This window comes from Rhodococcus wratislaviensis, from assembly GCF_900455735.1.
GTDB lineage: Bacteria > Actinomycetota > Actinomycetes > Mycobacteriales > Mycobacteriaceae > Rhodococcus_F > Rhodococcus_F wratislaviensis.
Genome location: NZ_UAUI01000003.1, coordinates 1 through 113460, shown reverse-complemented (window position 1 = coordinate 113460; position 113460 = coordinate 1). Strand labels below are relative to the sequence as shown.

The following is a 113460-nucleotide window of genomic DNA, read 5'->3' as shown; positions in this document are numbered from 1 at the left end:
CTACGAGCGCGCCAAGGGCACCCTCGCCGAGGAACCGTTCGGCACCGAACGGGACGTGCACGCCGTCGGCTACGAGTTCATGGCCCATTCGCTGCGCGCCCGGATGGCGCCGCCCGAGCCGCCGACCGTCCGCCTCGGCGGCCCCGACTGCGAACGGCCCTACGACATCGCGCTTCTCAACGTGTCGGCGATGAGCTTCGGCTCGCTCTCCGCCAACGCCATCGAAGCCCTCAACGCCGGGGCCGCACGCGGCGGGTTCGCCCACGACACCGGCGAAGGCGCGATCAGCCCGTACCACCGCAAACACGGCGGCGACCTGATCTGGGAGATCGCGTCCGGCTACTTCGGCTGCCGGACGGACGACGGCCACTTCGACCCCGGCAAGTTCGCCGAACACGCGGCCTCAGACCAGGTGAAGGCCATCTCGATCAAGCTGTCGCAGGGCGCGAAACCCGGGCTCGGCGGTGTGCTGCCCGGAGCGAAGGTGTCACGGGAGATCGCCGAGACCCGCGGCGTGCCGGCCGGACAGACGGTGATCTCCCCGCCCTCGCACACCGCGTTCTCCACCCCGAACGAGCTGATCGACTTCATCGTCACCCTGCGAAAGCTCTCCGGCGGCAAACCCGTCGGGTTCAAATTGTGCGTCGGATCGCGCACCGAGTTCCTCGGCATCTGCAAGGCGATGCTCGAACGCGACGTCACCCCGGACTTCGTCATCGTCGACGGCTCCGAGGGCGGAACCGGGGCCGGTCCAGTGGAATTCGAGGACAACATGGGCATGCCCCTGACCGAGGGGCTGATGCTCGTGCACAACGCGCTCACCGGCGCCGGACTGCGGAACCGCATCAAGATCGGCGCGTCCGGGAAGGTCGCCAGCGCATCCGACATCGTCAAACGGATCATCCAGGGCGCCGACTTCACACTGGCCGCCCGCGCGATGATGTTCGCCGTCGGGTGCATCCAGGCGCAGATGTGCCACACCAACCGCTGCCCCGTCGGGGTGACGACGCAGGACCCGGCGCGAACCCGCGCACTCGACGTCCCCGACAAGGCGGCCAGGGTGTTCCGGTTCCAGAAGTCGACGGTGGCCGGCGCCCAGCAGATGGTGGCATCGATGGGTCTCGACAGCTTCGACCAACTGACACCGGCGATGCTCAACCGGCGGATCGACGGCGTCACCACCCGCACCTATGCGGAACTGTACGAGTGGCTGATGCCCGGTGAACTGCTCGAGGATCCGCCCTCGGATTGGCTCACCGACTGGATCGACGCCGATTCGTCTCGCTTCTGACGTCGTTTTTTCGTCGAACCGAACGTCGGCACAATAGGGTGACGGGGGCCACAAAAGATGTGGCAACTGTCGACGGCGTCACCCCTGGCACACAATGACGACGGGGGCGCTGGGAAGGAGTTCGCGATGGCCCTGAGAGCCGCCCCCGAATCCGAGATCGAGTACCTGAAAACGGATCCGGACCTGCCAGCGGTCGGCGTCGTGGACCGCACCCCCATCTCACCGGCGGCGCGGATCACGTTCGCCGTCCTCGGCCTTCTCGGCGGCATCGCCTGGGTGATGATCGCGTTCGTCCGCGGCGAGAACATCAACGCCGTCTGGTTCGTGGTGGCCGCCGTCTGCACGTACCTCATCGCCTACCGCTTCTACGCGCGGCTGATCGAGCGCAAACTCGTCCAACCCCGTGACGACCGGGCCACCCCCGCCGAGATCCTGGAGAACGGCAAGGACTACATGCCGACGGACCGGCGGGTGCTGTTCGGGCACCACTTCGCCGCCATCGCCGGCGCAGGCCCCCTCGTCGGCCCCGTCCTCGCCGCGCAGATGGGCTACCTGCCCGGCACGCTGTGGATCATCATCGGCGTCGTCTTCGCCGGAGCCGTCCAGGACTTCCTCGTCCTGTGGATCTCGACGAAACGCCGCGGACGCAGCCTCGGTCAGATGGCCCGCGACGAACTCGGCGTCGTCGGCGGTGTCGCCGCCATGATCGGCGTCTTCGTCATCATGATCATCCTCATCGCGGTGCTCGCCCTCGTCGTCGTCAACGCGCTCGCGGAAAGCCCGTGGGGTGTGTTCTCCATCGCCATGACCATCCCGATCGCCCTGTTCATGGGCGTCTACCTGCGGTACCTGCGCCCGGGCAAGGTCGCGGAGGTGTCGCTGATCGGCGTCGTGCTGCTGCTCCTGGCCATCGTGTCGGGCGGCTGGGTGGCCGACACCGGATGGGGCGCCGACTGGTTCACGCTCTCCAAGGTGACCATCGCCTGGCTGATGATCGCCTACGGTTTCGCCGCATCCGTACTGCCCGTGTGGCTGCTGCTGGCCCCGCGCGACTACCTGTCGACGTTCATGAAGATCGGCACGATCCTCCTGCTCGCCATCGGCATCCTGGTCGCACGACCCACCATTCAGATGCCGGACGTCACCACCTTCGCGATCCAGGGCAACGGTCCCGCCTTCGCCGGATCGCTGTTCCCGTTCCTGTTCATCACCATCGCGTGCGGCGCGCTGTCCGGCTTCCACGCCCTGATCGCGTCCGGCACCACCCCCAAACTGCTGGAGAAGGAGAAGCAGACCCGCCTGATCGGCTACGGGGGCATGCTCACCGAGTCGTTCGTCGCGATCATGGCGCTCGTCACCGCGTGCATCATCGACCAGCACCTGTACTTCGCGCTCAACGCGCCGGCCACCCTCACCGGTGGGACCCCCGAGACGGCCGCCGCGTATGTGAACAGCCTCGGACTGTCCAGCCCGAACATCACCGCGGACACCCTCTCGCAGGCTGCGGCGGGCGTGGACGAGGAGTCCATCATCTCGCGCACCGGCGGTGCGCCGACGCTCGCGTTCGGCATGTCGCAAGTGCTCAGCCAGTTCCTCGGCGGCGCCGCCCTCAAAGCGTTCTGGTATCACTTCGCGATCATGTTCGAGGCGCTGTTCATCCTCACCACCGTCGACGCCGGTACCCGTGTCGCCCGGTTCATGCTGTCCGACTCGCTCGGCAACTTCGGCGGACCCGCCCGCAAATTCAAGGATCCGTCGTGGCGGGTCGGAGCCTGGGTGTGCTCGCTGGCCGTCGTCGGCCTGTGGGGCGCCATCCTCCTGATGGGCGTCACCGACCCGCTCGGCGGAATCAACACCCTCTTCCCGCTCTTCGGCATCGCGAACCAGTTGCTCGCCGCAATCGCCCTCACCGTGGTGCTCGCCGTCGTCATGAAGAAGGGCCTCTTCAAGTGGGCATGGATTCCCGGCGTCCCACTCGTCTGGGATCTCATCGTGACCATGACCGCGTCCTGGCAGAAGATCTTCTCCGGCAACACCTCCGTCGGCTATTGGTCCCAGCACGCCGCGTTCAAGGAAGCGAAGGAAGCCGGCAAGACCAGTTTCGGTTCGGCCAAGACCCCGGAGGCCATCGACGCCGTCATCCGCAACACGTTCATCCAGGGCACCCTGTCCATCGTGTTCGCCGGACTCGTCCTCGTCGTCGTGGTGGCCGGCGCGCTCGTCTGCATCAAGGCGTTCCGGGCCGGCGGACTGCCGACCACCGAAGCGCCCGAGGAACCGTCGAAGATCTTCGCCCCGGCCGGATTCGTCCCCACCGCCGCCGAGAAGGCACTCGAAAAGGAATGGAACGAACTGATCGCTTCGGGCGCCGTGCGCGCGCCCGGTGCCGCACACACCCATACGGACAGGGCACATCACCATGATGAATAGGGTCGTGGGGGCCGTCCGGACCGCCTGGTGGTGGACCGGGTCGCTGATGGGCGACCACGACTACAGCAGATACGTCGAACACCTTCGCCGGAACCATCCGGACGCCGAGGTGCCGACCGAGCGCGAGTACTGGAAGGCGCGCTACGCGGACGCCGACACGAACCCGGGTGCCCGCTGCTGCTGACCTCACCGACCCGTCCCGGCGTCCCCCAGTACTGTCAGTACTGATCGGCTGAGCAGACACGGTGAGGGAGGACCATCTGTGACGGAGAAGGAAGCCCCGGCGCCGTCCGGGAGCACAGTCACGAAACCGGACCGCGGGCATCTCATCGGGGTGGGTGCGATGTGGGTGGCCAAATGGTCGCTGGTCCTCGTGGCCATCTCGCTGGGTGCCTTGTTGTTCGGGTGGATCATCGAAAAGCTGTGGGTGATCGTCCTCCCCGTGCTCCTGGCCGTCGTGGTGTGCACGGTGCTGTGGCCGCCGACGCGGGCGATGACGAGGCGGCGCATCCCACCGGCGGCGGCCGCCGCGACGTCCCTCGTCGTGTTCATCGCCGTCGTGGCCGGAATCATCGCGGGCATCGTGCCGTCCGTCGTGAGCCAGGCCCCCGAGCTGGCCAACAAGGCCACCCAGGGCATCAACCAGGTGCAGGACTGGTTGAAGGGTCCGCCGATCAACCTGCAGGACGATCAGATCGACCAGGGCATCCACACCATCATCGTGAAGGTCCAGGAGAGTGGAACGGTCATCGCATCCGGTGTGTTCACCGGGGTCAGCACCGCCAGCTCCCTGCTGATCACGCTCGGCCTCGTGCTGGTGCTGTCGTTCTTCTTCATCAAGGACGGTCCGCGGTTCATCCCGTGGCTGCACTCCGTCAGCGGCGGCCGCGCCGGCCGTCACCTCGAAGTGGTGCTGGGACGCATGTGGGACACGCTCGGCGGGTTCATCAGGACGCAGGCACTGGTCAGCCTCATCGACGCCGTCTTCATCGGCGCCGGACTGCTGATTCTCGGTGTGCCTCTGGCACCGGTCCTCGCGATCCTGACGTTCATCGGTGGCTTCATCCCGATCGTCGGTGCGTTCGTCGCCGGCGCTCTCGCTGTGCTCGTCGCGTTGGTGGCCAACGGTCTCACCACCGCGGTGATCGTGCTGATCATCATCCTCGTGGTGCAGCAGATCGAGGGCAACGTGCTCCAGCCCGTTCTCCAGAGCAAGAGCATGAAACTGCACGCCGTCGTGGTTCTGCTGGCCGTCACCGCCGGTGGCTCCGTGTTCGGGATCGTCGGCGCCTTCCTCGCGGTGCCCGCCGCCGCCGTCGCCGCCGTGGTGGTGCGCTACATCGGTGAGCAGATCGACGAGCACAGCGCCGAAAGCAACATCGCCGACGCCGTCGCCGCGAACGAAGACCTCGACGACGCCGAACGGGAGGGCGTCACCGTCGATCAGGCCGCCGTCGCACCCAAGGCGGACTGAGCGGCGGTCAGCCGGCGACGACCTCCACGGTGGAGCCGGTGCGTCCGCGAATCACGTGCAGCCGGCTCGGGATTCGCTGACGCATCTCGTCGACGTGACTGACGATCCCGACCACCCGGCCGCCGTCACGAAGCTCGTCGAGCACACCCATCACCGAGTCGAGGGTGTCCGCGTCGAGGGTGCCGAATCCCTCGTCGATGAACATCGTGTCGAGGACGACGCCTCCCGACTCCGCCGCAACCACGTCGGCGAGACCGAGCGCCAGCGACAGCGACGCCAGGAACGACTCACCGCCGGACAGGGTCTTGGCCGAACGCACCACCCCGGTGTAGTCGTCGCGGATGTCCAGCCCCAGACCACCGCGGCGGCCCCGCGGACCGGCCTCGTCGCTGTGGACGAACTCGTAACGTCCCGCCGACATCCGGCCGAGCCGCGCGGATGCCGAGACCGCCACCTCTTCCAGCCGGGCCGCCAGCACATACGACCGCAGCGACATCTTCCTGGCGTTCTGGCCACGGCCCGCGATCACCTCGGCGAGCGCCGCCAGCTCCTCGTGCGCGGCCTGCATCGGCGCAATCGCCTCGGCGGCCTTGTCGAGCTGACCGACGAACCGTTCCAAATCGAGCAGGCGGCGCTCCGCGTCGGATGCGGCCGCGACGGCGACGTTCACCACCTCCGCGGCCACGTCGTGCGCGTGCTGGACGGACGCCAATTCCACGGGCTCCGCCTCGGCGACGGCAACGACCTCGGGGTCGTCGAGCACGCTGCGCGCCCCGACCTCGGCGTCCCGCGCCGCGGCGAGGACGGCCTCGATCTCACCCTGGCGGGCGGCCGTCCGGACCGCGGTCACGGCGTCGGCAGTGCCGTCGAATCCGGCGTCCCCGGCGAGTGTTTCGGCCTTGGCCACGAGTTCACGGGCCACCGACTCGGCTGCGGCACCGGCGTCCCGCGCGTCGAGCAGCTCGGATGCGGATTCGGAAAGGGCGTCTAGTCGCGCGCGACGAGCCTCCACGCTCGGGTCGTCGCCTGCGGCCTCGCTCACCCGGGCCCGGATCTCCCCGAGCTGCGTCGTACTCGCCGCAATCCTCTCGGCGACGGTGGCGGCGTCGACGCCCACGTCCCGCAACCGTTCCTGCAGGTGAGCCTCGCGGTCCCGCAGTTCGGTGAGTGTTGCGGACCGGCGCTCGACCTCACCGCCCAGCGCGGTCGCCTCCCCGACCGCCGTCTCCGCGGCGGTGAGGGCCTGCGCGAGTTCGTCCGCGTCACCGTCGCCGCCGCGCTGGACGAGCACGTCTATCGCGCGCTCCACCGCGCCCAGCTTCTCGGTCGCGGTCGTCAGCGCTGCCGCGGCCTTCTGCTCCGCGTCGAGGGCCTTGTCCTCGTCGGCTTTCGTGACCGACAGCTCGGACGGTTCGGCGGGCTGCGGGTGCTCGGGTGAACCACACACCTGGCACGGGACACCGTCCTCGAGCGTGCCCGCCAGTTCGGCGGCCATGCCCGCGATCCGGCGTTGCAGCAGGTCGAGCCAGTGCTCCCGCGCGTCCTGATGCTTTCGCCGGGCATCGAGCACGCCGCGGTCGAGTCGATCCCGTTCGGTGCGGCGGGTGCGGAGATCCGCCGCCGCCGAGGCAGCGTCGGCTGCCCGGTCCCGGGCATCGACGAGGGCGGGCAGTGCGGCGCGGGCCTTGTGCGCCGAGTCGAGGGCATTCTCCGCTTCCCGCAGAGCGAGAGGCAATTGTTCCCGCTCCCGGGACAGAGCGTCACCCGCCTCGGCGAGTTCGACCTGCCGGGCGCGCAGCCGCTCCACTTCGACGGCGAGCCGGTCGGCGGCGACGGATTCGGTGAGTGCCCCGTCGAGGCGCACGATCTCGTCACGCCAGGCACGGATACTCGACCGGATGTGGTCCCGTTCGTCAGCGGTCGGAGGCCAGGTCAACTCCGCCACGAGATCGGCGCCGCCCACCGTCGAACGCAGACCGCCCGTGATCGCCTCGACGTTCCGCGCGGCGGCCGCGGCCTTGGCGCGGGCGGCGTCGGCGTCGCGCGCCACGGTCGCGACCGGTTCGGCCCGGCGCGCATCCGCCAGTTCGGCGGCGAGGACCGCCCGCTGCTCGGCACCCGCGGCGTGGGCGTCGAGTTCCGTCTCGGCTCGTTGCCGGCGGGTCTGCAGTTCGAGGACGCGGCGCGCCTCCGTGAGCGCGTCACGAGCCACCTTCGCCTGACTCTTGGCTTTCTGCAGGTCGTCGGCGGCCAGGTCGCGGGTTTCGCGCGCCTCGTCCTCGAGCTTGTGGGCCCAGGTCACCGGATCGGCGTCGGCGCCGCCTTCGATGCCCGCAGCCGTCGCGACCCTCGCCAGCAGAACGTCGATGGCCCGTTGATGCTCGTCCAGGTCATGGGCGCTGGCGCGCCTGCGGTCGAGGAACCACTCCTCCACCGTCCCGAATCGGGTGGTGTCGAACAGCCTCTCCAAGAGCTGACCGCGTTCCTCGGTGTCGGCGCGCAGAAACTTCGCGAACTCGCCCTGCGGCAGCAGGACCACCTGAAAGAACTGGTCGGCGCTCATGCCCATCAGCCGCCCGACCTCGTCGGCGATGTCGGGGATCCGTGACAGGTTTTCGCCGCGGCCGTCCAGCCAGGTCAGTGTGGCCTTCGCGTTCTCCTTGATGGTGCCCGACCCACGGCGCTTGGGGCGCTCGAACTCCGGGCTGCGGACGAGTCGCAGATGCCGGCCCGCGATCGTCGCCTCGAGCGTCACCGTCGGAACCGAACCGGCGGGCGCGTGGTCGGACAGGAGGCGTTTGCCGTCCTTCCGCGCCCCGGGCACCGTGCCGTACAGCGCAAACGCCACCGCGTCGAGGACCGTCGTCTTACCGGCTCCGGTGTGACCGTGCAGCAGAAAGAGCCCGTCCGCGCCGAGCCGATCGAAGTCGACTTCCACCGATCCTGCGAACGGCCCGAAGGCTTCGACCTCGAGTCGATGCAGCCTCATGCCGTCTGTTCCAGCGCGACGACCTCGGCGGTGTCCTCGCCGGCCCGGTCGGCGAAGCCGAGTGCAGCTTCCACCAGCCGGATCTCGCCGGTCGACGGTTCGCTGCGCACGTCGGTGATGAAGCTGCGCGTGATCTGCAGATCGCTGCGACCGTGCACCTTGTCGCGGTAGCGCAGATCGTCGCTGCCGTCGGGGCGTTGCCACTCGAGGTGAACGGCGAACGGGAATCGCGTCTGAAGTGAGCGCATGGCGTCGACCGGACGTTCCGTGTCGGTGAGCACCGCCGACACGTAGCAGTCCTCGGCGTCGCGGAAACTGTCGTCCTCGAGCAACTCCTGCACCGTCCCCGTCAGTTGCCGGAGACCGCGGACCACCGGTAAGTCGACCCGGTCGACGGCACGCAGTCCGTCGGCGTCGAGATCCACCAGGTAGACCGCCTTGCTGTGGGTGCGCTCACCGAACGAGTACGGCAGCGGCGAGCCCGAGTACCGGATGTTCTCGGCGAGAGTCTGCGGCGAGTGGAGGTGGCCGAGCGCGACGTAGTCGACCCCGCCGAACGCCGAGGCCGACACCGTCTCGACGCCACCGACGGAGATGGATCTCTCCGACCCGGTCGCCTCGGCGCCCACGACGAACGCGTGGGCCAGCACAACGGACCTGGTGCGCGGACCGGTGTCGTTCCGCGCGTCGAGGTCGGTGCGGACACGGTCCATCGCTGCGTCGAGGATCTCGGCGTGCGACCGAGCGGTCGGTACGTCCAGTTGCGCACGGGTGATCTCGGGCTCGAGATAGGGGATGCCGTAGAACGCGACGGGACCGTGCTCGTCCTCGAGCACGACAGGCGAGCCGATCCCGGCGACCGTCGTCATGAGGTGCAGCCCGCCGGCACGGGAGAACGCGGCACCCGCCCCGAGCCGCGCGGCGGAGTCGTGGTTGCCGGACGTGGCGACGATGACCGCGCCTGCGTTCCGGATGGCTTCGAATCCGCGGTTGCACACGGTGACGGCGTCCGCGCTGGGGATCGACCGGTCGTAGACGTCTCCGGGAACGACGACGACGTCCACGCCGTGATCGGCGACGAGGGCGGCGATCGCCTCGAGCACATCGGCCTGGTCGGTGAGCAGGTCCACCCCGTGGAACGTGCGTCCGATGTGCCAGTCAGAAGTGTGCAGGATCCTCATGTCCCGAGACCGTAGAGCACCGTGCCGACAACCTCGAACACCTCGGCCGCGTGGCGTCCGAGCGATTCGACGTGTCGCTGGGGCGGTGCCCCACATGTCGCTGGGGCGGTGCCCCACATGTTCGCTGGGGCGGTGCCCCACATGTCGGTGGGTCGGTGCACCATGAGCCACATGAATGCACTCGCTGCACTCGGAATGCTTCTGGCGCTGGCCGCGGGCACCGCCCTCGGGTGGCTGCTGCACGCGGCGCGGAGTGGCGATCGGGCGGCGCGAGCGGAGGCACAGCTCGCCGCGCTGCGCGAGAACGAGGCCCTGCTGCGGCAGTCGCTCGGCGCGGTCAGCGAGGATTCCGCGCGCCGCCACTCGGGTGCGATCGGCGAGCAGATCTCGCGACTTGTCGGACCGCTACACGAGGCCGTGGGCGCCCTGGCGGATCAGGTGGACCACGTCGAACGCAACCGGGTTCACGCATACGCCGGGCTCAGTGAGCAGGTCGAGGGCATGCACCGCACGTCACAGATGCTGTCCACGCAGACGAACAGGCTCGTCACGGCGCTGCGGGCGCCGCAGATCCGGGGCCGGTGGGGCGAAATCCAGCTCGAGCGGGTGGTCGAACTGGCCGGGATGGTCCGGCACTGCGACTTCGACACCCAGGTGTCGAAGGAGGGTGTCCGTCCGGATCTGCTCGTGTACCTCGCGGGCGGCAAGCAGATCGTGGTCGACGCCAAGGTCCCGTTCGCGGCGTACCTGGACGCCGCGCAGACCGAAGATCCGGCGGCCCGCGAACAGTACCTCTCCCGGCACGCCCGGCAGCTGCGCACGCACGTCGACCAGTTGGCCGACAAGACGTACTGGGAGTCGTTCGACCCGACGCCGGAGTTCGTGGTGCTGTTCGTGCCCGGTGATCCGTTCCTGGACGCGGCGCTGACCGCCGACTCCGGACTGCTCGAGCACGCGTTCTCGCGGAACGTGATCCTCGCCACCCCCACCACCCTCATCGCGTTGCTGCGGACCATCGCGCACACCTGGCGTCAGGAGGCGCTGTCTCAGGACGCCGCGAAGATCCACCAGCTCGGCCGGGAGCTGTATTCGCGGCTCGGCACGGTCGGCGCGCACCTCGACCGGCTCGGCTCACAACTCGGCAAGGCGGTCGACTCGTTCAATCTCACCGTCGCGTCGATGGAGTCCCGGGTCACAGTCACCGCCCGCAAGCTTCACGACCTCGACGTGTTCGACGGCGACGTCACCGAGGTCAGCGCCGTCGATTCGTGGCCGCGACGCACAAATCTCGAGGATCTCTCAGGCTCTACCGGTCACGCCAACGAGGCTAGTTAACAAGTTGCCGCTACTGTCGTTGTGTGTCTGCAACCCAACGTGCTCGCTCTGGGGTGCCGCTCGACAGGCGGTCGATTGTCCCTACGGTCCCCGGTCTCCCCTGGTGGGGTGTCATTCTCCTGGCCGTCGGAGTCACCTTTGTCGGATTCGCTGTCGATGCGGCTCGTGGCACCGAACTCACGGCTGCGTTCTCCACGTTCTATTTCCTCGGCTGTGTCCTCGCAGTGGCCGCTGCCGGCAATCGGGCGCTGTTCACCGCGATCGTCCAGCCACCGCTGATCCTGTTCGTCGCGGTGCCGCTCGGACAGAGCCTGATCGCGGAGGAGAACAGCACCGCACTGAAAGACCTGGCGATCAACGTCGCGTATCCGCTGGTCAACCGATTTCCGGTGATGCTCGCCGCCACCGTGGTGACCCTGCTGATCGGCGGACTCCGCCTCTTCCTGCTGCAGCAACGCAAGACCGGTCCCGCCCGCACGTCCGAGCGCCGACGCGCGCAGCGGACGCCACGCGCCGCCCGCCCTCGGCGCGCAGCCGAGGGGTCGGAGGAGACTCCACCGCCGCGTCGGGCGCGTGAGAAGGACAGTGCACGGGCGCGTGACAGGGACGCTGCACGGGATCACCCTCGCTCGGTGCGTCGGGCTGCCACCCCACCGCCGCGCCGCTCGTCCTCGTCGGGCGGACGCACCACGCCCCCACCACCGATGGTCGACCGGGCGGCGCAGGCACCCCGCTCGGCACCTCCACGCACCACTCAGGCGCCGCGTTCGGTCCCCCCGCGGACGACGCCGCGACCCCGGCCCAACCCCGACGTGCCTGCCCACCCCATTCCGCAGGTGCGCTACCGCGACCGGTACGAGCCGCCGTTCGAGACGGAGCAGCCCCGCTAGAGCAGGGTCAGCGCCGGTAGCGGTCCGATCAGTGCCGCGCGGCGCGAAGCTCGCGCGGCAGTGCGAAGACCAGCGTCTCGTTGGCCGTGGTGACCGGCTGGACGTCGTGGAATCCGTGCTCGTCGAGCAGATCGATCACACCGCGCACCAAAATCTCCGGCACCGACGCTCCGGAGGTGATCCCGACCGTCCGGACCCCGTCGAGCCAGGCCGGATCGACTTCGCGTGCGTAATCGACCAGGTACGACGCCTTCGCGCCCGCATTCAGTGCGACCTCGACGAGTCGAACGGAGTTCGAGGAATTGCGGGATCCGACGACGATGACGAGGTCGCATTCGGGCGCCATCGCCTTGACCGCGACCTGACGGTTCTGGGTGGCGTAGCAGATGTCGTCGCTCGGCGGGTCCTGCAGATTCGGGAAACGCTCCCGCAGCCGGGCGACCGTCTGCATCGTCTCGTCGACGCTCAACGTGGTCTGCGACAACCAGATGACCTTCGATTCGTCGCGGACCGTCACGGCGTCGACGGAGTCGGGTCCGTCGACCAGCTGCACGTGATCGGGCGCCTCGCCGGCTGTGCCCTCCACTTCCTCGTGGCCCTCGTGGCCGATCAGGAGGATGTCGAAGTCGTCGCGGGCGAAGCGCTTGGCTTCCTGGTGGACCTTCGTGACCAGCGGGCACGTGGCGTCGATGGTGCGCAGGTTGCGCGCCGCGGCCGATTCGTGGACCGCGGGAGACACGCCGTGGGCGGAGAACACCAGCAGCGCACCCTCCGGAACCTCGTCGGTCTCGTCGACGAAGACGACACCCTGATCGGTGAGCGTCTCGACGACGTGCCGGTTGTGGACGATCTCCTTGCGCACGTAGATCGGGGCGCCGTGCTTCTCGAGCGCCTTCTCCACCGTCTCGACGGCGCGGTCCACGCCGGCGCAGTAGCCGCGGGGCTCCGCGAGCAGTACGCGCTTCTCGCCGTCGGCGCGCGACGCTCCCGAATCTGCAGAACGTGTGATACCCACATTGAGTGGAACAGCCGAAGACATGGTTCCAGACTACGGGTCACCCCGGACGGACGACACTTTCGCGGGGCCTCGGCCGGGTAGTGTGCGCATCGTCGCACCGAAGTCGTCGACGCTGTGGGCACGTCGGCTACCCAAACATGCCGTTGTCAGGCAGGCTGTGGGAATGATTCGTCCCCCGTTCGTGGCGCGTGTCGCCGCTGGAATCGCCGTGACGGCCGTCGAAGAGGCCAGGAGACTGCCGACCACCGCGGCGACCCTGCCCATGACCGCGGTCAGTCAGGTACTGCAGACCACGATGCGTGTTCAGCAGTCCATGACGGCGCTGGCCATCAAGGGCGACCAGGCTTTCGCACTGATCCACTGGACCCACGACGACGAGCAGCCGGCCTGGGCCGTCTTCGACGAGGACACCGACCCGGCGCCCGGCGCCGACGGCGCGACCGACGAGCGGCCCGCCGGACCGGGCCGGTTCGCCCTGTACTCGCTGAGTCCGCAGGACGAGAGCGCTCCCGAGAAGGTCTCGACTCCGAAGGCTGCTCCCGTGGCCGCAACCAACGGCGCCGCCCCCGCGAAGCCCGCGGGCAAGAAGGCCGCGACCTCCGCGCCGACGGTTGCCGAACCCGAGATCGCCGTCGTGCTCGACTACGGCACGCTGACGCTCGCCCAGCTGCGGGCGCGCCTGCGCAGCCTGTCCGTCGAGGACCTCACGACGCTGCTGGACTACGAGAACGCGACCCTGGCACGCGCGCCGTTCCAGACCATGCTGACCAACCGCATCACCTCCGCCAAGGCCAAGTGACCTCCGCACAGCCCCGCGCAGCCAGTACCGGACCCAGCACCGCCGAGCAGCCCTGGCCGGTCCGCACCGTGTCGGCCAAGGTCGCACAGTGGATCGACCGGCTCGGGAGTGTCTGGGTCGAGGGACAGATCACCCAGATCAACGCGCGTCCGGGAACCCGGACCGCGTTTCTGGTGCTGCGGGATCCGTCCGTCGACATGTCGTTGTCGGTGACCTGCTCCCCGCAGCTGCTGCAGAACTCCCCCGTCCCGCTCACCGAGGGCAGCCGGGTGGTGATGTTCGGCAAGTTGTCGTTCTACACCGGACGAGGTTCGGTCTCGCTGCGCGTGACGGAGATCCGCGCGATCGGGATCGGTGAACTCCTCGCCCGGATCGAGCGGTTGCGCGCGCTGCTGGCCGCGGAGGGCTTGTTCGACCCCCGGCTGAAGCGTCCGCTGCCGTTCCTGCCCGGCACCATCGGCCTGATCACCGGCCGCGCCAGCGCCGCCGAGCACGACGTCCTCAGCGTGGCGCAGCGCCGCTGGCCCGCCGTGCGCTTCGAGGTGCGCAACACCCCGGTGCAGGGCGCGACCGCCGTTCCGCAGATCCTCGACGCGTTGAAGGAACTGGACGCCGACCCGCACGTCGACGTGATCATCCTCGCGCGCGGCGGCGGCAGTGTGGAGGATCTGCTGCCGTTCTCCGACGAGACGCTGTGCCGCGCGATCGTCGCCTGCCGAACTCCGGTGGTCAGCGCCATCGGCCACGAACCGGACAGTCCGCTCAGCGATCACGTCGCCGACCTGCGCGCCGCGACACCGACGGACGCCGCCAAGCGGGTCGTACCGGATGCCGTCGCCGAGCAGGCACTCGTCGGCGAACTGCGGTCGCGGAGCGCCGCTGCGCTGCGCAACTGGGTGCAGCGCGAGTCGCACCTGATCTCCCAGCTGCGGAGCCGGCCGGTGCTCGCCGACCCACTGCGCGCACTCGACCACCGGTCGGACGAGGTCGAGCGACTGCGGGAGGCCGGGCGACGCGACGTCAGCCGGGCGATCGCCGCGGAGAGCACCACGATCGAGCACCTGCGTGCACGGCTGACGACCCTCGGGCCGGCCGCGACCCTCGCCCGCGGCTACTCCGTGGTTCAGCGGATCGTGTCCGACGGCGATCCCGAGGTACTGCGTTCGGTCGACGACGCCCCACCGGGAACCCAGATTCGCGTTCGAGTCGCCGACGGCGCAATCCGTGCCGCGGTGATGGGAAAGGACAAGTAGGACATGAGCAATCCCACCGGAAACGACACCGACATCGCCGAGCTCGGCTACGAGGCGGCGCGCGACGAACTCGTCGACGTGGTCAAGGTGCTCGAACAGGGCGGCCTCGACCTCGACGCGTCACTCGCACTGTGGGAGCGGGGCGAAGCCCTGGCCAAACGCTGCGAGGAGCACCTCGCCGGGGCGCGCAAGCGCGTCGAGACGGCGCTCGCCCACGCCGAGGACGAGGGCTGACACTCCCCCGGTCGTCAGGCGGCGAGGATCGGGGCGTCGGCCGCGGCGGTGGTGAGCTGCTCGAAGGCCTCGGGTGACGCGCTGCCCGTCACGAGGAGCCGGACGTCGCCGAAGTCGGAGACCCAGATCGGCTCGACACCCTCCCCGCCGTACACGATCCAGCTGTGACCTGCGACGTCCTCGGTTCCCGTCGCGGTACGCGGACCACCCGCGACGAACGGCACCAGCACCGTCTCGGCGGCATTGCTCTGCGTCAGCTGGATGTAGCGGCCGGCTTCGGTGATGAATCCGACGGTGCTCGAATCGCCGCCGCCGTCGCCGCTGACGATGCTGCGGCTGCCCGAGTTGGGCGTCCAGCCCTCCGGCGTCTCCGGTTTGCGTACCGGGAACGGAAGGTCCTGCGCGTCGTACTTCAGCGCCGCGTCGACGTCGAAGCTGGGGATCGGGCCACTGGTGGGCCCGCCCGGGCTGAACGTGCACTGGCTGGCGATACCCGCGATCAGTACGCAGAACAGGACAAGGGGTACGAGCGACCACACCATGTCGCGGTTGTTGTGCAGGATGCGGGGTTTATCAGATGCCACGCCCACCAGTATCCAGGGTCGGTCCCGGAACAACGATTCTCGGTCCCGTGATTCGCGCCCCAGCAGCGCACGTCACACTTCTTTCTGGGAGAATCAGCAGCGAGATCCACCCGACACTCGGCGGCCGACGGCCACCGACACAGCGTCGACGTACAACGTCGACCGTGACTGCACCAGGAGGCACTGCCCATGACGGCTAGCACCACTTCGAGTCGCCGCGAGGCCCCGGACCGAAATCTTGCTCTGGAATTGGTCCGAGTCACCGAGGCTGGTGCGATGGCTGCCGGTCGCTGGGTCGGCCGCGGCGACAAGGAGGGTGGCGACGGCGCCGCCGTCGACGCCATGCGCCAGCTCGTGAGCTCGGTCTCGATGCGCGGCGTCGTGGTCATCGGCGAGGGCGAGAAGGACGAAGCCCCGATGCTGTTCAACGGCGAAGAGGTCGGCAACGGCGACGGACCCGACTGCGACTTCGCCGTCGATCCGGTCGACGGCACCACTCTGATGTCCAAGGGCATGCCGAACGCCATCTCCGTCCTCGCGGTCGCCGAGCGCGGCGCAATGTTCGACCCGTCCGCCGTGTTCTACATGGAGAAGATCGCCGTCGGCCCCGACGCCGCCGATGTCATCGACATCACAGCGCCCGTCGCCGAGAACATCAAGCGCGTCGCGAAGGTCCGCAAGGCGTCCCCCTCCGACGTGACGGTCTGCATCCTCGACCGTCCCCGGCACGCCCGGCTGATCGAAGAGGTCCGGGACACCGGCGCCCGGATCCGTCTCATCTCCGACGGCGACGTCGCGGGTGCGATCGCCGCCGCGCGTCCGGAGTCGGGCACCGACATCCTGCTCGGCACCGGTGGCACGCCCGAGGGCATCATCGCCGCCGCGGCCATGCGCTGTATGGGTGGATCGTTGCAGGGCCGGCTGGCCCCGACCGACGACGCCGAGCGCCAGAAGGCCATCGACGCAGGCCACGACCTGGACCGCGTGCTCACCACCGAAGATCTCGTGTCCGGTGAGAACGTCTTCTTCTGCGCCACCGGTGTCACGGACGGCGACCTGCTCCGCGGTGTCCGCTACTACGGTGGCGGCGCCTCGACCCAGTCGATCGTGATGCGGTCGAAGTCGGGCACCGTCCGCATGATCGACGCGTACCACCGTCTCGAGAAGCTGCGCGAGTACTCGTCCGTGGACTTCACGGGCGAGGACGGCGCCGTGCCGCCGACGTTCTAGGCAGCTCCGCTGCCCGTGCGCCTTTCCGGTAGCTCCGGCTACCGGAAAGGCGTACGGGGAGCGCCCCCACGACGCGCTCAGAAGTGGCATGTTTGACGCATGACCGAGAGCAACGAGCAGCAGTACCGGATCGAACACGACACCATGGGCGAGGTGCGGGTGCCCGTGGATGCCCTGTGGCGCGCGCAAACTCAGCGCGCCGTCGAGAACTTCCCGATCAGCGGTCGAGGTCTCGAGCGCACCCAGATACGCGCAATGGGTCTATTGAAGGCGGCCTGTGCGCAGGTCAACAAGGACCTCGGCCTCCTCGACGCCGAGAAGGCGGACGCCATCATCGCCGCGGCGGGCGAGATCGCCGAGGGCAAGCACGACGATCAGTTCCCCATCGACGTCTTCCAGACGGGCTCGGGCACCAGTTCCAACATGAACGCCAACGAGGTGATCGCATCGATCGCCGCGGCGAACGGTGTGGTCGTCCATCCCAATGACGACGTCAACATGTCGCAGTCGTCCAACGACACCTTTCCCACCGCGACGCACGTCGCGGCGACCGAGTCCGCGGTGAAAGACCTCCTCCCCGCCCTCGACCATCTGCGCCTGGCGCTGCTCGACAAGTCCACCGAGTGGAAGCACGTCGTGAAGTCGGGCCGCACCCACCTCATGGACGCCGTCCCGGTGACCCTCGGCCAGGAGTTCGGCGGTTACGCCCGCCAGATGGAGGCGGGGATGGAGCGGGTCGTCGCCTGCCTGCCCCGGCTCGGTGAGCTGCCCATCGGCGGCACCGCGGTCGGAACGGGACTCAACGCCCCCGACGGATTCGGCCCGAAGGTCGTCGCCGAACTGGTCAAGGCGACGGGCGTCGACGCCCTCACACCGGCGAAGAACAGTTTCGAGGCGCAGGCGGCGCGGGACGGCCTGGTGGAGGCGTCCGGTGCGCTGCGCACGATCGCGGTGTCCCTGACCAAGATCGCCAACGACATCCGCTGGATGGGGTCGGGGCCGCTCACCGGTCTCGGCGAGATCCGCCTCCCCGACCTGCAGCCCGGCAGTTCGATCATGCCCGGCAAGGTCAATCCGGTGTTGCCGGAGGCCGCCACCCAGGTCGCCGCTCAGGTGGTCGGTAACGATGCCGCGGTCGCCTGGGGCGGTGCCGCGGGCGCATTCGAGCTCAACGTCTACATCCCGATGATGGCGCGGAACCTGCTCGAATCGTTGACGTTGCTGGCCAACGTCTCGCGGTTGTTCGCCGACCGGTGCGTCGTGGGGCTCGTCGCGAACACCGAGCACCTCAAGACCCTCGCGGAGTCGTCGCCGTCCATCGTGACGCCGCTGAACTCCGCGATCGGATACGAGGAGGCCGCGGCCGTCGCCAAGCAGGCGCTGAAGGAGAAGAAGACCATCCGCGAGACCGTCGTCGACCGTGGTCTGATCGGCGACAAGCTGAGCGAGGAAGAACTCGACAAGCGTCTCGACGTGCTGGCGATGGCGAAGGTGAAGGACTGACCCTGCCGACGGAGAGGGCCCGCACTCGCCGGAGTGCGGGCCCTCTCGCGCAGAAGTCCTACAGCAGCGCGGACAGCTCGTCGCGGGCCTTCTCGCCCTCCGGGCCGAGATCGGCGCGCCCGGCGATGTTCCACGAGCGGAGCAGCGGGGCGAAGACCTTCTCCCCCTGCTGGGCGGGGTCGTAGATGCCGGCCTCGGCGAGCACCGCGGTGCTGTCGGTTCCGCCGGGCAGTGCCACGCTCGGCACGTCGAACGCGGCGATCCGCGACGCGATGGCCCGCATCGTCTGATCGGGTACCAACTCGAACGCGGCCTCGACGATGTTCCGGTAGAACAACGACTGCAGTTCGTCGTCCGTGGCCAGCCGCTCGGCGATCACGGCCACCAGCGCGTCCTCGCCGAGCGCTGCCGTGTTGTGATGACGCACTGCCGCGGCCTTTTCCTCGAACGCGGAGTTCGCGAGCATCTCGAGCAGGTGCATCGGCGGCATCGCGTACCCGCGGACCATCTCGTCCATCCGGGCGCGCTCGAGGGCGACGGGATCGACGGCGCGCGTCACCATCAGGTAGTTCCGCAGCACGATGGAGTGCCGATTCTCCTCCGCGGTCCAGCGACCCACCCAGCGCCACCACGGGCCCACCAGGGCGAGGTGCTTGGCGATCTCCCGGTGGTACGCGGGGACGTTGTCCGCCACCAGCACACCCACGGTCAGCGCGAGCGCCTCGACGTCGCTCAGCGTCGACTGATCTGCCGACCAATCCGTTCCACCCATGAACGCAAAGTTCTTGCCCTGGTCCCAGGGAACCAGATCGTGCGGCTGCCAGCCGTCCGCCTCGGCGATGTGACGTGTGAGGTTTTCGTCCACCACCGGGGCCAGCTCACTGAGCAGCTGCGAGTCATTCTTTTCAATCGGCATCCGCACACCGTAGCGTCCGCGACCCGGCGCCGGGTCGACCACCGGTGAATTCGACGGGAACAACGCCGGCGTTGTGACGAAAACGGCCAGGTCATGGACTTGCAGTCGTTAGGCTGGCAGTGTTCCCCGGGCCCGAGCAGAGGATCACCAATGCGCAGACATCGGAACCTGACGATCCTCCTGTCGGCTCTCGCGCTCGGCGGGTCACTCGTGACGGGTTGCGGCTCCGACACGGACGACTCCGGGTCCGCCGCGACGTCCGGCGGAACCCCCACCTCGGAGTCTTCCCAGCCGCCGAACCCGGGCACGGTCGCGGGCGTCGACATCCCGGACGGTCAGATCGACGACGCCGTGGGCCGTCTCGACGACCTCGCGAACGAGTTGATGGAGAGTTCCGGACTTCCGGGTATGGCGGTCGCCGTCGTCCACGGTGGGCAGACCGTCTACGCGAAGGGGTTCGGGGTGCGCGAGGCGGGCACCGATCAGAAAGTGGACGCCGACACCGTGTTTCAGCTGGCGTCGATGTCGAAGCCGGTGGGGTCCACGGTGGTGGCCCATCAGGTCGATGCCGGCGCGATCGGCTGGGACACTCCCGTGGTCTCGAAGTTGCCCGGTTTCGCGCTCGCCGACCCGTGGGTCACCGAGCACGTCACGGTGGGTGATCTGTACTCGCACCGGTCGGGGTTGCCCGATCATGCCGGCGATCTGCTCGAGGACCTGGGGTACAACCAGCAGCAGGTGCTCGACAAGCTCCGGCTCGAACCGCTGAACCCGTTCCGGATCACCTACGAGTACACCAACTTCGGCCTCACCGCGGCGGCGGAGGCTGTCGCGGCGGCGTCCGGGACGGACTGGGCGACACTGTCCGAGCAGACGATCTACCAGCCGCTGGGGATGTCGTCCACGAGTTCTCGATTCGCCGACTATCAGGCCCGCAGCGACCGGGCAGTCGCGCATCAACTCGTCGACGGCAAGTACGTCGCCGATGCGGTGCGCGACCCCGACGCCCAGTCCCCCGCAGGCGGAGTGAGCTCGTCCGTCAACGACATGGGCAAATGGCTGGCGATGCTGCTGGCCGACGGAACGTTCGAGGGCAAGGAGATCGTGTCCCCCGAAGCGCTGCTCCCCGCGGTCAGTCCTCAGATGGTGTCCAGCCCACCGCGGTCGATGGACAGCCGGCCGGGGTCGTACGGGTACGGGTTCAACGTCTCGACCACCCCAGCAGGGCGGGTCTCCCTCAGCCACTCCGGCGGGTTCCAGCTCGGGGTGGCGACGAACTTCGTCGCGATACCGTCCGCCGACGTCGCCATCGTCGCCCTGACCAACGGGTCGCCCATCGGCATCCCCGAGTCCCTCACCGCCGAGTTCGCCGACCTCGTGCAGTTCGGGGAGATCCGCGAGGACTGGAGGTCACTGTACCGGCAGGCCATCGCGCCGATGGACGAGCCCGAGGGCAGTCTCGTCGGCCAGACTGCCCCCGCGAACCCGGCACCGCCGCAACCCCTCCCGACCTACGCGGGCACCTACGGCAACCCGTATTGGGGCCCCGCCGTCGTCACCGAGAGCAACGGCGCGCTGACGCTCCAACTCGGGCCCGCCGGGCAGACCTTCCCACTCACCCACTGGGACGGCGACACCTTCACCTTCACACCCCGCGGTGAGAACGCCCCGCCCGGAACCATCTCGAAGGCCACGTTCGCCGGCAACAACGTCACACTCGAGTACTACGACACGGAAGGTCGCGGGACATTCGCCCGCTGAGCCGACACATCGACGGGAAGAAGACCATGAGCACGAACTCGCACGCACCCACGGGAACCGCTCGAACCGACACGGCAGATGTCCAGGTGGTCCGGGCATTCCTGGATGCACTCGTCGCCGGCGACCCGGACGCCGCGCAGCAGTATCTGCACCAGGACATCGTGTGGCACAACGTGTCCCTGCCCAAGATCCGCGGGCTCGGCGCCGTCATGCGGATTCTCCGCGGAATGAGCCGCCCCGGTGTCGGATTCGACGTGCGTCTGCACCACATCGCCGGCGACGGAACGGCCGTGCTGACCGAACGCACGGACGTCCTGATCTACAAGCGGCTGCGCAGCGAATTCTGGGTGTGCGGCACGTTCGAGATGAAGGACGGCAAGATCGCCGTCTGGCGCGACTACTTCAGCAGCCGGGACTTCCTGTGGGGCACGCTCAAAGGGATCGTGCGCGCCTTCTGACGTTTCCGCCCGATGCCGCACGGACCGTGCGACATCGGGCGGAACACGCTGCGGGGCAGGCGCCTACGGCGTCGGCCCGAACTCCTCCAGCATCTCCGTCACGAGCGCCGCGATCGGCGAACGCTCACTGCGCGTCAACGTGATGTGCGCGAACAGCGGATGCCCCTTGAGCTTCTCGATCACCGCGGCCACACCGTCGTGACGTCCGACCCTCAGGTTGTCGCGCTGCGCGACGTCGTGGGTGAGGATCACCCGGGAGCCGGTGCCGAGGCGGGAGAGCACCGTGAGCAGCACGTTGCGTTCCAGCGACTGCGCCTCGTCCACGATCACGAACGAATCGTGCAGTGACCGTCCGCGAATATGCGTGAGTGGCAACACTTCCAGCATGCCGCGGCTGATCACCTCGTCCATCACCTCGGTGCTGGCGAGGCCGTCGAGAGTGTCGAAGACCGCCTGGGCCCACGGGCCCATCTTCTCGCTCTCACTACCCGGCAGGTAGCCGAGTTCCTGCCCGCCCACCGCGTAGAGCGGCCGGAAGACAACGACTTTCCGCTGGGTGCGACGCTCGAGCACCGCCTCCAGCCCCGCCGTCAACGCGAGCGCCGACTTGCCGGTGCCCGCCTTGCCGCCCAGCGACACGATGCCGACACTGTCGTCCAGCAGGATGTCCAGGGCGATCCGCTGCTCGGCCGAACGTCCGTGCAGACCGAAGGCCTCACGCTCCCCCCGCACCAACTGCACCCGCTTCTCGGCGTTCACGCGGCCCAGCGCGCTCGACGAACCGCCCAGCAGCCGAATGCCCGTGTGGCACGGAAGCTCCCGGGCCTCCTCCAGGTCGACGACACCCTCGGAGAACAGTTCGTCGATCGACGAGGACGCCACGTCCAGTTCGGTCATACCCGTCCAACCCGACGGAACGACGTCGTGGGCGTGGTATTCGTCGGCGGGAAGTCCCACCGCACCAGCCTTCACCCGCAGCGGGATGTCCTTGCTGACCAGGACGACGTCGCCACCCTCGGCCTCCAGATTCAGTGCGCAGGCCAGAATCCTCGAATCGTTACTGTCCGTGCGGAATCCGACCGGGAGAACCGACGGGTCGGTGTGGTTCAGCTCGACCTGCAGGGTGCCGCCCTCGGTGCCGATCGGCACGGGCTGGTCGAGACGACCGTATTCCAGACGGAGGTCGTCGAGCATGCGCAGCGATTCTCTTGCGAACCATCCCAACTCGTGGTGGTGCCGCTTCCCTTCGAGCTCGCTGATCACGACGAGGGGAAGCACCACACGGTGCTCGGCGAACCTGGTGACGGCCCAGGGATCGGACAGCAGTACGGAGGTGTCGAGTACGAACGTACGAACTGCAGAATCCGACGATTTCCTGGGGGCGGCGGACGAACGTCCGACGCGGGCTGAGACGGAGCGTGAAGCAGTCACGTTGGCTCCTAGGTCTGCGTGGCACCCACGCAAACTCGGTTCGCTGGACCGGTCCGTCCCTGGTGTGTCACCACACGAGGGCCGGGCGCCGGCCCCCTCGCACTGAGTGTGTCAGCCACGATCAGGACCTCCCGTACAAGCAACTTCCCCGCTGCCTGTTACCCCCGACGGTACTGCCAAACACGCCGGACGGCCGTGCGAGCGGCGGGCGTGTCGGTGAACATCAAGTTACGTGGAGGCGCCTGCGGCGCCCGTGCGTGGTTAACGAGTCCCTGCACTCGCAGGCCACGCACGGGCGGCGGAGCCGCCTAGATCAGGCGCCAGTCCTCGAGACCCTCGTACAGCGGGAAGTCGGCGGCGAGCTTCGATACGCGGGACTTCAGCGTCTCGACGTCGGACGATCCGGCGAGCGCGGTGCCGATGATGTCGGCGACCTCGGTGAACTGCTCGTCCCCGAACCCACGCGACGCGAGCGCCGCCGTGCCGATCCGCAGGCCGGACGTGACCATCGGCGGGCGCGGGTCGAACGGCACCGCGTTGCGGTTGACGGTGATGCCGACCTCGTGGAGAAGGTCCTCACCCTGCTGGCCGTCGAGCTGCGAGTTGCGCAGGTCGACGAGCACGAGGTGCACGTCGGTGCCGCCGGTGAGAACGCTGACACCCTTGTCGACGACATCCGCGCCGGTCAGACGCTCGGCGAGGATCTTCGCGCCGGTCAGGGTGCGCTGCTGACGGTCCTTGAACTCCTCGGTGCCCGCGATCTTCAAGGAGACGGCCTTGGCGGCGATGGCGTGCATCAGCGGCCCGCCCTGCTGGCCGGGGAAGACGGCGGAGTTGAGCTTCTTCGCCCACTCCTGCTTGGCGAGGATCAGGCCGGAGCGCGGCCCGCCGAGCGTCTTGTGAACGGTGCTGGACACGACGTCGGCGTAGGGAACGGGCGACGGGTGCAGCCCGGCCGCCACCAGGCCCGCGAAGTGCGCCATGTCGACCCACAGGTACGCGCCGACCTCGTCGGCGATCGAACGGAACGCGGCGAAGTCCTCGTGACGCGGGTACGCGGACCAGCCGGCGACCATGACCTTCGGCTGCGCGGCGACGGCGATCTTGCGGACCTCGTCCATGTCGATGCGGTGGTCTTCCTTGCTGACCCCGTACGACTCGACGTCGTAGAGCTTGCCGGAGAAGTTCAGCTTCATGCCGTGCGTGAGGTGGCCGCCATGCGCAAGGTCGAGGCCGAGGAGCTTCTCGCCGGGGTTCATCAGGGCCATCAGGACCGCCGCGTTGGCCTGTGCGCCGGAGTGCGGCTGGACGTTCGCGAAGTCGGCGCCGAACAGTTCCTTCGCGCGGGCGCGGGCGAGGTCCTCGATGACGTCGACGTGCTCGCAACCGCCGTAGTAGCGGCGACCCGGGTATCCCTCGGCGTACTTGTTGGTGAGGACGCTGCCCTGCGCCTGGAGAACCGCGCGGGGAACGAAGTTCTCCGAGGCGATCATCTCCAGCGTGTCGCGCTGACGGGCCAGCTCACCTGCCATGGCCTGGGCGACTTCGGGGTCGAGTTCGGCGAGGGGGGCCGTGTTGACGTCGGTACCGGGCACAGCGGTCATCGAGGGATCTCCAAGCTGGATGCGGAAACGAATGCTCCCAGTCTACGAAGTACCCGTGAGGACTTCCTAACCGCCCGCGGTGAGGTACCCCTCACCGGCACGCAGGACGCTGGGAACAAGCGGCTCGTCGAGCAGTCGACGGAACCGCTCCGACCGCTCCGCGCCGACGGGCACCTCGGCCAGCCAGCCACCGAGCAGGCGGTACCCCTCCACATAGGTGCTGGTGTACGCCCGCCACAGTGGCGACGACAGGAAGCGCAGCGACTGCCGGGCACGCTCGGGGGTCGACAGGCTCCACCGCTGCAGGAACGCCGCGACGTCGTCGTGGCTTCGACCCTCGTCGTGCAGCATCATCGCGGCGTCCTGCCGCACACCGAGCAGCTGCCCGGACGCCCCGGACAGGCGTTGTGCCTGCTCACCGTCGAATCGGAGGCCGAGGTCGGCGTAGATTTCCTGCGCCCACAGCCCCCAGTCGGACCCGACGATCGATTCGAGCGCGAGATCCGCGAGGCCCTCGGCCATCAGGCACTGCGGGGTGTTGACGACGAACAACGTCTGCTCGAGCTGTCCCGACCCGACCAGTCCGGCTTCCTTGCGGCAGTGCTCGGTGTGGTGGCCCGGGTACGACTCGTGGGCGATCAGGCGCGGCAGGTTCGACATGTGCTGCTCGAGGTCGGAGTTGATCGCGACCCGGGAACGGTAGTCGCCGAGGTAGTAGTTGAACCCCGACCACGGCTTGTCGCCCACCACCTCGTACTCGACGACCTCCGAGTCGGGCAGTGCGTAGTGCTCCCGCACGAGGTCGCGCAGGGCGCTCGAGAAGGCGTCGACGCATTCCTGCAACCGCTCCGCGGGGATCGCGTCCTTCGCGCGGTGGGCCCGGATGCGTTCGGCGAGCGGGCCCGTTCCGGGCAGCACGGCGTCCATCTTCCGGTGCGCCTCCCGGTACTGCTCCTCGTCGCCGCGTTCGATGCGGACGTCGAAGTACGCCTCGACCTCGTCGACGAAGCCGACGTCGTCACCCGCGAACTTGCGCCCCGAGCATTCGAGGGCACGGAGATGGACGTCGAGGAACCGGGCCCGTTCCTCGGACAGACTCGCCGACGGCAGTTCCGCGCGGAGGTTCGCCGCCGTGCGCGCGAGGTCGCGCGGATCGGGCTTCGGCGCGTTCTCCACCTGCCTGCGCAGCGCGGGATCGCCGGTATACGCGTCGACGAATCCTTCCTCCAGCCGGTCGAAACCCAGCCCGAGCAGCAAGTATTCGCGTACGAACGAAACGGATTCCATGCCGTCCGACCTTAGTCGCAGACGCGTCTGCCCGACCCGCCGACAGCGCAGCCTGTGGCACCAAGCACAATCCGACTATGCAACCGCTACTCGCCAGCGCAACGACGACGGCAGAGATTCTGGGCATGGACCGCTCACTCCCCCGTGTACCCGAGTGTGAGCGGAACTGATGGCGCGGACGAGCGAGTCCAGTCCGTACGTCGAATTCGACCGGAAGCAGTGGCGCACACTGCGTAAGTCGACGCCACTCGTCCTCACCGAGGAAGAGCTGTACGGGCTGCGGGGCCTCGGCGAGCAGATCGACCTCGAAGAGGTCGCGGAGGTGTACCTGCCGCTGTCGCGTCTCATCCACCTGCAGGTCGCGGCGAGGCAGCGACTGTTCGCCGCGACCGCGACGTTCCTCGGCGAGAAGCACCCCGACCAGCAGGTGCCGTTCGTGATCGGCGTCGCAGGCAGTGTCGCGGTCGGCAAGTCCACCACCGCCCGTGTCCTCCAGGCCCTCCTCGCGCGCTGGGAGCACCACCCGCGCGTCGACCTGGTGACGACGGACGGCTTCCTCTACCAGACGGCCGAGCTGAACCGCCGCGGGATCATGCACCGCAAGGGCTTTCCCGAGAGTTACGACCGCCGCAAGCTGCTCCGGTTCGTCACCGAGGTGAAGTCGGGGGCCGAAGAGGTGGCCGCGCCTGTCTATTCACACATCTCGTACGACATCATCCCGGGCCAGTACCACCTGATCCGGCAGCCCGACATCCTCATCATCGAGGGTCTCAACGTGCTGCAGACCGGTCCGCGGCTGATGGTGTCGGACCTGTTCGACTTCTCGATCTACGTCGACGCCCGCATCGAGGACATCGAGAACTGGTACATCCAGCGTTTTCTCGCGCTGCGGAAGACGTCGTTCTCCGACCCCGACGCGCACTTCCACCACTACGCCGGGCTGTCCGACCGGGACGCGACGGCTGCCGCTCAGGAGATCTGGCACAACATCAACCGGCCGAACCTCGTGGAGAACATCCTGCCGACGCGTCCGCGCGCCACGCTCGTGCTGCGCAAGGACGCCAATCATTCGATCAACCGGCTGCGGCTGCGGAAGCTGTAGGTGAGTGGCGAAGTGCGTTCCGGCACGCTTCGCCACTCACGTCAGACGCCGAAGCGGCGGTGCCGGGCGGCGTAGTCGCGGAGCGCGCGGAGGAAGTCGACGCGGCGGAACTCGGGCCAGTACGCCTCCGTGAACCAGATCTCCGAGTAGGCGCTCTGCCACAGCAGGAACCCCGACAGCCGCTGCTCCCCCGACGTGCGGATCACGAGGTCGGGGTCGGGCTGGCCGGACGTGTAGAGGTGTCCGTCGATGCCGTCGACTGTGATCGATTTCACGAGTGCGTCCCCCGACAGTCCCGCGAGGAGCTTCTCACTGAGCAGCGACTGCACGGCGTCGGCGATCTCCTGACGGCCGCCGTACCCGATCGCGACGTTGACGTGGGTCCCGGTGCGACCCTCGGTCCCGGCGGCCGCGTCGCGCAGACGCCGCGACTGTTCGGCGGGCAGGAGGTCGAGGGCGCCGACGATCTTGACGCTCCAATTCTTGTCCGGGCCGGAGATCTCCTCGACGACGTCCGTGATGATCTCGAGCAGGGTGTCGAGTTCCTCCGGGTCGCGGCGCAGGTTCTCGGTGGACAGCAGGTAGATGGTGGCCATCTCGATGCCCGCGGCGTCGCACCAGCCGAGCATCTCGGAAATCTTCAGGGCGCCCATGCGGTGGCCGTGGCTGACGTCCTCGAAGCCGTTCTCCCGGGCCCACCGCCGGTTGCCGTCGCACATCACGGCAATGTGCCGAGGGTGCTGTAGACCGTCGAGCCGCTTGAGTAGCCGACGCTCGTAGATGCTGTACAGCAGTCCTCGCGCACTCACCTGGAGATCACCATGACACGCAAGACTACGCCGCAGCCGAAGGTGATCCGCGACGGCCGTCACACAGCGCACGACTTCCTGCTACCGACGGGTACGCTCTCACCACAAGCTAACCTACGGTTGCGTAGGTTAGTGCCACGCACAGCGAGAAGAGGTGTTCAGTGACCGCTTTCGGCCTCGACGAATTGCCCGTCAAGCCCCGACTGCGAGGGTGGATCCACCTGTGGGCGTTCGGCGTCTCCGTGATCGCCGGCATCGTCCTCGTCACGCTGTCGGGCACCCAGGTGTCCGGGGAAGCGGCGCTCGCCACTGCCGTCTACAGCCTCACGGTGTGCGGTGTGTTCGGGGTCAGCGCCACCTACCACCGCATCCACTGGAACACCGTCTCGGCCCGCACGTGGATGAAGCGCGCGGACCATTCGATGATCTTCCTGTTCATCGCCGGCAGCTACACCCCGTTCGCGGTGCTGGGACTTCCGCCCGACACCGGCCGGACGCTGCTGATCGTCGTGTGGGCGGGAGCGCTCGCCGGGGTCGCGCTGAAAATGCTGTGGCCGACGGCACCGCGCTGGGTCGGAGTGCCGCTCTACCTGCTGCTCGGCTGGGCCATCGTTCCGGTAGCCCCCGAACTGACGCACGAGGTCGGCGTCGTCCCGATGGTGCTGCTGCTGATCGGCGGCATCCTCTACTCGGTCGGCGCGATCCTCTACGCCACCAAGTGGCCCAACCCCTGGCCCACCACGTTCGGGCATCACGAGTTCTTCCACGCCGCCACCGTCATCGCCGCGCTGTGTCACTACATCGCCGTGTGGCTGGTGGTGTTCCGGTAGGCCGGACTACCGGCTCAACGCGGCACCGAGATCCTCGACCGTCGACACCGGGCGGTCGCACACGAACCCACGGCAGACGTACGCCGCGGACGCGCCGCCGACCAGCGGCCGGTCGGCGAGAAGCGGGGACGAGTCCGGTTCGCCGCCGACCACGACGGCACCGCCGGGCGCGAGTCTGCGCGCCTCCCGGAGCAGGACGGGATCGCCGTCGGTTGCCACGGCCACCTGGATCGGGCCGCGCACCGACGCCTCCGCCACTGCGAGCCAGTGCCCGGCCGATCGCGGTGCCCGCTCCAGCAGCAGGGCCACCCGGTCGAGCGATTCGGCGGCCGCGGTCGCATAACGTCCCGACGCCTCCCCGTCGGCCACCGCGGCCGCGGTGAGCAGCGCCTCGACCAGACACGACGCCCCGGACGGCGTCGCACCGTCGACCGGGTCGCGGGGACGGGTCACCAGGGACTCGGCGTCGTCGGCGGTGTCGAACCAGCTGCCCGGCCGCTCGTCGTCGGCGAAATGGATGAGGGCGCGGTCCAGCAGCGCCCGCGCGTGCGTCAGCCACTCGCTGTCGCCGGTCGCCTGATACAACGCGAGGAGGCCCGTCGCCAGGCAGGCGTAGTCCTCGAGCACCCCGGCCGATTCGCCCACCGACGCTCCCAGGGACGCCCTCCGCAGGCGCCCGTCGACGACGTGCAATCCCAGGACCGCACGCGCGCAGTCCGCGGCGGCGGCCACCCACTCCGGCCTGCCGAGCCCGGCGCCGGCCTCGGCGAGCGCGGTGATCGTGAGGCCGTTCCAGGCGGTGACCACCTTGTCGTCGCGCCCCGGCTGCGGCCGCGTCGCACGCCGGGCGAGCAGCGTGTCCCGGATCCGGCGCCAGCGGTCCCAGTCGTCCGGATCGCGCGGAAGCTGCAGGACGGACGTGCCTGCCTCGAACGTGCCGTCCGCGGTCACCGCGAACACCCGGGCCGCCCACTCCCCGTCCTCGGGACCGAGAACCTCGACGAGCTGCTCGGGGGTCCACACGTACGTGAGTCCCTCGACGCCCTCGGTATCGGCGTCGAGGGCGGACGCGAACGACCCGTTGTCGGTGCGCAGATCGCGCAGCAGGAACTCGACGGTCTCCTCGGTGACACGGACGGCCAGGTCCGAGCCCGTGCGCCGGCCCAGGTGCGCGTAGGCGCGCAGCAGCTGGGCGTTGTCGTAGAGCATCTTCTCGAAGTGCGGCACCACCCACGCGGCGTCGACCGAGTACCGGGCGAAACCGCCGCCGAGCTGGTCGCAGATGCCGCCGCGCGCCATCGCCGACGCCGTCCGCGCCACGACACCGAGCACGTCGTCGTCGCCGGACCGCTCGTACGTGCGCAGCAGGCCTTCCATCAGCGCGGACGGCGGAAACTTGGGGGCTCCCCCGAACCCGCCGCGGTCGGCGTCCTCGTCCCGCAGCACGGCTCCGGCGGCCGCGTCGAGCAGGGCCGCGTCCACCCGGACATCGCCCTCGGGGATGCCGCCGGCTCCCCGCCGCAGCTCGGCGACCACGGAGGCGGCCGCGTCGTCGACGTCACCGCGGCGGTCCCGCCACGTGTCGGCGATGGCACTCAGCAGCTGGGTGAAGGACGGCATGCCGCCACGCGGCTCGGCCGGGTAGTAGGTGCCGCAGTAGAACGGGGCGCCGCCGGGCGTGAGGAAGCACGTCATCGGCCAGCCACCCTGGCCGGTCATCGCGACCGTGGCGTTCATGTACACGGCATCGAGATCGGGACGCTCCTCGCGGTCCACCTTGACGCACACGAAATGCTCGTTCATCAGCGACGCCACCGCCTCGTCCTCGAAGGACTCGTGGGCCATCACATGGCACCAGTGGCACGCCGAGTATCCGATCGACAACAGGATCGGAACGTCCCGCTCGCGCGCCCACTCGGTCGCCTCCGGACCCCACTGCTGCCAGTGCACGGGGTTCTCGGCGTGCTGTCGCAGATAGGGGCTGGTGGACCCACCGAGTGTGTTCTGTGCGCGCGGGTCCATGTCCAGCTCCTGTTCGACTACTTCTGCAGGTTCGGCGGGGTGTCCGTGGGCTTCGGCGGTTCGGTGCTGCTCGGCCCGCCACCGTGGATCGCGCCGCGGTCGGTGCCCTCGTCCACTTCCTGGTCCGGTTCGGGGTGCTCCGGCTCGAACGTCTCGGGCAGGTTCTTGAGCTTCTTGTTCATCGACCGCACCAGCAGCACCACACCCGCGAGCAGCGCGAGAATGACGACGAGGCCGATGGGCGACGCCTTGCCGAACTCGGGACCGGACGGGGTGCTCGGCGTCTGCGCCAGGACGTCCGCCGCGCCGGCCACAATGCTCACCGTCAACGCATTCACTGCTGTCCGTCCTCATGGATGCCCGCGAACAGGTCGTTCTCCGGGATGGAGGTGGTGACGCGGGTCTTGGCGAGCTCGAATTCCTCGGTCGGCCAGATCTTCTGCTGAATCTCGAGCGGAACCGCGAAGAACGAGCCGTTCGGGTCGATCTGCGTCGCGTGGGCCCGCAACGCGTCGTCGCGCTGCGGGAAGTAGTCGCCGCACGTGATCTGGGTGGTGACGCGTGCCATCAGGTCGCCCTGCTCGGTCTTCCACTTCTTGAGCCACTCGGCCATCGGGAACTCTTCGCCGCGGCGGTCGTACTCCTCCTGGAACTGCAGCAGACGCTTCCGGATGAAGCCGTGCGAGTAGTAGACCTTCTGCACCTTCCACGGTTCCCCGGCGTCGGGGAACCGCTCCGGGTCGGCAGCGGCCTCGTACGCGGCCATCGACACCTCATGGCAACGGATGTGATCGGGGTGCGGGTAGCCGCCGTTCTCGTCGTACGTGGTCATGACGTGCGGACGGAACTCGCGGATTGCACGCACCAGTGCCTCGGTCGACTCCTCGAGCGGAACGAGCGCGAAGCAGCCCTCCGGCAGCGGCGGTTTCGGGTCGCCCTCGGGTAGACCGGAGTCGACGAATCCCATCCACTGGTGCTGGACTCCGAGGATGCGCGCCGCCTCGGCCATCTCCTCGATGCGGACCTCGTGGATGCGGTCACGCACCCCGGGCACGTCCATCGCGGGGTTGAGGATGTCGCCACGTTCACCCCCGGTCAACGTCACGACCTTCACTTCGTTGCCCTCTGCGGCGTAACGGGCCGTTGTCGCGGCACCCTTGCTCGACTCGTCGTCGGGATGGGCATGGACGGCCATGAGCCGGAATCCGCTCACGTATTCGTTCACCTCAACTTCGCCAGTAGCCGTTGCCGGCTTGTCCGTGTCGCACGCTCTCGCCCTCCGCCATCGCTGACGGCGCACTGACGCACGTCCTCTATAGTTCCACCCGAGAGTTCCGCTTGCAGCCGTGCCCCCGCTCGAGTGCTGTGAGTTACGTGGAACCGGAGCGGTACGAGAGTTGAGAGATGACGAGAACGCTTCCCCCGGGCCGATACACAGCCGCGGCAAAGCCTGCGCGCCCGAAGCGCTGGCTCGTGTGGGCCCTTTCCGCGGCGGTCGTGGTCGTGGGCGTGATCGTGGCGGTCGTCGCATACAACAAGTTCGCCGTCTCCGAGATCGACAGTGAAGCCACGTCGTTCGATCTGGTGAGCGACTCGCAGCTGGACATCACGTTCACCGTCACCCGTGAGGATCCGTCCCAGGCGGCGGTCTGCATCGTCCGCTCCCGCTCCAAGGACGGTTCCGAGACCGGCCGCCGCGAGGTCTACATCGCCGGCGGCGAAGACCAGACGGTGAAAGTCACCGCCCCCGTCTTCACGTCGCGCCCGCCCGCGATGGGCGACATCTACGGCTGCAGCCTGGACGTTCCCGCCTATCTGACCGGCGGCTGAGACCAGCACACCCGAGCGACCGTTCGGGTTATTAGGGGTTTGCGCTCCCCGATCGTGCTAGAATCGCCTGGTACACGGTTCCGGTTTGGAACCGTGTATTGCTGCATTGGCGGCAAGGCGGAAAACGAACGGCCCCGGCCGTCGCATTGCGCCGAGCCGTTGATCACTGCTGTTGCAGTGGTCTGTCGAGGGAGCCCGGCGGCTCCAACTACGAGGGAGTGATCGAGATGACCGAGACCCAGGTGACCTGGCTGACCCAGGAGTCACATGACAGGCTCAAGAGCGAACTCGACCAGCTCATTGCCAATCGTCCGGTCATCGCCGCCGAGATCAACGAGCGTCGCGAAGAGGGCGATCTGAAGGAGAACGGTGGCTACCACGCGGCCCGCGAAGAGCAGGGTCAGCAGGAGGCACGCATCCGCCAGCTTCAGGAACTCCTGAACAGCGCGAAGGTCGGCGAAGCGCCCACCCAGTCCGGTGTCGCACTGCCCGGTTCCGTGGTGAAGGTGTACTACGACGGCGACGAGAAGGACACCGAGACGTTCCTGATCGCCACCCGCGAAGAGGGTGCACGCGACAACAAGCTCGAGGTCTACTCCCCCAACTCCCCGCTGGGTGGCGCACTGCTCGAGGCGAAGGTCGGCGAAACCCGCGAATACACGCTGCCCAACGGCAGCAGCATGAAGGTGACGCTCGTCAGCGCGGAGCCGTACCACAGCTGATCTCGGATCCACCGCCGAAAACTCCGGTCCGGGCCCAGCGCCCGGGCCGGAGTTTTCTGCATCGACGCCTGTGCGTGGAATCAGAAGACCCTGCGGGCCTTCATGTCGGCGAACACGGGACCGATGCGCACCACGTCGCCCGTCGTCGGGGCGTGCAGCATCTGGCCGTTTCCGACGTAGATCGCCACGTGTCCCGGACCACCCGACTGCCAGTTGCCGAACAGCAGGTCTCCGGGCCTGGCCTGCGACAGCGGCACCTCCACACCGACTTTCCACTGCGTTTCCGACGTGCGGGGCAGTGTGACGCCGGTTGCGGCGTACACGGCGAACGACGTCAGACCCGAGCAGTCGAAACCGCCGCCGGACGGTCCGTTGATGTTGCCGCCACCCCACACGTACGGCAGACCGATGAACCGCATGGCCGCTTCGACGACGCGGCTCGTGTCACCCGCAGCAGCACCGTAGAAGAACGGCGACAGCATCCGCGCGAACGATTCCTCCAGCGATCGGATCCGTGCGACGTACGGCTGCGTTTCGTGCTCGTAGTCGAACTTTCCGGCGGGCATGCCACCGGCGGTCCGGACCGCACCCGCCCCGGCGTTGTAGGCGGCGATCGTGAGGTCGAGGGTGTCGCCCTTGACCACACCCTCCTTCTTCCACCCCTCGATCTGCCCGAACAGGTCGCACAGCATCTGACCGGACGCCATCATCGGGTCGGCGACACCGTTGATGTCGACCTTGCCGTCACCGTCCGCGTCCTTGCCGTATTTGGCCCAGGCAGGGGGCATGAACTGACCGGGACCGCGGGCTCCTGCCCGGGACACGGGTGAGGTCGCGCCGTAGCGGAAACCGTTCTCGACCGAGTACAGGGCCGCCAGCGTCGGCGGCTTGATGCCCTCGCACAGCGACCCGGCCTTGCGGATCCACGGCGCGAAGACGGCGATGGCACCGACCGGCGCGAGCGACACCCCGGGGAAACCGGCGGGGACGGACGGGATCAGCGATCCGAGTCCGCTGATCAGGGCCGGGACCCCCGGCAGAGCGGCAAGGCCCCCGATCGCCGTTCCGACGTCGGGGGCGCTCATCGCGGGGGGTTGGTCGAGCGGCGTGTCCGGGAGTGCCAGTGGGGGAACCGGGGCAGGAGGCGGTGCCGCCTCGACGGCGGGCGGCGGCGGAATGTAGGGGTCGGTTGCCTGCTTCACCACATCCGAGGCCTGCGCCACCATCTGCTCGGCCTGCACGCGGGCCGGTTCCGGGAGGGTCGATATCGCGTCGTTTACTTGTTTCTGAACGTCGGGTGAGGCCTGCTCGACCACCTGAATTGCTTCTGCTGCTTGATCTTTCACCGGCTGCGGTATGTCCGCTCCCTGAACGATGGCCCCCGCTGCGGTGGTGATCGCCACGATGATCGCCGCTGCATCAACTGACATACGTGCGCTCCTCCTCCTCGGTGCACCTAACCGAGTGAGTTCACGTTACGACGGGGCACAGCAGATGCGAGGCGATTCTGCGGGATTGATCCGTTTCCTACCGTGACCTGCGGCAGAGCGGCACCTGGCGAATCGCGTTTGTCGGGGCGGACTGCGCAGGACTGCGGGCGACTCGCCGGGCGTGCGCTGCACTCCTGCGCACTCCACGACGAGAGACAGATTCTTCCCAGGTTGTTCTAAGGTTCTTCGGGGAAGCTGGTCGGCATGAGTGAAGACCGACGGATTTCCCGCCTGCTTCCCGTTCGCCGCGTCCTCGCGGCAGCCGGAATCGCCGGACTGGTCGCCGGTGGCGGCATGGCGGCAGCAGCGGACCCCGCGACCCCCGATTCGACGGTGGCAGCGCCCCTCGTCTCGGCAGGATTCGGCGCGCCGGACGCCGTGTCCAGCGGTTCCTGAGATCCCGCGACCGGAGATCCACCACATGACCAGTGCACGCAGCGCAACCGAATGGTCCACCTGGGGTGTGCACGCACGCATCGTCGTCACCGACCCCGACGCCCTGAGCTCGGCGTCGAACCTGATCCGCGGTTACCTCGCGGCCGCCGATGCCGCCGTCAACCGGGACCGCGCGGACGCCGAGATCCGCTCGCTCGACGCGGGCCCGAACACGGTCACACCGATGTTCGCGCGGTTCCTCACCGACGCCCTCGCCGCCGCACGCACCACGGAGGGCGCACTCGACCCCACTGCGTCGGCCCCGGCACCCCAGTCGTGGCGGTCGATCACCGTCGACGGCACCGAGGTCACGCTCCCGTCCGGTGTGGAGCTCGACCTGACGGCCACCGCACGGGCGAGTTCCGCCGACCACTGCGCGTCGACGACAGCCGAGCTGCTCGGGTGTGGCGTCCTGGTGGCGCTCGGCGGAGACATCGCCACCGCCGGGACCACGCCACCGGGCGGCTGGCAGGTCCAGGTACAGGACCTGCCGGGCGACCCCACCTGCCAGGTGTCGATCCCGTCGGGTGCGGCCGTCGCGACCGCCAGCACCGTCAAGCCCCTCCACCCCGACTCGATCTCGCTGTGGCGGACAGTGTCCGTGGTGGCCGAGTCATGCACCACCGCGCACGCGTCGAGTACGGCGGCGGTCGGCATGGGCGGCGGTGCGATCGACTGGCTCACCACCCTCGAACTGCCGGCCCGGCTGGTGGATCAGGAGTTCCGGGTCATCACCCTCGGCGGATGGCCGAGCTAGATCCGGCTACTCCTGCAGGCGAACCGCGTACTGGGCGTCACGCAGGGCGTCGAGGAGATCCTGCCGGTGGCCGGGACCACGGGTCTCGACGGTGAGGAACACCTCCACCTCGTCGAGCGCGAGCGCGCCGCCGGTGCGGGAGTGAACGACGTCCACGACGCTGGCGCCGTTGCCGCTGATCACGCCGAGGAGGCTGACCAAACCACCCGGTCGGTCCGGAATGGTCACGTGCACACCGAGATACCGTCCGGCCGCCCGGAGACCGTGATTGACGACGTGCGTGAGCAGCAACGGGTCGATGTTGCCGCCGGACAGCACCGCGCACACCTTACCGGTGAGTCCCAGCTCTTCCGTCGAGCAGCTGATCAGCGCGGCCACCGCCGCCGCGCCCGCAGGCTCCACGATGAGCTTCGCGCGTTCGAGGCACAGGAGCAGCGCCCGGGACAGAGCGTCCTCACTGACCGTGACGATGGCGTCGACCTGCGAGCCGACGTGCGCGAACGGCACGTCGCCGGGCCGGCCGACCGCGATGCCGTCGGCCATGGTCGACATGGTCTCCAGCGGAATCGGGCGGCCCTCGGCCAGCGAACGTGGCCAGGCGGCCGCCTGCTCGGCCTGGACGCCGACGATCCGCACGTCGGGCCGGGTGGCCTTCACCGCCGCGGCGATGCCCGCGATCAGCCCACCACCGCCGGTCGGGACGACGAGGGTGCCGACGTCGGGTTCCTGCTCGAGGATCTCGAGCCCCACGGTCCCCTGCCCGGCGACGATGTCGACGTGATCGAAGGGATGGATGAGGACGGCGCCGGTCTCGTCCGCGAACTCCTTCGCGGCGACGAGCGCGTCGTCCACGGTGTCGCCGGTCAAGTGGACGGTGGCGCCGTAGGCCTTGGTGGCGACGAGTTTCGGCAGGGGCGCGCCGGTGGGCATGAACACGGTGGACGGGATGCCCAGTTCGGTGGCCGCCCAGGCCACGCCCTGCGCGTGATTGCCCGCGCTGGCCGCCACGACCCCGCAGGCCCGTTCGGCGACCGACAGATTCGCGATCCGGTTGTATGCACCACGGGGTTTGAAAGACCCTGTGCGCTGCAGATTTTCGCACTTCAGCGTCACGACGTGCCCGCATCGTTCCGACAGCGCCCGGGACGCGATCACCGGCGTCCGGCGCATGACGGGGTCCAGCAGCTTACGAGCTGCTCTGATCTGATCCAGCGTGACAGGCTCCACGCGGGCCAGCATAGGGCGCTCCGCGCCCGTGAGTGGTTAAGGAGTCCAGAGACTCGTCAACTACTCACGGGCGGCGGAGCCGCCTGCTACTTCAGCGCCTGCTCGATGTCGCCCACGAGGTCGGCGGCATCCTCGATGCCGACGGACAGCCGCACCAGGTCGTCCGGGACCTCGAGCAGCGAACCGGCGGTCGAGGCGTGGGTCATGGCGCCCGGGTGCTCGATCAGCGACTCGACGCCGCCGAGCGACTCGGCCAGCGTGAAGATCTCGGTGCGCGAGCAGAAGTCCAGCGCGGCCTGCTTGCCGCCGGCGAGGCGGACCGAGATCATGCCGCCGAAGCGGCGCATCTGCTTCTCCGCGACCTTGTGGCCGGGGTGCGACTCGAGTCCGGGGTAGATGACCTGCGACACCGCGGGGTGCCCGGTGAGCAGTTCGACGACCTTCTCGGCGTTGTCGCTGTGCCGCTCCATGCGCAGGGAGAGGGTCTTGATGCCGCGGAGCGTGAGGAACGCGTCGAAGGGCCCGGGAACCGCGCCTGCACCGTTCTGCAGGAACGCGAAGGCCGTGTCGAGTTCCTCGTCGTTGGTGACGAGTGCGCCGCCGACGACGTCGGAGTGTCCGCCGATGTATTTGGTGGTCGAGTGCAGCGCGATGTCGGCGCCGAGCTGCAGCGGCTGCTGCAGGTACGGCGAGGCGAACGTGTTGTCGACGACGATCTTCGCGCCGGCGTCGTGTGCCACGTCGGACAGTGCCTCGATGTCACCGATGTTGAGGAGCGGGTTGGTGGGCGTCTCGACCCACACGAGCTTGGTGTTGGGCCGGATCGCGGCCCGGACCGCGTCCACGTCCGACACCGCGGCGGGCGTGTACTCGATGCCCCACTGGGTGAAGACCTTGTCGATCAGGCGGAACGTTCCGCCGTAGGCGTCGTTCGGGATGACGAGGTGGTCGCCGGGGCGGAGCGCGGCACGGAGCAGGCAGTCGGTGGCGGCCATGCCCGAGCCGAAGGCGCGACCGTACGTGCCCGACTCGAGGGCGGCGAGGTTGGCCTCGAGCGGTCGTCGGGTGGGGTTGCCGGTGCGGGCGTATTCGAATCCGTTACGCATGCCGCCGACGCCGTCCTGCGCGAACGTCGAACTGGCGTAGATCGGGACGTTGACGGCGCCCGTCTGCGGGTCCGGGTCGAATCCTGCGTGCACGGCCTTGGTGGAGAACCCCTGCCAGCTGATGTTGTCCGCTTTGCTGCGCTGCTCACTCATGGCCCCCAGCCTAGTGGGGACCTAATTCTCCAGATACTCCGCGATGGCGAAGGCGATGTCGAGCTTGGTCGCGTCGCTGACGGAGGGGTCGAGCGCGTTGACGATGATGCTGTGTTCCGGGGTGAGCAGCGCCATGGCCACGACGTCGAGAACCACCCCGCCGAACTCGGCGGAACGGGTATCCGGGACGACGTTCGTCCCGTTCCGCATCTCGACGAGGACGGCAGGATCCGTCACCTGCGGCTTCACCGAAGCGGTGATGGTGCTCATCACGTTGGTCGGCCCCTTGGACCACGAGCACGTCGGATCGGTCGATCCGGGCAGGACGGCCTCGGTGAGATGCGGCCGGTCCGACACCAGCCGGCCGAGTGCCTTCGTGAGTGCGGCGCAGTCTTCGGACGCGTCCGAAGACGAGGTGCCCGAGGACACCGATCCCACGGGCGACGACCCCGACTGTGCGACGGCGGCGCCCTCGATGCTGTTCCCGCATCCGGCGGCCGCCAACCCGAGCAGGGCGACCGGGACCACCAGGACACGACGTAGACGAGCACTCACTGTGATTTCCCCCTCACGGACACCGGACCGGTCCCCCGCTGTGCACCGTACGTTCCGTGCGCAGCGGGGACCAGTGTTGTCGTGCCCGGCCCTCGACGTGTCGTCTAGGAGCCCGCGCTGAGGAAACCGAGAAGGTCGTGGCGGGTGATGACTCCGGCGGGCTTGCCGTCGTCGACGACCATCAGGGCGTCGGTGTCGCCGAGCGCCTTGGTGGCGGCCGACACGGGCTCACCGGAACCGATGAGCGGGAACGGCTTGCTCATGTGCTTCTCGACCGGGTCCGCGAGGTGTGCGCGTCCCTCGAACACGGCACTGAGCAGGTCGCGCTCGGTGACGCTGCCCGCCACTTCACCGGCCATGACGGGCGGCTCCGCACCGACGACGGGCATCTGCGACACCCCGTACTCGCGGAGGATCTCGATGGCGTCGCGCAGCGTCTCGGACGGGTGGGTGTGGACGAGGTCCGGGAGTTCGCCGGACTTGCCGCGCAGCACATCGCCGACGGTCTTCTCGTCGGGCTTGCCGTCGAGCGGCGTGCGGAGGAAGCCGTAGGACGCCATCCACTTGTCGTTGAAGATCTTCGACAGGTATCCGCGGCCACCGTCGGGCAGCAGGACGACGATGACGGCGTCGGGGCCCTCACGCTTGGCGACCTCGAGTGCGGCGACGACGGCCATGCCGCAGGAGCCGCCGACCAGCAGGCCCTCTTCGCGGGCGAGACGACGGGTCATCTCGAAGGAGTCGGCGTCGGACACGGCGATGATCTCGTCGGGGATGGACGGGTCGTAGGCGCTCGGCCAGAAGTCCTCGCCGACGCCCTCGACCAGGTACGGGCGACCGGTGCCGCCCGAGTACACGGAACCCTCGGGGTCGGCGCCGATGACCTTGACCTTGCCGCCGGACACCTCCTTGAGGTAGCGGCCGGTGCCGGTGATGGTGCCACCGGTGCCGACACCCGCGACGAAGTGGGTGATCTTTCCGTCGGTGTCGGCCCAGATCTCGGGGCCGGTGGTCTCGTAGTGGCTCTGCGGGCCGCCCGGGTTGGAGTACTGGTTGGGCTTCCAGCCGCCGGGGAGCTCGCGTGCGAGCCGGTCGGAGACGCTGTAGTAGCTGTCCGGATGCTCGGGCGCGACCGCGGTGGGGCACACCACGACCTCGGCGCCGTAGGCCTTGAGAACGTTCCGCTTGTCTTCGCTGACCTTGTCGGGGCAGACGAACACGCACTTGTATCCGCGCTTCTGGGCCACCAGGGCAAGGCCGATGCCGGTGTTGCCGGACGTGGGCTCGACGATGGTCCCACCCGGCTTCAGCTCACCGGACGCCTCCGCGGCGTCGATCATCTTGACCGCGATGCGGTCCTTCGAGCTTCCACCCGGGTTGAGGTATTCGATCTTGGCTGCAACGGTCCCGTGGTTCTCCCCGATGACAGAAGAGAGCTTGACGAGAGGGGTGTTGCCGATCAGGTCGACGACGTGTTCCGCGATGCGCATGCCTCCATGCTCCCAGATGCCCTGATCCGATGCTCACAGACGTCCGGCACGGGGGCCCCGATCCGACTAGATTGGTGCGGACGCAGTCCGCTGGAACCCGTGAGATGAGCACCAGGTAGCGGAAAGGTGAGACCAGTGCCCAAGAGGACCTGGCAGACCGGAGTGAAAGCCGGTGCCGCGGCTGTCCTGGCGGGTTCGAGCGCAGGCACGCTGTCGTGGGCGGCGTACTCCTATCTGATGTCCCAGGCGACGGCGGCCCGCGGTGTGATCGGACGCAACGTCGCCAAGCCGCCGGAGGCCGACGGCGTCTACTCCCCCGGCGCCGCGGTCCCCGAACGCTGGCTACGGACCACGCCCTACGACGTCCATCTGATGATTTTCGGCGATTCCACGGCCGCCGGGGTGGGGTGCCTGTCGGCGGACGAGGTGCCCGGCGTGCAGATCGCGAGGCGCCTCGCCGACGAGACCGGCAAGCGGATCCGGCTGAGCACCAAGGCAATCGGCGGCGCCACGTCCCGCGGGCTCAGCGGGCAGGTGGACGCGATGTTCGTGGCCGGACCGCCGCCGGACGCCGCGGTGATCCTGGTCGGCGCGAACGACGTGACGTCCAAGAACTCGATTCGGGCGTCGGCGCGCAGGCTCGGGGAAGCGGTGGAACGGCTCCGCGCCCGCGACTGCGCGGTCGTGGTCGGAACGTGCCCCGACCTCGGGGTGGTGACCGCGATTCCGCAGCCCCTGCGAACCGTCGTCCGGACGTGGGGGTTGCGCCTGGCGAGGGCGCAGGCGGCCGCAACCAGCGCGGCGGGTGGCCACCCGGTGGCGTTGGCCGACCTGCTGGCTCCCGAGTTCCTGGCTGCCCCCGACCGGATGTTCTCCTCCGACCATTTCCACCCGTCCGCGGCGGGCTACGAGTTGGCGGCGATACAGATCGTGCCCGTTCTCGCGACCGCCCTGGGCATGTGGCACGGCGGACCGCTCCCCGACCTGCCCGAGGTGTCGGAGGCCGCGGAGTCGCGCAAGCTGTCGACCCGAATGACCGCCTCGCTCAATCGTTTCCTGTGGCGGCGCACTGCCAGGCGACGCTCGCCTGCCCGCCTCGACGAACTCCTCGCGATCGAGGAGGCGTCTGCGTCCAGGACGCGACGGGTCGCTGAGTGAGATGGCGATGTCCCCGGTGCCACCCGGCAACGTAAGTTGTCGGGAAGGCCACAAAACGGGTGGTCTGCAACACAGTGCAGACCCCCGCAGTTGACAAAGGAGTTTTCATGCCCGAGGCAGTCATCGTCTCCGCAGTACGCTCACCGATCGGCCGAGCCATGAAGGGCTCGCTCAAGACCATCCGCCCGGATGATCTGACGACGCAGATGGTGGCTGCGGCTCTGGCGAAGATCCCCGAACTCGATCCCACCGAGATCGACGACCTGCTCCTCGGCTGCGGCCAGCCCGCCGGTCAGTCGGGTTTCAACATCGCCCGCGTCGTCGCGGTGGAACTGGGTTACGACTTCCTGCCCGGTGTCACCGTCAACCGATACTGTTCCTCCTCGCTGCAGACCACCCGCATGGCACTGCACGCGATCAAGGCCGGCGAAGGCGACGTGTTCATCTCCGCCGGCGTCGAGTCGGTGTCCAGCTTCGTCACCGGCAACGCCGACGGCCTGCCGAACACCAAGAACCCGAGGTTCGCCGACGCCGAGGCGCGTACCGCGAAGCTCGCCGAGGGCGGCGTCGCCTGGACCGACCCGCGCGAGAACGAGCAGATTCCCGACGTGTACATCGCCATGGGCCAGACCGCCGAGAACGTCGCCTCGGCCACCGGCATCACCCGTGAGGAGCAGGACCGCTGGGGCGTCCGCTCCCAGAACCGCGCGGAGGACGCCATCAAGAACGGCTTCTTCGAGCGGGAGATCACCCCGGTCACCCTCCCCGACGGCACCGTCGTCAGCACCGACGACGGCCCGCGCGCCGGCACCACCTACGAGGGCATCAGCCAACTCAAGCCGGTGTTCCGGCCCGACGGCACCGTCACCGCCGGCAACGCGTGCCCCCTCAACGACGGCGCCGCCGCGCTGGTGATCATGTCCGACACCAAGGCCAAGGCCCTCGGCCTGACCCCGCTCGCCCGCATCGTGTCCACCGGGGTGTCCGGACTGTCCCCCGAAATCATGGGCCTGGGCCCGATCGAGGCCGTCAAGAAGGCCCTCGCGATCGCGGGCAAGTCCATCTCCGACATCGACCTGTTCGAGATCAACGAGGCGTTCGCGGTCCAGGTTCTCGGTTCTGCCCGTGAACTGAAGATCGACGAGGACAAGCTGAACATCTCCGGCGGCGCCATCGCCCTCGGCCACCCGTTCGGCATGACCGGCGCCCGCATCACCAACACCCTGCTCAACAACCTCCGCGAGCAGGACAAGACGTTCGGCGTCGAGACCATGTGCGTCGGCGGCGGGCAGGGCATGGCGATGGTCCTCGAGCGCCTCAGCTAGGCCCTCCGGACCGTGAGTGGTTGACGAGTGCAGAGACTCGTCAACCACTCACGGGCGCAGCGGGAGGATCTCCCGGTACGCGTCGGACGCGTACCAGCCTTCGAGGTGCTCGCGGTCGGGGAACTCGATGACGATGAACGTGCCGTCGGACGTCCCCTCGACCACGTCCTGGCGTCCGCCGTGGACGATGAACTTGCCGGAGAAGGGCGCAGGGTGCCGTCGATGCGTTCGAGGTATTCGACGATCTGCGGACCCATGTCGACGTTCTGGAGGTGGGCCATTCCGTACGCGCTCATGTCGTGCTCCTTCGGGTGAGGCGGTTGCTGCACACGACATTCCTCCGCCCGGGTCCCGCGTCGATTACCTCCGAGGTAATCGAACCCGGCCCCGGCAGACGGAGAAGGCCCCCGAGAGCATGCTCTCGGGGGCCTTCTCGTGTGGGACTACTAGTCGCTGTTGAAGTAGCTCAGGAGTCGCAGGATCTCGACGTACAGCCACACGAGGGTGACGGTGAGTCCGAATGCGACACCCCACGCTGCCTTCTCCGGCGCCTGGGCGCGGATCAGCTGGTCGGCGGCGTCGAAGTCCAGCAGGAAGCTGAATGCGGCGATGCCGATGCAGACGAGGCTGAAGATGATCGCCAGGGGACCGCCGTCGCGGAGACCGAGGCCGCCTTCGGTGAAGAAGCTGGCGATCACGTTGCCGAGGACGAGGACGACGACACCGATGAGGGCGCCGATGATCATCCGCGTCAGGCGGGGCGTGACTCGGATCGCGCCCGTCTTGTAGACGACGAGCATGCCGAAGAACACGCCGAACGTGCCGAGTACGGCCTGGGCGATGAGTGCCGCTCCCCCGACTCCACCGAACGTGATGTCGGTGAACATGAACGACAGGGCGCCGAGGAACAGGCCCTCCGCCACCGCGTAGGCGAGAACGATGCCCGGGTTGTCCATCTTGCGGCCGAACGTGGCCACGAGGACCAGCACGAGACCGACGAGGCCACCACCGATGACCAACGGGCCCGCGAGGTTCGCATTGTTGCTCACCAGGAAGTAGGAGATGATCGCCGACACTGTGAGCACGCCGAGCGTGACACCCGTCTTGGTGACGACGTCGTCGATGGTCATCGAACGGTAGTCGGGGCCCGTCCGGTAGGGCTCGGCCTGCGTGTACTGCGGCTGACCGAACTGCTGCGTGACCTGCGCTGCGCCGGCCGTCGTAGATCCGAACGAGGCGTATCCGCCGCTGCCCTCTTGTTTGGGCAGGTTGCGGAACACCGGGTTACTGGTGGTGCGCACCGTGCACATCCCTTCTCGTGGCTCGCCGGGTGGATCCGGGTTTCTTGTACGTTGAACGTCCCGCACCCACCGCAAGTTCCCGTTCGTCGCTTTCGGGTCGGACAATTCGGACTCTACCGGTGCCGCGGGGACACCCGCCAGACGGACGCCGGTCGGCGTGGCGGTCAGGCCACCGACCGGGTGACCGTGAATTTGGGATTCCGGCCGACGACGTCGGTCGGACCGACGAGCCGCTGCAACCGGCCCCGGTACCCGAGATGCGAGTTGTACACGGTCCACAACTCGCCGCCGGGCCGGAGCACTCGCCCGGCTTCGGTGAACATCTTCGACGCGCCACCGGTGTGGACGGCCGCGCCCACGTGGAACGGCGGGTTGCACAGGACGACGTCCTGGCTGTCGGTGGCGAGGGTGGACATGGCGTCGTCGCGCAGCGTGCTGACCCGTCCGTCGAGTCCGTTGGCGCGGGCGGTGGCGGCCGCCGATGCCACCGCCGCGGAGGACTGGTCGGTCGCGATCACCGACGCCTCCGGGAGGAGCCGGGCCAGGCTGACGGCGAGGATGCCGGTTCCGCACCCGAGGTCGACCGCGGCACGGGCCCGGGGGTTCACGCGGGGAAGGAAGTCGAGGAGGTATCTGGTCCCGATGTCCAGCTTGGGTCCGGCGAACGCGGCACCGTACGAGACCACGTCCAGCCCGATCTCGGCGAGATGATCGGTGACGGGGTACGTCTGCTGCGCCGCCTGCACCGGGCCGCGAGCGATCAGCACCCGCGACTTCTGCCTGCCGAGGGTTGCGCGGACGTCGGAGAACGAACGACGGAGCACGTCGTTCATGGCGGTGGAGATGTGCTTGTTGCGTCCGCCCGCGTAGACGACGACGGACGGGTCGGCGTGGCGGGCGATCGCCTCGGCAACCTCGGTCAGTTCGCCGAGGCTCCGCGGTAGCTGCATCAGCACGACGGTTGCGCCCGCGAGCAGCTCCCCACCGAGCGCGCACGCCCGGTAGCGGTCGGCGAGCCCGACCGTCGCGGCGTTGGCGGCGAGCGCCAGTTCGCCGGTCAGCGGGTCCTGGTGCACGCGGATCCCGGTGGAGCCGTGTGTCACCGCGGCGCCGAGGGTGAGCGCACCGTAGTGGTCGCCGATCACGGCGAGCCTCCCGGGACGTGCCGCCGACAGGGCCTCCGCGGCCTCGTCGAGGATCAGCCGGTCGGCGGCGTCGACGGCCGTCAGGTTGGGTGCCTCGACGTCGGGGCGGCGACGGAGGCGGGCGAACAGGGCGTCCCGGTCGAACACTTCGGAGTCGAGCACGTTACTGCGACACCCACTGCGCGACGTTGGCGACGGGTTCCCGGCGGGTGCGGAATCCGTTGACGGGGTTCTCGGTGTCGGGGTAGCCGAACGAGATCGCGCAGACGACCCTGCGGTCTTCGTCGAGCGAGAAGAAGTCGTGGATGAACCGCGAACTTCCGGCGACAGCGGCCTGCGGGATGGTCGCCACTCCGAGGCTCTGCGCGGCGAGGAGGAACGTCTCGACGTACAGGCCGCAGTCGACGGCGCCGTACGTGCCGAGCGCTTCGTGGGTGGTGACGATCGCGACGTGCGGCGCGCCGAACAGGTCGAAGTTCTTCATCGTCTGCTCGGCCGACGCGGCCCGGTCGCCGGGCGCGATGCCGACGCTGGAGTACAGCTGCATGGCGCACTCGCGGCGGCGTTGCTTGTGCTCGCCCACGTATTCGCGGGGCCACTCGAAGTCGGACTCCTGCGGGTGGGTGCGGACGTACTCGGCCAGCCCGGAACGGAACCGCTCGGTTCCCTCTCCCTCGGTGATCGCGACCTGCCACGGCTGCGTGTTGCACCACGACGGCGTCTGCTGCGCGAGCTCGAGGATCCTCTCGATCACGTCGCGCGGCACCTGCGTCGGTAGGTAAGCCCTGCAACTGATCCGCGCGTCGAGGAGCTGGGCCAGGGTCCGCTCGGCCAGGCTCGTGTCCGCTGCTGCAATGCCGGTATCCGTCACCGTCGAATTCTCCTCGGGTCTACTCGTTCTCGAACACCGCTCTCGTGTCGTGCGACCGCGATATGCTGGCGTCAGTGCACCGAGAAGGTGATTTCATTGAGTGTGCCACGACACCCGGAAAGCAGTTCCGGGCCGACCGACTCGGATCCGCAGGCTACCAAGCGGATCGTCGTGACCGACATCGTCGCGGAGCTGGCCTCGGAAGGATTCGACGACGCCCGCGAGATCGGCCGGGGAGGGTTCGGGGTCGTGTACCGCTGCCTCCAGACGGCGCTCGACCGCACGGTCGCGATCAAGGTGCTGTCGTCCGATCTGGACGGCGAGGACCGCGAACGCTTCCTGCGGGAACAGCGTGCGATGGGGAAATTGTCGGGGCATCCCCATGTGGTCGACATCCTGCAGTCGGGGGTGACGCGCAGCGGCAGGCCGTACATCGTGATGCCGTACCACTCGCGCAATTCACTCGACGCCTGGATTCGCCGTGAAGGGCCGCTGCCGTGGAGCGAAACGCTGCGCGTCGGCGTGAAGCTGGCGGGCGCCCTGGAGACGGCGCACCGGCTCGGCACCTTGCACCGCGACGTGAAGCCGGCGAACATCCTTCTCACCGGGTACGGCGAACCGCAGCTCACGGACTTCGGCATCGCGCGGGTCACGGGTGGATTCGAGACCACGTCGAGCATGATCACCGGTTCGCCCGCGTTCACGGCGCCGGAGGTCCTCCGCGGCGACGCACCGTCCGCGTCTTCCGACGTGTACAGCCTGGGTGCCGCCCTGTTCTGCCTGCTCACCGGGCATGCCGCGTTCGAGCGGCGGAGCGGGGAGCGGCTCGTCGCCCAGTTCCTCCGCATCGCCACGCAACCCGTTCCGGACCTGCGGGGCGAGGATATTCCCGACGACGTGTGCGCGGCCATCGAGCGCGCCATGTCCGAGGAACCGACCGACCGCCCGGCTTCGGCCGCGGAGTTCGGCCAGGAACTCCGCGACATCGAGCGCAGGCACGGGCTCGACGTCGACGAGATGGCGCTCCCCGCGGCGGCGGACGAATTCCCGCGCACCGAGCACACGGCGGCGCCGACCACGCAGTCCTCGACGTCCGGGCACAGTCGCAGCTACCGCAGGCGGTCGGGTGCCACCCCGCCGAGCGCCGCGGCCCGCTTCCGGCCGCCGACCCCGATGCGGTCCCTGGTGGAACGCACCCGTCTTCTGGAACTGCTCCGGCTGGGTCAGCGGAGGCGGTTGACGCTCATCCACGCACCCGCCGGCTTCGGGAAGAGCACGGTGGCCGCCCAGTGGCGCGACGTGCTGATCGAGGACGGCTCCGCCGTCGCCTGGCTGACGGTGGACAACGACGACAACAACGTCGTGTGGTTCCTGTCCCACCTCGTCGAGGCGATCCGCCGGGCCGAGCCGAGCCTGGCGGACGAGTTGGGGCAGGCACTCGACGAGAACGGCGCCGAGGCGGAACGGTATGTGCTGACGTCGCTGGTGAATCAGGTCCACGACAGCAGGCGCCACGTGGTGGTGATGATCGACGACTGGCATCGGGTCACGTCGCCGGACACGATCGCCGCGATGGACTTCATCCTGGAGAACGGCTGCCACCACCTGCAGATGGTGGTGAGCAGCCGAAGCCAAGCGGGACTTCCGCTGGCCAAGATGCGGGTGCGCGACGAGCTCGTCGAAATCGATTCCGTGGCTTTGCGCTTCGACATCACCGAGTCGCAGCGGTTCCTGGTCGACCTCGGGGGACTGCACCTGGAGGACTCCGACGTGGAGGCGCTGGAGGAGACCACGGACGGGTGGGTGGCGGCGCTGCAACTGGCGTCGCTGTCGCTGCGTGATCGCACCGATCCCGGTGACCTCATCCGGCACATGTCGGGCCGCCACCACGCGATCGGTGAATACCTGGCGGAGAACGTGCTCAGCACTCTCGAACCTGCACTGCTCGACTTCATGCTGGCCACGTCCGTCACGGAGCGGGTGTGCGGCGACCTCGCCTGCGTGCTGGCGAACGTGACCCGCGGTCAGGCCCTGCTCGAACAGGTCGAATCGCGCGATCTGTTCCTGCGCAGCCTCGACGAGGACCGGGAGTGGTTCGAGTACCACCACCTGTTCGCCGAGTACCTCCGCCGCCGCCTCGAGCGCGATCATCCCTCACGCATCGCAGACCTGCACCGTGCGGCCGCGCACTGGTTCGCCGACCACCACTACGTCAGCGACGCAGTGGATCACGCGTTGGCGGCGGGCGATCGCGACGTGGCCGTCGCGGTGGTCGAGGAGCAGGGCATGTACCTGGTGGAGCACTCGCGGATGGTCGCGCTGCTCGGCCTCGTCGACAAGTTGCCGCGGCGGCTGGTCGAGTCCAGTCCGCGTATCCAGATCGCGGTCGCGTGGGCGAACATCCTGCTGCAACGGGTGGCGCCGACGCTGCGGTCGCTCTCGCTGGTCGCGTCAGCCCTCGAGTCCTCGACGCTGAGCGACACCGAGCAGGCCGACATCCGTGTGGAGGCCGACATCGTCCGCGCCGTGATCGCGGTGTCGTCCGATCGCATCGCCGGCGTCCCCGACCTCATCGCGGAATGCCTTGCCCGCCCGGAGACTCTACGCGCGTGGGTGGTTTCGGCGGGGTCGAATCTCGCCTCCGCCGCCGCGATCGCCCAATTCGATTTCGTGGAGGCACGCCGACTGCAGGACTGGGCGACCGGGTACCACCAGCGGACCGTCGGACCGTTCAGCAGGATGTACGGGTACAGCTTCGCCGGTATCGCCGCGATGGAACAACTCGACATCGCCGCGGCCGAGGACAACTTCCGGCTGGCCGTGCAGACTGCGACGAAGTTGGCAGGCACCCATTCGCATGCCGCACGACTCGCAGGCGCACTCCTCGGCGAGCTGATGTACGAACTGGGCCATCTCGACGAGGCCGAACGACTCCTCGACGAGAGCTACGAGCTCGGCCCCGAGGGCGGCATCGTCGATTTCATGATCGCCCGCTTCGTCACGGGCGCGCGGCTGAAGGCGGGGCGCGGCGATCTCGCGTCCGCTGCCCGCCACCTCGACGAGGGTGCGTCCGCGGCGGCGTCGCTGGGCCTTCCGCGGTTGCGGGCCCGGGTCGAGAACGAGCGGGTCCGGCTCGGTCTGCCCGCGTCACCCCAGCCGGCGGCCGGTGGCGGGAAGGCGACCCGGGAACCCGATTTCGGTTTCGCCGAGATCGTCGCCCAACTCGACGACGCCACCGAGATCCGGAAACAGTTGGCCGTCGATCCCGATGTCGCGTGTCGCCGCGCCGAGGAATGGGTGCGCAGGGTCGAACGGGAGAGCCGGCCGAGGGCGGCCATGCAGGCCAGTCGCCTTCTCGTCGCATGCCTGGTCGCGGCGGGCCGCGTCGACGAAGCCGAGCCGGTGCTGGCGTCCATCGCCGCGACGTGTGCACGAATCGGCTTCGTGCGCTATCTGATCGACGGCGGGCCGCGCATGGTGCCCGCGCTGACGGCTCTTCTCGAGGACAGGCGGGCCGGCCGCTGGCAGTCCGACTGGCCGGAGGTTCCGGAAGAGTTCCTGGTTGCGGCGTTGGAGACAGCGACTCCGATCGAAAGTTAGCCCGCGCTTTCTTGACTAATTCAAGAAACGGTGGTGCAGTGTGACCGTGAACACACGCGAGGGCGGGAGCCGGCCACCACCACGTCGCGCTCCGTAAGTGTGGTTCGATCCGCCGGCGTCGGCGAAGCCTCTTGCCCGACAGCCAGTTCCAGAAAACCCAGAGCGACCGCCAGCAACGAAGGGATCCACTGTGAGCCGAGAGACCACTGCGAACACCAGCGACAAGCTCACCACGGCCGTAGGCGCACCCGTCCCCGACAACCAGAACGTCGTGACCGCCGGGCCCCGCGGGCCGCAGTTGCTGCAGGACGTCTGGTTCCTCGAGAAGCTCGCACATTTCGACCGCGAGGTCATTCCGGAACGCCGCATGCACGCCAAGGGTTCCGGTGCGTTCGGAACGTTCACGGTCACGAACGACATCACTCGGTACACCAGCGCGAAGATCTTCTCCGAGGTCGGCAAGAAGACCGAGCTGTTCGCCCGCTTCTCCACCGTCGCCGGTGAGCGCGGCGCCGCCGACGCCGAGCGCGACATCCGCGGCTTCGCGGTCAAGTTCTATACCGAGGAAGGCAACTGGGACCTGGTCGGCAACAACACCCCGGTCTTCTTCTTCCGCGACCCGCTGAAGTTCCCCGACCTCAACCACGCCGTCAAGCGCGATCCCCGCACGAATCTGCGCAGCCCCGACAACAATTGGGACTTCTGGACATCGCTGCCCGAGTCACTGCACCAGGTCACCATCGTGATGAGCGACCGCGGCATCCCGTCGTCGTACCGGCACATGCACGGATTCGGTTCACACACCTTCAGTTTCATCAACGCCGAGGGCGAACGCTTCTGGGTGAAGTTCCACCACCGTGTGCAGCAGGGTGTCGAGAACCTCACCGACGCCGAGGCCGGGGCCCTGGTCGGCGCCGACCGCGAGAGCCATCAGCGGGACCTCTTCGACGCCATCGAGGCCGGAAATTTCCCGAAGTGGAAGCTGTGCGTGCAGATCATGCCCGAGGCCGACGCCGACACGGTCCCCTACCACCCGTTCGACCTGACGAAGGTGTGGCCGAAGGCCGACTACCCACTGATCGAGGTCGGCGAATGGGAACTCAACCGCAACCCCGACAACTATTTCGCCGAGGTCGAGCAGGCGGCGTTCAACCCGGCGCACGTCGTGCCCGGCATCAGCTTCTCCCCCGACAAGATGCTCCAGGGCCGGTTGTTCTCCTACGGTGACGCGCAGCGCTACCGCCTCGGTGTGAACAACTATCAGATCCCGGTCAATGCGGCCCGCTGCCCGGTGAGCAACTTCCACCGCGACGGTGCCATGCGGGTCGACGGCAACAACGGTGGCACCCTGCACTACGAGCCGAACAGCTACGGCAAGTGGCAGGAGCAGAGCCGGTACCGCGATCCCGCGCAGGGCGTGGGCGCGTTCGCCGACCGGTTCAACTTCCGCGAGGACGACGACGACTACTTCTCGCAGCCGCGCGTGTTGTTCAACAACATGAGCGACGAGCAGAAGCAGGTGTTGTTCGAGAACACCGCGCGGGCCATCAACGGCGCGTCGCAGCAGGTCGTGCAGCGGCACATCGACAACTGCACCCAATGCGACCCCGCCTACGGTGAGGGCGTCGCGAAGGCGATCTCCGCCCTGGGCTGAGAGAACATCCGGGTCCGCCCGGTCCGGAATCGTCCCGGACCGGGCGGACTCTTCTGCCACGAACAGGGACCGCCGCGGCATATCGTGGACTTCCGGACTCTTTCGTGGGAGGACTGATGACCGATCCGTCGCCGCAGGACGGTACCCCCCGTTTCAGCGGTCTGCGTGCCCTGTTCGTCAACTGCACCCTGAAGCGGTCTCCCGAAGTGAGCAACACCCAGGGGCTGATCGACCGCAGTGTCGGCCTGATGGAACGGGAAGGCGTCTCGGTCGACCAGATCCGGGCGGTGGACCACGACATCGCGACCGGCGTCTATCCGGACATGACCGAACACGGGTGGCCGAGCGACGAATGGCCCTCACTGTTTCGGCGAGTGCTGGACGCCGACATCCTGGTCCTCGCCGGTCCGATCTGGCTCGGCGACAACGGTTCCGTCACGAAGCAGGTGATCGAGCGGCTGTACGGGTGCTCGTCGATTCTCAACGACAACGGCCAGTACGCGTACTACGGGCGGGCCGGGGGTTGTCTGATCACCGGCAACGAGGACGGTGTCAAGCATTGCGCGATGAACATCCTCTACAGCCTCCAGCATCTCGGATACGTGATCCCACCGCAGGCCGACGCCGGATGGATCGGCGAGGCCGGCCCGGGCCCGTCGTATCTCGACGAAGGGTCGGGCGGCCCGGAGAACGATTTCACCAACCGCAACACCACGTTCATGACGTACAACCTGATGCACGTCGCCGCGATGCTGAAGAACGCCGGCGGGTTCCCCGCGTACGGAAATCAACGTTCGGAATGGGACGCCGGTTGCCGCCCCGACTTCGCCAACCCGGACTACCGCTGATCCGCCGCATCCGAGAGGGAAGTCATGTGCCGATTGTTCGGGTTGTCCGCAGCCCCGCACCGCGTCCGCGCGTCGTTCTGGCTGCTGGACGCCCCGGACAGTCTGGCCCAGCAGAGTCACCGCGAGCCGGACGGCACCGGACTCGGCACGTTCGCGGAGGACGGAACTCCGGTGGTGGAGAAGCAACCGCTCGCCGCGTACGAGGACACGGAGTTCGCACAGGAGGCGAAGCATCGGTATTCGGCCACGTTCGTGGCGCACATCCGTTTCGCAACCACCGGTGAACTGCTTCCCCAGAACACCCATCCGTTCGCCCAGGACGGTCGCGTGTTCGCCCACAACGGCGTGGTCGAGGACCTGCCGAAGCTCGAGGCGGAACTGGGGTCCGATCTCGCCCTCGTTCACGGCGACACCGACTCGGAACGCGTCTTCGCCCTGGTGACCGGTCACATCGGGAGGAACGGCGGCGACGTCACGGCAGGTATCACGTCGGCCGCCCGATGGCTGGCGGACAACGTGCCGATCTACGCGCTCAACATCCTGCTGACCACACCCGGCGAATTGTGGGCGCTACGATACCCGGACACCCACGACCTGCTCTTCCTCGAGCGGCGGGCGGGCGGTCCGAGCGGTGGTCGCCACCTCCAGCACGCGAGCACTCCCGGCCGAATCCGTGCCAGGTCCGAACATCTCGCCGACAATCCGGCGGTGGTCGTCGCCAGCGAGCAGATGGACGAGGATCCCGGCTGGACTCCGCTGCAGTCGGGCGAACTGCTCCACGTCGACCGCGACCTCGCCGTCACCCGGCAGGTGATCGTCGATCGCCCACCGCGGTACCCGATCCGCCTCGCCGACCTCAATGCGCGCGCCGCGGCCGCGCAGACGGAGAAATAGCGCGGACGCCCGTCAGAACTCGATCCGCACATGCTCGCTGACGGGGCGGGCCTGGCACGCGAGGATGTAGCCGCTCGCGATGTCCTCGGGATCGAGGATCGACGCGTTGTCCATGTCCACCTCTCCCTCGACCACCGTGCATGCGCAGGAACCGCATTCGCCCTCGCGGCACGAGTAGGGGACGTCGAGGCCCTTGGAGAGCATGACGTCGACGAGTGTTGCCTGGCGTGGCCAGCTCAGGTTGTGCGCTTCGCCGTCGAGTTGCACCTCGACCGTCGACGCCGTACCCGTGTCCGGCAGTTCCTCGACCACGACGTCCGCGAACGGATCCCCGGACAGTGACGTGAACACCTCGGCGTGCACCCGGTCGCGCGGGACGCCGGCGAGTGCGAGCGACTCGTGGATCGCGTCCATGAAGGGACGCGGTCCGCAGAGGTACGCGCGGTGGTCCCGGAACCGGTCCGACAGATTCGCCAGCTGCCGCGGCGTCGGCAGACCCTGCACGCTCTCGAGCCAGTGCACGACTGTCAGCCGGTGTTCGTGGCGGGCCGAGAGTCCCCGCAACTCGTCGGCGAAGATGACCGACTTCTCGTCCCGGTTCGCGTACACCAGGACGACTTTCCCGTCGCCCTCGCTCAGCGCCGACTTGAGGATCGACATCACCGGGGTGATTCCGCTGCCCGCGGCGAACAGGATCAGGTCTTCGTCGAGGCTGGCCGGAGTGAACACGCCCGCGGGAGGCAGGACCTCGATGCGGTCGCCGACGCCGACGTTGTCGCACAACCAGTGCGAACCGTACCCGCCTGCGGTGCGCTTGATCGTCACCTTCGGCAGGTCGTCGGTGAACGGCGAACTGGCCAGCGAGTAGCACCGCGCGACCGATCCCGTCCGGTCGCTCGGGATCCGCAGCGTCAGGAACTGTCCGGGCTTGTACGCGAATTCGTGCCGACGCTCGTCGGGGACGTCGAACACCAGCGACCGGGCGTCGGACGTCTCCTCCACGACAGCGGCCACGGTGACCACTACTGATCGCGAACTGCGTGGTGTTTCAACGGTCGTCATCGCGACGGTGCCCTCTCGCTACGGTAATTCGATCCTGCCGAAACTAGTGCAGATCGACGGCGGCGACCGCAGCTCTTCCCGCTGTGCGGGACCCGTCTCACCGGCGTCAGCCCCAACGGGACTGCCCGCCGTCCAGGGGGATGGTGGCCCCGGTGAGGTAGCCGGCGTCCTCGCTGACGAGGAACACGACGGCGCGCCCGATGTCGGTTTCGGCGTCGCCGACCCGTCCGAGCGGGATGCCCGCCACGAACTCCGCCGCCTCGTCCGGATTCTGCTCCATCCACCGCGAAAGCGCCGGACTCTTGGCGTGCGGGGCCACGGACAGCACCCGGATGCCGTCCCGGCCCCACTCGCACGCCGCCGACCTGGTCAGCGAACGCATCCCCTCCTTGATCGAACCGTAGGCGCCGTAGTTGCTCGCATCCCAGCGCACGGCCGCCGACGTGACGAGGTTGACGATCACGCCGCCGCCGCGTGACTTCATGTGCGGATGGCACGACTGCATCATGCGCAGCGTCGCGAGCGGTCCCGTCGCGAACGACCGCTCGTACTCCTCGTCGATCACCGACAGGATCGGTCCCGGTCTGCAGTCGTTGGCGTTGTTTACCAGGATGTCGACGCCGCCGAACACGTCCACGGTCCGCTCGACGGCGGATGCGATGTCTGCGCGTCTGCTGACGTCGCACACCACCGGTTCGCTGCGGGCGCCGAGTTCGGTGAGCCGCTCGCACGTGCGGTGCAGTTTCGCTTCGGTCCGTCCGGCGACGGCGATCGCCGCGCCCTCCCGGGCGAGGGCCAGGGCGATTCCCTGTCCGATCCCCTGTCCCGCACCCGTGATCAGCGCGACCTTGCCGTCGAGTTTGCCCATGTCCACTCCCGTTCCCCTACTATCGAACCAAGCATTTGCTTGTTTGCGGCTTTCGTGCCGATTCACCCGATCTCATTCGAGCGCCAGAAATCCTGACGCTCCCTCACTCCGAAGGTCTCCCGTGACAATCTCCCCTCCTCTCGATTTCAGTGGCCGCACCGTCGTCGTGACCGGCGGAACCAAGGGCATCGGTTTCGTCGTCGCCGAATCGTTTCTCGCCGCGGGGGCGAACGTGCTCGTGTGCGGCCGCTCCGCGCCGGAGTCCCTGCCCGCGCACGGTGATCGCACCGCCGCGTTCCGCGCGACCGACGTCCGCGACCATGCCGACGCCGCCGCACTGATCGACGACGCCGTCGCCCGGTACGGCCGTCTCGACGTCCTCGTCAACAACGCGGGCGGTTCGCCCGACGCCGACGCGGCCACCGTCTCCCCGCGTTTCGTCGAGAAGATCGTCGCACTGAATCTGCTGGCGCCCTTCACCGTCGCCCAGGCTGCCAACACGGTGATGCAGCAGCAGTCCGACGGTGGTGCCATCGTCAACATCGGCAGCGTCTCCGCTCACGATCCGCAACCCGGCACCGCCGCGTACAGCGCCGCGAAGGCCGGCCTGCTGGTTCTGACGAAAGCGCTTGCGCTCGAGTGGGCTCCGAAGGTCCGGATCAACCACATCACCACGGGTCTCATCCGCACCGAGAGCGCGGCGTCCGTCTACGGCGACGACGGCGGAGCCGCCGTCACCCGGACCCTGCCGATGGGGCGGATGGCGGTGCCGTCCGACATCGCGGACGCGTGCCTCTTCCTGGCGAGCGCGCAGGCGTCGTACGTGAACGGCGCCGATCTCGCCGTCCACGGCGGCGGCGAATACCCCGCGCGGTACCTCGCGACCCACTCCTGACGTCCTCGCCGAATGTCGCACCGGTGCGGTTCAACTGCACCGGTGTGACATTCGGCGGGCGACCGTGCGGTCAGCCGAACGCGGCGCGGGCCCCGGCGATGAGCGGCCGGTCGCCCTGGACGAGTTCGAACGACGCGTCCTCCGCATCACCCCAGGCTCGCAACGTCGGTGCGTCGCCCGGGTAGACCGGTGCGGCGAACCGTCCCTCCAGCCGGGCGAGGTCGGCCGGGTGGACGTCCAGCGCTCGGGCGAGTTCCAGCGCGCTCGCGGCGAGGGTGCACAGCCCGTGCATGATCGGCCGTGGCTGTCCGATCCGCTCGGCCGCCGCCGGGTCGATGTGGATGTGGTGCCGGTCGCCGGTCAGCCGGTACAGCGCCGCCTGGTTCTCCGCGGTCGGCAGAACGGCCTCCGCGACCGGTTTCCCCTCGAGCCGAGACGGTTTCGCGGGACCTCGATCGCCGCCGAAGCCGCCGGCGCCCGGCGCGAACAGCGACCAGGTGGCGACGAAGAACTCGGACTCGACGCGCACCTCGAACACCGCGGCCGAGCCCTTGTCCCACACCTCGCCGACCGACGCCGACAACGCGATCTCGCCGCGACGCGGAAGCGGCGCGAGCACCGTCAGTTCCTGCGATCCGTGCAGCGCCGTCTTCGTGTCGAAAGCGCCGCGCGACCCCAGTTCGTCCGGCGCCCACTGGGCGAGGGTGAGAGCGAACGTGGGCAGCACCCGCAGACGCTCCTCGAACACGAGGTCCAGTTCGGTGGCCCGTGCACCCACCGACAGGGCGTACAGGATGGCGTCGCGCTCGTCGTAACTCGCGGTGCGGGTGCCGAGGTCCTCGCCTCGCCACGCTCCTGCCGTCGTGCTTTCGGTTGTCGTCATGATCAGTCCTCTCTGCCCAGGATCAGGCCGCTGGTGGGCACGGCGGTGCCCGCGGTCACCAGCACGTTGCCGATGCCGTCCGGTTGTGTCGTCGACGTTCCGCGGATCAGGCGAACTGCCTCGGCGATGCCGTTGACGCCGTGCAGATAGGCCTCGCCGATCTGGCCGCCGTGGGTGTTGGCCGGGAGGCGGCCGCCGACCTCGAGGTTGCCGTCCCGGATGAAATCCTTCGCCTCGCCGGGGTCGCAGAACCCGAGTTCCTCGAGTTGCGGGAGGACGAGCGGGGTGAAGTGGTCGTAGAGGATCGCCGCCGAGATGTCGTCGGGCGCGAGACCGCTCTGCCCGTAGAGTTGCCTGCCCACGACGCCCATTTCGGGTATTCCGGTGATGTCGGGCCGGTAGTAGCTGGCCATCATGTGCTGGTCCTTACCGGAGCCCTGCGCGGCGGCCTTGACGATCGCCGGGGTGGCGCGGAGGTCCCTGGCGCGTTCGGCGGAGACGACGACGAGGGCCTGGCCGCCGTCGGTTTCCTGGCAGCAGTCCAGTAGGTGCAGCGGTTCGGCGATCCACCGCGACTTCTGGTGGTCGTCGAGGGTAATGGGCCGCCCGTGAAACCAGGCGGCGGGGTTGTCGGCGGCGTGCTTGCGTGCGACGACCGCGACCCGGCCGAAGTCCTCACTCGTGGCGCCGTACCGATGCATGTACCGGCGGGCGAACATCGCCACCCACTGGGCGGGCGTCGACAGTCCCTGCGGGGTCAGCCAGGCGTATGCCGCCCGGTCCGCGGTGCTGTCCATCGGGCGGTCGTGCTGCCCGAGTCCGTAACGCACACCGGACCGTTCGTTGAACGCGCGGTAACAGACGACGACGTCCGCGATACCCGTGACGACGGCCATCGCCGCCTGCTGGACCGTGGCGCACGCGGCGCCGCCGCCGTAACCGATGCGGGAGAAGAACTTCAGCTCGCCGATGCCCGTGTTGCGGGCGACGAGCACCTCCCCGTTCGTCTCGGCGGTGTACGTGGACAGGCCGTCGACCTCGGACGGGTCGATGCCCGCGTCGGCGAGTGCCGCGACGATCGCCTCGCACGCCAGTTGCAGTTCACTTCGTCCCGAGTGCTTGGAGAATTCGGTGGCGCCGATGCCGACGATGGCGGCGGCGCCCGACAGGGGGCTGATCACAGGTCTCCTCGTGCAGGCCAGGCGACGTCGACGGTGCCGGTGGCGTGATCACCGAGGCTGTTCACGCCGCGGATCTTCACGGTGACGAGACCGTCGTCCTTCGCGACCACCTCACCGGTCAGGGTCATCTCGTCACCGGGGTAGTTGGGGGCACCGAGCCGCACCGCGATCCGCCGCAGCGACGCGTGCGGGCCTGCCCAGTCGGTGACGAATCGCCCCACCAGCCCGTTGGTGGTGAGGATGTTCATGAACACGTCCGCCGATCCCCGTTCCACCGCGAGTGCCGGGTCGTGGTGCACGTCCTGGAAGTCGCGGGTGGCGAGGGCGGTGGCGACGATCAGGGTGCGCGTCAGCGGAATCACCAACTCGGGCAGCCGATCGCCGATCGTGACGGTCTCGTAGCCCGTGGCGCCGACGGTCGTGGTCATGCGACCACCTCGACCCCGGCCGCCAGCTGCGCGCCCAGGCGTGCCAGGTCGGAGCCGGCGCCGCCGAGTGTGGCGGCGAGCTGTTTGCCCCACAGCAGGTGCCGGTGCACCGGGTAGTCGGTGTCGACGCCGATTCCGCCGTGTACGTGCTGCGTGCGGTGAACGACCCGCTGGCCGCCGTCGGTCGCCCACCATTTCGCGACCAGCACAGCGGTTCCCGGATCTTCCCCGCTCGCGAGGAGCCAGACGGCCTGCCACAGCGTCACCCTCATGGCCTCGAGGTCGATGTAGCAGTCCGCGAGCTGATGGGTGACGGCCTGGAACGTCGCGAGCGGGCGGCCGAACTGGGTGCGTCCGTTGAGGTACGTCACGGCCTGGCCGACCGCGCCTTCCCCCACGCCCAGTTGCAGCGCGGCGAGTGCCAGTTCCGCCCGTTCGAGCAGCCACCGCACCGCGGTACCGTCCGCCGGGCCGACCGGTTCCGCGGGGGCCGCGTCGAACGTGACGTTCGCGCAGATCTCGTGGGTGGTCGACTCCGCCTGCTGCACGGTCACTCCCGCGGCGCCGGGGTGCACCAGGAACAGCGCCGGACCGCTGCCGGTCGTCGCGGAGACGAGGAGGTGTTCGGCGAGATGCGCCACCGGCACCGCGGCCTTGGCGCCGTGCACCTGCCACCGGCCGTCCACCTCGCGTGCCGTCGTCGCCGGTTCGCCGGCGACGTACGGCCCGAACTCCTCGAGTCCGACCGTGAGGATCAGGCTGCCGTCGGCCGCGGCGGGAACCAGCGCGCCGCGCTGGTCCGGCGTCCCGAACTCGGTGATCGCGAGCGCACCGAGCACGTGCGGCCACAACGGAACCGGCGCCACGGTCCGGCCCTGCTCCTCGAACAGGACGCACAGTTCGGCGAGTCCCATGCCGCCGCCACCGAGGTTCTCGGGCAGGGAGATGCCGAGCAGCCCGGTCGTGGCCAGTTCACGCCACAGTTCCCGGTCGATCCGGTCGGCGGTCGACTCGACGTCCTTGATCCGCTCGGGTCGCGACGTGGCAGCGAACACGTCCGCGGCCAGTCCGCGCACCGCCTCCTGCTCCTCGCTGAAGGTGAAATCCATCAGTGGTCCTCCAATGGGGTGGGCCGGAATGCGGGAAGCGTCAGTTCCGGGTCGGCGTCGATCCAGACCAGTTCCACCGGCATTCCGATGTGCACGTGTTCGGGTTCGACACCCGTCATGTTGGCGATCAGGCGGGTGCCCTCCTCGAGTTCGATCACCGCGACGATCAGTGGGTAGTCGAAGGCGTCGATCTTCGGGTGGTGATTGACGACGAACGTGTAGACGGTGCCCCGCCCCGACGCGTCGACGGTGTCCCACTCGGTGGAGCGGCACTCCCCGCACATCGGTCCGGTCGGGTGCCGCAGCACCCCGCAGCTCGCGCACCGCTGGATGACGAGGCGGTGCTCGCGTGCGGCCGCGAACCAGAAGGCGTTGTCGTGGTCGATGGCGGGCCGCGGGCGCAGTGCGCGCGGAGCCGGACGCTCGGCGGGCCGGAAGCGGAGTGTCCGCCACCGCTGGGTGCCGACGATCTCGCCGCCGCCGTTGCGGTATGTCTTGAGGGTGGTGACGAAATGTCCGGCGCCGAGACCTGTCTGTTTCTCCGCGGACACGGACTCGACCACTTCGGTCGTGCTCACCCGGTCGCCGGGGCGCAGTTCGGCGAAGAACTCCTGGTCGGAATCGGTGGCGACGACGGACGTGAATCCCGCCTCGTCGAATGTGGCGATCAACTCCGTCCAGACGGGTGACGGGTCGGCGCCGGACATCTTGTCGGCGTACGTGCGCATCGTCCACACCTGCAGCATCTGGGCGGGTGCCACGGCGCCGCCGCGTCCGGTGGCGTGCGCGGCGTCGTCGTCGAGGTAGACGGGGCTCGTGTCACCCATCGCCTCGACCCAGTGCCGGATCATCGGAGTGTTCACGGGGTCGGGGCCCCAGGTGGCCGGGACGATCGTCCGTCCCTCGAACGCGCGCAGCCGGGTGAGGAGTTCGCTCATTTCACCCTCTTCTCGCGGACGAGTCCGAGGCCGAGAGTGCCGACCATGTCGCGGAGCACCTCGTTGACGCCGCCGCCGAACGTGTTCACCACACTTTGACGGGAGATCTGTTCGATCTGGCCGGCGAGGATCGCGCCGGGTGAGCCCGGACGCAGCCGTCCGGCGGCGCCGAGGATCCCGAGCAGAGTGCGGTAGACGTCGACGTGGGTTTCGGTGCCGTACGTCTTGGTGGCACCGGCGTCGGCTCCCGACAACGCATCCCGCGCGACCGCGGCGGTCATCTTCCAGTTCAGCAGTCGCATCGCCTCGAGTTTCGCGTGAGTGCGCGCGAAGTCCATCTGCACCCACGGGATGTCGAGTGCACCGTTCTGCCTGGCCCAGTCGAGGACCTGCTGCCACAGGCCGAGCGTGCGTCCGCCGAGCGCCGCGAGCCCGATGCGTTCGTGATTGAGCTGGGCGGTGATCAGCTGCCACCCGCCGTCGACGTCGCCCACGACGTCCTGATCGCCGACCCGGATTCCGCTGTAGTAGGTCGACGTGACCGTCAGCCCGCCCACGGTGTAGATCGGCGACCAGCTGAAACCGGGATCATCGGTGGGCACGATGAGGATCGAGATGCCCTTGTGCTTGGGTGCGTCCGCATCGGTGCGGCACGCCAGCCACACGTAGTCGGCTGTGTTGGCGCCACTGGTGAAGATTTTGTTGCCGTCGACCACCCACGCATCTCCGTCGCGAACGGCCCGGGTCTGCAGCGAGGCGAGGTCGGTGCCGGCTTCCGGTTCGGTGTAGCCGATGGCGAAGACGATGTCGCCGGCCAGGATGCCGGGAAGGAACCGCGCCTTCTGCTCCTCGGTGCCGTACTTCATCAGGGTGGGGCCGACGGTGTTGACGGTGACGAACGGGAACGGCAGTCCGGCCCGTTGCACCTCGTCGAAGAACACGAACTGGTCTTCGATCGACCGTCCCTGCCCGCCGTACTCCACCGGCCAGCCGACACCCAGCCAGCCGTCCTTGCCCAGCAGCCGCACGATGTCGCGGAAATGCTCTCCGCCCACACCTTGCTCACCCGCGATCCGCCGCGTCTCCTCCGGCAGCAGCGCCGCGAAGTACGCGCGCAACTCCCGCCGGAGTTCCCGTTGCCCGGGCGATTCCCTCACATCCATCGGCGTTCTCCTCAAGCCTGTGCGTGGCTGTCGCCACGTGTGTTCTGGACGCTAACCAGCACTCCCACACCGCACTGCCGATGTCTCGGTCAGCGGGAGGCGGCTGTCGCCGAGGCCGGATGTCCGCTGGAATGGTGGAATGGCCACCGGATTCGCTCTCACCGAACTCACCGCCCGCTATGCGCGGGCCGTCGACCGGCGCGAGGCGGCAACGCTCGCGGCGTTGTTCGACTCCGACGCGACGCTCGTCCTGCCGCCTGCGTTGACGGGCACCGGCGCGGCAACCGAACTCCGCGGCAGTGACGTGCTCGCGTCCGCCGTCGTGGACGCGGTCTCGCATCTGCAGTCCACCCGGCACGTCGTGCACCAGCAGGTGATCGACGTGGACGGGTCGAGCGCGTCGGGTGAGACGTACTGCACGGCGCACCATGTCTATGCCGGCCGAAACGGATTCCGCGACAATCGGATCGCACTGCGCTACCACGACCGGTTCGTGCTCGGCGACACCGGCTGGCAGTTCTTCCGGCGCGAACTGATCGTCGACTTCAGCGAGGACGTGCCGGTCACCGTGCCGGACTGAGTCCCAACCGGGCGGAACAGGCTGCCATCTCGTCGATGACCTCGCCGAGCGAGTGCGCGTGCCGGGACGCCGACAGGACGAGCCGATTCGCGCCCAGTTCCCGGGACCGGTCGAGTTTGGCCTCGTCCAGCCGCGGCAGCGTGGCACCCAGCACGAGGTCGACATCGGCGGGATCGCGGCCGGCGTCCGCTGCCGCCGCCCGCATCCGGACGATCGCAAGGTCCAGGTCGTCGCCGGCCAGGCCGAGCGGCTGGAAGCCGTCGCCCAGCCGCCCGGCCCGCCGTGCGGCCGCCGGGCTGTGTCCGCCGATGTAGAGCGGCACTCCCGAATCCCGGTGGGGTTTGGGCCAGCTCTGGGCGCCGCGGAAGGAGAAGTGTTCGCCCGCGAAGTCGACGGCGGTGGTGCCCGACCACAGCTCCCGCATCACCGCGATCGCCTCGTCGGAGACAGCGCCGCGCCGGTCGAAGTCGCCGCCGCAGGCCTCGATCTCCTCGCGCATCCAGCCGAGACCGAGGCAGATACGGAGGCGCCCCGCGGACAGCCGGTCCAGGGTGGCGAGGCGTTTCGCCAGCACCACCGGGTGGTGATTGGGCAGGACCAGCACTCCTGTCGCGAGACCCAGGGTCGTCGTGGCGCCGGCGACGAACGACAGCAGTTCCAGCGGGTCCGGCAGGCTGCAGTCGTCGGGTAGGTGCGACTTCCCGGTGGGCGAGTACGGATAGGCACTCGCCGTGTCCGCGATGACGACCGAATGCTCGACGGCCGAGATCTCGTCGAATCCGAGTGATTCGGCAGCCCTCGCGAATTCGAGTATCCACTCGGGCTCGCCCGCCCGTCCCAGCTCGACGGGAATCACCACACCCAGTTTCATGTCACCCTCACCGTCACACCTGCAGGAATCGTTGCCGGCCGTGCGTGTGGAACTCCTGCTCCAGCGCGGCCTTCTCACTCTCGGTCATCTCGTGGTACTCCGGAACACCACGTCCCGCCCACCGGAAGACCGGATCGCCGCAACGCCAGCGCTGCTCCTGCAGCGTGCGTTTGAGGACCTTGTTCGATCCCGTCACCGGCAGGTCCGTCGACACCCGGACGAATCTCGGTGCAGCTTTCGTGCCCAGGTCGTCCTGGCTACCGAGGAACACGGCGAACTCCGCCGGATCGAAATCGGTGGGGTCGGACACCTCGACGGCCGCCATCACCTGATCGCCCGACCGCGGGTCGGGGACGGCGTACACGCCGGTGGCGACCACCTTCGGGTGTCGCCGCAAGATCCGCTCCACCATCAGCGCCGAGGTGTTCTCCCCGTCCACGCGGATCCAGTCGCCCTTCCGGCCGGCGAAGTAGATGAAGCCGGCCTCGTCGACGTACCCGAGGTCGCCCGTCCAGTACCAGCCGTGCCGGATGCGGTCCGCGATCGCGTCCTCGTTCTTGTAGTAGCCCTCGAACCGCGCCGCGCCGGCCTTGTCGACCATCTCGCCGATCGCCTCGTCCGGGTTGAGTACGCGTCCGTGCTCGTCGAGCCGCGCCCGGGCCTTCTCCGCTCGGGTGTCGGGGTCGACGATGAGGATGTTCTCGTTCGCGGGCCTGCCGAGCGCGCCCTCGGGGGCGTCGGGGTCGAGCGTCACCGAACCGGCACCCTCACTCGAGCCGTACCCTTCGTACAGTTCGGCGCCGAACCGGCGGACGAATTCGGTCTTGTCCTCCGGGGACGCCTCGGTCCCGAAACCGCGGACGAGCGTGTTGTCACGGTCGTCGGGTTGCTCCGGTGTGGCCATCAGATATGCCAGCGCCTTGCCGACGTAGGTGAAGAATGTGGCGCCGAAGAACCGGACGTCGGGCAGGAATCCGGACGCGGAGAATTTGCGCGGCAGGCAGACGGTGGCGCCGTTGGCGAGGGCGGGCGCCCAGAGCGCCATCAACGCGTTGCCGTGGAACAGCGGCATGCAGCAGTAGTCGACGTCGTCTCGCACGTGCCCGTATTTGGCGGTGTTCGCGTACGCCAGCCGGGCGAGCCGGCCCTGGCTGCACCGCACCGCCTTCGACGCGCCGGTGGTGCCGGACGTGAACAGCAGAAGGAACAGCGTCGACGCGTCGATCCCGGGATGCTCCACCGGACACTCCACCGCGTGGGAGGCGACGAGTTCGGTGTAGCCCGGATCGTCGACCAGCAGGAACCGGTCGTCGGACAGCCCGAGGTCGAGACCGGCGAGCTGCGCCTTCCCGGCGGTGTCCGTGACGATCAGCTGACAGTCGACGTACCGGATCTCGGCCTCGAGTTCCGCCCCGCGACGGGTCGGATTGATGCCGACGACGGTGGCCCCGGCGAGCGCCGCGCCGCCCAGCCAGAACAGGAACTCGGGGGTGTTCTCGAGCAGGACACCGACGTGGAACGGTCCGTCGCGCCGCAGCGAGGACGCGACGGCGCCGCGGGCCGCGCTCTCGCGCACCGTCTCGTCCCAGGTCCAATCCTGGTCCCGGGTACGGACTCCCAGCCTGTCGTCACCCAGCCGGTCGAGCAGCATCCGGGCGATCGTGGTGCGTTCCAACTCCATCTCTCCTGTCGACACGGTGTGCACGCTCACGGCACGCGGAGCACGCAGTGGGTGCCACCGTAGATCGCCGTCATGCATTTGTTGCAGTGAATGCACAGACCGGGGTTGTGGGTCTCCTCCGTGATCCGGTTGACGAGGTCGGGTTCCCGCAGGAGGGCCCGTGCGACGGCCACGAACTGGAAGCCTTCCGCCATCGCCAGGTCCATGGTCGCCTTGCCGGTGATGCCACCGAGTAGGACGAGCGGCATCGTCACGGCGGCCCTGATCTGGCGGGCGTCCTCGAGGAGGTAGGCGTCGCGGTAGGGGTATTCCTTCAGGAAGTGCTTGCCGACCAACCGGATTCCCAGTTTCGTCGGTTGCGGCATGACGGCGGCGAACTCACGGAGCGGCGCGTCGCCCTTGAACAGGTACATCGGGTTCAGCAGCGAACTGCCCGCGGTGAGCTCGAGCGCGTCCAGCGAACCGTCCCGTTCGAGCCATTGCGCCACCTGGATGGCCTCGTCCACCCAGAAGCCCCCGGGCACACCGTCGTCCATGTTCAGCTTGGCGAGGATCGCGATCCTGTCCCCCACCGCGTCGCGTACGGCGCGGGCGGTGTCGAGCGCGAACCGGGCGCGGTTCGCCAGGGATCCGCCGTACTCGTCCGTGCGCTTGTTGACCTTCGGGCTGAGGAACGAGCTGATCAGGTAGTTGTGGCCGAAATGGATCTCCACGGCATCGAACCCCGCCTCCACCGCGCGGCGAGCCGCGTCGGCGTGTGCCTCGACGATCCGGGCGATATCTGCCGTGGAGGCCGGCTTGGAGAAGTTCTGAGTGGTCATCCGGAACGCGCGGGACGGACCCAGGGCCGGGGATCCGATGTACTTCGCGGCCGCGACCGGTCCCGCGTGGCCGATCTGCGCAGACACTGCCGCACCCTCGGCGTGGATGGCGTCGGTCAGCTTCCGCAGGCCCGGCATCGCCTCGTCGGTCCACTGGATCTGGCCGGGCGACGTACGGCCGTCCGCGGCGACCGCGCAGTACGCGACGGTCGTCATGCCCACGCCTCCGGCAGCGGGCTGCCGATGGAATTCGATGAGCTCGTCGGTGACCAGCCCCCTCGGGGTCAGGCCCTCGTACGTCGCTGCCTTGATCACGCGATTGCGCAGGGTGATCGGCCCGAGTGTGGCCGGGGCGAGCGGATCGACCTTCACTGTGGGCGGGTCGAGATCTATCGTCATATGAGTTCCTCCAGCTGCGATTCGCTGTCGAACGTAACGGCGCCGGGATGTCACGGATCGCGGCAGTCTCGCTGAGTGGTAACCACGTCCGGGCGCCCGTCACGGCGTGCCATCTTGTGTCGGTACGAGTGCCCGAGGACGAAAGGTCGCCCCGATGACTGCCCCTACAGATCCACAGTTGCACCTGGATCAGGTGATGTCCCGTCTCACCGGACCCGGTGGCCGGTTCGAGCTCGTCGAGGAGCCGGTACTCGGCACCGGGATGCCGGTGATGAAGAACCGCGGGCGCTCGGTGGGCGAACTCCTCACCACGTCGCTCCGGTGGGGCGACCGCGACTACCTCGTGACCGCCGACCGCCGGATGTCCTATACCGAGCACGCCGCCGCGGTCGCGGCCCTGGCGACGGCGCTGCGCGAGGACTACGGCGTCCGGAAGGGTGACCGGGTGGCGATCCTGGCCGCGAACACCCCCGAGTGGGTGGTCGCGTTCTGGGCCACGCAGGTGCTCGGCGCCATCAGCGTCGGGTTGAACGGCTGGTGGGTGCCGCGGGAGGTCGAGTACGGGCTGACGCACAGTCGCCCCACCGTGGTGGTCGCCGACGCGAAGCGCGCGGAGACGCTCGCCGCGGTCGGCACCGATCTTCCGGTCCTGACGATGGAGGCGGATCTGCCTGCGATCTTCGCGCGGTACGCAGGGTCCCCGATGCCGCACACCGACGTCGACGAGGACGATCCCGCCGCCATCCTCTACACGAGCGGCACGAGCGGCAGGCCCAAGGGAGCGTTGCACTCTCAGCGCAATATTCTGGCCGTCGTCGACTACCACCGGTTCAGCGACGCCGTGGTCGGCGAATTCAGTGGACGGCCCGTCGATCCGACGGTGCCGAGTTCGCTTCGCTACCTCCTGACGTCTCCCCTGTTCCACATCGCGAGCCTGCACAATCTGGTGATTCCGCGGCTGGCGACGGGCGGCGCGGTCGTCATGCACCAGGGCGGTTTCGATGTGGACGCCGTGCTCCGTCTCGTCGAGCGGGAACGGGTCACCAACTGGGGAGCGGTGCCCACCATGGCGTCGCGTCTCGTGGAACACGACGACCTCGGCAAGTACGACCTGTCGTCGCTCACGTCGTTCTCGCTGGCGTCCGCACCGTCGTCGGTCGCGTTCAAGGAACGCCTGCGCGAGAAGGTGCCGTTCGCGCGCAACGCCCTGGTGGACAGTTACGGGCTCACCGAGTGCAGTACCGCGATCGCCGTCGCCACCGCCCCCGAACTCGAGCAGTTCCCGGGCACTCTGGGACGTCCGATCATCACGGTGAGCATGGAGATCCGCGACCCGTACGGGGAGTGGCTGCCCGACGGCGTCGAGGGCGAGGTGTGCGTGCGCAGCCCGTTCGTGATGCTCGGCTACTGGGAGGACGAGACCGCCACTGCCGCGGCGATCGCCCCGGGCCGGTGGCTCCGGACCGGCGACTACGGACTCGTCGAGAACGGTCGCCTGCGGCTGACCGGACGTCGCTCCGATCTGATTCTGCGCGGCGGGGAGAACGTGTACCCCACCGAGATCGAGCAGTGCCTCGACGAACACCCGGACGTGCTCGAGTGCGCGGTGATCGGGACGCCCCACGAGGATCTGGGGCAGGAGGTGGCGGCCGTCGTGGTGTTGCGACCGGGTGCCGCGACCACCGAGGCGCAGCTGCGCGAGTACGCCGCCGATCGCCTGTCGTATTTCAAGGTCCCGACCCGCTGGCGGATCACCACGGACCTGTTGCCCCGCAACGCGACCGGCAAGATGGTCCGCCGGGACATCACCGTCTGACCGTCAGCAGGTCGCCGAATGTCACAGTGGTGCAGTCGCACTGCACCACTGTGACATTCGGCGAACACAGACTGCGAACCTCAGCGGATGAGATTGCCGAGGTCGACGGGAATCTGCGCACCGGTGATGTATTTCGCCTCGTCGGAACAGACCCAGGCGACGACGGCGGCGACGTCCTCGGGCGCGAGGATGCTGTAGGGCAGCGAGTTCTGGTAGATGGAGCCGAGCGTCGACGCGTACCGGGCGATGAGCGGGTGCAGGTCGCGCACCTTCATGCCGGTGTCCACGCCCGCCGGGTGCACCGTGTTGACGCGGATGCGGTGCTCACCGAGTTCGTTCGCCATCGTCTTGGCGAGCCCGGTGATGCCGTGCTTGGTGGCGACATAGTGCCCGGTGAACGGGGTTCCCTTCAGCCCGGACACCGAACTGGTGAAGACGACGGCGCCGCCCTCCCCCTGTTCGATGAGGTACGGGATCGCCGCCTTCGCGGTGTGGAAGGTTCCCGTGAGGTTGACGTCGACAGTCTCCTGCCACTGCTCCGCGGTGATCTCCCACGACAACGCCCCCGAGCAGATGCCCGCGTTCGCGATCACGACGTCGAGGCGCCCCAGCCGTTCGATGCCGCCCGCGAGGGCGCTGGAGAGTCCGTCGAAATCGCGCACGTCCGCGGTGGCGGCGACGATCCGCCGGCCGGTCGCCTCGACGAGCCGGACCGTCTCGGCCAGGTCGTCCTGGGTGGCGCCGGGATACGGCGTGGACGCGAATTCGGTACAGGCGTCGATTGCGATGACGTCGGCGCCCTCGGACGCGAACCGGACGGCCTCGGCGCGGCCCTGCCCGCGGGCCGCGCCGGTGACGAAGACGACCTTGTTCTCGAAACGGCCGGGTGACGTCATTGTCTGTTCCTGCTCATCGTCTGCTCCTGATCGGTGTCATCGTGGGCGGGGCACGGTCTTGTCGACGAACAGTCCCTCGACCGAGACGCACACCTGGCCGTCCGCGGTCCGGATGTCGCCGACGGTGGTGATCTTGCGGCCGTCGACCGACATCAGCTTCCCGGTCAGGGTGAGTGGTTCGAACAGCGGCGTCGGGCGGTGGTAGCGGGTGCTCAACTGCGCTGTCATGCCGGCTTTTCCACCCCAGGCGTTGGCGACGCCGAGGACGTGGTCGAGCAGGAGCGCGGACACACCGCCGTGGACGTGCCCGGGCGGACCCTGGTACGGGATGGTCAGTGTGACGGTGCCCCGGACCGATCCGTCGGACAGCCCCTCGAGGACGACGGGCGGCGCGAGCGCGTTCTCGGGTCCGGTGACGGGATCGTGCCGGGTGACGCCCTCGCCGTTCCACATGTCGATCAGCCGTTCGGCGACGGCAGGCGCGTGTTCCTCGAGGTGCTCGGCGATGCTGTTCAGCTCTTCCGCGACACGTTCGAGGTTGGCGTTGCCACGATCGGTGCGGAGCAGCGCGTCGACCACGCGGCGGGCGGCCTCGGTTGCCCGGTCGACGGGAGATCCGTCGGGCGGCGACGTCAGCACCGTCCCCGGCGGGCTGTTCTCGTGGGTGGGATGTGTACCGACGTTCACCCGGTCACCTCCATCGTCGCCTGGGTCAGGACAGGTTGCCCGTCGCGGTCGGGGCACGTCGCCCGCAGGGTCAGCCGGTCGCCGTCCTGCCAGACCGCGGTCTCGACGGTCTCGCCCGGGTACAGCGAGCCCGCGAACCGCACCGCGTAGTGTCGCAGTCGTGTGGGATCGCCGTCCAGCATCCCGTCGACGACGGCCTTGCACACCACACCGTACGACGCGAGCCCGTGCAGGATCGGCCTTTCGAACCCGGCCGCGGCCGCGAAATCAGGGTCCGCGTGCAGCGGGTTGAGGTCGCCGCTGAGCCGGTACAGCAGGGCCTGCGCCGTCCCGGTGCGCGATACGAGCACCTTGTCGGGTTCCCGGTCGGGCACCGTGGCCACCGACTCGGGTCCCGGGGAGCCGCCGAACCCGCCCTCATCACGGGCCCAGATCTGCATCCCCGTTGTCCACAACGGGTTCCCGCCCGAGTCGGTGGCCGTCTGTTCGAGCACGATGACGGCAGCCTTGCCCTTGTCCCACACATCCGCCACCCGCGAGGACACCCTGGCCCCGCCCGGGGCGGGGATGGGCGCGTGCACGGTGAGCGACTGTCCGCCGTGCAGGATCCTGCGCAGGTCGATGTCGATGCCGGGCAGGTTCAGCCCGGCCGCCGGTGCGTCGCCGGCCGAGATTCCCTGCCCCGCGACGAGCGCGAACGTCGGGAGCACCTGCAAGTCCTTCTCGTACACCCAGCGCAGTTCCGCGGGGTCCTGTGGGTTCTCGCCGGCGCCGAGTCCGAGGTGGTAGAGAATGACGTCGCGCTCGGTCCACGCCACGTCCCGCACCGCCGGTTCCGCGGTCAGGGCAGCGTTCACGTCGATCGGCATGTCAGGTCACACTCCCTTTCCGGGCTCGGGGTCACGCGGCAGACCCAGCAGTCGTTCGCCGATGATGTTGATCTGGACATTGGTGGTGCCACCCGCGATCGACATGCACTGCGAGTTCAGGAACATCTGCGTGCCGGACGTCCGGGGCTGGTCGCCGAGCAGGGCGCGCGGTCCGGCCCAGTCCATCGCCACCTCCCACACCTGCTGGATGTGTTCGACGCCGAGCAGTTTCGCGACCGACGACTCGGCGCCCGGTTGCCCGCCCGCGATCGATCGCAGGGTGGTGCGCAGCCCCATCAGGCCGCCGGACTGTGCGTCGCAGAGGACCTTGCCGAGCACGGTCAGCTGCTCGTCGTCGATGCCGCCGGGCAGTTCGCTCGCCAGCGTCAGCAGAGCCTCGCCGCCGGAACCCAGTGAGGAGTCGTGCGACAGCGACACGCGTTCGTTGGCGAGGGTCGTCCGGGCGAGCTTCCAGCCGTCGCCCGGTTCGCCCACCAGGAGTTCGTCCGGGACGAACACGTTGTCGAGGAACACCTCGTTGAACAGTGCCTCGCCGGTGATCTCGCGCAGTGGCCGGATGTCGAGGCCGTCGCTGGCCGACATGTCGATCAGGAAGTACGACAATCCCTTGTGTTTGGGAGCCGAGGCATCCGTGCGGGCGAGGCAGATGCCCCAGTCCGCGTCCCGGGCCATCGACGTCCACACCTTCTGCCCTTGCAGCACCCAGCCGCCGTCCACCTTGGTGGCCTTGGTGTTCAGGCCGGCGAGGTCCGATCCGGCGCCGGGTTCGGAGAACAGCTGGCACCAGACGAGGTCGCCGCGCAGCGACGGCGGCACGAAGCGCTGCCACTGTTCTTCGCTGCCGTGCGCGATGAGCGTGGGCACCACCCAGTTGCCGATGATCATGTCGTGGGGCTTCAGCGCGGCCGCGCGCAGTTCGTCCGCGATCACGAGTTGTTCCACGGCGCCGGCTCCCCTGCCCCACGGTGTGGGGAGGTGCGGTGCGGTGTAACCCTTCTCGGCCAGGTACGCCCTGCACTCCGTCTCGTCCAGTGCGGCGGCGGCCGCGAGTTCCGCGCGGACGTCGGCGCGGATGTCCTCGGCGTCCGGCGGCAGGTCGATGCCGAGCACCCGGCGGGTGCCACCCAGGGTCGCGCGGGCAACGCGCCGCCGCCACGATGCGGTGGACCCGAGCAGGATCCGAAGCGACTGCGCCCGGCGCAGGTACAGATGGGCGTCGTGTTCCCAGGTGTAGCCGATGCCCCCGAGCACCTGGATGCAGTCCTTGGTGACGGAGAACGCCGCGTCGGGGGCGGTGGCTCCGGCGACCGCGGCCGCGAGTGACTCCTCCGCCGCACTGCAGCGCTGCGCAGCCGTCGCGGCCCTGGCACTGCTCCCGAAATTCATCGCACGGGCCGCGTCCCACGCACACACGCGGGCCTGTTCGGCGAGGCAGAGCATGCGTGCCACCCGGTGCTTCACGCCCTGGAACTGGCCGATGGGGCGGCCGAACTGGTGGCGCACCTTGGCGTAGTCGGCGGCGGTGGTCACGGCCCAGTCCGCGACGCCCGCGGCCTCGGCGGCGAACAAGGTGGCCGCCAGATCGAGGACGCGCTGCGAATCGATCTGCAGAACATCGGCTTCGGTGATCTCGAGTCCGTTCGCCGCCGCGGTCGCGTTGCGGCGCACCACGTCGTGGCTGGGCAGGTCGGTCACGTCGAGCCGGTCGCGGGCGAGCGCCACGAAGACGGTCTCGTCGCCGTCCCTCGCCGCGAGCAGGAACAGGTCGCCCACCTGCCCGCCGAGGACGTACCCGGACTCGCCGTCCAGCGTCACCACTCCGCCGCCCCGGGCGAGCCGCAGCGAACCCGGCTGCAGGGCCACCGCGCCGAGGGTCGAACCGTCCGCAAGCCCGGAGAGCTCACCCGCGCGCCCCGACTCGTGCAGGACGGCGCCGAGCAGCACGGTCGGGAGGAAGGGACCGGGCAGCAGGACCCGGCCCAGTTCCTCGGTGACCACTGCCAGTTCGACCAGCCCGCACCCGGCCCCGCCCATGTCCTCGGGCAGGTGCAGTCCCAGTACACCCAGTTCCGCCAACGACTTCCAGAACAGCGGCCGTCGCTCGGTCTTGGCCTCGACGGCCTCCCGGAGCACGGCCGGGGTCACGGTCCGCGTGGCCCAGCCCCGCACCGAGTCGCGTAGGTCGCGTTCTTCTTCGGTCAATCCCATTGTCATGTCGGCCTCGTCGATCGTTCGGGGTCAGATGCGTTCGATGATGGTTGCGGTGGACAGTGCGCCACCGGCGCACATCGTGACCAACGCGGTGGAGGTGTCGGAGCGCTCCAGTTCGTACAGGGCGGTCGTGATCAGCCGGGCCCCGGTGGAGCCCACCGGATGTCCGAGGGCGATGGCGCCGCCGTTGACGTTCACCTTCGACAGGTCGGCCCCGTGCACCTGCGCCCACGACAGCACGACGGACGCGAACGCCTCGTTGATCTCGACGCGATCGATGTCGCCCAACGACATTCCGGCGCGTCCGAGGACCATCCGCGTGGACTCGATCGGCCCGTCGAGGTGGTAGTACGGGTCGGAGCCGACCATGCCGGACGCGACGATCCTCGCGCGCGGCCGCAATCCGAGTTCGCGGGCACGGCCGCCGTCCATGAGCAGGACGGCGGCGGCGCCGTCGCTGATCTGGGACGAGTTGCCCGCAGTGTGAATGTGGCCGTCGATCACGGGTTTCAGGGCCGCCAGGGCCTCTGCTGTCGTCTCCCGCAGTCCCCCGTCCCGGGTGACCACCGCGAGTTCACCGGTGGGTGCGCCGGACTTGTCGACGACGGGGGCGGTGACGGGAACGATCTCGCGGTCGAACCGTCCTTCCGCCCAGGCCTGGGCGGCGTGGCGCTGTGACTCGAGCCCGAAGGCGTCGACGTCGCCGCGCCCGAGTCCGCGCAGGTCGGCGATCCGCTGGGCGGACGTGAACTGGTCGCCCATGTCGATCGACCAGTCGCCGGGGTACGGGTTGCCGGTCTCCGGTGTGACGGCCTGGCCGAGGAACACCCGGCTCATCGCCTCGACACCGCACCCGATTCCGGCGGAGATCTGGCCGGACGCGATGAGCCCCGCCACGACGTGCACGGCCTGCTGGGAAGACCCGCAGGCGCAGTCGAGCGACGTGGCCGCCGTCGCGTACGGCAGTCCCGCGTGCAGCCACGCCTGCCGGGTCACGTTGTTGGACTGTTCACCGGCCTGGGTGACGCATCCGCCGACGACCTGCCCGATGTCCGCCGGGGCGACACCGGCCCGTTCGAGGACACCCCGCTGTGCGGCGCCGAGCAGTTCGGCCGGGTGCAGTCCGGACAGTGCCCCGCGCCGACGCCCGATCGGTGTCCGTGCCGCGTCGACGATGACGGCGTTGCCCATGTTCCGCTCCTTGGGTTCTTCTGGCTCGCGGACGTGTCCGCGCTCATTTTTGAAATGTATTCTATTTTTGAATAGACATCAATGCCCTTTGCCTTGCAAAATAGTTTTCGGCGCAGCTCAGGTGTCAGGAATGAATTTCACTTCGACGTCGACGGTGACGCGGCCCGACGCCGGCGAGCTGTCAGCGGTGCGACAGGTTGACCAGCAGCAGGTCGCACGCCTTACGGATGTCGGACTCGGCATCGGGAATCGAGACCCGGCCGTTGAGGCAGGACTGGATGACGCCGAACCACAGCTGCACCAGCAGGCGCAGCGCCGTGAGGTCTTCCTCCGTCGGATGTTCGATCCCGGCGGCGTCCAGCATGATCTGCCGGAATGCCCGGTCGACCTTCCCCGCATCCGGCACGGACGCGACGTTGGCGGTGCTCGTGGACTGGATCATCGCGGTGGACAGTGCGGGCCGTCGCAGCAGCCCGCGGGTGGCGCGGACGAGCACGTTGTACACCGCATCCTGCGGCGATTCACCGGGGGGTGCGCTCTTCTTGAACCCGACACCCATGCGGTCGATCTGGTCGACCATCACCGCGACGAACAGATGCGTCTTCGACGGAAAGTACCGGTACAGCGTCCCTATAGCGACGCCGGCACGTTTAGCCACCTCGTGCATCTGGACTCGGGCGAGTTCCTTCTCGGTGGCCAGTTCGATCGCGGCCTCGAGCATGCGGACGTGGCGGGCCCGCTGTTCCTCCGAACTCGGTTCGGCAGCGTCCCGCACTTCGGCGATTCTCGGCACCCTCGATCCCCCTTCACTCCGCACACAGCCCCGGATCCGGTGTCGATTCTCGCATTGGTTCGGGAAAGCATCGAATTTCGTCCGGTGAGTGGGACCGCACGTGCCGCAGGTCCCCAGGATGCGATTGCGTGAACACCACGACTGGACCGCCAGTCACCACAGACCATCAACGGAGGAAACGACGATGCAGGACTGGACAACCGAGTGCGACGTGCTGGTGGTCGGTTCGGGGGGAGGCGCGCTGACCGGCGCCTACACGGCCGCTTCGCAGGGTTTGCGCACCCTCGTCCTCGAGAAGACCCCACTGTTCGGCGGCACGTCCGCGTACTCCGGCGCCGCGGTGTGGCTGCCGGGCACCGCCGTGCAGGAGCGCGCCGGCATCGGCGACTCCACGGACAAAGCGCGCACGTACCTGCGCGCAGTGGTGGGTGAAGAGGAAATCGACCGTCAGGAGGCGTACGTCGCCACCGCGCCCGAGGTCGTCGACCTCCTCGAACGCGATCCCCACATCGAATTCGAGTGGCGCGCGTTCCCCGACTACTACAAGGCGCCCGGCCGGATGGACTACGGTCGCGCGATCAACCCGCTCGACCTGCCGAGCGACGAGGTCGGGGACCTGCGTGAGGTCATCCGGCCCGAGGCCGACGTCGACCGGGCCGGGGAACCGCATCCGGAGGGAACACTGAACGGTGGCCGCGCCCTGATCGGCCGTCTTCTCATGGCTCTGCACGGCACCGGGCACGCGGAACTGCGCACCGAGACCGCCGCGCGGTCGCTGATCGTCGAGGACGGCCGGGTCGTCGGCGTCGAGGCGACGAACGCCGCCGGTGAGACCGTCCGAATCCGGGCGACGCGCGGCGTGCTGCTCGCGGCAGGCGGGATCGAGGGCAACGCGGCGCTGCGCACCGAGAACGGAACGCCGGGCAAGGCGAACTGGAGCATGGGCCCGCGCGGCGCGAACACCGGCGACCTCCTGCGGGCGGCGGTGGAGATCGGCGCGGACACCGCACTCCTCGACGAGGCGTGGTGGTGCCCCGGGGTCGAACTTCCGGACGGCTCCGGCGCGTTCATGGTGGGCGTGCGCGGCGGCATTCTCGTCGACACGTCCGGAGAGCGGTACCTCAACGAGTCCCTGCCGTACGACCAGTTCGGTCGAGCGATGATCGAGCACGGAAGCGGCAGTTCGTATCTCGTGTTCGACTCGAAGGAGGGTGGGCCCGTGTTGCCTGCCATCTCCATTCCGAACATCTCCGCCGAGAAGCATCACGCGGCGGGCACCTGGGTCTCGGCCGACACGGTCGAGGAACTCGCGGAGAAGATCGGCGTTCCCGCGGACGCTCTGCGCCGCACCGTCGAACAGTTCAACGACTTCGCCAAGCACGGCGTCGACGAGGCGTTCCACCGGGGAGAGGACCCGTACGACAACTTCTTCTGCCCGCCGGGCACGGGTGCGGACGCGCCACCGAATCCGGCACTGAGCCCGGTGTCGCAGGGCCCGTTCCACGCGGCCCGCATCGTGCTCAGCGATCTCGGCACCAAGGGCGGGGTCCGGACCGACGCCGACGCCCGGGTCCTGCGCGCCGACGGCACACCCATCGACGGACTGTATGCGGCGGGCAACACCAGTGCATCGCTCAGCGGCCGGTTCTATCCCGGCCCCGGAGTGCCGCTCGGCACCGCAATGGTCTTCTCCTACCGGGCAGTTCAGCACATGCGGAGCTGACTACACGAGGTTGTCCTCCACCGGGAGCCCGAACGCGCCCCTGCCGAACAGGGCGAGGGCGCGTTCGGGCTCGTTGGCCACGTGCACGCTGCCCGCGTGGGCGTCGCGCCACGACCGTTCGATCGCGTTGCCGCGCGACAGCGAACTTCCGCCGGCGGTCTTGAACAGCAGGTCGATCGCGTCGAGGGCTCGCTCGGTCGCGCGAACCTGATCGCGGCGCACCCGCAGGCGCAGACCCATGGGGAGTTCCTCACCGGCCTCGGCCAGTTCCCACAGTTCACGCACGTTGCGATCCATCTGCAGGATCGCGGCGTCGATCTCGGACGACGCCCGGGCCACCGCGACCTGGGCGAACTGGTCGTCGACGAATCTTCCGCCACCGAGGCTGAGCCGCACTCGTTCCCGCATGAACGTCAGATAGCGTTCGTAGCATCCCGCGACGACACCCACTCCCGGGGCCGCCACGGCGGTGGTGAAGAGCGTGGCGAACGGCAGCCGGTACAGCGGTCCCCGGTTCACCTTCTGTCCGGGTCCGCGCAGTTGCGCCGTCTCGTAATTCCTCTTGATCCGGTAGTCGGGAACGAACACGTCCTCCGCGCTGATCTCGTTGCTGGCCGTGCCACGCATCCCCACCACGTCCCAGACGTCGTGGATGCGGTAGTCCGACCGCGGCACCAGAGCGGTCATGAAATCGACCGGGCGGCCCTCGGTCCCGACCACCATCGCGCCGAGCAGTGCCCACGACGCGTGCTCGCAGCCCGAGGAGAAATGCCAGTCCCCCGTCAGCCGGTAGCCACCCTCGACGGGGACCAGCCGTCCGACGGGTGCGTAGGCGGACGACACGAGCACCGAATCGTCGTGGCCCCACACGTCACGCTGCGCCCGGTCGTCGAACAGGGCCAGGTGCCACGGGTGCACCCCGAGCACGGACGCCAGCCAGCCCGTCGAGCCGCACACACCCGACACGGCGCGCACCACCTCGTAGAAGTGCACCGGATTGCTTTCCGTGCCGCCGTACCGCCTGGGCTGCAGCATCTTGAACATTCCGGCGTCGCCGAGTTCACGGATCACCTGTTCGGACACGCGCCGCGACTCGTCGACCTTGTCCGCGCGTTCCGCGATCATCGGCAGCAGGCCGCGGACCGATCTCAGGACCTCGTTCGTCATCTGTCGGAGGGTAGGGCGATCACACCCGTGCGTGGACAGGCATCTCGCTCAACGGGAAACACCGCCCCACCGCCCGGTCCCGTCCAGTGGGACCACGTCATGCGGGCCGTCCACGCTCACTTAGCGTGCAGGGCACCGCACAAGCCCAGGAGAGGACGGGACGCATCGTGACCACCCAACAGTCCGAGACAGTCGAGGTACGCGAAATCGACGCGGGCGCAGCGCCCACCCGATTCGCCCGTGGATGGCACTGCATCGGATTGTCCGAGGCGTTCCGGGACGGCAAGCCGCATTCCGTCGAAGCGTTCGGGACCAAGCTCGTCGTCTTCGCCGACAGTGCGGGCGATCTCGCCGTGCTCGACGGCTACTGCCGGCACATGGGCGGCGACCTCAGCCAGGGCACGGTCAAGGGCGACGAGGTGGCGTGCCCGTTCCACGACTGGCGGTGGGGTGCCAACGGCCGGTGCAAGAAGATTCCATACGCGCGCCGGGTTCCGCCGCTCGCCCGGACCCGGTCGTGGCACGCGCTCGACCAGGACGGGATGTTGTTCGTGTGGAACGATCCGGAGGGCAATCCGCCGCCCGCGGACGTCACGATTCCCCGCATCGACGGCGCTCTCGACGACGAATGGACGGACTGGGTCTGGTACCGGACCACGGTCGACACCAACTGCCGCGAGGTGGTCGACAACATCGTCGACATGGCGCACTTCTTCTATGTGCACTACTCGTTCCCCACCTACTTCAAGAACGTCTTCGAGGGCCACGTCGCCAGCCAGTTCATGCGCGGGCAGGCCCGCGACGACATGCGCCCGCACGCGTCGGGTCAACCCAAGATGGTCGGAAGCCGCTCGGATGCGACGTATTTCGGCCCGTCGTTCATGGTCGACGACCTGACGTACCGGTACGAGACGCACGAGGTCGACTCCGTGCTGATCAACTGCCACTACCCAGTCAGCGCCGACAGGTTCGTGCTGCAGTACGGCATCATCGTCAAGAAGTCGAAGGATCTCGACGGCGACGCGGCCACCGAGATGGCGAAGAATTTCGGCACGTTCATCGCGAAGGGTTTCGAGCAGGACATCGAGATCTGGAAGAACAAGACCCGCATCGAAAATCCGCTGCTGTGTGAGGAGGACGGCCCGGTCTACCAGCTGCGCCGGTGGTACGAGCAGTTCTACGTCGACGTCGATGCGGTGACCCCGCAGATGACCGAGCGGTTCGAGTTCGAACTCGACACCACCCGGCCGGTCGAGTCGTGGAAGCGCGAAGTGGAAGAGAACCTCGCACGAAAGGCGCGCGAAGCCGATGCAACCGCTGCAGTGCACTGAGTGCGGCGCGAGCGTCCTGGTCCAGAAGAACAGCTGGGAGCACACTTCCGTTCAGTGGGACGACGCGGCCCGCGCCCGGTGCCGCGAGATCGGCAGCGCGGGGCCGGGGCGCCCCGGCGCTCCCCGGAAAGGATGTTCGGCGCTGACGGCGTCGATCACCCGGGCCGCGGAGGCGGGCGTCGTCCCGGTGCGCGATCCCGACCCCGTTCCGACACCCGTCGTCGCCCACTGAACGATTTCCGGAAGGACACAACATGATCGACACCGAACACTACGGTCCGTGGGCCGTGATCGCAGGCGGCTCCGAGGGTGTTGGCGCGAGTTTCGCCGAGGAACTGGGCCGCGCCGGGATCAACCTCGTGCTGATCGCCCGTAAGCCCGGGCCGCTCGAGGAGACCGCGGCCACGGTCCGCGCCCACGGCGTCCTGGTGCGCACTCTCGCGCTCGATCTCCTCGATGCGGACGCCCTCGACCGGATCCGCACGGCCACCGACGACGTCGAGGTCGGGTTGCTGATCTTCAACGCCGGAGCCAACAGTTACGGACACGAGTTCGTCAGCGGAGACCTCGCCGGCTTCCAGCGTGTCATCGACCTGAACATCACCTCTCAGCTGCACCTTTCGCAGCATTTCGGCACGAGGATGAAGAACCGTGGCCGAGGCGGCATCGTGCTGGTCGGTTCGCTGGCCGGGTACCTGGGTTCGGAGGACCAGAGCATCTACGCCGCGTCCAAGGCGTTCGGCCGGATCTTCGCGGAAAGCCTCTGGCTCGAACTCGCGCCGTTCGGCGTCCACGTGGTCGAACTGGTCCTGGGCGTCACCCGCACGCCGGCGATGGTCCGGGCGGGCCTGAACTTCGACCTTCCCGGAATGAAGGTCGCCGAACCCGAAGACGTTGCCCGTGAGGGGCTCGCACACATCGCCGACGGGCCGGTCTGGGTGGCGGGCGGCAACTACGACGCGGCCCGGAAGCGCAGTGGTTTCCCCCGCGACGCACTCGTGCGCGGGGCAGCCGAGGGAATGCGGAAGTTGCTGGGCCGCCGGTAACCGCCGACGTCAGAGGGTGGTGACGAGTCCGCCGTCGATCACGAAGTCGGACCCCGTCACATTGCCCGCCCGGTCGCTCGCGAGGAACACGACGAGATCCGCCACCTCGTCCGGGCGGGTGAACCGGCCCGTGACCGCCTGCTTCGCGGCACGCTCCGCCACTGCGTCCGGGTCGCCGCCCGCGGCGCGCGCAACCGTGGCGGCGACCCCGTCGTCGCCGAGCCACAGAGCGGTCGACACCGGGCCGGGACTCACGGTGTTCACCCGAATACCCAACGGTCCCAACTCTTTCGACAAAGCCTTCGAGAAGTTGGTGAGCGCGGCCTTGGACGCACAGTAGTCGATGACGGTGGGGTCGGGCAGGAAACTGTTGACCGAACTGGTCGTCACGATGGAACCTCGGCCCGCCGCGATCATCGTGGGCAGGGCGGCGCGGATCGTTCGCACCGCCGACATCAGGTTGAGATTCATCGTCGTGATCCAGTCTTCGTCGGTCACGTCGAGGAAACCGGTCAGTCTCGGGTGGGCAGCGCCGACGTTGTTGACGACGACGCCGAGACTGCCCCGGGCAGTGGCGGCGGCGACGAGTTCGGACGGGCCGGTGGGGGTCGACAGGTCGACGCTCACCACCTCCACCATTCCGCTGCGGACGAGTTCTTCCAGTTCGGGGCTGGGTGAACGCGCCCCCGCCACCACGAACGCGCCTTCCGCGGCGAGCGCCCGGGTGATGGCGAGCCCGATACCCTTGCTGGCTCCGGTGACCACGGCGACGGTGCCGCGCAACGCGAGATCCACGGGGTTCCTCCTGACGACGGCGGAGCGTGCATACACGAGCGGAACGTCCCCCTCCGATCACGCTAGCCGAAATGATGCCGACCGCGCTGTAGGCGAGTAATCTCAGCGACGAAGGGCCAGGCCACGGCGTTGCTCTCGTACGACGGCGTCTCTCCTACTACGGTGCCTCACGTCTACACCTGGCGCGCAGGCCCCTTCACCCCTGACCACTGTGTTCTTTCCTGACTCGGGAGACGAGTGATGCGACTTCTTCGACTTCGAACAGCCGTTGCCGCATGCGCGATCGCGGCTGCCGGAACGCTCACCGTGGGGGCCGGACCGGCCCTCGCCCAGGATCTGCCGACGGTGGTGCTGGTCCACGGTGCGTTCGCCGACACGACCAGCTGGGATGCGGTGACCGCGGAACTGCGCGGCCGCGGATATGAAGTCGTGGTCCCGGACAACCCGTTGCGCGGACCGGCGTACGACTCCGCCGCCATCGAGAAGGTGCTCGCGGACATCCCGGGACCGGTGGTCCTCGTCGGTCACTCGTACGGAGGCGCGGTCATCACCAATGTGCACTCGCCGAACGTCGAGGCCCTCGTCTACGTGGCGGCATTCGCCCCGGCGCAGGGCGAGCCGGTCATGCTGAACCTCGACCCGATCCGGTTCCCCGGCAGCCAGCTGCTCCCGCCGGTGCTGCAGGTGAAGGTGGTCGAGAACGATCCCACCGGAATCGCCGGGAGAAACCTCGACGGCTACATCGATCCCGGCCGCTTCCACGACGTGTTCGCACAGGACGTCCCGGACGCCACGGTCGCAGGCATGATCGCGCACCAGAAGTCGGCGGCGCTCGTCGCGAACCTCGAACCGACCGCCGATCCGTCGTGGGCGTCGACACCGAGCTGGGCCCTGGTCGCTCAGAACGATCGTGTGATTCCGGCGGCGGCGGAGCGGTTCATGGCCACGCGCGCGGGAGCCCGGATCACGGAAATCCCGGCGTCGCACGCCGTCCTGGTGTCCCAGCCCGGCGCGGTCGCGGACCTCGTGGTGCAGGCAGACCAGGGAACTCCGTAGCGGACCGCCGTGAACGCGCCCGGACAACCGGCACCGAACAGCAGGAACCTCGCCCACCGTGTCCAGAGGATGGTCGGGCGTGATCCACACGAGGAGCACCGTGCGGCAACGCCGTTGGAGCTGCTGTTCGACCTGACGTTCGTCGTCGCGTTCGGTGTCGCGGGCGATCAGTTCGCGCACCTCGTCGCCGAAGGACACGTCGCCGCCGGGCTGGCGGGATTCGCGTTCGCGATGTTCTCCATCATCTGGGCGTGGATCAACTTCTCCTGGTTCGCGTCGGCCTACGACACCGACGACTGGATCTACCGGGTCACCACCATGATCCAGATGATCGGCGTCGTCATCCTGGCGCTCGGTATGCCTCCGATGTTCGCGTCCATCGACCGTGGAGTCGAACTCGACAATTCCGTGATGGTGTCCGGCTACATCGTCATGCGGGTCGCCATGGTGTTCCAATGGCTGCGCGCCGCCAAACACGACCCCGAGCACCGTTCCGCGTCACTGACGTACGCCACGACGCTCGTCATCGCGCAGATCGGCTGGGTCGCCTTGGTGATCGCTCCCCTCACCGTCGAATACGCGTTCGGCCTCGGCGCGATACTCATACTCGTCGAGCTGACCAGCCCCGTCATCGCCGAACGGTACAAGGGCGGAACGCCCTGGCACGCACACCACATCGTCGAGCGTCACGGCCTGCTCGTCATCATCACACTCGGCGAGGGTGTGATCGGCACCGTGGCATCACTGTCCGCCGTGGTCGAACACCAGGGCTGGACATTGGACGCGGTACTCGTCGCGGTGGCGGGCATCGGACTCACGTTCGGACTGTGGTGGGTGTACTACACCCTGCCGTCGGCCGAGGTGCTCGAGGTGTACCGCAGCCGGTCGTTCGTCTGGGGTTACAGCCACATCGCGCTCTTCGCGTCGCTGGCCGCGGTGGGGGCCGGACTACACGTGGCGGCGTATTACATCGAACACGCCTCCCATATCGGCGGGACGGCGACGGTGCTCTCCGTCGCCGCGCCCGTCGCGATCTTCCTTCTGGGCGTCTACGCGCTGTACACGTATCTGCTGCGGGTGCCCGATCCATTCCACGTCCTGCTCCTCGTCCTGACCGCGGCCACGATCGCGCTCGCACTGGTGCTGGCGGCGCAAGGCGTGTCGATGGCGTGGTGTCTGATCGTGGTGATGCTGGCACCGGTCGTCACGGTCGTCGGATACGAATTGCTCGGGCACGCGCACGAGGCCCGTGCGCTCGAGGTCGTCCTCGGGCGCACCGACACCGGTGCCGGCGAGGAGACCTAGGACCAGGGAGTCACCGGCCGAGGGCGGGCCACACCGTCGACGACCAGATCGAGCCGCTCGTCGAAGAAGGCCACGAGCCCCCGAACTTCCGACGCGTCAACGAGGGGCTCGTCGTATCGCCACGCGATGTCGTGAAGCACTCCGCCGGCGGTGACCGCGGACCGGTAGGCGGCCTCGCCCTTGTAGGCGCAGTACGACGTCGTCGCACTCGGTTGCAGTTCCGCGACGACGTCGCCGGCCGGCAGGTAGTAGCGGACCGGCAGCAGTGTTTCGAACAGCATTTTCGCCCGCCGGGTGTCGGCGAGGAGGGTGTCGCCCAGCATCACCCGGATGTGCCGGGACGTGCGGCGAACGTCGATGCGCTGGAACGGGTCGTGCGGATGTCCGACGATCTCGTCGTCCTCCTCGAGCCAGCGGTCGAAGCCGTCGAAATCGAGCACCACGTACCCGGTCAGGTCCTGGTCTCCGGGCCGGAACCCCCGGGCGTACCCGGCGCCGGTGCGGATCGCAACGGGCTCCCCTTCCGTGCTGTGCACCGAGAACGGCACCCGCGGATCGAGCACCGGCATCGTCGTCACGTCCGGCAGGGCGAAGCCGACGTCGCCGGTCTCCCCCGCCGGCACCGAACCCGTTGGCTCCGGCGACAACTCCGCGTCGATGTCCTCCGCCGGCACCGCGTACGCGGGAACGACGCGCCGCGGCTCCCAGACCAGGATCGCACGGTCACTGTCGACCACCGTGGTCCCGTTCAGCACCGCACGAATCCGCTTCGCCGTCGGCTCGTAGCGAAGCTCGCGCAGCTGACGTCCGATGCTGTCGCGCAGTCGTAGGCCCATAGTTCGAGACTAGCCGTGTCATCGGGTCAGGCCGAGGGAAGCGATGAGGTCCTCGTGGAACTCGAACCAGACGCGGTGGCAGGAGTCGCGGTCGGTTGCGGTGATCCAGGCCGGCTCGGTGCCCGCCCGCTCGACGGCGCCGGCGAACCGCTGGTGATACCCGGCGAACCGGTCCATGCCGGCGACCAGGCGCGCCTCGAGTTCGGCGAGGGCGTCCGCCGCGGTCCCCAGCCGGGAGATCGTCTCGCCGATGGTCACGGTCGCCTCGCCGAGGCCGATCTCGGCCAACTGCCAGGCGGTGCAACTGTCCGCCACGGCGACGTTGTGCGGCAGGAAGTCCCGGTGGACCCGCACCACCACGGCGCGGGTTCCGCATCGGTCGAGCTCGGCGGCGAGCAGTCGCTCGCCGTGGACCTTCCCGGCTTCGGTCAGGGACCATCTGCTGTCCCCGGCGAAGGCGATGTGGGTGACCCATCCACGCGCCTCGGCGTCGAGCAGGTGCTCGGCGGCCAGTCCTGCAGGCAGGGCGAACCGGGCGGCGATGCGGTCGGTCTCCGCGTAGCCCAGGATCCGCACGGCGTGCAGCACCAGGATGTCCGTCGGTGTGCGGTGCGACATCAGTTCCGCCCACCGATCCCGGTGGCGGTGCCGACGTGCCCGCGGGTGCCGTCGACGCGGACCAGCCGGCCCTCGGCCAGTGCGGTCATGGCCCCCGGCGCCGCCAGGACCGCCGGGATGCCGAACTCGCGGGCCACGATCGCGGCGTGCGCCAGCATCCCGCCCGTCTCGGTGACCACCGCGCACGCGCGAGCCAGGAGCGGGGTCCACGCCGGCGAGGTCGTACGGCAGACCAGCACGTCGTCCGGACGGAAGCGGGCGAAGTCGTCCAGGCTGCCGATGATCCGCGCAGGCCCGACGGCGGTGCCCGGGCTGGCTGCGATGCCTGTCAGCAGCACCTCGCCCGGCGTTGCTCGCACTGGCGGTGCGGTGGTGGGAGCGGTCGTGATCGGGCGAGCCTGCAGGACCCAGGTTTCGTCTCCGGCGATCGCCCACTCGATGTCCTGCGGTTGCCCGAACAGATTCTCGATGTCACGTCCCAGAGCAGCGAGGGCGCAGGCCCGGGCAGTGGACAGCAGTTGCCCGCCCCGGTGCCTCGCTGTCTGCACGTGTACACCGTCGACCAGGTACGACTCCGGAGTGACGGTCCCGGCCGCGACTGCGTCGCCCAGGCCCCTCGCCGCCTCGATCACCACCTGCTCGGCCCCGGTGACCGGGTGCCGGGTGAACATGACTCCGGCCGTCTCGGGTTGCACCATCACCTGCACGATCACCCCGGCCGTCGCGGGGGCGTCCCGATGTGTGCGATTCGCATACGCGACGGCCTCGGGCGAGGAGCCGGAGGAGGCGCTGCGATGCACCGCCTCGATCACCTCGGCGGCGGTGGTGACCCCGAGCGTCGTCGCCAGCTGTCCGGCGAACGACGACTCCAGGCCGTCCTCCGCGAGAGCGGACGAGCGCACCGCGACCGGACCCGGACCGAGACGGCGCAGTCCGGCCTCGATCTCCCGCTCCCACCCGGGATCGCCGAGCGGATCGGGGATCACGAATCCTGCGGGCACCCGGAATCCGGCACGTAGCAGCAGGCCGAGGTTGCGGGCCTTGCCACCGCAACGCTCGGACGCGTCCGGCAGCGGGACGAGCGGCACCGCTCAGGCCTCCGCGTCACGGTCGCCGGCCCGAGCACGAACCCGGTTCAGCCGCTGCCGGACAGCCTGCGCCGAACCCTCGATGGTCACCCGACCACCCCACACAATCAACACTCTGTTGTCAACACGCTGATGACGGCCGGTGGTCAGGGTGAGGTCCCGGCATCCTCAGCGAGCAAGGATCCCGGCGACGAAATCCTGCGCGTCCTTCTGCGACACCCCGATCGTTCCGCGATGGTCCGCACCCTCGTACGTCCGATACGTGAGTTCGTTTCCGTTGTCCTGCAACGTCTTCACCATCAGGTCCGTCGACGGTTTGCTCACCACCAGGTCGCCGGAGCTCTGCGCGACCAGCGTCGGCACCTGCACGTGGACTCGCGACGGCTCCTGGCGGGCCAGGTAGTCCGTCAGCGGTCTCAGGTCGGCGTCGGGACGGAACACTTGACCGGCGGGCACGGGTGGCACCTTCCGGATGTCGTCGATGCACCCGGTCCGCGCCGCCGTCACCAGCGGTTGCGCCTGCTCCGTCAGCAACGCCGACGGGTCGATCGCGGGGTCGGCCGCCTGGGCTCCGAGGAGGATCAGCGGGAGGAACGCCTCGGCCGCTTCGATACCCGGAACACCCGAGCGGAAGTACTGCGGCGTCTGGTCGAGCCCGTTGCCCGGGGCGATCGCCACGGCACCACCGAGATGCAGTTCCGGGGCGCGCTCCCCGCCCTGCGCCGCGGTGAACAACGCCGCCTGCCCGCCCTGGCTGTGGCCGATCACGAACCACGTCGGGCCGACAGCCGGATCCATCGCGCCGGCGGCGCGGACGATGTCCACGACGGCGTTCGTCTCCGTGTCACCGTTGATGTACGGATGGATACCCGGCGTGCCCAGACCCTGGTAGTCCGTGCTCACCACCGCGTATCCCTTGGCGACCCAATCGTCGAGGGACGCGTTCACCCCGGATAGATAGCCGTGGGCAGGGCCGCCCACGAAATCCGTGGACGGGGCGCAGGCGTCCGCGACTCCGGTCGTGCCGTGCGCCCAGCTGATCACGGGATACCCACCCTCGGGTGCCGGCGTGCGGGGAATCGACACGGTCCCCGACACCACCACGGGGTCGCCGTTGCCGTCCTGCGACGCGTAGGTGATGATCTCGTTCCGTCCGGCGCTCGGCAGTGCGGGACCGTCCGCGACGGCGCGGGACGAGAGAAGCTGGCCCGGCCGGAGCGCCGCCGGGTCGGCCGCCGTCTCGGATGTCGCAGTGGAACAGGCGGTTCCACCGAGAATGACGAGCGCGGCCACCGCTCCGATCCCGGCGCGCGACGACATCACGAGAACGCCGCCAGCGGCTCGGAACCCGACCAGTCGTGACCCCAGTAGCTGTCCGCCGTGATCTCCTCGGCGGTGTAGTGCGTCTCGTCGACGAGCATCCCCTCGGTGCCGAACTCGAGGTCCCAGCCGCCGGGGGCACGCACGTAGAACGACACCATGCGGTCGTTGGTGTGGCGGCCGAGGGTCGACGAGATGGAGAAGCCGAGCTTGCCGAGCCGGTCGAGCGCCTGGCCGACGGCGTCGAGCGTGTCGACCTCCGTCATCAGATGCACCATCCCGGGTTCGCCGCTGTGCGGCGCAGGGCACAACGCGAGGCTGTGATGGCGCTCGTTGACGCCCATGAACCGCACCCGGCGGGCCGGTCCCGGGGCGTCGGCCGGCCCGAGCCGGATCGCCCCGCGGGGCAGGAAACCCAGCACCTCGGTGTAGAACGTGTAGGCCTCTTCGAATGCCGGCGTCGGGAGGACCACGTGCCCCAGACCCTGTGCGCCGGTGACGAACCGCCCGCCGTGTGGGGTGACGACCGGACTGTGGTCGAGCACGGGCCCGAAGAACACCTCCACCCGTGTGCCGGACGGATCGTCGAACGCGATCACCTGCTCGGCGTCGCGGTAGCGCGATTCCTCCTCGGACAGGACGTCGACCGTGACACCCGACTTCTCCACCTGCTCACGCACCCGCTGGAGAGCGAACTGGTCGCGCACCTCCCACCCCACCGCGAGTGCCGTGTCCGTGTCACCGGGGAGGACGATCAGCCGCGACCGCCGCTCGTCGACGCGCAGGTACAGGCCGTCGGGCTCGGGGCCGGAACCCTCGGCCATGCCCAGCCCGTCCACCACTAGCTCACGCCAGCGGGGCACGTCCTTCGTCTGGATCCTGAGGTAGCCGAGTCCTCGAATGTCGGTCATGTGAAAGTCCTTTCCTGAAGGCGGCTCCGCCGCCCGTGCGTGGTTGACGAGTCTCTGGACTCGCTAACCACGCACGGGCGCGGAGCGCCTAGATCATGGAGCGGTGGATGCCCTGGGGTTCGCCGCCGAGCTGGGTCAGGGCCGAGGAGTGGAAGATCGATCCGGGCACGTGGATCGCATGCGAGAGGCCGGCGTGGGCATCGCGCCAGAACCGCTGCATGGGTGTCTTCAGTTGCAGCGCACCACCACCGGAGCGGGCGAAGATCTCGTCCACGGCGCGGACCGCCCGCCAGGCGGCGGCCGTCTGCGTGCGGCGGCCGATGGAGCGGAGTTCGAACGAGACGTCCTGGCCCTTCTCGGTCATGTCCCAGAACCGGTCGACCGTCTCGAGGATCGCCGCGCGCGACGCCGCGATTTCCGCCGCCGCCTCGCCGATCGCGAACAGCACGTACGGGTCCTCCTTGATCGCGGTACCCGACACGGTGACACGTTCACGCTGCGCATTCAGGTGGCAGGCCAGCGCGCCCTCGGCGATGCCGATCAACGACGACGTGATGCCGAGCGGGAAGATGCACGAGAACGGGAAGTTGTAGAGCGTCTGGGTGCGGCCGAACTCCTTCGGCGCGGAGCCGTCGAACACCTTGTCGGCCTGCAGCGTCCGGTGCAGCGGGATGAACGCGTCCTTCACGATCAGGTCCTTGGACCCGGTGCCGCGCAACCCGACGACGTTCCAGCTGTCCTGGTCGATGTCGTAGTCCGCGCGCGGGAGCAGCACGTGCAGGATCTTCGGCGGCATCACCCGGTTGCCGTCCCGGTCGCCGACCGCGGCGCCGATCATGATCCACCCGCAGTGGTCGGTGCCCGAGGAGAACGACCACCGTCCGTTGAGAACGTAGCCGCCGTCGGTGGGCACGGCCACACCCATCGGGGCATACGGCGAGGCCATCCACATGTCGGAATCCTCGCCCCACACCTCGTCCTGCGCTTTGCGGTCGAAGAACGCCAGTTCCCACGGGTGGACGCCGACGATGCCGCTCACCCAGCCCGCGGCCCCGTCGATGGCGCCGATGCCCATCGCGGTCTCCGCGAACTCACGCGGATGCGATTCGTAGCCGCCGTACTCCTTGGGCTGCAGCATCCGCATCACGCCGGAGTCGCGCAACCGTTTCGCGGAGGTGTCGGACAGGCGCATCAGCTTGTCGCCCTCGGCACCTTCCGCGCGGATCTCGTCCGCGTACTGTTCGATCCGGTCAAGAACCTGGCCCATGATGATCTCGGCTTTCTGGTGTCGGTGCCCGGCGAAACGCCTAGGCGGACTTCTTCTCGGCGACTGCGGAACTCGCGGACTTCCGGTCTGCGAGACCGAGGGCGATCTCGATCAGCTGGTCCTCCTGACCGCCGACGAGCTTGCGTCGACCGGCCTCGATGAGGATCTCCGCACCGGACACCCCGTACCGGCGGGCGTGCGAATCGGCATGCTTGAGGAAGCTGGAGTAGACACCCGCGTAGCCCATAGTCAGCGACAGCCGGTCGAGCAGGCAGTCGCCGTCCATGATCGGCCGGACGACGTCCTCTGCGGCGTCGATGATCTTCAGAGTGTCGATGCCGGTGCGGATTCCGAGCTTCTCGGTCACGGCGGCGAATGCCTCGACCGGGGTGTTGCCCGCGCCCGCACCGAAACGCCGGGTCGAGCCGTCGATCTGCAGGGCGCCGGCCTCGACGGCGAGCACCGAGTTGGCGACACCGAGCCCGAGATTCTCGTGCCCGTGGAAGCCGACCTGCGCGTCGTCACCGAGTTCGGCGACCAGGGCGGACACGCGGTCGCTGACGGCGTTCAGGATCAGCGCCCCGGCCGAGTCCACCACGTACACGCACTGGCAGCCGGCGTCGGCCATGATCCGGGCCTGTGCGGCCAGTACCTCCGGCGGCTGGCTGTGCGACATCATCAGGAAGCCGACCGTCTCCAGCCCGAGTTCGCGAGCGAGACTGAAATGCTGCACGGAGATGTCGGCCTCGGTGCAGTGCGTGGCGATGCGGCAGATGCTCGCGCCGTTGTCCGCGGCCTCACGGATGTCGGACTGGACACCCAGTCCGGGGAGCATGAGGAACGCGATCCTGGCCTGTTCCGCCGTCTCCACAGCGGCCTTGATCAGCTCCTGCTCCGGGGTGTGGCTGAAGCCGTAGTTGAACGAGGATCCGCCGAGTCCGTCGCCGTGGGTGACCTCGATGACCGGGACCCCGGCGGCGTCGAGCGCCCCGACGATCGAGCGGACGTGTTCGACGGTGAACTGGTGTCGCTTGGCGTGGGAGCCGTCGCGCAGGGACGAGTCCGTCACCCGGATGTCGAGATCAGCACTGTAAGGCATCGGTATTCCTTCGAAGAGTGAATGGGGCGGACGCGCTCAGACGCTTGCGCCGAGGATCTGCGTCGCGAAGCTCTCGCCGACCTTGGTGGCGGCGGCGGTCATGATGTCGAGGTTGCCGGAATAGGGCGGCAGGAAGTCGCCCGCTCCCTCCACCTCGAGGAAGATGCCGACCCGGGCGAGGCCACCGCTGATCGGCGTCGGGTCGTCGAACTGCGGTTCGGCGCGCAGACGGTAGCCGGGGACGTACGCCTGCACGGATGCCGCGACGTCGTGGATGGACGCGGTGATCGCGTCCCGGTCGGCGTCGGCGGGAATGGAGCAGAACACGGTGTCCTTCATGAACATCGGCGGTTCGGCGGGGTTCAGGATGATGATCGCCTTGCCCTTCTTCGCCCCGCCGATCGTCTCGATGCCCCGGCTCGTGGTGATCGTGAATTCGTCGATGTTCGCGCGGGTGCCCGGGCCTGCGGACGGCGACGCGACGCTGGCGACGATCTCGGCGTACGCCACCTCGGTGATCCGGGAGACGGCGTGCACCATCGGGATGGTCGCCTGGCCGCCGCACGTGATGAGGTTGACGTTCGGCGCGGTCCGGTGCTCGCCCATGTTCACGGCGGGCACCACGGCGGGTCCGAGCGCGGCGGGGGTGAGGTCGACGGCCTGGATGCCGAGTTCCCGGTAACGGGGTGCGTTCACCCGGTGCACGTAGGCGGACGTGGCCTCGAAGACGATGTCGGGGCGCTCGTCCTGGGCGAGCAGCCAGTCGACGCCCTCGGCGCTGGCGGTCACACCCCGGTCCGCGGCGCGTTTCAGTCCCTCGCTGTCCGGGTCGACGCCGATCATCCAGCGGGGCTCGATGATCTCCGAGCGGAGGAGCTTGTACAGGAGGTCGGTGCCGATGTTGCCGGATCCGACGATCGCGGCGAGAGCCTTGGTCACAGTTGTCGCCTTTACTTGAATTCTACTGATACGGAACCGATGTCACTGAAATCGGCGCGGAACACGTCGCCGGGCCGGGCGTCGATCGCGCGGGTGCACGAGCCGGGCAGAATCACGTGCCCGGCCTCGAGTCGCACTCCGAAGCTCGCGACCTTCCGGGCCAGCCAGGCGACGGCCTTCGTGGGATTGCCGAGCACCGCCGACGCCTCGCCCCGCGCGATCTCCTCCTCGCCCTGATACAGCACGGCGGAGATCCCGCCGATGTCGACGTTCGCCGGTTCCACCCGTCCGGCGCCGAGGATCACCCCGGCCGAGGACGCGTTGTCGGCGATCGTGTCGGCGAGCCCGATCTTCCAGTCGGTGATGCGTGAGTCGATCAGTTCGATGCTGGGAACGATGTATTCGGTGGCCGCCAGCACGTCCGCCTCGGTGCATCCCTCCCCCGGCAGGGTCTCGCCGAGGACGTATCCGATCTCCACCTCGATGCGCGGGTAGCAGAACCGGGCGGTGTCGATCGGCGTCCCCTCGGCGTACACCATGCTCGACAGCAGATGCCCGTAGTCGGGTTCGTCGACACCCATCATCTTCTGCATGACCTCGGACGACAGCCCGACCTTGTGGCCGTACACCGTCTCCCCCGCGCCCAGCCGCGCCCGGATGTTGATCAGCGCGATCTCGTAGGCGTCGACGACGTCGATCCCCGGGAACACGGTGGTCAACGGGTCGATCGGCGCACGGTCCCGTTCGGCGTTCCGCAGGAGGTGTGCGGCGGACAGTCGCTGGGCATCGCTCAGCATCACGCCACCTCTCCCGCACGTGAGTGCTGTCGTGTGCCCGGGGACGCCTTGCCACTCACGTGGGCGACGTGCAGCGCGGCGATGTAGCCGAACACCATGGCGGGACCGATGGTCGCGCCCGCACCGGCGTATTCGTTGCCCATCACCGACGCCGACGTGTTGCCGGTGGCGTACAGGCCGTCGATGACGGAGCCGTCCTCGCGGAGCACCCGCGCGTCGGCGTCGGTGACGAGGCCGCCCTTGGTGCCCAGGTCGCCGGCCTCGCACCGGATCGCGTAGAACGGTCCCTGGACGATCTCGTCGAGGCACGGGTTCTTCATCGTCGGGTCGCCGTAGTACCGGTCGTACGCGCTGTCGCCGCGGCCGAAGTCCTCGTCCTTGCCGGTGCGGGCGAAGCCGTTGAACCGGTCGATGGTCGCGACCAGGGTGTCGGCCTTGACGCCGATCGCGTCGGCGAGGTCACGCACGGTGTCCGCCTTGTGCACGACTCCGGAGTCGTAGAACCCCTGCGGGAACGGCACACCCGGCAGCACCTGCGCGAACGGGTACCGCGACTTCGCCTTGCCGTCCATCACGAACCACGCCGGGACGTGGCCGCCGTCGAGCTGGTCGTGGACGAAGTTCACGTACGGCGACGACTCGTTCGTGAAGCGTTCACCGCGGCCGTTGACGATCACCGACGGCGGAATGCACCGCTCCGACACGAGCGGGATCACGGCGCCCATCGGGTGGAACACCGACGGCATCCACCACGCGTCGTCCATGAGGTCGACTGCGGCGCCGAGCTTCTGGCCGGCGACGATGCCGTCGCCGGTGTTCTCCCGGGCACCGGCACTGACGTCCGGGACGCCGTGCCTGGGCAGGTACTTCGCGCGCATGTCCTGGTTGTGGTCGAACCCGCCGGTCGCGAGCAGCACGCCGCGACGGGCACCGATCCGGACCGTCCGTCCGTCACGCTCGGCGAGAACACCGACGACCGCTCCGGTGCCGTCGACGATCAGTTCCGTCATCGACGTCTTCAGCCACAGCGGCACCCCGGCGTCCTTGAGGACCATCCGCATCCGCGCCACGAGCGCGCGTCCGCCGGTAGCCATGTGCCGTCGGCGGATCACGTTGGACGCCACCCGCCACGCCGCGACCAGTGATGCCTTGCGGCCAGTCCACGTGCGCTTGACCATGGCGAGGTCGTGGTAGTCCTTGGACGTGACCCACAGTCCCAGCGGGCCCTTCATGCTGTTCGGACGCTGGTACTGCTCGTCCTCCTTCAGCGCCCGGGTGTCGAACGGCGTGCATTCGATGGTGCGTCCGAGCGGACGGCCGCCGTCGTACTCCGGGTGGTAGTCGGAGTAGCCCTTCACCCAGTAGAGCTTCATGTGCGGGCTGCGGTCGAGCAGTTCCATCAGCTCGGGGCCCTTGTCGACGAACGCGTCGAGACGGTCGGCGGGAACCGTGCCCTCGGTGATGATGTCGAGGTAGCGGCGGATCGACTCCCGCGAGTCGATCACACCCTTCTCCCGCAGTGTGGGGGCGTTGGGAATCCAGATGCCGCCGCCGGAGATGGCGGTGGATCCGCCGAACGTGGCGCCCTTGTCGATGACGAGGGTGTCGAGTCCCCGGTCGGCCGCGGTGATCGCCGCGGCCATGCCGCCGCCACCGCTGCCGACGACGAGGAAATCGACTGTGGTGTCGAAGTTCTCTTCGGTGCCGCTCATCGCCCGCTGCCGTCCTTGCGGAGCAGGAAGGCGAGGACGGCGCTCTCGAACGCCGTCTTCTGCTCGATCATCGCCCAGTGCCCGCAGTTCGGGAACACGTGCAGTTCCGCCCGCGGAATCGACCGCATCGGGATGATCGCCATGTCCAGCGGGCTGACCCGGTCGTCGCGACCCCAGGTGAGCAGTGTCGGCGCCTTCACCTTGTGCAGCTGAGCCCAGTACGGGGCCGCATCGGACTCGAGTGCGGCCCGGGCGCCGGCCTCGAACGCCGCCCTGCTGTACATCTTGCGGGCGCTGGCGAGGGTCTCGGGATCGGTGGCCTGCGTCCAGCGTTCCTCGATCAGTTCCTCGGTGACCATCGCGGGGTCGAACACCATCGAGTGCAGCCACGCGATCAGTCGCTCCCGGGTGGGGTCGTCCGTGAACTCCATCAGGAGGTTGATGCCCTCACCGGGGCCGGGGCTGAAGAGGTTCCTGCCGATGCCGCCGATGGTGATCAGCTTGGCGACCCGGTCGGGGTGCGCGATGGCGAACTGGGTGGCGACGATGCCACCCATCGAGTTTCCGAGCATCGCGACCTCGTCGAGTCCGAGCCCGTCGAGGAAGCGGAGCACGGCGTCGCCTGCGGTGAGCATCGGATGGCCGCCGAAGTCGTCGCTGACCCCGAATCCCGGGAATTCCAGGACGAAGGTGCGGAAGTGCTCGGCGAAGACGCCGAGGTTGCCGCGGAAGTTGCGCCACCCCGTCACACCGGGGCCGGAGCCGTGCAGCAGCAGGAGGGGCGGGCCGTCGCCGGCCTCGTGGTAGCGAAGCACGCCGAGGTCGGTCTTCAGCTCCTTCAGGGTGCCCTCGTAACTCGAGTCAGTCGTCATGGTCGGTCACGTTGCCAGCGCGCTCCCGGCTCGGACAGAAGCGATCCCGGTCAGCGAGACATCGCCCTGCTCGCGCAGCCATCGGCCGGGGATTTCCACTGACCGAGACGGCATCTCGTGACCGTTCGGCGCCGTCCCTAGCCTCGGGGACGATCGTCGAACGGGTCGGCGACGGAAGAGCAATCGGAGGCGGTCTGATGGCAACCGAACCGGCCGGCACCCAGCCCGGGACACGCTCGGACGCACCGTCACCGGACGAGATGCGCCGTGCCCTCAGCCAATTCGCCAGCGGAGTCACGGTGGTGACCGGCCTCGACACGGAAGGTCCGGTGGGTTTCACGTGTCAGTCGTTCGCGTCGGTGTCCCTGGAGCCGCCGTTGATCCTGTTCTGTGCCGATCACCGCGGGCGGGCATGGCCGCGCATCCGGCGGTCGGGGCGTTTCACGATCAACGTGCTGCGCGAGGACCAGACGGACCTCTGCTTCCGGTTCGGCTCGCGCCGGGGTTCCAAGTTCGACGGCCTGTCCTGGGAGCCGTCGCGGTGGTCGACGCCGTCGCTGCCGGGGGTTCTCGTGCGCGTGCACGCGGGCGTGCAGTCGGTGCACACCGCCGGCGACCACGACGTGGTGATCGGACGGGTCCTGGAACTCGAATCGGTGTGCGAGGAGCGTCCGATGGTGTTCTTCCGGGGCGGTTTCGGCCTCGACGCCGCTCCGCGGCCCGTGCGCGCGTAACGAGTCCGGAGACTCGTCACGCGCGCACGGGCGCTACAGCCATTGCCCGGACTGCACCGCGAGGAGCTGGTCCAGGGTCTCGGTCGACCACGAGCTGTCCGGGATCTCCGGGGTCCGGCGGCCGCGGCGGGGTGTTCCCAGTTCGGGGTGGAGCGTCCGGGTGACTTCCCTGGCGGCGTCGACGACGAGCGGGGCGACGCGTTCGAGTTGGACGGTGCGCGCGTCGCCGCACAGCGAGATGCCGGCCACCGGCCCGTCGGCGCTGCGGACCGCGACACCGACACACCCGATTCCGCGCACCGCCTCCCCACGCTCGAACGCGAGTCCGCGGCGCTGCCGGATCCGGTTGAGTTCCTGGTGCAGCGTGGACAGTTCGGTGATCGTGCGGTCCGTGCTCCGGTTGAGCCGCGGCCCGTACATGCTGTCGACCCGCTCCGGGTCGACCCACGCCAGCATCGCCTTGCCGCCCGCGGTCGTGTAGGCGGGCACGCGCCCACCCACCCGCGACGGCAGGCTCGCGGCCATCCGTCCGCCCACCTTGTCCAGGTACACGCTCTCCGCGCCGTCCAGCACGGCCAGGTGCACCACCATGCCGGTCTGCATGTGCAGTTCGTGCAGCAGCGGGGCCGCCGCGGCCCGGACCTGGCTGTGACCGTTGTCGCCGCCGCCGAGCCCCATCGCGCGCCGTCCGAGGCAGTAACCGAAACTCGCGTGGTCCACCCAGTCGAGGCGGACCAGCTGGTCGAGGATGCGGTGCACCGTGGACCGCGGAAGGCGGGTGCGGCACGCGACCTCCTCGAGGGTCAGGCGCGACGTCCGGCCGTCGAACGCGTCGAGGATCAGCGTCATCCGCTCGACCATCGACGGTGGCAGATCCTTCTTCGCAGCGGGTACCGACAGTGCATCATCCGAATCGACGACAGTCATCGACGCCTCCAAATATCCTGGTCACACGCATACGCCCGACAAAAATTGAAATGAATTCTTAAAATGTACCAGCCGTGCCCGCCGCGGGGAAGAAATCGGACAATCGCCGCGTCCGGTCACCGGGAACGCCCGCGCGGCCACCGGGCGCCTCCACTACAACGGTGACGACAGACCGACCCCGACAGCGGAGTAACGAACTGATGCACATAGGAATCGCGCCGCCCATCGTCATCGCGCACCCCGCCGTCCGCGCGGACTGGGAACTCGGCGCCGGCATCGCGGAGTTGACCGCGATCGCCCGCACGGCCGACCGCCTCGGCTACCACCACCTCACGTGCAGCGAGCACGTCGCCGTGCCCACCGACGTCGCGGTCGAGCGCGGCGGCACCTACTGGGACCCGCTCGCCACCCTCGGGTTCCTCGCCGCCCAGACCACCGGTATCCGCCTCGCCACCCAGGTTCTGGTACTCGGCTATCACCACCCCCTCGCGATCGCGAAGCGCTACGGCACGCTCGACGTCGTCAGCGGCGGCCGGCTCGTGCTCGGCCTGGGCGTGGGCAGCCTGCGCGAGGAATTCGACCTGCTCGGCGCCCACTTCGACGACCGGGGCGCCCGCGCCGACGACGCCCTCGCCGCGCTCCGTGCGTCGCTGTCGCAACCCCGGCCCGAGTACCACGGCACGTTCTACGACTTCGACGGCGTCGTCGTCGAACCGCATGCCGTCCAGCCGCGGGTCCCGCTGTGGATCGGGGGGCGGACACTGCGTTCCTTGCGCCGCGCCGCAACGCTCGGCGATGGATGGGTGCCGTTCGGCCTGTCCCTCGACGAGTCGTGCGCGCTACTCGCCAAGGTCGACCTCCCCGAGGGTTTCGAGGTGGTCCTCAGCGCGGGCGCGCCACTCGACCCGATCGGCTCCCGCGACTCCGTCGCCCGCGCCCTCGAACGACGACGCGACGCCGGCACGACCGTCGTCAGCGCCACCCTCGCGTCCACGAGCGCAGCCCACTACTGCGAACAACTGGAGGCCCTCCGGCTTCTGGGCGACGAACTCGGCCTCTCCTTCCGCACCGCAACCGAAGACAGGATCCGTCCATGACCGGCACCGAAGAACTCGTCCGCGCGCTCGCCGAACGCGTCACCGCACTCGAAGACAAGCTCGCCATCCTCGAGCTGATGACCGCCTACGGTCCCGCCATCGACAGCGGTTCGGCCGAAGCGGTCGCGCGGCTGTGGACCGAGGACGGCGTGTACGACGTGGACACCGGGGTGATGCGCGGCCACGCGGCCATCACGGCGATGGTGCAGTCGCAGGCGCATCAGGGCTGGATCGGCGGTGGCTGCGCGCACATGCTCGAGCCCGGGCACGTGCGTGTCGACGGTGACACCGCGGTAGCCACGTGCAAGTCGCAGTTGATCATTCACGACGACGACGGGTTCCGCGTCCACCGGATCACCGCCAACCGGTGGGAGCTCGCCAAGATCGACGGCGAGTGGAAGGTGACCCGGCGCGTCAATCGGCTGCTCGACGGTCGCGAGGAGGCGCGCACCCTGCTGGCGGCGGGTGTGCGCGCCTGAGCACGGGCTCTGCCACACCGACACGAGGCCCGCAGATGCTGCGGGCCTCGTGTCGTCTGCGTGGCAGGGAGGTCAGGCGACCATCTCCGTCTTCGGCGACGCCACGTCGACCGGACGCTCGATCTTGTTGCGGGTGAGGAGAAGTCCCATCACCGATGCCAGCAGTCCGGCGACGGCGAGTGTGAAGAAGGCGTAGACGAACCCCCTCTCCGAGTATTGCGCGGCGCGTCCCACCAGCACGACACCGGGGATCGCGACGATGGCGATCATCACCTGACTGCCGATCGCACTGCCCAGCGAGCCGGACAGGTTGAGCATCCCGCCTGCGATCCCCTGCGTCTCCGCGGGCACGGTGCGCATGATGAGGTTCGGCAACGTCGCCGACGCGGAACCGAGTCCGAGGCCGATCACCAACTGCCCGAACATCATCTGGACGGTCGAGTCGTGCAGGGTGGCGAGCAGGACCGACCCGAGCGCGAGGGAGGCGCCGCCGAACACCAGAACCGGAGCCGGGCCGATGCGACGGGTGAAGTATCCGCCGACCGGGCCCGCGATCATCGACACGACGCCCGTGGGGACGGTGTAGATCGCGACGGCGAGCGCGGTGACTCCGAATCCGTAGCCGAGGCCGAGGTCGGGATCGGTCATCACGAACATCGGGATGAGCATCGAATGGCTGACCAGGACGAACTGGACGAAACCGCTGGCGGCCAGGGTTTTCGCAACAGGCCCGTGCTTGAGCATCTGGAGGTCGATGAGCGGTTCCTTCGGCGTGCGTTCGTACAGCAGCCAGCCGGCGAGAATGGCGAGACCGCCGCCCACGCACAGAAGCGTCTGCGGGGCCGTGTAACCCCATGCGGTGGCCTTGCCGATGCCGAACAGCAGCACGAATGCACCGAGGCCGAGGATGGCCGCGCCGAGCACGTCGAGCCTCGATCGCGTCCGCAGTGTGGTCTCGGGAACGAAGATCGCGACCGCGATTCCGACGACCGCCACGTGGAGGAGTTGCGCCCAGAACACGCCGGTGTAGCCGAAGTGGTCGATGAGGTAGCCGCCGATGATCGGGCCGAGGATGGTGCTGGCCCCCATTCCGGTGGCGACGAATCCCACGGCCACGGGAATGATGGACGGGGGCAGGATGTCTCGGATCAGCCCGTAGGCGAGCACGAGGATCGCCATGCCCGCACCCTGGAGTCCGCGGCCCACGAGGAAGAGTTCGAAGTTGGGGGCCAGCGCACCGAGTAGCGAACCGGCGCCGAACACCGCGGCGGACACGAGCATCATCCGCTTCTTGCCGTAGATGTCGCCGAGTTTGCCGACGAGCGGAGTCGAAGCTGCGAGGACGAGCGTGACGATCGTGATCACCCAGCCGACGTTCGCGGTGCCGAAGTGTTTCGCGATCTCCGGCAGCGCGGGGGTGACGAAGTTGTAGGCGAGCGGGATGACCTCGACCAGAAGGATGATCAAGGCCAGGAGGGCGAACGACCTCCCGCGTGAGAGCGGTGCGCGCTCCGCCTCACCTGGGGACAGGGGCATGTTATGCATATGTGGCTCCGGGGGATTCGAGAGGATCAGCACGCCCAACCTGGCATGCCACCCAGTGACGTCGACCACAGTTCCCACTCACCGAGACCTGCCTGCGGCCGGTGTCGTCAATGCCGAATCGGCAGGGAAAGTAGAAAACATTCCTCCATTAGATCGCGCTTCTCTAGTGACTGATCAGTAGTTCATGCGATACAACTAGAATGAAATCTAATTCTTCTCGCGAATCAGGAGTTCCCATGACGGAATCACTCAGCCTCACCGGACGCACCGCCGTCGTCACCGGCGCAGGCGCAGGCCTCGGCCGGGCCGAAGCCCTCGCCCTCGCCGCCGCGGGAGCCGCAGTCGTCGTCAACGACATGGGCGACGGCGCACACGAGGTGGCCGCGGAGATCGCGGCGGCAGGCGGCCGCGCCACCGCCGTGACCGGTGACGTCTCCGACTGGTCGCTGGGCGCACGCCTCGTGCACGAGGCCGTCAGCACCTTCGGATCGATGGACATCCTCGTCAACAACGCCGGAATCCTGCGCGACAAAATGATTTTCAACCTCTCCGAATCGGACTGGGACGACGTCATCCGCGTCCACCTCAAGGGGCACGCCGCCACCTCGCGCGCCGCGGCCGTGCACTGGCGCGAGGCGAGCAAGGCCGCCGGAGGCCCGGTATACGGGCGGATCGTCAACACATCATCCGAGGCGTTCCTGTTCGGATCGCCGGGCCAGCCCAACTACTCGGCCGCGAAGGCCGGGATCACCGCACTCACATTGTCGACCGCACAGGGTCTGTCCCGCTACGGGATACGCGCCAACGCGATCTGCCCCCGCGCCAGGACGGCCATGACCGCCGAGGCGTTCGGCGAGAACGCGGCCGACACCGGACTCGACCCCCTGTCCCCCGAACGGGTCGCCACCCTCGTCCGCTACCTGTCCTCCCCCGCCGCCGACGAGATCAACGGCCAGGTGTTCGTCGTGTACGGCAAGATGGTCGCGCTGATGGCGGCACCGAAGGTCGAGAACCGCTTCGATGCAGCGGGTTCCGCGTTCTCACCCGAGGAGCTCGAGGAGCTTCTCACACCCTATTTCGCCGGCCGCGGACCGTACGAGAACTATGCCGCGTTCAGCGTCGCCGATTTGGAGAAGTTCGCGCTGGCGACCGGCGACACCGCCGGTGTCTGAGCCACACCCGCAGAAGGAGCACACGATGAGGCTGTACGGAAAGACGGCGATCGTGACGGGCGGCGCCGGAGGCATCGGCCGGGCCGTGACCACGGTGTTCGTCCGCGAGGGCGCCAACGTCCTGTTCGTCGACATCGACGACGAACGCGGCCGGGATCTCGAGCAGCAACTCGGATCGTCGGCTCGCTTCCTGAACGTCGACATCTCCCGGCGCGAGTCCGCCGAACAGATCCGGGACGCCGCCGTCGCAGCGTTCGGATCCGTGGACGTGCTGGTCAACAACGCCCACGCATCGCGGCAGGCACTGCTGATCGACCACACCCAGGAGATGTTCGACCTCTCGTTCCGGACCGGGTTCTATCCGGTCGTGCACCTCATGCAGGCCTGCTACGAACAGCTGAAGGCGGCGAAGGGCTCGGTGATCAACTTCGCGTCCGGGTCCGGGCTCGACGGCATGCCCACCCAGACGTCGTACGCCGCGGCGAAGGAAGCGATTCGCGGCGTCAGCCGGGTGGCGGCCAACGAGTGGGCGGCCGATCAGATCCGGGTGAACGTGATCTGCCCGTTCGCCGCCACCGAGGGCGTCCTCGCCTGGCAGGAACGATTCCCCGACCGCGCCGCCGCGTCCGTGGCGAAGGTTCCGCTCCAGCGGATCGGCGATCCCGAGACCGACATCGCGCCCGTCGCGGTGTTCCTCGCGTCCGAAGATTCGCGGTACATGACCGGACAGACATTGATGGCGGACGGCGGCAGCATCAAGCTGCGCTGATCCGCCCGGACAGGAGAGCGACGATGAAAGACTTCGAAGGCCGGGTCGCCCTGGTCACCGGCGGTGCCCGCGGCCAGGGCCGCAGCCACGCGGTCGCACTGGCGGAACGCGGAGCAGACATAGTTCTGTGCGACCGCTGCGAGGACAGCCCGGCCGTGGGCTATCCCCTGGCCACCGCCGCCGACCTCGACGAGACCGCGGAGCTGGTGCGCGCCATGGGCCGCCGGTGCATCACCGCCAAGGCAGACGCCGCGGACCGAGTCGCGATGGACGCACTGGTCGCGGAGGCGGAGTCCGAGTTCGGGCGAATCGACGTCGCGGTCGCGAATGCCGGTGTCTCGGTGGCCGCCCCGGTGCAGTCGCTCACGCAGGAGCAGTGGTCGGAGGCGATCGGTTCCAACCTCACCGGCGTCTTCAACACCGTCGGAGCGGTGGCGCCCGGCATGATCCGGCGAGGATACGGCCGGATCGTCACCATCTCGTCGATGCTCGGCCGGGTCGGCAACGCCAACATGGCCGCGTACGCGGCGTCGAAGTGGGGCGTCATCGGGCTCACCAAGAGCGCGGCGCTCGATCTCGCCTCGCACGGCATCACGGTGAATGCGATTGCACCGGGCAATATCTCGACACCGATGATTCACAACGACGCCCTCTACCGGATGATGCGGCCGGACCTGGAGATGCCGGGAGCACAGGACGTGGAACCGGTGTTCCGGAGCCTGCACGCCCAGCCCGTGGCGTGGCTGGACGCCGCCGAGATCACCCGGGTCGTGCTGTTCCTCGCCGCCGAGGGCAGCGCACACATCAGCGGCATCGTCCTGCCCGTCGACGCGGGCAACGCCGCGAGGGTTACTGGCTGACGCCCCGTGAGTACTTGTTAACCGCCCGGCGTTGACAAGTACTCACGGGGGCTAGTTGATCAATGCTTTGACAATACGTGTTCCGACGCTAACCTGTGGTCATGCCCGAGGAGACGACCGACCAGAGCAACCTGGACTTCCTGTCCTTCGTGGACTTCGCGGTGGGCAAGACCGTCGACGAACTGCCCGAGGTCGATCCGGTCTCCATGCGGCTGGTCCTCGCGCTGCACCGCGTGACCAGTGCCCTCGTCTACGATCTCGAGTCGACGGTCCACCGGCCCAGCGGGTGGAGCTGGCCCGGATTCCGGGTGCTGTTCGTGGTGTGGCTCGCCGGACCGTGCGAAGCCAAGCGGGTCGCCTCACTGTCCGGGATGAGCAGGTCCGCCGTGTCGGCCCTGGTGAACACGCTCGAGCGCGACGGTCTCGTGACGCGGCGACCGTCCGCCGGCGACCGCCGGGCGGTCGCCCTCGAACTGACCGACGCCGGGCACGATGCCATCGTCAGCACGTACTCGGCGCACAACAAGCGCGAGCAGACGTGGACGGAGTCGCTGACACCTTCGGAACGGCTCGACCTGATCGGCCTGCTGGAGAAGCTCGCGTCGGGCACCGCCGCACGCGAAGCCGTCAAACGCAGTTGAGGTAGATGGTGGCCGTGAGCAGGCTCATCCGTCCGGTCGAACACGGCCTCGTCTCGTTCGACGAGTTCCGCGAGTCGGTCAGCGACGCGTTCGTCCCCCTGGAGATGACCTCGGCGGACCACGCCGACTTCCGGGGCGTCGTGCGCGGCGCGACGGTCGGTGCGATCCGGATCAGCGAGGTCACGGCCGCCCCGCACGTCATTCGCCGAACGCCCCGGACCATCCGCGCCGCCAACCCCGACTACTTCAAACTCGGACTGCAGGTCCGCGGGTACTGCGTCCTGAGCCAGGACGGCCGGGAAGCCGCGCTCACCCCCGGCGATTTCGCGATCTACGACACGACCCGGCCGTATCAGCTGTCGTTCGACGACCGGTTCCGGATGCTGGTCGTGATGTTCCCCCGGCACCTCCTCCGCGTTCCGCCCGCCGGCATCGCCCAGCTCACCGCGCGCCGGGTGTCGGGCAGGCAGGGGCTCGGCGCCGTCGTCACCCCGCTGTTGCGCGGGCTCGGCGAGCAGATCGTCGACGCCTCCCCCACCGTCGCGGTGCACCTCGGCGACGCCGTCCTCGACCTGGTCGCGGCCGCGTTCGCGGAGCAACTTCACCTCGCCGACGGGCCGCTGCCGCAGTCGCGCGCGGACGCACTACGCGCCAGGGTCACCGCCTTCATCGACGAGCGGCTCGCCGACCGGGAGCTGGATGTGCACTCGATCGCCGCCGCGCATCACATCTCGGTGCGGCACCTGCAGAAGATGTTCGAAGCCGACGGCGACACGGCAAGCGGATGGATTCGCCGCCGCCGCCTCGAGCAGTGCCGTCGCGATCTCGCCGACCCCCGTTACCGCGATGTGCCCGTCTCCGCCCTCGGCGCCCGCTGGGGTTTCGCCGACGCCGCCCACTTCTCCCGGCTGTTCAAGAACGCGCACGGATCGACGCCCGGCAGATATCGCGCCGACGCCACACCGGTCACCGAGTCGACGCGTCCGACCCGATGACCTCGGCGATCTCGTCGACGTGCACGGGCCTGCGCCAACTGTCCCAGCCCACGTGGATCTGCCGCGGGTGCACGGACGGGTCGAGCACGTCGTCCTGATGAGTGTGCCCGTGCAGCAACCAGTCTCCCTGGTCCTGCAACCGGTACTTCACGCCCCGGTCCTCCGCGGTGTGGTCGCCGACGTACGGGAAATGGGAGAGCAGCACGGTCTCGCCCGCGACCTTCCGCCGCGCGAACAACTGCACGGACGCGAACGTCTCCAGGAACACCCGCTGCCGGATGTGACTGTTGCGGTTCGCCATCGGGTGGCACGAGTCGTGATTGCCGGGGATCAGATGCAGTTCGACATTCCGGTTCCGCGCGAACTCGTCGAGCGCGCGCAGCGCCCAGTCCTCGGCGGCCGCACCTCCGACGGTGACGTCGCCGAGTATCCAGAGTTGGTCGCCGCTCCCGACGGCGGCGGCCAGTGCGTCGAGGATGGATTCGTCGTGCGCGTCGATCTCCGCGTCGAAGCCGCGGATCTCCACCAGCCGTGCGTGACGAAGGTGCAGATCGGAGGTGAACCAGACGCTCATGTCAGGAACCGCGACCGCACTTCTGCGAAGAACGCCGCCGACAGCCGCTCGAAGTCGTCGGCGCCCAAGCGGATCCGGTCGCCGATCTCGAGCTTCAGAACGGACTGGCCGGGGACGTACTTCAGGACGCTGACGCCGCGCAGGACGCCGTCGTTGTTCATCAACGAGTCGGCGATGATCTCGACTTCGTTGAGCGGGTTCCCGTCCTTGCCCGTCACCGCCCGGACCCGGTGGACGAAGTAGCGGTCCAGCACCAGGACCATGTTGTCGAAGAACAGTGACTCGAAGTCCTCGAGTGCGGCGAAGACCTTCTTGCCCGTGACCTCGCCCGCAATCGCCCCCGTCAGCGACGTGTACGCGGCGACCTGCTCCGCGATCGACGCCTCGGCGTGATCGATTTCTTCCTTCGTGTAGTTCTTCCGTCCGAGCACTTCGCCGTCTCCTTCGATGCACCGGGTGTCGGATCGACACGCTGAACTCCCAGACCAGCAGTGTTCCACCTTCCACATCCCAGCAGATGAGGGTTCGAGGTGCGATACTCCCGGGTGGCTCTTGCCTCGTATCAACCGGCAACCGAGAAGTCCGGAAGGATGCACCGATGAAGGTCACGATTGCACGAACCGTAGGTATCGCCGCCGCTGTCGCCGGCGCGGGCCTGCTCGCCGCACCCTCCGCGTCCGCGGCACCCGAAGACGTCACGGTCGACATCGGCGTCGACGGGAATGCGGTGGTCATGGACGTCCGGTACGACGTGTCCGGGGCAGTGGTGTGCGTGATGAACATCGTCCCCGTCGACGGAACCCTGCCTGCCGCCACCGTGGGCCCGACCGTCGTGATGGGCGGAGACGACGGCGAGCTGCGGGCCACCGTCGACCCCGGCGAGTACGCGGTGCAATGGTCCTGCTCGAGCGTGCCGTCGTTCGAGCAGTGGGGAAGCATTCCGCCGCTGACCAACGGCACCGTCGAACCCACAATCGTCACCGTCACCGAGACGTCGGGACCGGGCGGCGGAGGCTCGTCCGGCAGTCCGTTCGGTAGCTGACGGACCGTGCGTACGTGAGCGGCAAAGCGTGTTCGAGCACGCTTTCTCACTCACGTACGCGGGAATGGCGAACTTCTTGGACCGACGCGTAACGAAACCGCTGCGAGTGGGGATTGACAGTACGGAATCCCGCAACGGACAGGAACCCTCCGCCATGGCTACCGTCACGCACATCGATATCGCTCGCGCCCGCCGCTCCCGTCGGGTTCTCTTCATCGGCAACCCCACGCGGTACAAAGAGGTGTCGCACTGGGCGATGGTCAAGCAGTGGATGGTGGTCCACGGACTCGAGCCCGTCCGGAAGATGGACGGCCCCGCGCTCTGCGCGATCGTCACCGAGGACGTCCTCGACGGGGTCGGCTCACCCCAGGACGCGCTGAGCATGCAGCACGCCCGTGAGCAGGGCATACCGGTTATCAGCGTCCACGACAGCACCCAGATCTGGCAGGCCACGGCCCGCGTCCGCGCATCCATCGCGCGGGCCGGCGGCGGCACACACTCGAGCCCTCACCACCAGGGAGCCTGAGGCCTGGCCGTCATGGTCGACTGGGACGGCGAAGGCTACGCCGATGTCGGCGCCCTCCAGCGCGCCGTCGCGGAGCAATCGATCGCGGAACTCGCCCTCGCGGGAAATGAACGGCTACTCGACGTGGGATGCGGCGACGGATTCGTCACGCTCCGGATCGCCGAACGGCTCCCCGGCGGTTCGGTGGTCGGAGTGGACGCGTCGCCGCGGATGATCGCGAAGGCACAATCGAGAGTCGTGCCGGACGGCACCCGCGCCGAGTTCCGTATCGCCGACGCACGCGACCTCCCGTTCGACGGCGAGTTCGACGTCGCGGTGTCGTTCAACGCCCTGCATTGGATCCCCGACCTGCAGGTGGCATTGGCGGCGATCGCCCGCAGCGTCGTGGGCGGCGGACGGGTGATCATCCAGATGGTGTGCGCGAGCCCGCGGACAAGTGTCGAAGATGTCTTGATGGCCATGGCGGCGCGCCCGCGATGGGCGGAGTTCTTCACCGACTTCACGGCGCCGTTCGTCCACATCGAACCGCAGAAGTTCCGCGACGTCGCGAAGGCAGCAGGACTCGACACCACCGTCCTCGTCGTGCGCGACGTCGAATGGGATTTCGGTTCCCGGGAAGAATTCGCGCGGTGGTGCACCGTCGGATCCACCGACTGGACCACGCACCTCGACGACGCAGCCGTGCCGGAGTTCATGGACGACGTCGTGCGCGAGTACGAGCAGATCTCCGGACGCCCCGGACTGTTCCTGTTCACCCAGATGCGGGCGGAACTCGTCCGACCTTCCTGAGCCGCCGCCGAAGCACGCCTCAGTGATGGTGCCCCCAGTCGGACTCGAACCGACACTGTGCGGATTTTAAGTCCGCTGCCTCTGCCAATTGGGCTATAGGGGCTACCGGTCGCCGAGGGTGTCGCTCGGCGACCGTGCGCAGATCACCCTAGCTCAGGCGATCGACAATGCGATTCCGTCGAGGATGTCGTGTTCGCTGACGACGAGTTGGTCGATGCCCGCCTTCTTCTCGAATGCGTCGGCGAGCGTCAGGGTCACGATCGCGCCGCCGCCGATGACGTCGACCCGGCCCGGGTGCATCGGGCCGAGCGCGGCCCGTTCGGTGTGGGTCATGGCGATCAGCGAGTTGCAGACCTCGCGCAGCCGGGGCATCGGGATGCGGGACAGGTGCACTCGCTCGGCGTCGTATTCGGGCAGTTCTTCGGCGAGCGCGGCGATGGTGGTCATCGTTCCGGCGACGCCGACCCAGGTGTGTGCCTGTTCGACGGGGACACGCGCGAACGCCTCGTCCAGGCGTTCCTGCGCGAACGCGCGGGCCTCCTCGACCTGTGCGGGTGTCGGCGGATCGTCGTGGAGGCAGCGCTCCGTGATGCGCACGCACCCGATGTCGGTGGAGAAGGCGGCGTGGACGCCGGATTCGTCACCCAGGACCACTTCGGTGGAACCGCCGCCGAGGTCCACGACCACGAACGGTCCCTGCGACGGATCGAGTTCCCCGACTGCCCCGTTGAACGACAGCCGTGCTTCCTCGTCGCCGGTGATGACCTCGGCCCCGGCGCCGGGGATGACGGCGCCCAGCACCTCGCGGGTCATCGAGAAGAAGTCTTCCCGATTGGACGCGTCGCGGGTGGCCGACGTGGCCACCATCCGGACGGCGGTGGCGCCGGCGTCCGCGATCATTCCGGCGTACTCGCTCAACGCGACTCGGGTGCGTTCGATGGCCTCGGGTGCCAGTCGTCCGGTGGCGTCCACGCCCTGGCCCAGCCGAACGACGCGCATCTCGCGACGGACGTCGCGAAGTGCGCCGTGCTCGTCGACGTCGGCGACGAGCAGGCGGATGGAGTTCGTGCCGCAGTCGACGGCGGCGACGCGCGTCACTGCTCGGGACCTTCGACGTCGTCGATGCCGGGCCAGTCCGCGGGAATCGCGGTGCCCCGCAGCTTGCCGCCTGCCGCGGACGCGGCGAGGGCCACCGATTCGTCGCCCAGCGGGTTGACGCCGGGCCCCTTCGCCAGCGAGTGGGCCATCAGCACGTGCAGGCATTTGACGCGCTCGGGCATTCCGCCACCGGTGAAGTCCGTTCCCAGGGGCTCGATGGCGTCGCGCTCGGCGAGATACGACTGGTGGGCGCGCAGGTACGCGGCCGCAAGCTCCGGATCCTGCCCGAGACGCTCGGTCATCTCACGCATCACTCCCGCGGACTCCTGCCGGCTGGCCTCCGCGGTCAGTCGCGGATCAGTCAGGTAGTACAGCGTCGGGAACGGGGTTCCGTCGGGAAGTTTGGGCGCGGTCTTCACGACGCCCGGCGTGCCGTCGGGACTGCGGTACGCGATCTCGAGCACTCCACGCGGTTCGCGGCCCAACTGAGCGGCGACGGCGTCGAGGTCTTCCTGCGGCACGGGGCTGGACGGGTCGGACGAAGTGGTCACCCGGTGGGTTCTCCTGGTTCTGGCGGTACGGGCGGCGGCACCACGGGGGGCACCGGAGCCGGTGCCGGCTGCACCTCGGGTGCGGCCGGCGGTTCTGAAATGGTCTTCCACAGGTCGGAGTACCAGGGGCCTGCCATCTCGGCGTCCTTCTCCTCCGGCTTCTCCGGTTCCTTGTAGTCGCCGGGCAGCTGCACCTGGAACGGGGTGTCGCCGGGCTTCACCCACCGGAGCCGACCGCGTGCCTGCGCCTCGATGTAGGCGGGGTCGGAATAGCGCTCCTCGAGTATCCGCAGTTCCTGCAGATCCTTCTCGAGCTGAACCTGTTCCGCCGCAATACGATCCGCCTCCCCACGCTGGGTGAGGTAGTTGCGCAGCGGAACGGCGAGGGTGAGCGCGAGGAGCAGCACGACCATGACGAGGACGAGCGCCCGGCCGGTCGACAGCCCGAGGATCGTGTGCTCGGATCGAATTGCGCGGGCGGCCCCGGCCGCGCCCACCCGTCTCGGGCGGGCGCGGCCGGGGAGCACCTTGCCGGTGTCGGCGCCGTCGACTGCGTCCGGTTTGCCGTCGGCCTCCCCCGGCGTCGTCGACTTGGTGGTGCGGGGGCGCCGCGCTCCGGGAGCGCCGTCCGCCCGGTTTCCGCGGGCCCGTTCACCACGCCCGGAGCCCCGGCCGCCCGGACTCGCTCCGGACGACCGCGGCCTGCCGCGCTGTGCCACCTACCCCAACACCCCTTACTCGACTGTCGAACGTCAGCCTTCGAACGCGAACCGCGGGAACGCGACCTCGCCGGCGTAGCGGGCGGCGTCGCCCAGGTTCTCCTCGATGCGCAGCAGCTGGTTGTACTTGGCGACGCGCTCGCTGCGGGCGGGGGCCCCGGTCTTGATCTGACCGCTGCCCACGGCGACCGCGAGGTCGGCGATGGTGGTGTCCTCGGTCTCACCGGACCGGTGGCTCATCATCGTCTTGTAGCCGTTGCGGTGCGCGAGGTCGACGGCGTCGAGGGTCTCGGTCAGCGTGCCGATCTGGTTGACCTTCACCAGCAAAGCGTTCGCGGCGCCCTTGACGATGCCCTCTTCCAGACGCTCCGGGTTGGTGACGAACAGGTCGTCACCGACCAGCTGGACCTTGTTGCCGATCTGATCGGTCAAGGAGACCCAGCCGTCCCAGTCGTCCTCGTCCAGCGGGTCCTCGATGGACACGATCGGGTAGGCATCGACCAGCTCGGCGTAGAACGCCGCCATCTCCTCCGCGGTCCGGTTGCTGCCCTCGAACTTGTAGCCGGTTCCGTCGGTGTAGAACTCGGTGGCGGCGACGTCGAGCGCCAGCGCCACGTCGGTGCCCAGCACCAGGCCCGTCTTGCCGATCGCGACGCTGATCAGATCCAGCGCCTCCTTGGTGCCCGCGACGTCGGGGGCGAAGCCGCCCTCGTCACCGAGACCGGTGGCCAGGCCCTTCTCCTTCAGCACCGACTTGAGGGCGTGGTACACCTCGGCGCCCCAGCGCAGCGACTCCTTGAACGTGGCGGCCCCGATCGGGGCGACCATGAACTCCTGGACGTCGACACCGGTGTCGGCGTGCGCACCACCGTTGAGGATGTTCATCATCGGGACGGGAAGGACGTGGGCGTTGGGGCCGCCGACGTAACGGAAGAGATCCAGACCCGACGATTCGGCGGCCGCGCGGGCCACTGCCAGCGACGCACCCAGCAGCGCGTTGGCGCCCAGACGCGACTTGTCCGGGGTGCCGTCGGCGTCCAGCAGGGCCTGGTCGACGGTCCGCTGCTCGGTGGCGTCGATCCCGATGATGGCCGGAGCGATCTCGCTCAGGACGGCCTCGACGGCCTTCTCGACACCCTTGCCGCCGTACCGGTCGCCGCCGTCACGCAGTTCGACGGCCTCGTGCTCACCGGTCGATGCACCCGACGGGACCGCGGCGCGAGCGAAACTTCCGTCGTCGAGCAGCACCTCGACCTCCACCGTGGGGTTACCACGGGAATCGAGGATCTCACGGGCTCCGACCTGCTCAATGATGGACACTTGCTGATTCTCCTTATATGGGCTTCGCACTGTGCACCGACCGATCCGATCGTGCCAGGGACACCAGATCGTGCCAGCACACAGCGTAACGGCACACCGAAACCGGCGCGGGATGGCGCGCCCCGCGGACGGCGATCCGCCCGCGCGACACCTACCGATGTGGCGTCGATCACGTCACGGAGGGGTGACGGACCGATTACGGTCGAACCCCCACCGAATAGGCGGACGCCCGGTCGCGTACCAGCGTGAGGTACTCCCCCGACAGGTTGTAGGCCATCAGCGCCGACTGCCAGCCCTCCGGACCGGTGAGGTCGCCGCCCCGGTCACACAGGTAGCGGGCGGCGGTCAGCGCCGCGTCGTCGATGTTGTCGGCGTCGGCCACGCCGTCACCGTTCGCGTCGACACCCCACCGCTTCCATGTCTCGGGAATGAACTGCAGCGGACCCATCGCGCGGTCGTGCACCGGGTCGCCGTCCATCGCCCCGCCGTCGGTGTCGGGGATTTCGGCGACACCGGGTCCCCCGTCGAGGGGGATGCCCCGGATCTCGGGGGTGACCTGACCGGTGGGCCCGACCGTCGAACCGGCGTGGGTGCCGTGCCGGCTCTCCACGCTCGCGATTCCGGCGAGGGTGGTCCACCCGATCCCGCATTCCGGCTTCGTCTCGGCCATCACCGTCGCCGCGTAGCCGTATGCCTCGAGCGCGGTACTTCCGACGCCGATCGAGTCGGCCAACCCGGCGGACCATCGGTGCAGCTGATCCGCCGAACGTCCCGGCGCGTTGATGTCGATCGGAGGGGTCGCCGCCCCCGGACCGGGTGGGATGCCTTCCGGTATCGCGATCCTCGGTTGCTGCTCCCGCGAGCACGCGCCGTAGGCGAGAACCACGACCACCGTCGCCGCGAGAAGAGCGAACAGCGGTCCGGGCCATCGGGAACGACGTTTCGGCCGCGCGGGATATCGGTTCACGTCTCCATCATCCACACGAAACTCGTCGATCTTGGCCACGCGGGACGACCCCGCACCGCGCCGGGTCGCGGCGAGGCAACACACCAAAGGTAAAGGGTTGTAAAAGTGCTGGTGAGGGCTTCTTCGGACAAGCAGGCGCGGTGTATGTTTTCTTCAGGGCTAAGGTTCGCCTTGCCTACCGCAAGGTTGCCTACCCAACCTTGCGGACCACTCGGCTCGACCCCGCCTCGCCCAGGAGTGTGCATGTCAGTCCTCGCCGCAGGGACCGCGCCGTCGATCGCCACACAGCTGTTCGGCAGTGGATTGATCGGTCTGCGCGAGGGCCTCGAGGCAGGCATCGTCGTCATGATCCTTGCCGCGTTCCTCGTGAAAGCGGAGCGCAAGGACGCACTCAAGTGGGTCTGGCTCGGCGTCGGCATCGCCGTCGCGATGGTGGCGGCGATTTTCCTCGTCATCCACTACGGAACGTCCACCGTCACCGGACTCACCGCGGAGATCATCGCCGGCGTCGCGTCCCTCGTCGCGGTCGCGATCGTCACCGTCATGGTGCTGTGGATGCGCAAGGCCGCGCGGACCATCTCGCACGACCTCAAGGCGGGCATGGAGAAAGCATTGGTCGCGGGGCCCATCGCGGTGCTCACCCTCGCGTTCTTCGCCGTCGGCCGGGAAGGCGTCGAGACGGCACTCCTGATGGTCGGGTACGCCGAGAACACAGCGGGTAGCGCCTGGCCCCTCGTCGGCCTCCTGCTCGGTATCGTCGCTGCCGCGATATTGACGGTCCTGTTGTACTTCGGCGCCGTCCGGCTCGACTTCGCGAAATTCTTCAAATACACCGGCATCTTCCTGATCATCGTCGCCGCCGGAATCCTCGGGTACGGCATCCATGCCCTGCAGATCGGCGGCGTCCTGCCCGGCGGCTCGGCACTCGCCTTCGACATCTCGGACGGCTACGACGCGTCCAGCTGGTACGGCACCGTCCTGGCGGGCATCTTCAACTTCCGACCCGACCCGACGGTCCTGCAGGCCGTCGCCTGGGTCGTGTACGTCGTCGTGGTCCTGTTCCTGTTCCTCCGGCCCGTCTCCGCACCCACACCGGCCCCCGCGGCACCCGAGCGCACCGCCTCTCCCGCCCCCGACGAAACCGTTTCATGAAAGGCAACTTCCGCCCATGAAGACCACGCGCCGAACCAGCTTCGCCCTCGCCTCCGTCGCTCTGCTGCCGCTGGCGCTCGCAGGCTGCACCGAGAAGTCGACCGCGAGCACCGACGACATCACCGTCACCGCGAACGACGACACGTGCGATGTCAGCGCCGACTCCGGGACCACCGGGAACAGCACGTTCCAGGTCACGAACAACGGCACCAAGGTCACCGAGTTCTACGTCTTCGCCGAGGGCGACCGGGCGATGGGTGAGGTCGAGAACATCGGTCCCGGGCTCACCCGCCAGCTCATCGTGTCGCTGCCCGACGCCGGCACCTACCAGCTCGCGTGCAAGCCCGGCATGGTCGGCGACGGCATCCGCCAGGAGTTCACCGTCACCGGCGACTCGATGAGCGCGTCCGACGAGAGCGGACAGCTCGCCGAGGCCGCCGACGGCTACCGCCGCTACATCCGCAGTCAGGTCGTCGCCCTGCAGGACACCACGCAGCAGTTCGTCGACGCCGTCAAGGCGGGCAACATCGATCAGGCCAAGGCACTCTTCCCTGTCTCCCGCACCTACTACGAGCGCATCGAGCCCGAGGCCGAGAGCTTCGGTGAGCTCGACCCCAAGCTCGACCTGCGGGAGGCCGACCTCGAACCCGGGCAGGAATGGACGGGCTTCCACCGGCTCGAGAAGGATCTGTGGGTCACCGGCCCCCAGCCCGACACCAACGCGATCGCCGACCAGCTCGTCGTCGACGTCCAGTACCTCGCCGACCAGGTGAACGCCGAGGACTACACGATCGATCCCACCAAGATCGCCGGCGACGCTCAGGGTCTGCTCGACGAGATCTCGACGTCGAAGATCACCGGTGAGGAGGACATCTTCTCGCACACCGACCTGTGGGACTTCCAGGCCAACGTCGACGGCTCACAGGCCGCGGTCGCCGCACTGCAGCCGATCATCGACGAACGCAATCCCGAACTGGCCGCGAACATCACGCAGCGTTTCGCGGACCTCGATGCCGAACTCGCTCAATACCGCCAGGGTGACGGGTTCGTCTTCTACGACACTGTCAACGAACAACAGCGCCAAGAACTCTCGCGCAAGATCGACGCCCTCTCGGCAGAGGTCAGCCAGGTTCAAGGCGTGGTAGCAGGCGCATAATCATGACTGATCCGACCGGTACGACCGACACGACCACCTCGGTGGACGAGCGCAAGGGTGTGTCCCGACGACGTCTGTTCGGCGCCGTCGGGGCGGGAGCCGCACTCGCC

General features: G+C 68.5%; 107 protein-coding genes and 1 tRNA gene (1 of these 108 only partly in view). 47 read left to right on the top strand and 61 right to left on the bottom strand.

The annotated features are described in order from the left end of the window. The 4 genes from DTA22_RS07840 to DTA22_RS07825 all read left to right on the top strand — a co-directional run. A protein-coding gene (locus DTA22_RS07840) for an FMN-binding glutamate synthase family protein (RefSeq protein WP_037231538.1) crosses the window boundary here: on the top strand, window positions 1–1291 show its 3' portion. Its footprint begins 287 nt before the window's first position; only the last 1291 of its 1578 coding nucleotides appear in the window; its start codon lies beyond the left edge, outside the window; the stop codon is at window positions 1289–1291. A 126-nt stretch (window positions 1292–1417) separates the two neighbouring features. Next, window positions 1418–3721, top strand: a complete 2304-nt coding sequence (locus tag DTA22_RS07835; protein WP_037231695.1) for a carbon starvation CstA family protein — start codon at window positions 1418–1420, stop codon at window positions 3719–3721. Beyond that, the gene (locus DTA22_RS07830; RefSeq protein ID WP_037231693.1) at window positions 3714–3905 is read left to right on the top strand and encodes a YbdD/YjiX family protein; all 192 of its coding nucleotides are present in this window, start codon (window positions 3714–3716) and stop codon (window positions 3903–3905) included. The genes DTA22_RS07835 and DTA22_RS07830 overlap by 8 nt, the downstream gene beginning before the upstream one ends. 78 nt (window positions 3906–3983) lie before the next feature. Next, window positions 3984–5195 carry an AI-2E family transporter gene (locus DTA22_RS07825; protein WP_037231535.1) on the top strand — a complete coding sequence of 404 codons (1212 nt, stop codon included), beginning with the start codon at window positions 3984–3986 and terminating at the stop codon, window positions 5193–5195. A 7-nt stretch (window positions 5196–5202) separates the two neighbouring features. On the opposite strand, the gene DTA22_RS07820 is transcribed toward DTA22_RS07825, so the two are convergent. Both DTA22_RS07820 and DTA22_RS07815 read right to left on the bottom strand, forming a co-directional pair. Further along, on the bottom strand, window positions 5203–8184 hold the full coding sequence (locus tag DTA22_RS07820; protein WP_112299100.1) for an AAA family ATPase: 2982 nt from the start codon (window positions 8182–8184) through the stop codon (window positions 5203–5205). Further along, window positions 8181–9365, bottom strand: coding sequence for an exonuclease SbcCD subunit D (locus DTA22_RS07815; RefSeq protein ID WP_112299099.1), 1185 nt, complete (start codon window positions 9363–9365; stop codon window positions 8181–8183). The genes DTA22_RS07820 and DTA22_RS07815 overlap by 4 nt, the downstream gene beginning before the upstream one ends. A 171-nt stretch (window positions 9366–9536) precedes the next feature. On the opposite strand from DTA22_RS07815, the gene DTA22_RS07810 reads away from it, so the two are divergent. Then, window positions 9537–10700, top strand: coding sequence for a DNA recombination protein RmuC (locus tag DTA22_RS07810; protein ID WP_112299098.1), 1164 nt, complete (start codon window positions 9537–9539; stop codon window positions 10698–10700). 23 nt (window positions 10701–10723) lie between these two features. Beyond that, entirely contained in the window at window positions 10724–11590 is an 867-nt protein-coding gene (locus DTA22_RS07805) for a DUF6542 domain-containing protein (protein WP_174233769.1), read from the top strand. A 28-nt stretch (window positions 11591–11618) separates the two neighbouring features. Here the strand turns inward: DTA22_RS07805 and DTA22_RS07800 are convergent, their stop codons facing one another. Continuing rightward, window positions 11619–12629, bottom strand: coding sequence for a 4-hydroxy-3-methylbut-2-enyl diphosphate reductase (locus DTA22_RS07800; protein ID WP_037231523.1), 1011 nt, complete (start codon window positions 12627–12629; stop codon window positions 11619–11621). Between the two features lie 142 nt (window positions 12630–12771). Between DTA22_RS07800 and DTA22_RS07795 the strand changes: the two genes are divergently transcribed. From DTA22_RS07795 to DTA22_RS07785, 3 genes are read left to right on the top strand one after another with little or no spacing between them, the layout of a single operon-like run. Beyond that, complete coding sequence (locus DTA22_RS07795; RefSeq protein ID WP_037231692.1) at window positions 12772–13407, top strand: lipid droplet-associated protein; 636 nt, start codon at window positions 12772–12774, stop codon at window positions 13405–13407. Next, window positions 13404–14660, top strand: coding sequence for an exodeoxyribonuclease VII large subunit (xseA, locus tag DTA22_RS07790; RefSeq protein WP_112299096.1), 1257 nt, complete (start codon window positions 13404–13406; stop codon window positions 14658–14660). Before DTA22_RS07795 ends, xseA begins: the two co-directional genes overlap by 4 nt. Before the next feature lie 3 nt (window positions 14661–14663). Next, complete coding sequence (locus DTA22_RS07785; RefSeq protein WP_015889667.1) at window positions 14664–14894, top strand: exodeoxyribonuclease VII small subunit; 231 nt, start codon at window positions 14664–14666, stop codon at window positions 14892–14894. 14 nt (window positions 14895–14908) lie between these two features. Here DTA22_RS07785 and DTA22_RS07780 read toward each other — a convergent pair whose 3' ends face one another. Next, entirely contained in the window at window positions 14909–15478 is a 570-nt protein-coding gene (locus DTA22_RS07780) for a DUF4245 domain-containing protein (RefSeq protein ID WP_037231519.1), read from the bottom strand. A gap of 189 nt (window positions 15479–15667) precedes the next feature. Between DTA22_RS07780 and glpX the strand changes: the two genes are divergently transcribed. Both glpX and DTA22_RS07770 read left to right on the top strand, forming a co-directional pair. Then, entirely contained in the window at window positions 15668–16708 is a 1041-nt protein-coding gene (gene glpX, locus DTA22_RS07775; protein WP_037231517.1) for a class II fructose-bisphosphatase, read from the top strand. Between the two features lie 99 nt (window positions 16709–16807). Next, window positions 16808–18211: a class II fumarate hydratase gene (locus tag DTA22_RS07770; RefSeq protein ID WP_037231515.1), complete on the top strand. Its 1404-nt coding sequence runs from the start codon at window positions 16808–16810 to the stop codon at window positions 18209–18211. 58 nt (window positions 18212–18269) lie between these two features. Here the strand turns inward: DTA22_RS07770 and DTA22_RS07765 are convergent, their stop codons facing one another. After that, a complete protein-coding gene (locus DTA22_RS07765; protein WP_112299149.1) occupies window positions 18270–19127 on the bottom strand; it encodes an acyl-ACP desaturase in 858 nt (285 codons plus the stop codon). 150 nt (window positions 19128–19277) lie between these two features. Here DTA22_RS07765 and DTA22_RS07760 point away from each other — a divergent pair, with 150 nt between their 5' ends. Further along, window positions 19278–20888: a serine hydrolase gene (locus tag DTA22_RS07760; RefSeq protein ID WP_112299095.1), complete on the top strand. Its 1611-nt coding sequence runs from the start codon at window positions 19278–19280 to the stop codon at window positions 20886–20888. A 26-nt stretch (window positions 20889–20914) separates the two neighbouring features. Further along, window positions 20915–21346, top strand: a complete 432-nt coding sequence (locus DTA22_RS07755) for a limonene-1,2-epoxide hydrolase family protein (protein ID WP_011597956.1) — start codon at window positions 20915–20917, stop codon at window positions 21344–21346. 63 nt (window positions 21347–21409) lie between these two features. Here DTA22_RS07755 and DTA22_RS07750 read toward each other — a convergent pair whose 3' ends face one another. The 3 genes from DTA22_RS07750 to DTA22_RS07740 form a co-directional block, all read right to left on the bottom strand. Continuing rightward, on the bottom strand, window positions 21410–22777 hold the full coding sequence (locus DTA22_RS07750; RefSeq protein WP_037231509.1) for a PhoH family protein: 1368 nt from the start codon (window positions 22775–22777) through the stop codon (window positions 21410–21412). Between the two features lie 308 nt (window positions 22778–23085). Next, the gene (gene glyA, locus DTA22_RS07745; RefSeq protein WP_112299094.1) at window positions 23086–24381 is read right to left on the bottom strand and encodes a serine hydroxymethyltransferase; all 1296 of its coding nucleotides are present in this window, start codon (window positions 24379–24381) and stop codon (window positions 23086–23088) included. Between the two features lie 66 nt (window positions 24382–24447). Next, window positions 24448–25668: a DUF885 domain-containing protein gene (locus DTA22_RS07740; protein WP_112299093.1), complete on the bottom strand. Its 1221-nt coding sequence runs from the start codon at window positions 25666–25668 to the stop codon at window positions 24448–24450. Window positions 25669–25837: 169 nt separating this feature from the next. Here DTA22_RS07740 and coaA point away from each other — a divergent pair, with 169 nt between their 5' ends. Next, window positions 25838–26770 (top strand): type I pantothenate kinase, encoded by a 933-nt coding sequence (coaA, locus tag DTA22_RS07735; RefSeq protein WP_005253716.1) that lies wholly within the window; start codon window positions 25838–25840, stop codon window positions 26768–26770. Between the two features lie 41 nt (window positions 26771–26811). Here the strand turns inward: coaA and DTA22_RS07730 are convergent, their stop codons facing one another. Further along, entirely contained in the window at window positions 26812–27579 is a 768-nt protein-coding gene (locus DTA22_RS07730) for an isoprenyl transferase (protein ID WP_112299092.1), read from the bottom strand. A gap of 161 nt (window positions 27580–27740) precedes the next feature. Here DTA22_RS07730 and trhA point away from each other — a divergent pair, with 161 nt between their 5' ends. Continuing rightward, the gene (gene trhA / locus DTA22_RS07725; RefSeq protein WP_009479104.1) at window positions 27741–28409 is read left to right on the top strand and encodes a PAQR family membrane homeostasis protein TrhA; all 669 of its coding nucleotides are present in this window, start codon (window positions 27741–27743) and stop codon (window positions 28407–28409) included. Between the two features lie 6 nt (window positions 28410–28415). Here the strand turns inward: trhA and DTA22_RS07720 are convergent, their stop codons facing one another. Genes DTA22_RS07720 through mca form a run of 3 tightly spaced genes read right to left on the bottom strand, consistent with a single transcriptional unit; the run spans window position 28416 to window position 31644 of the window. Continuing rightward, on the bottom strand, window positions 28416–30431 hold the full coding sequence (locus tag DTA22_RS07720; protein ID WP_112299091.1) for a thioredoxin domain-containing protein: 2016 nt from the start codon (window positions 30429–30431) through the stop codon (window positions 28416–28418). 17 nt (window positions 30432–30448) lie between these two features. After that, window positions 30449–30769, bottom strand: a complete 321-nt coding sequence (locus tag DTA22_RS07715; RefSeq protein WP_025432157.1) for a hypothetical protein — start codon at window positions 30767–30769, stop codon at window positions 30449–30451. After that, entirely contained in the window at window positions 30766–31644 is an 879-nt protein-coding gene (gene mca, locus DTA22_RS07710; RefSeq protein WP_037231689.1) for a mycothiol conjugate amidase Mca, read from the bottom strand. Before mca ends, DTA22_RS07715 begins: the two co-directional genes overlap by 4 nt. 191 nt (window positions 31645–31835) lie before the next feature. Here mca and DTA22_RS07705 point away from each other — a divergent pair, with 191 nt between their 5' ends. Both DTA22_RS07705 and greA read left to right on the top strand, forming a co-directional pair. Further along, window positions 31836–32261 carry a DUF4307 domain-containing protein gene (locus DTA22_RS07705; protein WP_112299090.1) on the top strand — a complete coding sequence of 142 codons (426 nt, stop codon included), beginning with the start codon at window positions 31836–31838 and terminating at the stop codon, window positions 32259–32261. Between the two features lie 227 nt (window positions 32262–32488). Continuing rightward, window positions 32489–32983: a transcription elongation factor GreA gene (gene greA, locus DTA22_RS07700; RefSeq protein ID WP_005238978.1), complete on the top strand. Its 495-nt coding sequence runs from the start codon at window positions 32489–32491 to the stop codon at window positions 32981–32983. A gap of 80 nt (window positions 32984–33063) precedes the next feature. Here greA and DTA22_RS07695 read toward each other — a convergent pair whose 3' ends face one another. Then, entirely contained in the window at window positions 33064–34413 is a 1350-nt protein-coding gene (locus tag DTA22_RS07695; protein WP_112299089.1) for a C40 family peptidase, read from the bottom strand. A 264-nt stretch (window positions 34414–34677) separates the two neighbouring features. On the opposite strand from DTA22_RS07695, the gene DTA22_RS07690 reads away from it, so the two are divergent. Next, a complete protein-coding gene (locus tag DTA22_RS07690; protein WP_009479096.1) occupies window positions 34678–34869 on the top strand; it encodes a hypothetical protein in 192 nt (63 codons plus the stop codon). 25 nt (window positions 34870–34894) lie between these two features. After that, a complete protein-coding gene (locus tag DTA22_RS07685) occupies window positions 34895–35665 on the top strand; it encodes an FAD:protein FMN transferase (protein ID WP_037231494.1) in 771 nt (256 codons plus the stop codon). 6 nt (window positions 35666–35671) lie between these two features. Here the strand turns inward: DTA22_RS07685 and ilvA are convergent, their stop codons facing one another. The 4 genes from ilvA to DTA22_RS07665 form a co-directional block, all read right to left on the bottom strand. Continuing rightward, a complete protein-coding gene (gene ilvA, locus DTA22_RS07680) occupies window positions 35672–36904 on the bottom strand; it encodes a threonine ammonia-lyase (RefSeq protein ID WP_037231491.1) in 1233 nt (410 codons plus the stop codon). 74 nt (window positions 36905–36978) lie between these two features. Further along, complete coding sequence (locus DTA22_RS07675; RefSeq protein WP_037231489.1) at window positions 36979–38151, bottom strand: cystathionine gamma-synthase; 1173 nt, start codon at window positions 38149–38151, stop codon at window positions 36979–36981. 21 nt (window positions 38152–38172) lie between these two features. Beyond that, a complete protein-coding gene (locus tag DTA22_RS07670; protein ID WP_112299088.1) occupies window positions 38173–38706 on the bottom strand; it encodes a hypothetical protein in 534 nt (177 codons plus the stop codon). Window positions 38707–38810: 104 nt separating this feature from the next. Further along, window positions 38811–40196, bottom strand: a complete 1386-nt coding sequence (locus DTA22_RS07665) for a cystathionine beta-synthase (RefSeq protein ID WP_005255744.1) — start codon at window positions 40194–40196, stop codon at window positions 38811–38813. Between the two features lie 135 nt (window positions 40197–40331). Here DTA22_RS07665 and DTA22_RS07660 point away from each other — a divergent pair, with 135 nt between their 5' ends. Then, window positions 40332–41354: an SGNH/GDSL hydrolase family protein gene (locus DTA22_RS07660; RefSeq protein ID WP_112299087.1), complete on the top strand. Its 1023-nt coding sequence runs from the start codon at window positions 40332–40334 to the stop codon at window positions 41352–41354. 107 nt (window positions 41355–41461) lie between these two features. Next, window positions 41462–42679 carry an acetyl-CoA C-acetyltransferase gene (locus tag DTA22_RS07655; protein ID WP_112299086.1) on the top strand — a complete coding sequence of 406 codons (1218 nt, stop codon included), beginning with the start codon at window positions 41462–41464 and terminating at the stop codon, window positions 42677–42679. A gap of 48 nt (window positions 42680–42727) precedes the next feature. Here DTA22_RS07655 and DTA22_RS36700 read toward each other — a convergent pair whose 3' ends face one another. The 4 genes from DTA22_RS36700 to DTA22_RS07635 all read right to left on the bottom strand — a co-directional run bounded on the left by DTA22_RS36700 (window position 42728) and on the right by DTA22_RS07635 (window position 45996). After that, window positions 42728–42844 (bottom strand): DUF1330 domain-containing protein, encoded by a 117-nt coding sequence (locus DTA22_RS36700; RefSeq protein WP_245973320.1) that lies wholly within the window; start codon window positions 42842–42844, stop codon window positions 42728–42730. A 281-nt stretch (window positions 42845–43125) separates the two neighbouring features. Continuing rightward, a complete protein-coding gene (locus DTA22_RS07645) occupies window positions 43126–43980 on the bottom strand; it encodes a Bax inhibitor-1/YccA family protein (protein ID WP_174484670.1) in 855 nt (284 codons plus the stop codon). 164 nt (window positions 43981–44144) lie between these two features. Further along, on the bottom strand, window positions 44145–45287 hold the full coding sequence (locus DTA22_RS07640; protein ID WP_112299085.1) for a methyltransferase: 1143 nt from the start codon (window positions 45285–45287) through the stop codon (window positions 44145–44147). 1 nt (window position 45288) lies between these two features. After that, complete coding sequence (locus DTA22_RS07635; RefSeq protein WP_112299084.1) at window positions 45289–45996, bottom strand: nitroreductase; 708 nt, start codon at window positions 45994–45996, stop codon at window positions 45289–45291. A gap of 102 nt (window positions 45997–46098) precedes the next feature. On the opposite strand from DTA22_RS07635, the gene DTA22_RS07630 reads away from it, so the two are divergent. From DTA22_RS07630 to DTA22_RS07615, 4 genes are all read left to right on the top strand, one after another. Then, window positions 46099–49596 carry a serine/threonine-protein kinase gene (locus tag DTA22_RS07630; protein WP_112299083.1) on the top strand — a complete coding sequence of 1166 codons (3498 nt, stop codon included), beginning with the start codon at window positions 46099–46101 and terminating at the stop codon, window positions 49594–49596. Window positions 49597–49786: 190 nt separating this feature from the next. Beyond that, window positions 49787–51250 (top strand): catalase, encoded by a 1464-nt coding sequence (locus DTA22_RS07625; RefSeq protein WP_112299082.1) that lies wholly within the window; start codon window positions 49787–49789, stop codon window positions 51248–51250. Between the two features lie 116 nt (window positions 51251–51366). Beyond that, window positions 51367–52098, top strand: coding sequence for a flavodoxin family protein (locus tag DTA22_RS07620; RefSeq protein WP_037231473.1), 732 nt, complete (start codon window positions 51367–51369; stop codon window positions 52096–52098). A gap of 24 nt (window positions 52099–52122) precedes the next feature. Continuing rightward, complete coding sequence (locus DTA22_RS07615) at window positions 52123–52992, top strand: class II glutamine amidotransferase (protein ID WP_112299081.1); 870 nt, start codon at window positions 52123–52125, stop codon at window positions 52990–52992. A 12-nt stretch (window positions 52993–53004) separates the two neighbouring features. Here DTA22_RS07615 and DTA22_RS07610 read toward each other — a convergent pair whose 3' ends face one another. After that, on the bottom strand, window positions 53005–54054 hold the full coding sequence (locus tag DTA22_RS07610) for a ferredoxin--NADP reductase (protein ID WP_112299080.1): 1050 nt from the start codon (window positions 54052–54054) through the stop codon (window positions 53005–53007). Between the two features lie 106 nt (window positions 54055–54160). Beyond that, window positions 54161–54922, bottom strand: coding sequence for an SDR family NAD(P)-dependent oxidoreductase (locus DTA22_RS07605; protein WP_112299079.1), 762 nt, complete (start codon window positions 54920–54922; stop codon window positions 54161–54163). A gap of 121 nt (window positions 54923–55043) precedes the next feature. Between DTA22_RS07605 and DTA22_RS07600 the strand changes: the two genes are divergently transcribed. Continuing rightward, window positions 55044–55817: an SDR family oxidoreductase gene (locus tag DTA22_RS07600; RefSeq protein ID WP_112299078.1), complete on the top strand. Its 774-nt coding sequence runs from the start codon at window positions 55044–55046 to the stop codon at window positions 55815–55817. Window positions 55818–55887: 70 nt separating this feature from the next. Here DTA22_RS07600 and DTA22_RS07595 read toward each other — a convergent pair whose 3' ends face one another. From DTA22_RS07595 to DTA22_RS07570, 6 genes are read right to left on the bottom strand one after another with little or no spacing between them, the layout of a single operon-like run. Further along, entirely contained in the window at window positions 55888–56700 is an 813-nt protein-coding gene (locus DTA22_RS07595; protein ID WP_112299077.1) for a MaoC/PaaZ C-terminal domain-containing protein, read from the bottom strand. 2 nt (window positions 56701–56702) lie between these two features. Next, window positions 56703–57881 carry a lipid-transfer protein gene (locus DTA22_RS07590; protein WP_112299076.1) on the bottom strand — a complete coding sequence of 393 codons (1179 nt, stop codon included), beginning with the start codon at window positions 57879–57881 and terminating at the stop codon, window positions 56703–56705. After that, on the bottom strand, window positions 57878–58309 hold the full coding sequence (locus DTA22_RS07585) for a MaoC family dehydratase (protein ID WP_112299075.1): 432 nt from the start codon (window positions 58307–58309) through the stop codon (window positions 57878–57880). Before DTA22_RS07585 ends, DTA22_RS07590 begins: the two co-directional genes overlap by 4 nt. Next, a complete protein-coding gene (locus DTA22_RS07580) occupies window positions 58306–59418 on the bottom strand; it encodes an acyl-CoA dehydrogenase family protein (RefSeq protein WP_112299074.1) in 1113 nt (370 codons plus the stop codon). Before DTA22_RS07580 ends, DTA22_RS07585 begins: the two co-directional genes overlap by 4 nt. Further along, window positions 59418–60356, bottom strand: coding sequence for a bifunctional MaoC family dehydratase N-terminal/OB-fold nucleic acid binding domain-containing protein (locus tag DTA22_RS07575; protein ID WP_112299073.1), 939 nt, complete (start codon window positions 60354–60356; stop codon window positions 59418–59420). Before DTA22_RS07575 ends, DTA22_RS07580 begins: the two co-directional genes overlap by 1 nt. After that, window positions 60353–61519 (bottom strand): acyl-CoA dehydrogenase family protein, encoded by a 1167-nt coding sequence (locus DTA22_RS07570; protein WP_112299072.1) that lies wholly within the window; start codon window positions 61517–61519, stop codon window positions 60353–60355. Before DTA22_RS07570 ends, DTA22_RS07575 begins: the two co-directional genes overlap by 4 nt. 139 nt (window positions 61520–61658) lie before the next feature. Between DTA22_RS07570 and DTA22_RS07565 the strand changes: the two genes are divergently transcribed. Next, window positions 61659–62099 carry a nuclear transport factor 2 family protein gene (locus DTA22_RS07565; RefSeq protein WP_112299071.1) on the top strand — a complete coding sequence of 147 codons (441 nt, stop codon included), beginning with the start codon at window positions 61659–61661 and terminating at the stop codon, window positions 62097–62099. Here the strand turns inward: DTA22_RS07565 and DTA22_RS07560 are convergent. The 3 genes from DTA22_RS07560 to DTA22_RS07550 are packed head-to-tail and all read right to left on the bottom strand — an operon-like array spanning window position 62083 to window position 65871. After that, window positions 62083–62970 carry an LLM class F420-dependent oxidoreductase gene (locus DTA22_RS07560; RefSeq protein ID WP_112299070.1) on the bottom strand — a complete coding sequence of 296 codons (888 nt, stop codon included), beginning with the start codon at window positions 62968–62970 and terminating at the stop codon, window positions 62083–62085. The genes DTA22_RS07565 and DTA22_RS07560 overlap by 17 nt on opposite strands. Window positions 62971–62983: 13 nt before the next feature. Beyond that, window positions 62984–64651 carry an AMP-binding protein gene (locus DTA22_RS07555; RefSeq protein ID WP_112299069.1) on the bottom strand — a complete coding sequence of 556 codons (1668 nt, stop codon included), beginning with the start codon at window positions 64649–64651 and terminating at the stop codon, window positions 62984–62986. 26 nt (window positions 64652–64677) lie between these two features. Then, window positions 64678–65871 carry an NADH:flavin oxidoreductase gene (locus DTA22_RS07550; protein WP_112299068.1) on the bottom strand — a complete coding sequence of 398 codons (1194 nt, stop codon included), beginning with the start codon at window positions 65869–65871 and terminating at the stop codon, window positions 64678–64680. A 154-nt stretch (window positions 65872–66025) separates the two neighbouring features. Between DTA22_RS07550 and DTA22_RS07545 the strand changes: the two genes are divergently transcribed. Continuing rightward, window positions 66026–67687, top strand: coding sequence for a class I adenylate-forming enzyme family protein (locus tag DTA22_RS07545; protein ID WP_112299067.1), 1662 nt, complete (start codon window positions 66026–66028; stop codon window positions 67685–67687). An 80-nt stretch (window positions 67688–67767) separates the two neighbouring features. On the opposite strand, the gene DTA22_RS07540 is transcribed toward DTA22_RS07545, so the two are convergent. The 6 genes from DTA22_RS07540 to DTA22_RS07515 form a co-directional block, all read right to left on the bottom strand. Continuing rightward, window positions 67768–68583: a mycofactocin-coupled SDR family oxidoreductase gene (locus tag DTA22_RS07540; RefSeq protein WP_037231441.1), complete on the bottom strand. Its 816-nt coding sequence runs from the start codon at window positions 68581–68583 to the stop codon at window positions 67768–67770. A gap of 36 nt (window positions 68584–68619) precedes the next feature. Further along, window positions 68620–69270, bottom strand: a complete 651-nt coding sequence (locus DTA22_RS07535; RefSeq protein ID WP_037231440.1) for a PaaI family thioesterase — start codon at window positions 69268–69270, stop codon at window positions 68620–68622. Continuing rightward, window positions 69267–70139, bottom strand: coding sequence for a MaoC/PaaZ C-terminal domain-containing protein (locus DTA22_RS07530; RefSeq protein WP_112299066.1), 873 nt, complete (start codon window positions 70137–70139; stop codon window positions 69267–69269). The genes DTA22_RS07535 and DTA22_RS07530 overlap by 4 nt, the downstream gene beginning before the upstream one ends. 6 nt (window positions 70140–70145) lie before the next feature. Beyond that, on the bottom strand, window positions 70146–72374 hold the full coding sequence (locus tag DTA22_RS07525) for an acyl-CoA dehydrogenase (protein ID WP_112299065.1): 2229 nt from the start codon (window positions 72372–72374) through the stop codon (window positions 70146–70148). A 24-nt stretch (window positions 72375–72398) separates the two neighbouring features. Beyond that, window positions 72399–73562, bottom strand: coding sequence for a steroid 3-ketoacyl-CoA thiolase (locus DTA22_RS07520; RefSeq protein ID WP_112299064.1), 1164 nt, complete (start codon window positions 73560–73562; stop codon window positions 72399–72401). Window positions 73563–73743: 181 nt separating this feature from the next. Continuing rightward, a complete protein-coding gene (locus DTA22_RS07515; RefSeq protein WP_037231430.1) occupies window positions 73744–74355 on the bottom strand; it encodes a TetR family transcriptional regulator in 612 nt (203 codons plus the stop codon). Window positions 74356–74539: 184 nt separating this feature from the next. Here DTA22_RS07515 and DTA22_RS07510 point away from each other — a divergent pair, with 184 nt between their 5' ends. Next, window positions 74540–76078 (top strand): FAD-dependent oxidoreductase, encoded by a 1539-nt coding sequence (locus tag DTA22_RS07510; protein ID WP_112299063.1) that lies wholly within the window; start codon window positions 74540–74542, stop codon window positions 76076–76078. Here the strand turns inward: DTA22_RS07510 and hsaA are convergent, their stop codons facing one another. Continuing rightward, the gene (hsaA, locus tag DTA22_RS07505; RefSeq protein ID WP_112299062.1) at window positions 76079–77245 is read right to left on the bottom strand and encodes a 3-hydroxy-9,10-secoandrosta-1,3,5(10)-triene-9,17-dione monooxygenase oxygenase subunit; all 1167 of its coding nucleotides are present in this window, start codon (window positions 77243–77245) and stop codon (window positions 76079–76081) included. A 167-nt stretch (window positions 77246–77412) separates the two neighbouring features. Here hsaA and DTA22_RS07500 point away from each other — a divergent pair, with 167 nt between their 5' ends. Genes DTA22_RS07500 through DTA22_RS07490 form a run of 3 tightly spaced genes read left to right on the top strand, consistent with a single transcriptional unit; the run spans window position 77413 to window position 79622 of the window. Continuing rightward, entirely contained in the window at window positions 77413–78576 is a 1164-nt protein-coding gene (locus DTA22_RS07500) for a Rieske 2Fe-2S domain-containing protein (RefSeq protein ID WP_037231685.1), read from the top strand. After that, on the top strand, window positions 78554–78808 hold the full coding sequence (locus DTA22_RS07495) for a hypothetical protein (RefSeq protein ID WP_112299061.1): 255 nt from the start codon (window positions 78554–78556) through the stop codon (window positions 78806–78808). The genes DTA22_RS07500 and DTA22_RS07495 overlap by 23 nt, the downstream gene beginning before the upstream one ends. 22 nt (window positions 78809–78830) lie before the next feature. Beyond that, window positions 78831–79622 carry an SDR family NAD(P)-dependent oxidoreductase gene (locus DTA22_RS07490; protein ID WP_112299060.1) on the top strand — a complete coding sequence of 264 codons (792 nt, stop codon included), beginning with the start codon at window positions 78831–78833 and terminating at the stop codon, window positions 79620–79622. Window positions 79623–79631: 9 nt separating this feature from the next. On the opposite strand, the gene DTA22_RS07485 is transcribed toward DTA22_RS07490, so the two are convergent. Further along, window positions 79632–80417 (bottom strand): SDR family NAD(P)-dependent oxidoreductase, encoded by a 786-nt coding sequence (locus tag DTA22_RS07485; protein WP_112299059.1) that lies wholly within the window; start codon window positions 80415–80417, stop codon window positions 79632–79634. 240 nt (window positions 80418–80657) lie between these two features. Between DTA22_RS07485 and DTA22_RS07480 the strand changes: the two genes are divergently transcribed. Beyond that, on the top strand, window positions 80658–81473 hold the full coding sequence (locus DTA22_RS07480) for an alpha/beta hydrolase (RefSeq protein ID WP_112299058.1): 816 nt from the start codon (window positions 80658–80660) through the stop codon (window positions 81471–81473). A 69-nt stretch (window positions 81474–81542) separates the two neighbouring features. Then, window positions 81543–82778, top strand: coding sequence for a low temperature requirement protein A (locus DTA22_RS07475; protein ID WP_112299057.1), 1236 nt, complete (start codon window positions 81543–81545; stop codon window positions 82776–82778). On the opposite strand, the gene DTA22_RS07470 is transcribed toward DTA22_RS07475, so the two are convergent. The 11 genes from DTA22_RS07470 to DTA22_RS07420 form a co-directional block, all read right to left on the bottom strand. Next, a complete protein-coding gene (locus DTA22_RS07470) occupies window positions 82775–83614 on the bottom strand; it encodes a DUF427 domain-containing protein (RefSeq protein WP_112299056.1) in 840 nt (279 codons plus the stop codon). The two genes, DTA22_RS07475 and DTA22_RS07470, sit on opposite strands and share 4 nt — an antisense overlap. A gap of 18 nt (window positions 83615–83632) precedes the next feature. After that, window positions 83633–84232: a hypothetical protein gene (locus DTA22_RS07465; protein ID WP_112299055.1), complete on the bottom strand. Its 600-nt coding sequence runs from the start codon at window positions 84230–84232 to the stop codon at window positions 83633–83635. Beyond that, the gene (locus DTA22_RS07460; RefSeq protein WP_037244135.1) at window positions 84232–85320 is read right to left on the bottom strand and encodes a PEP/pyruvate-binding domain-containing protein; all 1089 of its coding nucleotides are present in this window, start codon (window positions 85318–85320) and stop codon (window positions 84232–84234) included. Before DTA22_RS07460 ends, DTA22_RS07465 begins: the two co-directional genes overlap by 1 nt. Window positions 85321–85488: 168 nt before the next feature. Further along, window positions 85489–86640 carry an alpha/beta hydrolase family protein gene (locus DTA22_RS07455; protein WP_037244293.1) on the bottom strand — a complete coding sequence of 384 codons (1152 nt, stop codon included), beginning with the start codon at window positions 86638–86640 and terminating at the stop codon, window positions 85489–85491. After that, on the bottom strand, window positions 86640–87551 hold the full coding sequence (gene bphC / locus DTA22_RS07450; protein ID WP_112299053.1) for a biphenyl-2,3-diol 1,2-dioxygenase: 912 nt from the start codon (window positions 87549–87551) through the stop codon (window positions 86640–86642). The genes DTA22_RS07455 and bphC overlap by 1 nt, the downstream gene beginning before the upstream one ends. 88 nt (window positions 87552–87639) lie before the next feature. Then, complete coding sequence (locus tag DTA22_RS07445) at window positions 87640–88818, bottom strand: acyl-CoA dehydrogenase family protein (protein WP_112299052.1); 1179 nt, start codon at window positions 88816–88818, stop codon at window positions 87640–87642. Between the two features lie 40 nt (window positions 88819–88858). Beyond that, on the bottom strand, window positions 88859–89917 hold the full coding sequence (gene dmpG, locus DTA22_RS07440; protein WP_112299051.1) for a 4-hydroxy-2-oxovalerate aldolase: 1059 nt from the start codon (window positions 89915–89917) through the stop codon (window positions 88859–88861). 36 nt (window positions 89918–89953) lie between these two features. Beyond that, window positions 89954–90856: an acetaldehyde dehydrogenase (acetylating) gene (locus tag DTA22_RS07435; protein ID WP_112299050.1), complete on the bottom strand. Its 903-nt coding sequence runs from the start codon at window positions 90854–90856 to the stop codon at window positions 89954–89956. 11 nt (window positions 90857–90867) lie between these two features. Further along, window positions 90868–91653 (bottom strand): 2-keto-4-pentenoate hydratase, encoded by a 786-nt coding sequence (locus tag DTA22_RS07430; RefSeq protein WP_112299049.1) that lies wholly within the window; start codon window positions 91651–91653, stop codon window positions 90868–90870. Next, window positions 91653–93365, bottom strand: a complete 1713-nt coding sequence (locus DTA22_RS07425; RefSeq protein ID WP_112299048.1) for an FAD-binding protein — start codon at window positions 93363–93365, stop codon at window positions 91653–91655. Before DTA22_RS07425 ends, DTA22_RS07430 begins: the two co-directional genes overlap by 1 nt. Further along, entirely contained in the window at window positions 93362–94237 is an 876-nt protein-coding gene (locus tag DTA22_RS07420; protein ID WP_037244113.1) for an alpha/beta fold hydrolase, read from the bottom strand. The genes DTA22_RS07425 and DTA22_RS07420 overlap by 4 nt, the downstream gene beginning before the upstream one ends. Before the next feature lie 197 nt (window positions 94238–94434). On the opposite strand from DTA22_RS07420, the gene DTA22_RS07415 reads away from it, so the two are divergent. Continuing rightward, window positions 94435–94971 (top strand): flavin reductase family protein, encoded by a 537-nt coding sequence (locus DTA22_RS07415; RefSeq protein WP_112299047.1) that lies wholly within the window; start codon window positions 94435–94437, stop codon window positions 94969–94971. 33 nt (window positions 94972–95004) lie between these two features. On the opposite strand, the gene DTA22_RS07410 is transcribed toward DTA22_RS07415, so the two are convergent. Then, window positions 95005–95898 (bottom strand): IclR family transcriptional regulator, encoded by an 894-nt coding sequence (locus DTA22_RS07410; RefSeq protein WP_112299046.1) that lies wholly within the window; start codon window positions 95896–95898, stop codon window positions 95005–95007. Between the two features lie 200 nt (window positions 95899–96098). Between DTA22_RS07410 and DTA22_RS07405 the strand changes: the two genes are divergently transcribed. Both DTA22_RS07405 and DTA22_RS07400 read left to right on the top strand, forming a co-directional pair. Further along, window positions 96099–96995: a TIGR03619 family F420-dependent LLM class oxidoreductase gene (locus tag DTA22_RS07405; RefSeq protein ID WP_112299045.1), complete on the top strand. Its 897-nt coding sequence runs from the start codon at window positions 96099–96101 to the stop codon at window positions 96993–96995. Beyond that, a complete protein-coding gene (locus tag DTA22_RS07400; protein ID WP_112299044.1) occupies window positions 96992–97474 on the top strand; it encodes a nuclear transport factor 2 family protein in 483 nt (160 codons plus the stop codon). The genes DTA22_RS07405 and DTA22_RS07400 overlap by 4 nt, the downstream gene beginning before the upstream one ends. Before the next feature lie 72 nt (window positions 97475–97546). Here DTA22_RS07400 and DTA22_RS07395 read toward each other — a convergent pair whose 3' ends face one another. Further along, window positions 97547–99010: an MFS transporter gene (locus DTA22_RS07395; protein ID WP_112299043.1), complete on the bottom strand. Its 1464-nt coding sequence runs from the start codon at window positions 99008–99010 to the stop codon at window positions 97547–97549. 245 nt (window positions 99011–99255) lie between these two features. Between DTA22_RS07395 and DTA22_RS07390 the strand changes: the two genes are divergently transcribed. The 5 genes from DTA22_RS07390 to DTA22_RS07370 all read left to right on the top strand — a co-directional run bounded on the left by DTA22_RS07390 (window position 99256) and on the right by DTA22_RS07370 (window position 103456). After that, the gene (locus DTA22_RS07390) at window positions 99256–100191 is read left to right on the top strand and encodes a 3-oxoacyl-ACP reductase (RefSeq protein WP_112299042.1); all 936 of its coding nucleotides are present in this window, start codon (window positions 99256–99258) and stop codon (window positions 100189–100191) included. Window positions 100192–100216: 25 nt separating this feature from the next. Then, window positions 100217–100960, top strand: coding sequence for an SDR family NAD(P)-dependent oxidoreductase (locus DTA22_RS07385; RefSeq protein WP_112299041.1), 744 nt, complete (start codon window positions 100217–100219; stop codon window positions 100958–100960). 23 nt (window positions 100961–100983) lie between these two features. Continuing rightward, complete coding sequence (locus tag DTA22_RS07380) at window positions 100984–101820, top strand: mycofactocin-coupled SDR family oxidoreductase (RefSeq protein WP_112299040.1); 837 nt, start codon at window positions 100984–100986, stop codon at window positions 101818–101820. A gap of 101 nt (window positions 101821–101921) precedes the next feature. Further along, window positions 101922–102461, top strand: coding sequence for a MarR family winged helix-turn-helix transcriptional regulator (locus tag DTA22_RS07375; protein WP_174233768.1), 540 nt, complete (start codon window positions 101922–101924; stop codon window positions 102459–102461). Window positions 102462–102469: 8 nt separating this feature from the next. Next, window positions 102470–103456, top strand: coding sequence for an AraC-like ligand-binding domain-containing protein (locus DTA22_RS07370; RefSeq protein ID WP_409372692.1), 987 nt, complete (start codon window positions 102470–102472; stop codon window positions 103454–103456). Here the strand turns inward: DTA22_RS07370 and DTA22_RS07365 are convergent. Next, window positions 103428–104030 carry a metallophosphoesterase gene (locus DTA22_RS07365; protein ID WP_112299037.1) on the bottom strand — a complete coding sequence of 201 codons (603 nt, stop codon included), beginning with the start codon at window positions 104028–104030 and terminating at the stop codon, window positions 103428–103430. The two genes, DTA22_RS07370 and DTA22_RS07365, sit on opposite strands and share 29 nt — an antisense overlap. Continuing rightward, window positions 104027–104461 carry a hypothetical protein gene (locus DTA22_RS07360; protein ID WP_112299036.1) on the bottom strand — a complete coding sequence of 145 codons (435 nt, stop codon included), beginning with the start codon at window positions 104459–104461 and terminating at the stop codon, window positions 104027–104029. The genes DTA22_RS07365 and DTA22_RS07360 overlap by 4 nt, the downstream gene beginning before the upstream one ends. 167 nt (window positions 104462–104628) lie before the next feature. On the opposite strand from DTA22_RS07360, the gene DTA22_RS07355 reads away from it, so the two are divergent. The 3 genes from DTA22_RS07355 to DTA22_RS07345 all read left to right on the top strand — a co-directional run bounded on the left by DTA22_RS07355 (window position 104629) and on the right by DTA22_RS07345 (window position 106387). Next, window positions 104629–105072: a hypothetical protein gene (locus DTA22_RS07355; RefSeq protein ID WP_112299035.1), complete on the top strand. Its 444-nt coding sequence runs from the start codon at window positions 104629–104631 to the stop codon at window positions 105070–105072. A gap of 154 nt (window positions 105073–105226) precedes the next feature. Then, the gene (locus tag DTA22_RS07350; RefSeq protein WP_037244075.1) at window positions 105227–105598 is read left to right on the top strand and encodes a hypothetical protein; all 372 of its coding nucleotides are present in this window, start codon (window positions 105227–105229) and stop codon (window positions 105596–105598) included. Window positions 105599–105610: 12 nt separating this feature from the next. Then, window positions 105611–106387: a class I SAM-dependent methyltransferase gene (locus DTA22_RS07345; protein ID WP_112299034.1), complete on the top strand. Its 777-nt coding sequence runs from the start codon at window positions 105611–105613 to the stop codon at window positions 106385–106387. A gap of 26 nt (window positions 106388–106413) precedes the next feature. Here DTA22_RS07345 and DTA22_RS07340 read toward each other — a convergent pair. The 6 genes from DTA22_RS07340 to DTA22_RS07315 form a co-directional block, all read right to left on the bottom strand. After that, a tRNA-Leu gene (locus DTA22_RS07340) sits at window positions 106414–106490 on the bottom strand. 50 nt (window positions 106491–106540) lie between these two features. After that, window positions 106541–107485, bottom strand: a complete 945-nt coding sequence (locus DTA22_RS07335; RefSeq protein WP_037244064.1) for a Ppx/GppA phosphatase family protein — start codon at window positions 107483–107485, stop codon at window positions 106541–106543. Further along, window positions 107482–108036, bottom strand: coding sequence for a DUF501 domain-containing protein (locus tag DTA22_RS07330; protein ID WP_037244061.1), 555 nt, complete (start codon window positions 108034–108036; stop codon window positions 107482–107484). Before DTA22_RS07330 ends, DTA22_RS07335 begins: the two co-directional genes overlap by 4 nt. Further along, entirely contained in the window at window positions 108033–108755 is a 723-nt protein-coding gene (locus tag DTA22_RS07325) for an FtsB family cell division protein (protein WP_037244058.1), read from the bottom strand. Before DTA22_RS07325 ends, DTA22_RS07330 begins: the two co-directional genes overlap by 4 nt. A 33-nt stretch (window positions 108756–108788) precedes the next feature. Beyond that, window positions 108789–110075 (bottom strand): phosphopyruvate hydratase, encoded by a 1287-nt coding sequence (gene eno / locus DTA22_RS07320; RefSeq protein ID WP_037244056.1) that lies wholly within the window; start codon window positions 110073–110075, stop codon window positions 108789–108791. Window positions 110076–110271: 196 nt separating this feature from the next. Beyond that, the gene (locus DTA22_RS07315; RefSeq protein ID WP_037244282.1) at window positions 110272–111042 is read right to left on the bottom strand and encodes a lytic transglycosylase domain-containing protein; all 771 of its coding nucleotides are present in this window, start codon (window positions 111040–111042) and stop codon (window positions 110272–110274) included. A gap of 243 nt (window positions 111043–111285) precedes the next feature. Between DTA22_RS07315 and efeU the strand changes: the two genes are divergently transcribed. Next, window positions 111286–112194: an iron uptake transporter permease EfeU gene (efeU, locus tag DTA22_RS07310; RefSeq protein WP_037244053.1), complete on the top strand. Its 909-nt coding sequence runs from the start codon at window positions 111286–111288 to the stop codon at window positions 112192–112194. Between the two features lie 16 nt (window positions 112195–112210). Further along, window positions 112211–113350, top strand: coding sequence for an iron uptake system protein EfeO (efeO, locus tag DTA22_RS07305; RefSeq protein WP_037244051.1), 1140 nt, complete (start codon window positions 112211–112213; stop codon window positions 113348–113350). Window positions 113351–113460: the final 110 nt, after the last annotated feature.

What these genes read in the sequence shown, in the direction of transcription:
- DTA22_RS07835 (WP_037231695.1), top strand. Translation starts at nt 1,418, where the DNA reads ATGGCCCTGAGAGCCGCCCCCGAATCCGAGATCGAGTACCTGAAAACG.
- DTA22_RS07830 (WP_037231693.1), top strand. Translation starts at nt 3,714, where the DNA reads ATGAATAGGGTCGTGGGGGCCGTCCGGACCGCCTGGTGGTGGACCGGG.
- DTA22_RS07820 (WP_112299100.1), bottom strand. Translation starts at nt 8,184, where the DNA reads ATGAGGCTGCATCGACTCGAGGTCGAAGCCTTCGGGCCGTTCGCAGGA.
- DTA22_RS07815 (WP_112299099.1), bottom strand. Translation starts at nt 9,365, where the DNA reads ATGAGGATCCTGCACACTTCTGACTGGCACATCGGACGCACGTTCCAC.
- DTA22_RS07810 (WP_112299098.1), top strand. Translation starts at nt 9,537, where the DNA reads ATGAATGCACTCGCTGCACTCGGAATGCTTCTGGCGCTGGCCGCGGGC.
- DTA22_RS07800 (WP_037231523.1), bottom strand. Translation starts at nt 12,629, where the DNA reads ATGTCTTCGGCTGTTCCACTCAATGTGGGTATCACACGTTCTGCAGAT.
- DTA22_RS07795 (WP_037231692.1), top strand. Translation starts at nt 12,772, where the DNA reads ATGATTCGTCCCCCGTTCGTGGCGCGTGTCGCCGCTGGAATCGCCGTG.
- DTA22_RS07785 (WP_015889667.1), top strand. Translation starts at nt 14,664, where the DNA reads ATGAGCAATCCCACCGGAAACGACACCGACATCGCCGAGCTCGGCTAC.
- glpX (WP_037231517.1), top strand. Translation starts at nt 15,668, where the DNA reads ATGACGGCTAGCACCACTTCGAGTCGCCGCGAGGCCCCGGACCGAAAT.
- DTA22_RS07770 (WP_037231515.1), top strand. Translation starts at nt 16,808, where the DNA reads ATGACCGAGAGCAACGAGCAGCAGTACCGGATCGAACACGACACCATG.
- DTA22_RS07765 (WP_112299149.1), bottom strand. Translation starts at nt 19,127, where the DNA reads ATGCCGATTGAAAAGAATGACTCGCAGCTGCTCAGTGAGCTGGCCCCG.
- DTA22_RS07760 (WP_112299095.1), top strand. Translation starts at nt 19,278, where the DNA reads ATGCGCAGACATCGGAACCTGACGATCCTCCTGTCGGCTCTCGCGCTC.
- DTA22_RS07755 (WP_011597956.1), top strand. Translation starts at nt 20,915, where the DNA reads ATGAGCACGAACTCGCACGCACCCACGGGAACCGCTCGAACCGACACG.
- glyA (WP_112299094.1), bottom strand. Translation starts at nt 24,381, where the DNA reads ATGACCGCTGTGCCCGGTACCGACGTCAACACGGCCCCCCTCGCCGAA.
- DTA22_RS07740 (WP_112299093.1), bottom strand. Translation starts at nt 25,668, where the DNA reads ATGGAATCCGTTTCGTTCGTACGCGAATACTTGCTGCTCGGGCTGGGT.
- coaA (WP_005253716.1), top strand. Translation starts at nt 25,838, where the DNA reads ATGGCGCGGACGAGCGAGTCCAGTCCGTACGTCGAATTCGACCGGAAG.
- DTA22_RS07720 (WP_112299091.1), bottom strand. Translation starts at nt 30,431, where the DNA reads ATGGACCCGCGCGCACAGAACACACTCGGTGGGTCCACCAGCCCCTAT.
- DTA22_RS07705 (WP_112299090.1), top strand. Translation starts at nt 31,836, where the DNA reads ATGACGAGAACGCTTCCCCCGGGCCGATACACAGCCGCGGCAAAGCCT.
- greA (WP_005238978.1), top strand. Translation starts at nt 32,489, where the DNA reads ATGACCGAGACCCAGGTGACCTGGCTGACCCAGGAGTCACATGACAGG.
- DTA22_RS07695 (WP_112299089.1), bottom strand. Translation starts at nt 34,413, where the DNA reads ATGTCAGTTGATGCAGCGGCGATCATCGTGGCGATCACCACCGCAGCG.
- DTA22_RS07690 (WP_009479096.1), top strand. Translation starts at nt 34,678, where the DNA reads ATGAGTGAAGACCGACGGATTTCCCGCCTGCTTCCCGTTCGCCGCGTC.
- DTA22_RS07685 (WP_037231494.1), top strand. Translation starts at nt 34,895, where the DNA reads ATGACCAGTGCACGCAGCGCAACCGAATGGTCCACCTGGGGTGTGCAC.
- ilvA (WP_037231491.1), bottom strand. Translation starts at nt 36,904, where the DNA reads ATGCTGGCCCGCGTGGAGCCTGTCACGCTGGATCAGATCAGAGCAGCT.
- DTA22_RS07675 (WP_037231489.1), bottom strand. Translation starts at nt 38,151, where the DNA reads ATGAGTGAGCAGCGCAGCAAAGCGGACAACATCAGCTGGCAGGGGTTC.
- DTA22_RS07665 (WP_005255744.1), bottom strand. Translation starts at nt 40,196, where the DNA reads ATGCGCATCGCGGAACACGTCGTCGACCTGATCGGCAACACCCCTCTC.
- DTA22_RS07655 (WP_112299086.1), top strand. Translation starts at nt 41,462, where the DNA reads ATGCCCGAGGCAGTCATCGTCTCCGCAGTACGCTCACCGATCGGCCGA.
- DTA22_RS07620 (WP_037231473.1), top strand. Translation starts at nt 51,367, where the DNA reads ATGACCGATCCGTCGCCGCAGGACGGTACCCCCCGTTTCAGCGGTCTG.
- DTA22_RS07615 (WP_112299081.1), top strand. Translation starts at nt 52,123, where the DNA reads ATGTGCCGATTGTTCGGGTTGTCCGCAGCCCCGCACCGCGTCCGCGCG.
- DTA22_RS07610 (WP_112299080.1), bottom strand. Translation starts at nt 54,054, where the DNA reads ATGACGACCGTTGAAACACCACGCAGTTCGCGATCAGTAGTGGTCACC.
- DTA22_RS07605 (WP_112299079.1), bottom strand. Translation starts at nt 54,922, where the DNA reads ATGGGCAAACTCGACGGCAAGGTCGCGCTGATCACGGGTGCGGGACAG.
- DTA22_RS07595 (WP_112299077.1), bottom strand. Translation starts at nt 56,700, where the DNA reads ATGACGACAACCGAAAGCACGACGGCAGGAGCGTGGCGAGGCGAGGAC.
- DTA22_RS07585 (WP_112299075.1), bottom strand. Translation starts at nt 58,309, where the DNA reads ATGACCACGACCGTCGGCGCCACGGGCTACGAGACCGTCACGATCGGC.
- DTA22_RS07580 (WP_112299074.1), bottom strand. Translation starts at nt 59,418, where the DNA reads ATGGATTTCACCTTCAGCGAGGAGCAGGAGGCGGTGCGCGGACTGGCC.
- DTA22_RS07575 (WP_112299073.1), bottom strand. Translation starts at nt 60,356, where the DNA reads ATGAGCGAACTCCTCACCCGGCTGCGCGCGTTCGAGGGACGGACGATC.
- DTA22_RS07570 (WP_112299072.1), bottom strand. Translation starts at nt 61,519, where the DNA reads ATGGATGTGAGGGAATCGCCCGGGCAACGGGAACTCCGGCGGGAGTTG.
- DTA22_RS07565 (WP_112299071.1), top strand. Translation starts at nt 61,659, where the DNA reads ATGGCCACCGGATTCGCTCTCACCGAACTCACCGCCCGCTATGCGCGG.
- DTA22_RS07560 (WP_112299070.1), bottom strand. Translation starts at nt 62,970, where the DNA reads ATGAAACTGGGTGTGGTGATTCCCGTCGAGCTGGGACGGGCGGGCGAG.
- DTA22_RS07555 (WP_112299069.1), bottom strand. Translation starts at nt 64,651, where the DNA reads ATGGAGTTGGAACGCACCACGATCGCCCGGATGCTGCTCGACCGGCTG.
- DTA22_RS07550 (WP_112299068.1), bottom strand. Translation starts at nt 65,871, where the DNA reads ATGACGATAGATCTCGACCCGCCCACAGTGAAGGTCGATCCGCTCGCC.
- DTA22_RS07545 (WP_112299067.1), top strand. Translation starts at nt 66,026, where the DNA reads ATGACTGCCCCTACAGATCCACAGTTGCACCTGGATCAGGTGATGTCC.
- DTA22_RS07540 (WP_037231441.1), bottom strand. Translation starts at nt 68,583, where the DNA reads ATGACGTCACCCGGCCGTTTCGAGAACAAGGTCGTCTTCGTCACCGGC.
- DTA22_RS07530 (WP_112299066.1), bottom strand. Translation starts at nt 70,139, where the DNA reads ATGCCGATCGACGTGAACGCTGCCCTGACCGCGGAACCGGCGGTGCGG.
- DTA22_RS07525 (WP_112299065.1), bottom strand. Translation starts at nt 72,374, where the DNA reads ATGACAATGGGATTGACCGAAGAAGAACGCGACCTACGCGACTCGGTG.
- DTA22_RS07520 (WP_112299064.1), bottom strand. Translation starts at nt 73,562, where the DNA reads ATGGGCAACGCCGTCATCGTCGACGCGGCACGGACACCGATCGGGCGT.
- DTA22_RS07510 (WP_112299063.1), top strand. Translation starts at nt 74,540, where the DNA reads ATGCAGGACTGGACAACCGAGTGCGACGTGCTGGTGGTCGGTTCGGGG.
- hsaA (WP_112299062.1), bottom strand. Translation starts at nt 77,245, where the DNA reads ATGACGAACGAGGTCCTGAGATCGGTCCGCGGCCTGCTGCCGATGATC.
- DTA22_RS07495 (WP_112299061.1), top strand. Translation starts at nt 78,554, where the DNA reads ATGCAACCGCTGCAGTGCACTGAGTGCGGCGCGAGCGTCCTGGTCCAG.
- DTA22_RS07490 (WP_112299060.1), top strand. Translation starts at nt 78,831, where the DNA reads ATGATCGACACCGAACACTACGGTCCGTGGGCCGTGATCGCAGGCGGC.
- DTA22_RS07480 (WP_112299058.1), top strand. Translation starts at nt 80,658, where the DNA reads ATGCGACTTCTTCGACTTCGAACAGCCGTTGCCGCATGCGCGATCGCG.
- DTA22_RS07475 (WP_112299057.1), top strand. Translation starts at nt 81,543, where the DNA reads ATGGTCGGGCGTGATCCACACGAGGAGCACCGTGCGGCAACGCCGTTG.
- DTA22_RS07470 (WP_112299056.1), bottom strand. Translation starts at nt 83,614, where the DNA reads ATGGGCCTACGACTGCGCGACAGCATCGGACGTCAGCTGCGCGAGCTT.
- DTA22_RS07465 (WP_112299055.1), bottom strand. Translation starts at nt 84,232, where the DNA reads ATGTCGCACCGCACACCGACGGACATCCTGGTGCTGCACGCCGTGCGG.
- DTA22_RS07455 (WP_037244293.1), bottom strand. Translation starts at nt 86,640, where the DNA reads ATGTCGTCGCGCGCCGGGATCGGAGCGGTGGCCGCGCTCGTCATTCTC.
- bphC (WP_112299053.1), bottom strand. Translation starts at nt 87,551, where the DNA reads ATGACCGACATTCGAGGACTCGGCTACCTCAGGATCCAGACGAAGGAC.
- DTA22_RS07445 (WP_112299052.1), bottom strand. Translation starts at nt 88,818, where the DNA reads ATGGGCCAGGTTCTTGACCGGATCGAACAGTACGCGGACGAGATCCGC.
- dmpG (WP_112299051.1), bottom strand. Translation starts at nt 89,917, where the DNA reads ATGCCTTACAGTGCTGATCTCGACATCCGGGTGACGGACTCGTCCCTG.
- DTA22_RS07430 (WP_112299049.1), bottom strand. Translation starts at nt 91,653, where the DNA reads ATGCTGAGCGATGCCCAGCGACTGTCCGCCGCACACCTCCTGCGGAAC.
- DTA22_RS07425 (WP_112299048.1), bottom strand. Translation starts at nt 93,365, where the DNA reads ATGAGCGGCACCGAAGAGAACTTCGACACCACAGTCGATTTCCTCGTC.
- DTA22_RS07420 (WP_037244113.1), bottom strand. Translation starts at nt 94,237, where the DNA reads ATGACGACTGACTCGAGTTACGAGGGCACCCTGAAGGAGCTGAAGACC.
- DTA22_RS07415 (WP_112299047.1), top strand. Translation starts at nt 94,435, where the DNA reads ATGGCAACCGAACCGGCCGGCACCCAGCCCGGGACACGCTCGGACGCA.
- DTA22_RS07410 (WP_112299046.1), bottom strand. Translation starts at nt 95,898, where the DNA reads ATGACTGTCGTCGATTCGGATGATGCACTGTCGGTACCCGCTGCGAAG.
- DTA22_RS07405 (WP_112299045.1), top strand. Translation starts at nt 96,099, where the DNA reads ATGCACATAGGAATCGCGCCGCCCATCGTCATCGCGCACCCCGCCGTC.
- DTA22_RS07400 (WP_112299044.1), top strand. Translation starts at nt 96,992, where the DNA reads ATGACCGGCACCGAAGAACTCGTCCGCGCGCTCGCCGAACGCGTCACC.
- DTA22_RS07395 (WP_112299043.1), bottom strand. Translation starts at nt 99,010, where the DNA reads ATGCCCCTGTCCCCAGGTGAGGCGGAGCGCGCACCGCTCTCACGCGGG.
- DTA22_RS07390 (WP_112299042.1), top strand. Translation starts at nt 99,256, where the DNA reads ATGACGGAATCACTCAGCCTCACCGGACGCACCGCCGTCGTCACCGGC.
- DTA22_RS07385 (WP_112299041.1), top strand. Translation starts at nt 100,217, where the DNA reads ATGAGGCTGTACGGAAAGACGGCGATCGTGACGGGCGGCGCCGGAGGC.
- DTA22_RS07380 (WP_112299040.1), top strand. Translation starts at nt 100,984, where the DNA reads ATGAAAGACTTCGAAGGCCGGGTCGCCCTGGTCACCGGCGGTGCCCGC.
- DTA22_RS07375 (WP_174233768.1), top strand. Translation starts at nt 101,922, where the DNA reads ATGCCCGAGGAGACGACCGACCAGAGCAACCTGGACTTCCTGTCCTTC.
- DTA22_RS07365 (WP_112299037.1), bottom strand. Translation starts at nt 104,030, where the DNA reads ATGAGCGTCTGGTTCACCTCCGATCTGCACCTTCGTCACGCACGGCTG.
- DTA22_RS07355 (WP_112299035.1), top strand. Translation starts at nt 104,629, where the DNA reads ATGAAGGTCACGATTGCACGAACCGTAGGTATCGCCGCCGCTGTCGCC.
- DTA22_RS07350 (WP_037244075.1), top strand. Translation starts at nt 105,227, where the DNA reads ATGGCTACCGTCACGCACATCGATATCGCTCGCGCCCGCCGCTCCCGT.
- DTA22_RS07345 (WP_112299034.1), top strand. Translation starts at nt 105,611, where the DNA reads ATGGTCGACTGGGACGGCGAAGGCTACGCCGATGTCGGCGCCCTCCAG.
- efeU (WP_037244053.1), top strand. Translation starts at nt 111,286, where the DNA reads ATGTCAGTCCTCGCCGCAGGGACCGCGCCGTCGATCGCCACACAGCTG.
- efeO (WP_037244051.1), top strand. Translation starts at nt 112,211, where the DNA reads ATGAAGACCACGCGCCGAACCAGCTTCGCCCTCGCCTCCGTCGCTCTG.